Genomic DNA, 87,518 nt, shown 5'->3' on the forward strand with positions numbered 1-87,518 from the left:
CGCGCGGTCTGCTCCGCAGACGCGACGCGCCGCCGCTACGCGGCGGTTCAACTGCCCTGCTCCGCAGTGCAGTTGATGGGACGTCACTCCGTGACGTCTGGTTGGATCGCTCCGCGATCCAACCGCTGGAATTCGCTCCGCGATTTCCAGAAAAGCGGCTGGCTAGGGCTTTCCGGGTGCTCGCTTTTCGACTTTCTGTCGATTTCGCAATTCTCACAAAATAATTCCTGTTCAGGGATCCGATTCCATTGTCTCGAAACTATGGATCTTTAGGCTCCTCCGGATTCTCAACAGTCCCTGATTGCGCCGAAGGTGAGTCCGGCCTAGCAGACGCCCTCTGTAGCTGTCGCGGGTATGCCCAAGATCGCCCGGTGGTACGGGTCCGTGTGAGAAGACGGGGAGGTGTCGAAAGAACCCGCCGGAGCCCAGCGTGAGGCTGCCGTCGAACGCCTCCTCGGTCTTGGAGGCCGCCGGTGAGCTGACATCAGCTCATGTCCGCCTCGTGGCACAAGCTCTGGGCCGTTCGCAGCGGACGGTGTGGCGGTCGCTCGCCGCGGCGCGGGAAGGCCGGCACAGCCGCGTGCCTGCAAAGCGGTTCACTGTGACGGCGGAGGTACGCGCACTGCTGCTAAGCGGACGGGTACTTCTGGTGGCGGGGTGGGTGGGTGGCGAGGTGATGGGTGCTGGCCTGTGACACCTGCCTGGACCACGCAGAAACACGCGTGCACGATCTGCAGAGTTCTGACACACCCACTCTGCAGTGCTGGCACATCACACCTGACAGCACTGGTATGAGGCCTGAACAGCGGCATCATCCCGTCAGTCACTGACATGATGATGCCGAACTATCACTGACAAAACCATGCAAAACATCACTAGGGGGTGGGCGCGGTCTGGCATTCTACGTTTCGGAATTCTTTGAATTCTGTTCCTGCCCGCGCCGGAGGTTGAGAAGAGAGCGAGTTCCATCGACAAGGAGAATAGCTCCTGTCATGATGGCGAAGATCGAGTAAGGGATCGTGGTTATGACATCTGACGCGTAGAGGGCGAGAAGCGTGATGCCTGCCGCGATGGCGCTGGAGGCCTTCAATTTCCTCATGATGACTCCCGTTGTGCTCGGTTCGTTCTGGATTCAGGCTGAAAAGCCGGAGACGTATTTCGTATTGGCCCATTGTGAGCCGAGGTCCTGGACGACTTCGTCGACCCAGACGTCGTCCATGCGCTCGTGATCGTCGGCGGCCCAGGCTTGGACGATTCGGTCCTACTTACGCATGTTCAGGTGCTTTTATTCGACGGCGCGTTGGTTGGGGCGGGGTACCTGCGACTGGCTCAGGGGGTGGAACTCCACGCGTGTGCCGCGTTCTGCACGGTTGAGCGGGCGAGGAGGTAGCGGGACGTTCTGGAAGCCGTACGGGCCGTGTAGCCGGCCTTCTACGCGCTCCAGGTTGCGGCGCGAGGGGGCGCGCTTTCCGTCCTGCCATGCCTTGATGGTGCGGTTGGTGACGGTCAGGCCGGCCTCGCGGGCGTGGTCGCTGGGGGTGAGGTAGTTCAGGCGTGGCAGGAGGCTGCGGCGCTATTCGCTGGGGTGGGCTGTCTTTTCGGGGTTGCGTGCGCGGAAGTGTCCTGGGCTGTCGTCGCCGGGTTGTCGGTCGGTGCCGCGCGTCACCGCGCTTGTGGTCGTATGTGGTGACGTGTGGCGTCGTGTCGGCTGGTCCGGGGCCGGGGCGCTGGCAGATCCGAGCAGGGGTGCCGGGCGGCTGCTCCACGGCCAGGGTGTGGCTGTCATGTGGGATGTCACCTCTGGCTCTGTGGTGAGGGTTGAGCGGTCTTGTCCCTGGTCTGAGCGTGTTGGTGGGGCTGGTTGTCCTCTGACTGTGATCTTGGCCGCTTGCCAGATGATATTGACCGGTGAGGCCGAACGCCTGTCGGTACGGTCGTCTCATGAAGAACGTGCCAGAGAGTGTGGATCACGAGATCCTGAACGGCCGGATCATCCATGCGATCAAGGCGTACCGGGATGCGTCGGGGTGCACGATCCATGAAGCGATTGACTTCGTCGAGGAACGTCGAACGGAGCTTCACCGCGACCGGCCCAGTGGCTGACCCGGTCAAATCCTCTTGGCAACCGGTCAGGATCACTTGTCAGAGGTCACCGGTGTCACATGGGGCGTGTGGCAGAAGGGTTGGGGGTGGCCCGGCAGTACTCCGCCCAGAGCGCTCTGGGTGCCGGTCCTCGCCCGCCGCGCGCCATTCCGGTGCGGGTTGTCAGCGACCCTAGCGACCCGCGTCCGGACCCGCACCGCCGGTCCCTTCCTGGGGCGGGTGAGCCGGGCGAGGGGGGAGAGCCGGCCCTTCGGGGTGGCCCGGATGGCGGTCCAGTCGTAGGCGGGGTCGGCCAGGAACTCGTCCAGGTAGCCGAGGCGGTAGAAGGGCACGTCGGGTGCGTGGCAGCGGGGCTGCCACCGGCTGCGGACGTGCAGGACCAGGCGGAGGCGTCCGGCTCTGACCAGGTGGGCGAAGTCGACGTCCCGGATGCCGAGATGACGGACAGCAGCCGCGCGGATGAGGATCCGGCCGTCGTGGCGGGCGCGGTCGAGCGCGGCCTTGTCGGTGAAGTGCTCCAGGGCGTGGCCGTCGAAAAAGGGGGATGTCTCTTGTAGGTGCTGGTCTGGGTGATGTGGCCGGTGCGATGGAGCTCCCCCCGCGTCGGCAGTCCGCCGCCGGGCCCGCCTCGGACATGCGCCAGCCCTGCCGACATGCTCAGGGCATCCGCGTCCCGATGGGCGCGGGCGAGCTCTGCCGCGACGTCTGCAGACGCTGACCACCCGGCCGGGACGGACACGCCGCCCCGGTACAGCCCGAAGGGTCGACCTCATGGAGGTCGACCCTTCGGCCGTGCAGGCGTGGCACTTCCCCGCGTACGCGGGGACCGGCCTACGGCGTGGAGTCAACTCTCCTAGCCCGAAGGCGCCGACGAGGCCAGAACGGGCGCGGTGGTCAGGCCGGAGCGGAGGAGGTCAGGACCGGGTGGTCGATGTGATGGTGCTCGATTTCCACCCCCGTACGCCCCTCCCCATCCAGACGCGGGCCGCGACCGCCGCACTCCTTTTCCGGACTAAGAGCACGATCAAGGTTCAGGCCTCTTCGATACGAACGCGGCCCCGTCTGTGACGGGGCCGCGTTGTGACATTGGTGTTGGGACCGCTTGGGCCTATTTGGATCTCCGGTAGTTGGCCAAGGCGGCTTACGGGAGATTCGATCGCGGTGTCGGTTGTGGCGTCGGCGCGGAGGTTTCCGCACAAGTTCACTGGAGCAGTTCGAAGTGGGGGTGGTAAGGGGAAGACGGGCAGACGTGGAGCTGCAGGTTGTTGCCGCCGGTGATGTCGATCAAGGTGAAGTTGCCGTCCCGGGCGCCCAGGGGCGGGGGGCCCGGGGTCGGCCGGTCCTCTGCGGCGATCCAGGTCGTGCTGCCGCCGTCCCATTCCGATGAGGCGATGGTGAGGAGCGGGACCGCCTCGGTGCCGCACTCCGGGCAGGCGCGGTCGACGGGGTCGGTGGGGCTCCAGCGGGTCCAGCCGCCGGTTTTCCAGCCGGGGGCGGTGCAGAGGTTGTTCAGGTAGAGCTCGCCCGGATCGTGGGCGTACGCGTTGTACTGCTCGGGGTCGATCGTCTCCCATCGGCTCCTGTCGTCCAGCTGGTCCCGAATCTCCTTGTCCAGCTCAAGGGGGTTGGGAAACTCGGTGACCTGCTCCGGTGAGAACAGGCACGGCTCGGGGAGGTACCAGCCGTCTTGGACGATCGGCGGCTGGGGCGGTGCGTCGAGGACGTCGAGGACGGTGGCGGAGGACCGCCAGAAGAGGGCGGTTTTCGGGTGTGCCATCTCGTGGTCGAAGGGGCACCAGAGGACTTGGAGCAGGTCCGCGTCCGGCGGGCAGGGGAAGGGGATGTCGCGGGCGTGTATCTGGGCGACGGGTACGAGAGGGATTGGGCCGTCGAACCATGGGCGGCCGTCCCTGATGAGATCCAGGGTCTGCTGTTCCTCGGGGGTGTGTTCGGGTGCCTCGGGGTCGAGGTGAAGGCGCTCGGCTGCTGCGGCGAGGACACGGCGCTGGAGGCGGATGTCATCCGGGGTGTTGATCCTGAGCGCCGCATGAATGTCGTGCGGTTCTTCGCAGTACGGCCAGGGCTCGTCGGCGGGCCACAGGAGCGGCCCGCCGACGGAGCTGTCGTGCACGGTCGGCGACGCGGGCCGTGGGTGCAGCCGGGTCGCCGTGCGTGCCAGTGGGGCCAGTTGAGGGAAGAGCGCGGTGACGTCGAACGGCCGCGGCGGGGTGGTAAATCTGGCGTTCATAGTGGTGATGCTGCCAGCAGCCACTGACGGTCAGTCTGGGAGTCCGGGCTCGCCCGTGCTGAGCTGGTGGGCAGCGGCGACGCGGTTCCCGATCTGGCCGTCAGTGGCGGCCTGTGCGATGGCGCTTCCCAGCCCTGCCCCGTACACAGGCCGCGTCCGGCTGGGGCCTGTCCGGCGGATCATGGAGCTGGGCCAAGGGTGGCTGTGTCCGCTGGGGAAATTCGGTGGACCGGCCCGAATAGATCATGCGACGGTCCTGGCATGTCGAGCGTGATCGAGTTGTCAGAGTCCTTCGGGTCGTTCGAGTCGTTGGAGTCCTTCGACGGGACCGCTATCAGCTGGCGGCAGCTGGGCTCCGGGGCGCCGGTTGTCATGGTCCACGGTTCCGGCGGTGGCTTGCACTCCTGGCAGCCGGTGGCCGAAGAACTCCACGACCGGTTCGAGCTGTGGATGCCGGCCCGGCGCGGGTACGCCCCGAGCGGGCCAGGTCGATCACCGAAGCGTTTCACCGACGAGGTGGGGGACCTTAAGGCTCTGATCGACAAGATCGGCCGTCCCGTGCACCTGGTAGGCATGTCCTATGGCGCCACCGTCGCCCTGCACGCCGCGGCGGCTGGATTGCCGGTTCGCTCCCTGGTGTTGTGGGAGCCTCCGCTGTACACAGCCGGCGAGGAACTGGCCCCGGTACTGGCCGAGTTCGAAGACCTGACCGCGCACGGCGACCGGCGGCGGGCCGATCGGCTGCTGGCGGAGAAGGTGGCCCGCGTGCCGACGGCGCTGCTGGACCTGATGGATGCGGGCGCGCCCGACGACGCCGAACCCGCCGAGGTGCCCGGCTGGTGCCGTGACCTTGAATCGATGGCCGCCGATTCGGTGGATGTGGATCGCTGGTCTGCTGTCACCATCCCGACGCTGCTGATGCGGGGGTCCGACACCTGGCAGCCGATGCCGGTAACGCTCGACAGGCTCGCGACCGTCCTGCCTCACGTCACCTACACGACGTTCGCCGACCAGATGCACTTCGCGCCGTCGGTTGTCCCCGAAGCCGTGGCAGCGGAGATCACTCGCTTCTTGCCGTGTTCCTGAAGCTGTCCAGGAGCCGATCCCGTGCCTTGAGGACCGGGCTGGTCGCGCGTCACGGCCTGAGCCACAGGCGGATCGAGGCAACGGTGACGGTGCCGTGGAAGACGTAGGCGCGCTTGTCGAATCTTGTGGCCACGGCTCGGGAGTTCTTCCACGCGTTGATCATTCGTTCAACTTCGTTCCTGCGCTTGTAGATCGTCTTGTCGATGCCGGCAGGTCGGCTGCCCCTGCTGCCCTTGCGTTGGCGGTTGGCCCGCTGGTTCTTCGGTTCGGGGATCGTGTGCTTGATCTGGCGTCGTCGCAGGTAGCGGCGGTTGCGACGGGAGGAGTACGTCTTATAGCCGCCGAGATGGTCAGGACGCGTCCGGGGACGCCCGCCGTCCAGCCGGGCGACGCGGACACGCTCCATGACCGGGATGAGCTGCGGGGCGTCGCCCCACTGGCCCGGGGTGATGAGCAGGGCTAGTGGGCGGCGTCCGCCCTCACCGGCGAGATGGATTTTGCAGGTCGGGCCGCCCGGGGAGCGTTCGAGTCCCCAGCCATGCGCTTCTCCTCCAGTCAGGCAGGTGGTGCCGGTCATCGTAGGGCTCAAGCGGCTCGCCGGGAGGCGGTCAAGATCACCTGTCGGAGGACAGCCTGGCTGGCCTCCGACAGGTGATCTTGACCGATTGCCGGGTGGCTTTGTGGCCGGCTGTCTGTTTCCTGGGGAAGGCGTGTTGGCTCAGTCGGTGTGGCTGTCTGACGGGGGCCATGGCCCGTCGAAGGCCGGCCCGCAGTCGAGGGGCAGGTTCGCCACCACCAACGCGGCCGCTTCCTTCGGCGTCAGCCCCTCACCCAGTACCGACGAGTACGACGGCCCGTACACCGAGCACGGCGCACTGCCCGCGATGAACGGCAGGTCGTTGCTCCACGGGAACTGCGTGTTCCTGTGGAAGGTGAGGCACCCATGGCTCGGGAACGGGAACAGGATCCGCAGGCGCGGTTCGGCGTAGGCGGCCTCCATCACCGCCGGGTCTCCCCGCCGCACTGTGGGGTCGCCCTCCAGCATCAGCCGCCACGTCTTCTCGACAGTCGTCTCCTCAGCCATCCGGCGATCATGACGCCCACGCCCCCGGCCGGACAACTTGTTCCACTCCCGACCTGGGCCCATCTCGACCGGCAGACACGTCAGGCCGACCCTGGAAGACGGAGCCGGTCAAAGTCACTTGGCAATCGGTCAAGACCGCATCTCAAAGGACAGCCAGGGCCGGGGCCGGTCAGGGTGAATGCCGGCTGCTCACAGCTCACAGTGACGTGTCTACCTGGGGAAAGAGGCTGTGAGGCTCACAGGTCTCGCTTACCGGCGCGCGGTTCAGCACTCGCGGCTGTGTCCTCTGACATCGAAGTGGGACCGATTGCCATCGAAGCTGGACGGCTTGAGCACCGCGCTCTATCTTCTGCGCGCCCTTGTCACCAGAAACGCCGCTCCAACGATGACGATCAACACGATGGCGATGATCCAGAAGGGCGGGGAGCCCTGACCCGCGCCCTTAGCCAAGAGCTGCATGTGCGACATGCCGTTTCCGTCCCATCCGTGGTAGCTGCTTGTGGCCTACCTTCCGGATGCCCGGCTCACGCGTATGTACCCGGTCGATCTGTCCAGCTTCGAAGGCAGGCGGTCCGAGTTCGCTGCCAGAGGACAGGCTGGCTCACCGACCATGACGGCCCTGGCTGCAACTTTCGCGCTTCGGTCCATGACTCGCAGCGGGGGCACACGCCCAACTTGCCATCAAGCCCGCGGAGGTCAGGGGCCCATACACGAAGTCAGGTTCAGTGCCACGCGTGGATTGCTCAGCCACAGAACGGAAGGCCGGATATGGGTGTCGCCAGGACTCAACGTACGGGGTCACCGCAGCCACACGGCCCCCAATGCCGGTGAGGGCGTTCGGCTACTTCGGTGCCCGGCGTCGCCCGTACGCGCCCTACGCGTCCCCTTCGATGCCCGGGCACCGCGTCTGCGGCCTGTCGGGTGGGAGTTGGCTGCCGTCAGCGTGTGCGCGCCGTGGTCTTGGCGGGTGTGGTCTGTTGCCGGTGGGTGGGGAGGGCGGTGTGTGTCGGGGCCGGCTGTCCCGGGGTGGTGGTGGGTGTGCTGGTGGAGCGGGAGCGGGCGGCTGTTGGGGAGACACGGCCCCGGGACGTGGGGGCGGAGGGTGGTGTTGTCAGGGCGTGGAGGGTGGCGTCGATGAGGCGTCCGGTGGGGGTGGAGGGTGGGCCGTCCTGCCAGGTGGTGTCGGTGGTGAGGCGGGTCAGGTGTGCGGTGAGGAGGGTGGTGCCGCCCTGGTCGTGGATGTGGTTCATGCGGTGGGCGAGCAGGGGCCATGGGCGGGAGCTGATGAGGAGGCCGGCTTGTGTCTCGGGGAGGGTGTCCTTGAACGGCGCCGACGATCGCGGCGTGTGCCCTTGGCCTGACATCGAGCTGTTCCAGGGCCTTGGCTCGGTTACCGAGATCGAGGTCCCGGGGGATGTTCAGGCCCTCGGTCAGGGGACCCCAGGAGCGCTTCGCATCCGCACTCGCGGGAGACGCCCACGGATCGACGGCCTCCCGCACCGGCACAGCAAGTCCACCCCCACAGGCGCGGGGAGCCTCCAGCGAAAAAACCGGCACGTTCGCGATGGACGGTAACGACAGGCCCTCCAAGCGGGGCGACGTCTCTTCCACGACGCCGCACAGTCGACCACACCAAGATCGACCCCGGTCAACTTCAGGCAACTTCCCAGAGCCTGAATCGGAGCGTCAGCCGTCACTCAGTGTGCGCGCATCGCGGAAAGCGAGAACCCGAGAAGGGGCAGCGGATGTACACGGGTTTGGGAGCCAGCCGCCTCCCAAGAGGGAATCGAAATGTTCACGGGTTTCGACAGCAGCGCTGGAGGTACAGCCGGTCAGCTACAAACCGCGGCCCTGGCGTTTTCGTCGGCTGGGGCGGCAGCAGCGGCTCGATTAGTGCCCACAAGTCGTCATCCACGATCCACGGCCGAGTACTCACACCACCACGAACGGCTGAATCGTCACACCCGCCACGGGTGACCAGGGCATCTCAGTAGGATCCTGTTATGAGCTCATAGGGAATCACGAGGGACAAGAGTGGGCTGGGCACGGCAAACGCTGGCCATGAAGCTGGTTCCAGTCTCTTTCGATGTCTCGTATGACCGGATAGACGATAGCGGTCCGTTAGCTCCGCTACTCATCAGGTAACGGGGAACGCTCTGACCGCACCCTCTTCTAATCAAGAGTTTCAACCGGATCATAGGAAGCCTTGTCATGCATATACGCAAGCACGTCATAGAAGTCAGCGAAGAACCTACTTGATCCCTCTCCGACCCACCAGAACCGATACTCGCCACCTAGAGTGAATTCACCCATGAAGATCCCATCGCTTCCCTCTTCGTTGATCGCAACGGGAAAGAATGGCACCCCTTCCTCAACACCCACATCTTGCGGAGTACCGATCCCGTCGAGTTCATCCCTGTAGGAGATCGCCCTCTCACCAAAGCCGTCCGGCTCCCAATCGGAGCACCCCAGGATTACAAGCGGTAGCCCATCCATCCCATCAGAAACCAGGAGAAAGTCCCGATAAGACGACTCAATGTAACCATCGAGTCTATCTTTCAGCTCATCCAGCGACGCCACGTCGGCAGGACGGCGCAAAACCGGAATACGCGAAACCCCCAAAGGAGAGTCCGCAAAGTACTCCCTAACCGCTTTCTGAAACACTTGAGAGACAAGCTTCTGCATTCTCATTCACAAATCCTTACGGTCGCGAAATTTCGCAAAGTCCATACGGGCCACGACTGACGGTACCTGAGACTCTGTCAGTCGTATACGTGCTGGGGTTACCGCGCACTCCTGCATAGTAGAAGCCGGTAGGCCGATAACCAACTTCGTACTTCTGAGAATAGGATCCCACCTGGGAATTTACCTTACTGTCCTGCTGGTGCCAGCAGTACGGCGCCCATTTGCCCGACCAAGTCGTATCAGGAAGGTGTCCTGGAGATTTTCCGATCACACCATAGTCATACAGCGTCCCCGCCATCTTCTTCTGATGAATTTTCACATACTCCCTAGCCACTTCATCAAGCGTCGTCGCACCAGCAATGGGGTCCGTCTTCGATGTTGGCGAGACTCGCCCCGTGGACGACCAGTACTCGGGAATCGCATTCAGCGCAGCTATGTGATCCTTCAATTCCTCGATCTGTTCGTCAGTCGCACCTTCTGGCGCCCGGAAGCAAACGGGCCCCGACATCCCCCGATCAACTCTGCGTTTCACGGCAAGCTGAACCGTACAGTCAGCATCGTCATTGCGGGTGCCCCGATCGTTGGACCCTGCCCCCTGCTCGACGATCGTGGCCGCCTCCTCGGGCGTTAGAGGTTGCAGTGCAGCTACAACTGTCGAGTCGATTGCCCCGTCGACTCGACGGGCATTCTGAAGCGCTTGCTGCTGCACGCGGTCTACATTCACTTCGGACTTCGGCTGTGGACGAGAGGGGGCGGGCTTCGGGTTCTTCCCTCCGGAAGGGTTCTGAGGCTCTGCTGGCTTGGTCGGCTTGGTCCGGCCGTTGCCCGGCGAGGCCGTCCTGTTGGACTTGGCCGGGCCTATAGTCGATGAGCCCTTCGTGCTCTTTGTGGTGTGGGGGCTAGATTTGGAGTTGGAGGAGTTTCTTCCGCGATGCGTCGTGGGTGACTTGCACGTCCCTGTGTACGTGCAGCTCTTCGGTCGCCTGTTCGACGTGCTGTTCCGCGGCTTTTGGGGTTTGACCTTTGTGCTGGTGTTCGGGCGGGTGGACGTGGTGCGTCTCGGCTTGCATCGGTTTCCGCCGCAGGCGTCGTTCCGCGACCTGTCGATGTTTCTGTGGTTCACAGGCTTGGAGCGCGACTTGCCTGATCCGCGACTGCCGCCCCCGCCGCCCACGCCCATCGAGCCTCCGTAGGACTGGGACCTGCCTCCGCCACCGCCGCCGTTGCCCTTGTCCAGGGTGTGGCCGGTGGGGTCGATCCCGTTGAGGGGCCCGCCTTCACCGTAGGCGTAGCGGTTCGCGCGTCCGGAGGGCGTGGGGGCCAGTTGCCAGGTGTCGCGGGAGGTGAAGCCGCCGGTGCCGGGCTGGTACCAGCGGGCGGCCATGTTGACTTCGCCTGTCGTGGTGTCGGTCCAGCCTGACTGGTAGCCGAGGGCAGGGTTGGTGCCTTCGCTCGTGATGAGCTTGCCGAAGGGGTCGTAGGCACGCGAGCCGGTGATGGCGGTGCCGTCTGCGTTCAGGCCGGCGATGAGGTCGGTGTGCTGGTCGGTGAGGGCGAGCTGCGCCATGGCCGGGTTGCTTGTGGAGGCGCTGGCGAGTAGGGAGCCGTCGGGTCCCCGGGTGTAGGACGTGGTGGCATCGGTCACGAGGTTGTTCGAGCCGCCGTCGTACGTGAAGGCCGTGCCGTTGTGGGTGAGGGCCCGGTCGAGCGAGTCGTAGGTGAAGGCGCTCGTGCCGTTGGAGACGGTGCGTTCGAAAGCGTCGGAGGAGATGGTGCGCGTCCGGCCGTCGGCCTGCTTGACGGTGTCGGTGGTGCCTCGGGCACTGTAGGTGTAGGTCTCCGCGCCCCAGTTCTCCAGGCGGCCCCGGTCGTCGTAGGTGCCCATGGTGTTGCCGCTCCGGGTGAGGTTGCCGGCCTTGTCCCATTCGTAGGCGGTCGTGGTGGCGCCGCTGGCCCAGGAGGTCATTCGGCCGGCGAGGTCGTAGCCGTAGGTGTTCTCGGCTGCTCCTGCGGTCCCCGCCGTGGTCTTGCCCGTCAGGTGGTCGTCCAGGTCGTAGCCGTACGTGACGCCTCCGACGACGGCTCCGGTGGCGGTGCGGGTGACCGCGTCCGAGGTCTGGCGGCCGAGGCTGTCGTATCCGTACGAGCGCTGTGCGGCGGTGGTGACCGCGCCGCCTGCGGCGACTCGGCCGTAGCGCTCCTGGGTCGGTCGTCCGGCGGCGTCGAAGTCGTACTGCACGACTGTTCCGGTGAGCGGGTCGGCCACGGTGTCGAGCCGTCCCGTGATGTCGTAGGCGAAGCTTGCGGTTCCGGCAGCGTCCGTGCGCGACAGCATGTTGCCGTCGGCGTCGTAAGTGTATTGGGAGTTGCCGGACGGTCCCTGGGCGCGCAGGAGCAGTCCGCGGTCGTTGTAGGCGTAGGTGTTGCCGAACTGGATGCCGTCGGAGCCCGCGCCGGTGAGCCGGTTGTCGAGGTCGTAGGAGAGGTGGCGCGGCGTCGTGGCGGCGGAAGTGCCGGATCCCGTTTCGCGTACGAGTCGGCCGAGGCCGTCGTAGGTGCGCTCCCGCCGAACGTTTCCGGGCAGGATCTCCGTGACGGCTTGGCCAGCGGCGTCGTAGATGGTCGTCCAGGTGCGGTCGGACTGGTTCGGGTGCTGTCTGGTCGCCGGTTCGATGGTGGACTCCGGCAGGCCCCAGGTGTTGAAGGTGTAGTGGGTGGTCGCCGCGCGGCCGTCGGTGAAGCGCGTGAGGGAGCCGCGGGCGTCGTAGCCGAAGGATGTCGTGATCGTTTCGGTGCCCGACAGCTTCTCGGTCTGTTGGGTCAGTCGGCCGAGCGCGTCATACGCGAAGGAGTGCTGGCCGCCTGCGGGAGTGGTCGACGAGGTTTGGTTGCCGTCCTCGTCGAAGGTGGCCTTGAAGGTCCGCAGGGGGTTGGCTGCTGTGCCGTAGTCAGCGGCCTCGGTCACGTTGCCCATCAGGTCGTAGGTGAGGGTGCTCTTTCGGTTGGTGGGGTCGATGACCTGGGTCTGGCGGCCGAGTCCGTCGTAGGTGTAGCGGGTGACGTGCGCACCCGGCTCGGTCTCGGTGAGGGTTTCGCCCAGGGCGTTGTACGTGGCGGATGCCACGAGTCCGGAGGGCGAGGTGGTGGCGACCTGGTTGCCCGCGTTGTCCCAGGTGTAGCGCTCGGTGAGGTTCTGGGGTGTCGGGAAGCGTTCGACGGTGGTTGCGGTCAGTCGGCGGCCGAGGCTGTCGTAGGTCGCTTCGGTTCGTGCGCCGGTCGGGCTGGTGGCTGAGAGCTGGAGTCCTGTGGGTGACCAGGTGTACCGGGTGAGACCGGAGGTGTCGAGCGCGGTGGGGTTGCCGTTGAGCGTGCCGCCCTCGCCGGTGATCAGTTGTGTGGGTGTTCCTCCGGCCAGCGGGTCTGTCTGCTGGGTGAGGTGTCCGAGCTGGTCGTAGGCGTAGCGGGTGGTGCGCTCGAGCGGGTCGGTGGTGGAGGTGACGCGTCCGAGTGCGTCGTAGGCCATGTGGTGGACGGGCGTGATCGGGGTGCCGCCGGGCGGTGTGTACGAGGGCAGCGTCACCTTGGTGGTTCTGCCGAGTCTGTCGAGTTCCGTTCGGGTCACCACTCCGTTCTCGTCACGGGAGTGGGTGGTGTCGCCGTAGGTGTTGTATCCGAGGGTGGCGGTCGGCCTCTTGGAGTGTGCGCCGGTTGCGTGGGTTTCCGTGCTCACGGCGGGTGCTGTCTGTTCGACGAGGCGGCCCAGTGCGTCGTAGCGGAAGTTCGTGGTGTGGGCGGTGGCGTCGGCTCCTGCCTTGGTTCCTCGTGGGCTGACGCTGCTGAGGAGCAGGCCACGCTGGTCGTAAGTGTGCCGGGTGGTCAGCGTGTCGGCATCGGAGGAGAGGATCGAGGAGGTGACGTTGCCCGCGTGATCGTAGGTGGAGCGCTCGGTCAGTGCGGTGGTGCTGGGGCCTCGGAGGGTGGATTCGGTGACGCGGTCGTCGTCGTCGTAGAGGTAGTCCACGGAACGGTTGAGGGCGTTGGGATCCGCTACGGAGCGGGTGATGCGTCCGGTGGCATCGACGGTATGGGTCTGGGTGAGGGTTCCGCCGTCGGTGACCTGATGGGTCAGGTAGCCGGCACCGTCGTAGAGGTTGTTCTCGAGGACGATGTCTCGGCGGGTGCCGTCGGACTGTTCGACCTGCCGTGACGTCGTCGTGGCCGGCAGGCCGTCGTCGAAGTAGGTGTAGGCCGTCGTGGCACCCATGGCATCGGTGGTGGAGGCGAGGCGGCCTGCCGGATCGTAGGCGTTGGATTCCAGGACCAGGTCGCGGTGTTCGCCGGAGGGAGCGCCGGTCCAGTTCTTCAGAGCGGTTTCGTAGGCGAGCCCGAGGGGGGTGTAGCTGTAGGTCACCTCTTCGCCGAGAGGGTCCTTCTCGCTGGTGAGGCGGCCCAGCGCGTCGTAACCGAACGTGGTCGTGTTGCCTTCGGCGTCCGTGACGGTGTCGTTCAGGTTGCGGTTGTCGAAGTGGTAGGTGGTCGTGCTCGCGGTGTCGCCGCCGGTGAGGTCCTCTTCTGTTTCGCTGAGGATGTTGCCGTCCGCGTCGTGGGTGCGGCTGATCCTGGCGGTGTGGGTGACACCGGTGATGTCGTTCCTGATGCCGGTGCCCGTCTCGGCCACGACGTTGGACATCGGGTCGTAGGTGTAGGTGGTTGCGACGCCATCCGGGTGGGTGTCGGATATCTGGGTCTCGCCGGTCTTGCGTCCGATGCCGTCGTAGGTGTATCGGGTGACGAGGCCGGAGGGGGTGGTGGTGGCGGCGAGGTCACCGTTGGCGTAGTAGGCGTGGGCGGTGGCCGCGCCTTCGGGCGTGACGGTGGTGGCGACCAGGCCGGCGGGGGTGGTTCCTCCGGCGACGGCGGATTCTGTTCCGCGGGTGTATGTCGTGGTGGAGGTCCGGCCGTCGGCGAGGGTCAGCTTTTCGGGCATGCCGAGCGGCGTGTATCCCGTGGTGGTCTTGTAGCGGTTGTCAGCGGGCCCTGACGAGCGGGCGTCGCGCGTGGTGGTGCGCTTGCCGTTGCGCGGGTCGAGCGGGTCGGAGGGGTTGTCGAAGTACTCCTCGTAGGAGGTCCAGCAGGAGTCGTCGTCCCGGCACGTGGTGTTCGACACGGGGTTGCCCTTGGTGTCGTGACCGGTGATGGACGAGTGGCCGTTGGCGTCGGTGACGGTGTGGAGGAAGCCGCCGGTGTCGTAGGCGTAGGTGGTGACACCGCCTGCCTCGTCCGTGGAGGCGATGCGGCGCTGACCGCGCAGTGCGTCGTAGGTGGTGCTGGTCTGCTGGCCGAGGGGGTCGGTGACTGTCACGGTCGAGGCCAGCGTGGAACCGCTGGCGAAGGCCCGCGCGGCGTAGTGGTCGGCTACCTGGTCGGCGGTGAGGCTGTGCTGGTAGACGGCCGCTTCATCGATCTGGCCGGTGAAGTAACTGACGTCGGCTGGGGCCGAGGGCCAGGTTCTGGCAAATCCGGCTCCGATGAATGTGCGCGTGTTGGACTGGTGGTTGACGGGCGCGTTGGTCTTCGTGGCTACCGGGGCACCGTCAAGAAAGAGCGTCTGGGTTCCGGCGTCAGCGGTGATGGCTGCGTGGTGCCACTGGTTGTCGGTGACCGTGTCCGGGGAGGCGTTGGAGGGAGTCACTCCCGGCGAGGGGTACTGGCCGTGCAGCTTGCCATCTGCCCCGACATAGAGAACAGGTGTCCAGCTTCCCGAAGTGGCGGTCGCGCCGGCCAGCGGGTTCATCTGGTCGCCGATCAGCACGCCTGGCTTCGTGGTTCTGAACCAGAGTTCCACCGCGACGTTGGCGGTCTTTGTGCCGAGGCCCGGGATTTCGGCGTACCCGTCGCCGTTGAACTGGACGGCCGACCCGTCGCCGATGCCGAAGACTCCGGTGGTGCCGAGCGTCGGCTTCGTGTAGGTCCCGTTGCCGTTGTTCGCCACGATCTTGCTGACGGCTCGGGTCCCACTGGTCTCGTCGAAACGCCAGAAGCCGGCGGGGGCGTCCCCGGTGACCGACCCCTGGTAGTGAGTGCCGTTTCCGGAGATGAGTCTTGTGCGTGCCCGGTAGTGCTCCATGACGACCTGGGCGCTCAGTTCCTTTCGGTAGAACGCTGTTTCGTCCATGGAGCCACTGAAGTACTGCGGGCCGGTCTTGGTACCGACGCCAGCCCAGCCGGAGGCGGAGTGGCCGGCACCGAGGTAGGCGTGTACCAGAGTCAGCGGTTTGACCGCCCCGGCGAGGGACCCGATCTTGACACCGTCAAGGTACAGACTCTGTCCTGTGGTACCACCCGTGATCACGACGTGGTGCCACTCGTTGTCCGTGACGGTGTTGCTGCTGATTGTGGGCGTGGCCGTTGAGCCTCTCCACAGGTGACCGCGGAGCTTTCCGTCGATGTCGACGAGCAGGCTTGGTGTGTACTGCTGGGGCACGGTGCCGAGTTCGCTGCTCTGGAGCCCGAGGAGCACGCCGCCGGGCTGCTCTGTACGGAACCATGTCTCGATGGAGAGTGCGGTGGCGCCTTCCAGGGCATCTGCGGGTACTTCGACGGCTCCTTCGGTGCCATCGAAGTTGATGGCGGTGTCGTCGCCCGCGGCGAAGACGCCGGTCTGGCCGAGCTTCACGCCGTCCCGGTAGGAGCCGTCGGCTCCGCTGGATATCTCGTCGGCAGCGGCTGCACCGCTGCTGTCGCCCAGACGCCAGTAGTTGACCGGGGCGGCGGCACGAACAGCCGATTCGTAGGCTTCGGAACCCGACGAGTACGACGGTGCGGAGATCTTCCAGGACCCTGAAGAGTCCGATGCCTCGGTCACGCGCTCGGTGTCACTGTCGTACGTGACCTGGGCACCCGTCCGCCCGGAGGGAAGGGTGACCTTGGTCAGCCTTGAGGATCCGGCGCTGGCCTGGAAGTGCCCCTTGACGGTCGCCGCGTCCAGGGCGTGGTGGTAGACCGCTACCTCGTCAAGTGCTCCGACGAAGTGGCGTGTCCCTTCCCCAGTGCCGAACATTCGGCTGGAGTACCCGGCGCCCAAGTAGGTGTACGTCCTGCCCTTGTGATCGACCGGCCCTGCGTGGGTACCGGTTGCCACGCCGTCAACGTAGAGAGTCTGGCTCGTTCCCGTGCTGGTGAGGACCACATGATGCCACTGATTGTCATCGAGCGAGCCAGCCGAGGTCATCGATGCGGGCGTCGAGCCGGTACCGAAGGAGCCAACCAGATAGCCGTTGGGGTTCAGTTCGAGAATGGGATGGCTTTCGCCTTCGGGGGCTTCACCCAGAGGTGTGTCCTGCAACCCCAGGAGTACGCCCTCGTACCTGCCGGTCTTGAACCACATCTCCACGGACAAGACGGTGGCGGACAGCGTGTTGTCAGGCAGTTCGACGTGGCCACCGCTGAAGGTGCCCGCCTTGTTGCCGGTGGCGGCCAATACTCCCCCGGCACCCAAGGTGACATCGCGGTACCGACCGGCGTTCCTGCCTGCAGACGACGGCACCTCGCTGACCGCCGTCTCACCGTCCGCTTCGTTCAGCCGCCAGTAGGCACTGGGGTTGGCGTCGAGAACCATGCTGCGGTACTGGCTGCCGCTCTCGTACGTGTATTGGGTGCAGGCAGTGGTCGACGTCGGCGGGCAGACCTTGACGAGCCTGTCGCCTTCGTAGCTGTAGGACCACTTCAGATGCGAAGCGGGCCCCTGTACGGGGTTGGTCTCGGCTGCGATGATGTGGCCGCCCGACCAGGTGAAGGACAGGAAGCGTCCCGAGACGACATCTGTGGCCTTGACCAGCTGGCCGCCTGTGTACGTGAGCTGCTGGACGCGTCCGTGGCCGTCTGTGATCCTGGTCAGTCTGCCCTGGGCGTCGAAGCTGTGGAGCGTCGCTGATCGGTCGCGCAGTGTCCAGCCGCCGCTGTCTGCCTTGAGGACACCAACCGAGCCTGCGGGGGCTGTGTAGGTGCCGTCTGTGTTGCGTCCGAAGCGGACCTGGTCGCCGGTCGACAGGGTGACAAGGACGCTGCCGTTGCCTTCTGCCACGGCCCGCATGTCCCATCGGGTCGCCCAGCCGGAGCCGAAGGCATTGCTCTGCCGCGGATCCTGGGAGTTGTAGGTACGGGTCACGGAGAGCTCCGGGCCGACCGTGGGTACAGCGGCGTCCGTGGCCGCGTTGGTGTAGTTTCCCGCGCGCTCGCCGAAGTCGCCTCCGGTGTCGGATCCGGCGAGGTGGCCGGTGATCGGAGGCTGCGGAACCTGCGTCGTCAGGAAAGACGGCTGCGGACGGGTCGATGTAGAGCTCCCGTCGTAGGCGTAGGCGTACCAGGCGTAGGTCTTCGCCCATGTCAGCCAGCCACTGGGAACGACCTGCTGAGCGGAGGCGCTTCGGGTGCCGATCTTGCAGTTCTTGCGCGTGTTGTTGCCCTCTACCTCGCAGACCTCGAACTGGTACTGCAGGGTCTTGGGGTAGCGGTCCCGGTCGGTGGCAGAGGTCCAGAGCGTGGGCGTAAGGGTGTCGACGACGACTCCGCTGTCAGGAGCCAGGCCCGTGAGCGTCGGCGGAATGTTCTCGGCGGAGAACTTCATGGCGACGGCCGGCACTCCCGCCGCTGTGAAGAGGGAAACGCCATTCTCCCTCATCGTCCACGCGAGCGTGTAGGCACCGGGAATTAGGGGCGCGATCTTGGCGTCGACGGTGACGCTGGCGCCAGGGGGCACATCGGCGGGCAACGGCGACCAGCGGATCTTCGAGGTGTCCGTGATCTCGTTGTTCGCCGAGTCGTACAGGCGGTACCCCAGGGTGTAGGCGCCGTTCTTGAGCCAGGTCTCCTGGCCACGGTTAGTGACCGTCACCTTGAAGACGCCTTCGGACGTCGCGGTCATCGGAGTGACGAACTGACCGAGGCTGTAGGTGGCTCCGTACTTGGTCCACGTGACGTCCAGGGAAGGCTTGCCGTTCGGGTAGTCGTCGGAGCCGAAGTTCTTCCACCCGTACGAGTCAGTGGTCGATGCCTTGACCGCGAGACCGTAGTTCTTCTTGCGTCCGTGGGTCCAGTCGTCAACCAGCTGACGTCCCGCCGATCCCAGGTTGATCCCCTCCCAGGCGGGACCGCCGCACGGGTACGCCGTCTGTCCTGCGGGGCGCCACCCATGGGTGAAGCTCTTCGATGCCAGCGCGGCGCCGGTTGCCGGCCCGGGGTAGGTCGACGTAGTCGACTCTGCCCAGCTCGCGGTCACCGGGTGGACCGTCACAGGCCTCGCGGTGCAGGAGTACGACCAGGTGTTGTAGAGCGCGAGGCTCGCGCCCAGGACCCATGCGTTCTTCAGCTTGCTTTCGACACCAGCGAAGTGCAGGAAGCCGGCGGCCTTGTGGCCACCCGCGTCGTAGGTGCCTACCTTGATGTTCGTGTCGCCGGCAAAGTTCACGTTGTACGGCGACTCTACGAAGGTACCGGAGGACGCAGCATTGGCCGTCACGGAGATCACGGTCGGGTCGACCTTGACTGGGAATGCCCTCGCGGGATCTTGGAGCCACTCAGCATCGAGCGTGACCTTGAGCGCCTGCCCGCCGTCGACATCGATCAGTTCGTACCCGACACCGCTGGAAATCTGCCCTTCGTTCGAGTTCGGGGCCAGGTTCGAGTCTTCCATCCAGCCAGCCGGAATACGCGCGCGCTGTCTGCCTGAGGCATCAGCGAAGGCCACCGCGCCCGTTGCGTCAAGGCTCGCGGTCAACCCCTGCATGTGCAGAGGGAAGACCCACTCCATGGGCGCGTCGGCACTGTTGAGAACAAGGAGCTCCTTTACCGATGCCCCACCGGCCACGAACCGCACGTCCGCGTCACGGCGTACGGCCCGGTAGGTGACCGTGCTTTCCTCGGCTTCACCGGGCGCATGCGCCGCGCCCTGGAGTGCGAACCCCACAGACTCCGTCTCGCTCACTCGCAGCGATACCAGGGGAGATCCGTCGGCGTGACTGGCGAACGTCGTCTCAGAGTCCCCAGCGGTGATACGCCAGCCGCTGGAAGAAGCGTTCACCGAACGGCCAACCGTGCCACCCTGAGGCAACGCCTTGAGCGTGGTGTCAATCTTCTTCCAGCCGCCCTCTGGATCGCGGAAGTTGACCGGCTCGTCGAAGAACCGGCTGGTGAGCGTTCCGTCCGCGTTCTGAAACGTCCGAACCGTGCGTTCCCTTTCGCCGACGAGCTCGCGGCTCGTCTCCGGGTCGAAACCCTCAGGCTCAAGTGCTTCAGCCGGCGCGGCGGTGATCATCGGCTCAGGAAGGTCAGCCGCGGACGCACTCGCGAACGAGGGAGGAGCATCTGCCTCACGGGCGAGCTCCCCTGCCGCAGGCCGGTGCCCCTTCCTCCCCCCGCTCGCGTCCGCCGACGTGTCCGCCGCAGCCGACCTGTGTGACCGCCCCGCTGCCGATCCCCAACGCTGGTCAGGAGCATCAGCCTCCGTCGAAAGAGGCTCGAAGGTCTGCACGGCAGCCGCGCCTTCGGCACCGACAAGACAGGCCAGGCCGATGGCAACAGCAAAAGAAATAGGCCGCACGAAACGCACGGAGCCCCCCTCAGGACACGATCAAGAGAGGCGCAGTACATAGCCAAGAAGACCCGATGGGCAAGATCCGTGCTCATTTCGTGATCATCAAGTGAAGATCATCACGCCGCATTCCTCCCCAACGAACAGGAAGCTAACTGATCGGGGGATATGGGCGGCAGTCGACCAGCGAGCGGCAGCGAAGGCCGTCATACGCCAGGAACCACGATCGGGGAGTCCGCCCTCCGCCCGGCGGTCCCGGAATACTGGCACCGGACGCAGGCCGATCGGACACACTCTTCAGAAACGCAGTGTCGTCCTCGACCAAGCCCGTTTACGGATCGCCGAGGTGCTCGACCAGGTGCACCCAAACATCGGCCAAGACCTCAGCCGCGTCCCATTCGATCCGTTTCAGCACGCGGTAGATCCGGTCCGGGCCCGAATGACTGGCCGTGCAGGCGAAGAGGCAGGTCCCAGTCGGTGTAACCGGCCGTGAGCCAGCCTCCCACCCACGGGACATCATGGGATCCCGGCCACCCCAAACGCCCCCTCCATACCTTCACTGCCCATGCCAATCGCCATGTGTGCCAGCTGCCCGTGGCTCCCCCATCGCGGTCTGAGGTGCCGAAGCGGTGCTCGTTCATCGCCGGGGGGGCCGGGAAGGACGATGAGCGCGACCAAAAGGACGATGCCGCAGACCCCCTCCGTCGTCGGTGGCGGCCGACCGCGGGGTCGACACCGGAGATGCGTCAGCTCTGCCCACAGGCCCAGGACGTGGAAGCGCCAATGGACGCGTTGGAGTTGGGCCGCGACGTAATCGGGCTGACCATCCTGGCCGGGACGGACGGGGCGTCGCCGGAGGTACGGCCCGCCGGCCTTACCCGCGTGACCCACCCCCATGGTGCGGCAACCGACCTACCGCACCACGAGAAAGCTCAGTTCCCAGCCTGACGGGCTATCCGTCTTCTTTTCAGCCGACGGCCAGACATCTCCCCTGGCTCCAGCGCATGCGAGGCCACGTTGCCTGCGCAGCCACAGGGCGGAGGCAATCCTGAAATGATCGGGCTGCCTGCCTCACCCGCCCTCACGTGCAAGCCACATGAGGAAGCGACCGCGGGGGCGCAGCCCGCTGCCCGAGGCGGGCCGCCCGGGACGGTTGGGGGGCTGGTAGTGTCCGGCGATCTTGTACGTGAGGCGATGAACCGGGTGGGGGGGATCCACCGGCTGCCTCCGTCCGTCACGGCCGCACCATGCCCTGTTCCACGCGGCCGTCCCAGGGGAGGGACCCTTCGTGGACCGTTCGTACGTACTCCGCGCGCCCGCGCGCCGGGCCGGCACCGCCGTCATAGCCGCACTGCTGCTCGCCGGTGCCCTGCCGGCCACCGCGGCTGGGGCGCATTCCGGATTGGTCGCCGCCACCGTCGGTACCACGGCCGATGCCCTCACGCCTGCCCTCAAGCCCGGTGACAGCGTCCTGGGAATGGGGCGCACCGGCTTCCTGTCCAAGGAGGCGGGCAGGAACGTCAGCCGCTGGACCCGCCTGTCCGACGGGGCTGTGACGGCCTTTCCGGTGGGGCACTGGGTCAGCCGCTCCCGCGAATCCGACGTCGTGGTCGACCAGTGGCACAACGTCGCCACCCTGCGGAACATGGAGACCGGCACCGAGCTCTTTTCCGTTCCTCTCGACGACAGGCGGTACGCCGGGGCTGTCGGCTCGACGCTCTTCGTGCGGGCCGACATCTCCGGCCACGGCCCGCTCGAGGTCTACTCCCCCGGCACCGGCGGTCCTGTCCACCGGACCGTCACCGGGCTTCCGACCGACGTTGCCGGGTTGGGCGTCGCGGCCGCCTCCGGCAACGAGGCCCTGGTCCGTTACACCACCGGGTCGGGCGCGACGCTCGCACGGCACTGGGCCGTGGTGGACCTCGCCACCGCCGCCGTCACCTCCTCCCGGGAAGTCGCTCTCTCGGAGTCCCAGGAAATGGCGCTCTCCGCGAGGCACGTCGCCTGGAGCGAGAACCACTCCGAGACCAGCACGACCGTCTTCGTCCTCGACCGCGCCACCCTCAAGACTCAGAGCTTCCGTGTGGAGATGGCGGCCAAGCTGTTCGTCAGCCTGGTCGGAGACTGGGTTACCTACTCCGGCCCCGGCGGGCTCCAGAGCTACTGGCCTTACGCGTCCAACGCGCTGACCGCTCGCAGCCTCACCGGCACGGCGACCCGCAAGCTCCTCGACCACACCGTGTCGAGCGTTGACGCTACGGGCGACGCGGCCGGCTACCTCGGCGGCACCGCCGCCACCGGCGAAGGCCTCTACCGCATAGCCCCCGGCTCCGACGGCGTCCCGGCAGCCACCCCCATCGCCCTGACCGGCGCGCCGACCCGGGTCACGCTGCTGCGGCACACCGTGCCCGCGACCGTGGACCTCGACCGCACCGGCGGAGCACCGCCGTTCGACTGGTACCTCAGCCGCGGCAACGTCTCCACGACACTCACCCTGACCAACACCCGCACCGGGGAGAGCCTGACGGAGTACATCGGCCCGCCGGCGGGCGACGGCACACCGCAGCCGCAGCGATTCGACTGGAACGGCGCGCTGCGGTGGAACAACGAGCCCGGCACGTGGACCGCCGCCCCGGCCGGCCCGTACACGTGGCAGATCACCGCCAAGCCCTCCAACGCCATCGGACCGGACCTGAAGGCGTCCGGCTCCTTCACCGTGACCCGTAGGAGGAGCGGTGCGCACGACTACGACAGCGACGGGTCGCCGGACCTGCTGGCACGCGATACCGCGGGGCGGCTGTGGATCCAGGACCTCTACCGCGACCCGTCGGAGCAGCACGTCCGGCAGAACCGGGGGCTGGTGATCGGCGGTGGCTGGCAGGCGTACGACCGGATCGAGGCCACCGGCGACCTCGCCGGCGCCGGTACCCCCGATGTTGTGGCGCGTGACCGGGACGGAGTGCTCTGGCTCTACCTGGGAACCGGCAACGGCAAGAGCCCGTTCACCGGCCGGACCCGGATCGGCGCCGGGTGGAACACTTACGTCCACCTGGCCGCCGGGAGTGACCTCACCGCCGACGGCCGCCCCGACCTGGTCGCCACCGACACGGCCGGGCGGCTGTGGCTCTACAGGGCAACGGGCGTCGCGTCCGCGCCGTTCGCCGCGCGGACCCTGATCGGCAGCGGCGGCTGGCAGACGTACAACCAGCTCACCGGTGTCGGGGACATCGCGGGCGGCACCGCCGGGGACCTCGTCGCCCGTGACGAGACGGGTGTTCTCTGGCTCCACCTCGGCCGTGGCGACGGCACCTTCGCACCCCGCACGCGCATCGGCGGCGGGTGGGGCATCGTCAGAGACCTGGTCGGTTCCGGCGACATCGACCAGGACGGCAGAGCCGACATCTACGCCGCTACCACCGACGGCCACGCACTCGCACCGCGCGCCTACCGGACCACAGGCGACTGGCGCAGTCCCATCCGCGCCTTCGAACCCATCCAGGCCATCCAGTCCGGGCAGACATTCAACCTCTTCGCCTGACAGCGCACGCACCCCCGGGACAAGCCGGCCGCGCCAGACCCGGGGGCGCAGCGAAGCAAGGGCCTCAGACAGGGTTTCCTGCGGCCGCGCTCCGCGGATGAAGGAAGGAGATGGGTGTCGGCGTTGGTGGGCGATCAGCCGCTGGGCCGCGTCGATGTCGATCACCTCACGGTGGATCTCCCTACGGAACGGCGGGGCGGCGTGCCCGGGGCGACCGGTACTTTCATCCTCACCTCAGCCGTACCGGACATCCTTGGCTGAGGGCGAGCAGCTGTCACCGAAGGACGACGCTCACGCCCCGTTCCTCCATGATCTCCACAAGCATGTCGAACAGCGGAACGTCCCGGTCGCCGACAGGCACTCGCTCTGCCAACCGCGCCCGGGCCTCGGCCGAGTAGACCCAGTGCACGGTGAACGGCCTCGAGGCACCCCAGCCCCCGATCAGGCAGTCGTCCAGAGCGTCCAGGTTCCAGCCGAAGTACCCGCCGGGCCCGTTGACAGCCTCGCCGATCGCGCAGTAGAAGGTGTGCTCGTCGACGGTGAACACCTGCCCTGCCGGAGCGTCAGGCTTTCCCCGGCGCCTGTAGTCCCGGGACCACAGCGCGACCGACAGCCAGGCGTGTCTGTCCTCAGGGGTGAGTTCGTGCCACATACCGGTGCGGTTCAGCTGACCGGTACGGACCAAGTCCCATATCCCGTCCGCCCCGGACAGCGCGTTCTCGCACCACAGCGTCACCGTGAGGTCGACGAGTTCAGATCCGCGGCCAGAAGGCTTCACGTCGACGACGGTGACCTCACCGACGAAGTAGGACCCCATCGGGACACCGCTCCTGTGGAGCAGTTCGAACCAGGCGTTCCCCGCCATGGCGTGACGAGTGCCGGCGTGGCGAACGCTGTCCAGTAGACCCCCCTGCGGGCGGCAACCGGCGAGCCGGACTCGCCGCGCGCCCTCCCCATCCGGCAGAGGAGTGAAAAGCCCCTCGGCCTCATACGCGAAACCCCAGAAGTCGCTGTCGTCCTCGTCCGAGATCAGCGCGTACCCATACCCCTCGCCAGCCCACCCTGACGTTCGCACCGCACCCCCCAGTGAAATCACTGATCCTACTGACGCCCAGCGACTTGGCGCGATCGCCACCGAGGCCGGACGCCGTCCCATCCACACCGGAAGGCGACCCGGTAGAGGTGGTCAGTCGCGAGCGGCGACCCCGGGTGATCGGACGGGAAACAGAGCAGCACACGCCGCCGCCCTCGCCACTGTCACGGCAGGACATGGCGGGGCCTCGGCGGCACAGCCGGCCCTGGCAGCAGGCTGTCCGACACCCGATCGAGCATGACGATGGGGTGGAGCCATGGAAGCGGGAGGTCTGGACGGCGGATGTGGGCATTCACGTAATTCCTCACATCCACGGTCACGTCATTCCCCAGGACGTGACCGTGGCAGCCCCGTTCCGACCTGGCTCAGCATCTGGCCGAGCAGGTGGAGAGCTCGCGCCGGTGTCGGTACTCCGCAGGAGGTGCCCTTCCAGTGGGCGTCGATGAGCCTTTCGACGGCCGCGAGCGTCTGGCTGTCGACGGTCACACATTTCCCCACGATCTACATGATCGGCGTCACACGATTCCCCACCCTCACGATCCCGCTTCCCCACGGGGATGGCGGTTGCGAGTGGACGCCCACCGGCAGGGCTTAACCCGACTCTCCCCGCCGATCATATGAACGGCGGAGCGGCCGGCGGCCATGGGTAGCCCAACTGCTCGGCATCATACGAACCTCCCCAGACCTCGGCGGTGGCACGGGGATCGCCTGCGGTCAGCTGCGCCTCAAGGCGCTCGGCCTGGTCCGACGGGGCGTCCGCGGAGATCGGGAGAGTCATCCCGAACTGGATCCAGGGCAGATCCGAATCGGGCCCGCCAGGGGGGTGCATCAGGATGACGTCGATCCGGTCGGGTTGCTGGCGGGAGGCCCAGACGTCTTGCAATTCGCACTCCCACCGGAGGAGCCAGTCGCCGCGTCCCCTCAGCCTCGCCTCAAGGAGCCGCGCAACTGCTCCTGCCGGCGACTCCCAGTTGCGGTCCTCTCCGGCTCGCAGGACTTCGGCCTCGTACTGAGCTGCGCTGAACCGCAGTTCCGGCAGGGCGACGTCCTGGTTGGCCAGGTCGCGCCAGCCCGCCCAGACGACGTGATCCCCGTCACGTGTGACCATCATGTACAGAGCACCACAGCATTCCTCCGCGCCGCACCCGGACCAGGCGAGACGGGCCTCGTGGGGCGTCGCGGTGGCATGCAGCGGCCCGTTCCGGTCCAACAGGTGCCGGGGCCCCACTCCCAGGTACCGGGAGCCTCCCACGCCGCCAGGGAGGACATCAGCCAGAAGATCCCGGCCATTGACGATTGGGCGGACCTCCACGCCGCCCTCGTCGGGCGGTGGGCACACGATGCTCAGGCTGAGAAAGTCCGGTCGCACGATCATGAGCTCATGGTCGTGGAGCCTGCCGCAGATGTCATGTGCATTCGTGTTGCCCTACCCGGGTCGGCAGTTCGGGCTGCTGCCAGGTACGCCGGCCTCCGACCATTTCCGGAACGTCGGGATGACAGCCTGGGGAAATACCTGATCGTAGCCCTGGGGAACTACGTGACCGTTCGCATCTGACCGCTGTTCGCGGCCACCAGTACCAGGATGAAACGCACGTAGTCGCCGACGTCGGTCCCCTGCGGGTGCTGCTCGACGAGCCCCCGAAGCCGTGGCGTCGAGGCAGGCAGCGTGCGGGAAGTAGGGAACACCACGGCAACGCCCGCGAGTGCTAGCCGAACTGCCGGACATTCGGCTCCCCACCGGGCGAGCAGGTCCGGTGCGCAGGACCGGACCACCTCGCGGGCTCGGCCCTCGCTCTCCGGATCCGCATGACGCGGCGAGTTGGGCCAGCTGTCGGCCAGGTGGCGGCCGGTGACAGTAGCCGTGCTGAGCATCAGGTGGATCGCTTCGAAACGCTGCTGTGGTGGCACCCGGTCATCAGCGGCCAGGGCTGTCAGAAGAGGGACGCCGTCGGCGGTGCCGGGCTGGCAGGTGTCCTGGTGAAGGATCCCGGTGTAGAAGTCGCCGAGAATGAACCTGTCGTCCGTCCATAACGGGTCGGACCGCCGACGCCCGGCGGCGGGATCCTGGGCTGGAGGGGTGCCAGCCCCCTCGGTCGCGGCGTCGCCCGGGCCGGCCGGCACGTCGCGGAGGGCGGCGTTCACCTCGCTCCGTGTCCTACAGCGAGCGCAGGGGCCGGGCCGACGGGGCACCGGGGCTCTCTCGCCCCCAAGCGTGCCCGCTCATCCAGAACAGTGCCCAGGACCGGGACTACACTGTCGCGTCTTTCCCGGATCATCATCCCCGTTTCACGCCCGCCTATGGCGGTGCGCGCCGCCGGGCTGGCTCCGTCAGGTCGCGATACTGACAGTCCGCGTTCCGGGTACATCAACCGGCCTCCTCACCAGGTTTATGGCGACTGCCGCCAGCAGTCCTTCGTCCCCGCAACAGATGCAGGTGTTGTGACCATCGGCAGCGGCGGCGGAGGCCTGCGCGCCCACAGCGCCCCCGGCCGCCGCGCGCCCGCTCCCCCCGGCCGACACCGGCCACCCCGCACGGCCCGCGACGTCCAAGAGCACCCCCGTCACGACGAACAAGCCGAAGCGGTCAAAGCGGTCGACGACGTCGACCGCCAGGAGGACGACGCCGAAGAGCCCCGCGCCGAAGCGGCCCGCCCCGCGTCGGCAGCCCGCCGCCGGGCCCGCCCACCTGCTCCGTGATGGTGGGCACGGCAGACGGTGGAATCCACCGACGAGGTCCAACCGATGTCGTCGTTGGCAACTGCAGCAGAGAGGACGGCACCGAAGATCCGCTCCCACATTCCATCGACTGCCCATCTGATCAAGCGATTGTGCGCGGTCTGGAAAGAACCAATTACAGCAAGGAGATCCGTCCAGGGCGAGCGGGTGCGGTATTTCCATGCAATGGCTTCCAAGGTCCGACAATGGTCGGCCCAACGTCACCCCCGGACCGGATTGGGGGCATCAGCGGCTCAAGCCGGTCCCACATCGCATCAGTGATCACTAACCGGATGGACACACTCGATCAACTGACCAGCTATAGAAGGAACACGCTCTACCCGGGCTCGCCGGTTAGGCAGGCGTGGCAGAGGCATCGGTCCGGGTGCGGGCTGTACGGCGCTGTCTCGGCGCGGTACTGGCGCGCATACCGCTCCAGCGTCGCGGAGACGTCCGCTGCGTAATCCGCGCCGAGTCCATGTTCGTGTCCTGCCTCACGCAGCCGCTCCAGGACACGCGGGGTGTGAACGAGCTTCGGCCGGAAGCCGTGAAGGTGGCGCGTCGCAGTGTCGATGACTATCCACCGACTGGTGTGCCGCTCACGTCCGACCACCGTGACCCGATCGCCTCCCGGACCCCAGTACGCATCGGCCACGTACACCTTCGCCCCGCCCTTGAAGCACTTCGTCCCCGGGCGCAGTTCCTGGCCGCCAACTCCGCATCGACGCCAGGCCACAACGTTCGCCGCCACCAACCAGACCGGCTCGTGCCGCGGGACATCGGACTCGTTCACACGCCCCGCCCTCCTCGCGGACACTCTGCCGGATCCGCAGCAGCCATCGTAATCCGGATGGCTACCAGTGCTCCGTCGAGCCCGACTGTCATCCTCGTCCGCACGCGAATGGCCATAGAGACAGGACCTAGCTCGGTTCGGCACACTGACCACCCCGGCCGGGACGGGCATGCCACCCCCGGTAGAGCCCGAAGGGCCGACCCCCGTGAAGGTCGGCCCTTCGGCCGTACAGGCGTGGCACATCCCCCGGGCGCGCGGAACGGCCTAGCCGCTGGAAGCAATTGTTTCCAATTCGTTCGAGAGGCAAGTGGCTCCAATTGGAGCCACTCTCCCCGCGTGCGCGGGGCCGACACTGCTGTGAAACCCAGAAGTGGATCATCCCCGCGTACACGGGGACCGGCCTACAACGTGGAGACATCTCTCCCACCCCGGGGCGCAGTACGGGGCCGGAACGGGCGCGTCGGTCAGGCGGGGGTGGAGGCGGGCAGTACCGGGTGGTCGATGTGGTGGTGTTCGACCTCCACGCCGTACGCCCCGCCCCACGCGGCCCTGACGCGGGCCGCGACCGCTTCCGCGACCGCGACACTTCGGTGCCTGCCTCCCTGACAGGCGACCGTGAGCCGGACCAGACGGCCCGTCGGCACTTCGTCGGCCAGAGTACGGAGCTGGACGGCGATGGTGGCCAGGACGTGGGGTGCGGCAGCGCATCGTGGGGTCGTCGGCCGGGTTGCGCAGCGCGCGGCGGAGATCGAGATACAGCCCGTCGGTGACGAGCTCGTGAGCGCCATCGAGACAGGCCCCGGTCGAACGGATGACAGCGGCGACGGTACCCAGCCCGTCCAGGAATGTGGTTCGCATGGCTCCACCCTCCCCACGCCGCCGGGGCGCCGACAGGGGTTGCCCGCTGCGTCCCTGAGGAGTCGAGTAGCCGAGGAGGATCTCCCCCTCGGCCCTCACAGAACCGTTCTCTCGTTACACGGCTCCTGTCGCTCTGATCAGCAGACCTCCGCGGCGTCCGTAGTGAGGCGCCAGTGCGCGAACATGCGGGGGGGATCGCCGGGTGATCTCCTGCCTCTTCGAGTAGACCCTCTTCTGAGCCGCGAGCCGTTTGTACTTCTTGCGGATCCAACGCACCAGGTAGGTGTTGATGCGCGTCAAGCAGCCGTTCAACTCCCAGGGCCGGAACCGGCCGTAGTAGTTGATCCAGCCCCGATCACAGGGTTCATCCTGCCGGGCGAGCTCGTGGAAGGTCAGATCGACACGTCGGTGCAGCCGCCAGGACCGCGCCTCCCTGCCGATCCTCGTCAGGGCCTCCTTGCTGATCCCCGGCTCGAACGACAGGAACAGGTTCCCGCGCCGACTCCGGTTCTTCCGGGCGCGGAACGTGTACCCCAGAAACGTGAACGCCGTGTGCTCGAAAGAGCGCCGGCGGTCGCCGCCCTTGCAGTAGACGATCCGGGTCTTGTCCGGGTGCAACCGCAGCCCGACCTCGACCATCCTGTTCGTGAGCGCGGCCAGCACCTCGCGGGCCTCTCGCTCGGAAGAGACAGCCGTGGTCCGAGGCTGGTGCGGGTGGCCCTTCAGGCTGAGCGGGTGTGTGCCCTCTCCAGCTAGGCCTTGGTCTGGGCGAGGCGTTAGGACTCGGTGCCGGTCTCGATGATCCCGCCGCGACGGCTCCCTCACCTGCCGGCAGGGCATCACTAGCGGCGCCCCCGATGCCGTGCACGTCAGCGACCGCTTCCACCTTTGGCCGGGCCTTTCCCGCCGCCTCCAGGACATCACCTCCGGTCACCGCGGCTGCCTGCCGACAGCAGTTCCCCCAGCCGGCGAGAGCGATCCCGCACCGGCCGAGGAGGTCGCCGGGAACACCGCGGAGGACACCAGGGCCGCACGACATGCCCGCAGACTGTTCGAGGCCGTTCAGACCCTGACCTGCACCGGCCGGAGCCACAGCTCCGTGGCCCGCGAGCTCGGCCTGGACCGCCGCACCGTCGGCAAATACGCCCGGGCCCGCACCTGGCAGGAGGTAATGCGCCGCCTGCCCCGCAAGCCTTCTAACCTGGACCCCTACCTCGACTACCTGCAACTACGCTGGGTCGAAGGACAACGCAGCGCGAAGATCCTGCACGAGGCACTCCAAACCAAGGGCTCCCTCGGCCACTACCAGCGCTGGAAAATGGCCGTCGCACCCCTCAGACGGGGCCTGCCCCTGGACGAGCCACGCGAGCGCCCGCTCTCCCCCCGTGAAGCCGCCGGCTGGATCACCACCACCTACACCGGCGCAACCTCCACATCAGCGACCGTCTGCCCCGTCTCCTCGACCACCGTCCTGAACTCAGGCAGACTCACGACCTGGTCCGGCGGTTTGCCACAATGCTCGACAACCATGACGCGGCGCCCCTCCCGGGCTGGCTGAACAACCTCGCAGACAGCGGACTGGCACCTCTCGTCGGCCTCGCCAGAGCCCTGCGCGAAGACCAGCACGCCGCCGCGCAGGGAGTTACCACCCTCTACAGCTCGGGCGTCAATGAAGGCCGCATCACCGACGTCAAACTGCAAAAGCGCCTGATGGCCGGCCGCGCTGACGTTCCTCTGCTTCGCCACCGCGTCGTTCTGATGGCACACCTTCGTCGCCGTTACGCGGACCTGCCGACCGATCCTTGCAGGTGATGTCTACGACGCACTGGGCCGACGCCCTCAGGGTCGGAGAAATCAGCTGGCGGATAGCCGCCGGTTCCGTGCAGATTGATCCTGCGAATTCAGCGGGAGGGTGGGGAACAGATGGCGTTGGGCAGGCCGCAGACGGACGGCAGCGGAGACACGGGCGACGACGTCCACAGACGCTGGTTGCAGCTACTCAATCGCTCCACGGGAAACCCTGGCTACCGGGATGAATGGTTCGACGAGCAATGCGGCGGATGCCGGTTCTGGATCCCGCTGAGCGGAGACTTGGGCCTGGACTGGGGAGCCTGCACCCACGCCGACTCTCGATTCGACGGGCGCGTGCGTTTCGAGCACGACGGTTGCGAACACTACTCCGTCCGTGACGATGGCACCTTCGGCTGAAAATGCCCGCTGGAGTCGTCCCGATTGTGTCATCGAGATGATCTCCGGCTACGAAATTATTGCCAGAGCCACGTTCACGTGTACGCCGACAGCGCGGCAGCCCCGGACCAGCCGCACTGCCGGCAGGGCATCCAGCAACTCCGTGCCTTGGCCACCGAGACCGCTGAGGTCTTCGGTCTGCTGAACCAAGGGCGCCGATCGCTATGATCGAGTGAGACGTCATCTTCGATGAACTCGTCCCGGGCCTGCGCCCGATTTCACAGGGCGTTAAATGGTTCGACGCACAGAACCCGCAGGAGCCTTACAAGGTAGTTCTGTTCCTGCGCCCGCGCCGTCACTGCAGACGGATCGGAGAGCAGCCGCCGCTCCGGACTGCGCCCGACGCATACGCCGGCGATGCTGATCACCCGCCGTCAGATCAAGCAGCAGCTTCAGAAGATCCTTGACCTCGCGGCCGTCGACGAACGTCGTAAGGCGTTCTGGCTGCTGGTCATGGTCCTCGTGGCCGGGGGCAAACGGCGCCGGGCACGACCTGGTGGCACAACCTGCCCGTGGCTGGCGGGTGATAGTGAGACCCCGTGCCGTTGGTCCCGGTCCCGGGGCTCCATCTGCATTGTGTGACGGTGTGGACGCAGCACCGTGCGTGCGAATCGCCAGTCTCGGTCGATTCCCGAACTCAGGGTCCTCAGGGCGTCCCCTACGGCAATTTGAGTACCGCTATTCAGTCACCGGAGACCCGCCCGCCACAGGATGGAGCCATCGTCGACACGGCGAAACGATCCGCCCATGAGGAATCGATCATGCGAGACAGCCGCCCCCGCACACTCGTCAGGCTCACCTTCGCTAACCCCGCCTCGCTGGTCTACCTCAGCCTGGTGGCCGTAGCGGCGCTCCCCCTCCTGTTCGCCTCCGCGACCGCAGACAGCAGCTTCGCAGCCCTCTGGGTCATCATGATCACCGCGCCCACCAACATGCTCCTGATCCTCCCTGGCTTTGGGGGACGGGAACTCGGGCCTGGCGGCCGGGTACTCCTTCGCGGCGCTGGCCCTCTCCGCTCTTCTCCACTCCTTCCTCCTCGGTCTCGCCTACCGAGGACTCCGGGGAGGCCTGGCGCAGCAGACCCGCATCATGTGAAGAGCCTGCTGGAGCCCGCCCGCGAGCGGTCCAGGACCTCACCTCCAGCACTTTGGACCGGTTGATGTGCGCGGTCACGACGACGAGTCCGCAACGGCGGGCAGGCGAGGCGCGCCACCAGAGCAGAGCCCCCGGGCTGTCTGCGGTGATGAATGGAATCATCACCGCCGGGATCCGGGGGCTCTGTCGCGCCATCAACCCGGCTGACCGGGTCTCACAGGCCCTCAGAGAAGGGGCAAACCGGTCACTTCGGTGTACATGGAAGGCCGTCCGAGCTCGCCATCACGGGGGATTTCGAATCCGACCGGGCCCTACACCTGGCGCCAGGACAGGAATTCATGCTGATCTCTCGTCGACATGCGTTGGGTGAGCGGATTCACCTCGCCGGTCAGGACCGCTACGCAGAACGACGCCATACCGCCGTCGAATACGGTCCAGCAGTTCATCCCGTACGGCGTCTGTCTCCGAAAGACGGCCACGCGCCAGTCGTCCGGAGCGCCTTCGCGCAGCCAGAACGCGACATCGCTGCTCGCCGAATCCGCGAAGGGCAGGAGTGAGGGCAGCACATCTCCCGGCAGGAGCGCAAGGAGATCTTCACGGTCCTGGTGCGAGAGGGCGAGATCCATTCTGTCCAGGAGGTCCCCGTACGCCGATCCGGGGACGGGCGGCGTACTGATGGACAGGTACTCGTCGATCTCTCCGCCTCCGTACAGCTCCACGAACTCGCGATAGTCGGCAGGAAGCGTCAGACGTGCCGTCCTCTCGATCTCCTCCCAGTCGATAGAGTCGCCGCCGGAGAGGGGCGGCGGGAGAATTTCACGCACGCGCGCGACAGCACTGTGAGGCATATTGTTTTTCCTTCGGGTGCAGAGGGACCGACCATCTCATGGCTGCCCCGGCAGGGGTACGCCTCCACCGGTTCGGCTGTCGATCGCGGTGCCCAGATTCTTCCAACCCCGGCCAGCCGTGTAGATGAGGTTCGACACTTCGGTGGCGTCAGCGCCCGCGTAGCGTCCCTTGCTGTCCCATGCCGTGTAGGACATGCGGAATTCGGAGGGCACAGTTCGGCCGTCCTTGTAGGCGTTGACGTCGCGCGGCCGCCCTCCCAGATATCCGACGTAGGAACGAGCCCAGTCGTAGCCAGGTGGCTCGATGCCGCTATCAGTGGCAGTGGGCGTGCCCGGGTAGATGACCGACGGACCATCCCCGCGGGCGCGGGGGCGCCCCCAGGAGGATCTCGGGGGCGGCGTCCTCCGCTGGACCATCCCGCGGGCGCCGCGGCGCCGAACTCCGCTTCCAGGTCCTGACCGAACGCGAGGAGAAGAACTACGTCGCCATCGCCTCCAACGAGTCCTTTTCCGGATGGACCAAGACCTTCACCGAACCCCGCCTCGCGCGGCCATCGTCGACCGCCTCACCTTAGGCGGCAACATCATCGAAACCGGCACAGACTCCTACCGCCTCACCACCACCCGAGCCCGCGCCGAACAACAGGCCGCCGGCTGATCACGAGCCGAACACCAACGACGTCCGGACGATCAGCCGGCGAAAACTCGTCGCACCCTCTCAAGACGAGCACGCTGATCATCGATCCAGCCGGCCTCCGGGAAGAGAGGAAAGCTGACCGTCACCTGCGACGACGGGCCGTCATGGAGCGACACCCTGATCACACCAGGGCTCAGCGGCTTGATCTTGAACTGGACCGTCCGACCCGAGTTCAGCCACGACACGAACCGGCCTGCGGCGAGCTCCTCAAGTGCCTCCTGCCAGTCATCAAGGTCATCGGACATGACATAGACGGGGAAGCTGCCTCTGACAGTCTCGGTCTCCACTACGAACTCGCAGTCCAGACAGTCTCTGCCAGGAGCTGGAAGCTCCAACACACGCAGCGAAACGACGTGACCGCTCGTCCCCGGCGGATCCGCCAGATGAATCAGCTCGCCCAGCTCGGCTTCCATGACAGCCCCTCCGTCGACCTCGAACAGAGACATCATTCCTGAGCCCCTCAGCGAGCGCGGCTCCAAGGTGGGCGTTGCTGATTCTCACCAACATGGAGAGTCGTCGACTTGCCGGACTCAGCGCGGTCGCGCGACGACGTCGGCATGAGAGCGGCCACGAACTGGCGCCTCCTGCTCATCGGACAGGAACCCGCCGGCCGCAGCGACCTCGACCACATCAGAGAACTTCTCGCGGCACCCGGCGGGACGGCCGAGATCTTCCACACCTTCAACCTCGCCCTGGCCCTCGCCGTCGAAGCGGCCACGGAGGACCTGGAAACCCTGGCCCGACGAGCCGCCACCGATCCACGCCCCGACCACCGAGAAGTCCTCGCCCCCGTAGTCCAGGCACTGGCCGACATCACCGCCGGCCGGCCCCGCAAGGCTGCCGACGCACTCACCGCCCTGGGCGAGTCCGCCACACGCATCGGCGGCGTCCGCGTGGAACGAGAGATCATCCAGGACACCCGCGCCCGCGCCCTCGTCGACGCCGGAGACCCCACCCAGGCAGCCGACCTCCTCCACCACCGCACCTCCACCCGCTACGAGGACCTCCTGCTCACCTCACGCTGTTCCGGGCGGGGCCGTGGTGGGCGGCGAGAGGTGACGCTGGGCCGTGCCCTGCCGATCAACCGGCCGCATGTCATCGACGGACCCGGTACAGGTCGAGAGTGGTGAGCGCGATCGCTGCCTGGGTACGCGTCGCCTTGCCCGCCCGGGGGTCGTTGGCCAACGTGGCCAGGAACCGCATGCCCGCGGCGCGGTGGGTGTCCAGTGTGGCGAGGGATCTCGCGGCAGTGATCTTGAGGTCCGCAGGGGTCCTGGGATCCGCAACGAAGGCAGACAGGAGGTCTGCCGAGCGTTCTTCTCCCCACTGGGCCAGTCTGGAGACCGCGGTGACCCTGTCCCACAGTTCGACGCCTCCGTCCTGTGCGATGCCGAGGAGCAGGAGGACCGCTTCTTCGCGGTGCCCGTCCACCTCCGCCAGCGCCTCTGCGGCAGCCGTGCGGTGGTGCGCTTGCCTCGCCCGGTCCGATGCGATGGCGGCAAGTGGTCGAGCGGCCTCGCCCTGGTAGGTGGTGGAGCGGGCCAGGAGTTGGAGTGCGCGCAGGTGGTTGTCCGGGTGACTGCTGCGGCCGGTCACGACGGGCAGAATCAGCTCCGCGGCTGCTTCCGCGTCCACCTCGGCAAGCCGTTCGGCAGCCGTGAGTTGGGAGTGGCTTCCGGGTATCGACTCCCTGGCAAGGCCGGTGAGCAGACGGACCGCGCGGTCATGGTAACCGGCCACCCCGGCCAGTGCCTGGGCCGCGCTCGCGCGGTCATCCGGTGTCCCGGCGCGGACTCCGGCCAACGCGGTGAGCAGGCCGACGCCGTCCTCCCGGTGGGGCGGGTCCATCTCGGACAGATACTGAGCAGCGGTGACGGACCCGTACTGGGCGAGGTTGAGCAGCAGCGCGGCACCGGACTCGCGATGCCCCTCCAGCTCTGTGAGGTATCGGGCTGCCGTGCAGCGAAGGTAGTCCGTGCTCTCGGGGTCCATGGCGCACTCGGTGAGCAGCTGCACTCCGAGGAAGCCATGGCTGGGCGTCCGGGCCAGTGCCCGGGCGCCGGCGAGGAGGTTGTCAGGGTCGTTGTGAGGTGCCTGTTCCTCTATGAGCTTGAGGAGCAGTGTGGCCCCGGCTGTCTCGTGGCCTTCCAGCCCGGCCAGGATCTCGGCGGCCCAACTGCGGTGGTCCGGCTGCAGCGCGCGGTCACCGGCGAGGCAGGTCAGCAGCCGTGCGCCGTCGTCGATGTGGCCCTCCAGCTCTGCCAGGTCCCAGGCGGCTTCCACGCGACTGCGGTCGTCTGCGGCGGGGCTGTTCGTGTACGTGGTCAGCCACTGTGCGACCTTGGGACGTGGAAGGCTGCTGCCCAGCTGGAGCTGCGCTTTGAGCAGGTGGTATCCGGTGATGGCGCCGGGTCCGAAGAGCTCTTCCATGGCCCGAAGCGTGGCCTTTGCCAGCGGCCCCTCCGAGGCCAGCAGGGAGTCGAGAAGGAAGCCCAGGTAGGACGGTTCCAGGCCCAGCGGATCCAGGGGCTTCATGTCGGACGTGCGCCGGCTCGCCCGGCGGAGTCTGTCGCGCAGCCGGTGTGCGGGAAACAGCTGGTCGAAGAGCAGTGTTCGGGTCTGAGGGTCGCGGGTGGCGTGACGGGCGGCGTGGTACTCCAGGAGTGTGCGGTGCAGGAACTCGACGTCGCCGCCCTGTTCGGCCAACACACCGCAGGTCCGTAGGAGCGAGGCCAGCAGGGCGTCCCACAGCGGTGGTTTGACCTTGTCCGGTCGTCGGGCGTGCGGGTGCGCGGTGATGATCGCGGTGGCCGGAGTCCGGTTCCCGCTGATCCTTTCGTGGGCCAGGTGGTCGATGAGAGCCGGAAGGTGTTCCCGGGCGCGCTCTGCGGCCTTGGTGACGGTGCGGCGGTCCGCTGGGATCTGATAGCGGCTGACCAGGGTGTGGATGGCACGGTCGTGCAGGTCGCTGACGCCCTTGTGGACGTTCTCCTCGTAGAGCAGTTCGACGAAGGACCGGAAGACTCCGGCCCGGCCCTCGGGCAGCGGGCGATCGGTATCGGCCTCGTACAGGTGACACAGCATGGCCGTCATCAGCGGGATGCGGGCCAGTTCTTCCAGCCGGGTCCGGCGTACACCGTGCAGGAACGCCCGGACGTGACGGTCGGCATCGGGCAGAGCTTGCAGACGTCTGTCCACGTAGGTGCGCACGTCGGCGTCCGTGAAGGGCTCCAGCGTGAAGTGGTCGGCGGTATGGGGCAGCCGGTCGAGCTCGCCGCGGGGCAGGGGGCGGGTCGCGACGAGGAACCGGTAGGGCGTGTCGGTCTGCCCGGCTTCGCGAGCGAGGCGGTCGAGGAGCGACAGCCGGGCCGTCCGGTCGGGTACCTCGTCAAGGCCGTCGACCATCACCAGCCACCGAGCGCCGCTGCGCGGAGGACGGCGGAAGAAGTCCTCGTGCACCACCTCGCGGAGCCCGAAGGGACCGTACTCCTCGGTCACCGCGTGTGCCAGGGCGGGCGCCAGCAGGGGCGCACCGACCAGTTCTCCGGCCCTGATCAGCACCGGGACGGCGAGTGCCGAGGAAGCGGGGTCGGTCTCCGTCGTCAGCAGATGCCGAGAGGCGAACAGCAGGTGCTGGCGCAGGAGCGTCGACTTGCCGTGGCCCGGGCCTGCCAGCAGGACGCGGATCGGGCTGTCGCCGGCGAAGATCTGTTCAGCGGGCGCGGGAGCCCGCGCGGCACGGGTCGAGGTGCGCCGCGCCACGTAGACATCGGCCAGTGCCGGCGCGTCGAGCTCCGGTGCCAGCCCCGGGTGAGGAAGTTGATCGGCTGCCGACCGGACGGCTCGCAGATACTCACCGAGCCGGTGGTCGGGGGCGCCCGTTCGCGTGGCGCGGTGACCGTCCCCGGGCTCCGGCGCGGAGGAGTAGTACGTGATGTTGTCGGCGTGCCCGACCGCGAATCCACCCATGGTGGCCGAGATGATCGTGTCTGCCGTGACGTGCTGGGCCTTGCCGTCTCCGAGCCCGCTCAGCCCTGCTGCGGACCCGGCTGTGGAGGGATTCCGACGGTGACGTCACGCATCTGCACCGCTGCCGCGGAACCGTGATCGGCACGGATGCTCACGTCGCCGCGGATCATCGGGCCGTCGGCAGGCGTCTCCGCTCCGTCGACCGGTGCGTGTCTCTGCAACAGGCCCTGCAGGATCTCGGCGGCCTCCTCACGCTCGGAGTCGCTCAGGTTCTCCAGCGCCTGCTCGAAGCGTGCCTGCCAGGCTCCTTGCTGGCCGTTGCGCACGCCGGCCCGCTCGTCGGCGCGTGCTGTTTCCAGGGCGGCCGCACTACGGTCGAGTCGTTCCAGTTCGACGCGCTGACGCGCCCCGTCGCCCCGGGCGAACCATTGCGCGACCGCCTGCTGCAAGCCCTGCCAGGCGCTGGTCCCGGCTGCCTGGACGACTGCAGCACCTCCGGCCGCGGCCAGCGCCGCCAGCCCCTCCGCCAACATCCAACGAACCCCGTTCGTAACCGTGTTCGACAGACGAGACGGTAGCGCACAGCGCGGCACGCCACCTCGCATTCCCGTGATTCATACCGGGAGGGGGCCGCTAAGTGGCGTGCAGCAGGACCAGAAGTCGCTGCCCGCCGATCTGGACCACGGCTCCCGCACATCCTGATCTGGGCCGGCGCCTGCAGCGGCACCTTGGCGGCACCGTGACCGATGCGGCCCAGAGCGCTTCCACCATGACCAGACGCCGCGCCCGGGGCGGCCCTCTTGCAGGCTGGGCGTCACGCCATGCCCCTGCCTGGACGTGTCCGTTCCACATGGAACGAACAGTGCCTGCCTTCGAAGCCGAACGCGGCACCGGAGCAGTGTTCGGCCGCGCTTCATGGCCGACACGACGTGCATTGGCGCCGGGTGAGGCTCAGAAGCGTGCTGAACATCGTCGGGTCGACATGGGGTGCCAGGCGGGCGGCACCCGGGGACACCGCCCCGCGTCGGCAGCGACCCGCAGCCGTCTCAGCCGCGCGTCGCCAGGAACGTGTGGGTGATGCCTGTCTGCCATCCGGGCAGCGGCAGCACCCGGACGTCGACGAATCCGGCGCGTTGAAGACGGTCGGCGAACTGCTCCGCCGTGTCGAAATCGAGCACGCTGCGATGCAGGTGCTGGTAGAGGGCCGCGTCCCCGTGCAGTCGGCCCCAGGGCACGACCAGGCCTCTCATCACCGCGTTCCATACGGCGTGGTGGGCCGGTCGGCCGCTGAGCGCGTACTCGTGGACCGCGATCCGTCCTCCCGGGCGCAGGAGTTCGCGGACCGTGTGGAGCACCGTGTCGGGGTCGGCGAGGTTGCGGAAGAGGTAGGCGGCGAATACGGCGTCGTGCGCCCCTGCGGCATCGGTGGAGCCGACATTCTCGGCCGTCGTGTGGACGAAGGAGACGGAGGGGGGCCAGGTTTTGTTCCGGGCCTGCTCCAGCATCCCTGCCGAGGCGTCCACTGCGGTGATGGTGGCGCGGGGCGCCACGTGCAGGAGGGCACGGGTCGAGGATCCTGTTCCGCATCCGAGGTCCAGGACGGACAGACCTGAGCCTTCGTCGGGCAGGCGCAGGCGGCGGGCGGAGCGGCGCAGGTGTCCGTGGTAGCCGGGGTTCGCGGCGGTCATGCGGTCGTACGAGGGGGCCGCGCGGTCGAAGGCTTCGGCGAGGCGGTCGTCGTGGAGCAGGGTCATGGAGGTCCTCCTGGTCGGCTCCAGCCTGGGGCTGGTCCGCTCGACGCGCGGTGTGCCACGCCGGACTGTCCGGGCGACTTTCGCGGCGCTCGCGGACCAGTACCGGTGCGGCTCTGCCCGTCCCGCTTCACGCGCAGGGGTCGTCCGGGACGGAAGGGTTGATCCGTACGGCGTAAGTCCGGATGTGCGATGCCTCCGCCGCGGTACGCATGCGCCGAGCGAGCCGGTCTCCCGGCGGCCGGTGGTGAAGGGCAGGTCCCATGCGTGCAGTGGACCCGCTCCATGTCGACAACGATGTGGCGGCGGTCGTGGACAGGGTGTTGGCGACAACGCTCGAGCGCCGGCTCGAGGAGGCCGAGGCTCTGGACCCGTTGTTCGCGGCGGACCTCGCCGGCCGGGTCGCACGCTTCACCCTCCAGGGGGGACGTCGCATGCGTCCGCAGTTGTGCTGGTGGGGCATGCGCGCCGCGGGCGGCGGAGCGCCGCACGCGGCGGCGACCGTCGGTGTCGCGGGCGCCCTGGAACTCCTTCAGACGTGTGCGCTGATCCAGGACGACGTGATGGACGGCTCGCCGCTCCGGCGGGGACGGCCGGCGGTGCACGTCGAGATGGACGAGCAGTACGCGACACAGCGGCGTGACCGCCCATGCGGCACGTTCGGCGGAGCGGGGGCCGTGCTCGCGGGCGATCTCGCTCTGGTGTGGGCCGACGACGCCTTCGCGGAGGCCACGGCCGGATCCCCGGCGGCGGTGTCTGCGGCCGCCGTCTGGCGGGCGCTGCGAACGGAGATGGTGGCCGGGCAGTATCTCGATCTGCACGCGCAGGCGACGGCCGACCGGTCTTCCGCGCGGGCGGTGCGGTCCGCCGTGCTGAAGACCGCGCTGTACTCCGTGGAGCGTCCGCTGCTGCTCGGTGCCACACTCGCCGAGGCGCCGGCGCGAGCCCTTGCGGCGCTCGGGAAGGCGGGCCGGTACGCGGGGGTGGCCTTCCAGCTGTATGACGACCTGCAGGGTGCGTTCGGCGACCCGGCCGTGACGGGAAAGCCGGTGGGCGAGGATCTGCTCGAGGGCAGGCCGACGTATCTGGTCGCGGTGGCCCGGGAGCGTTGCGAGGCCGCTGGGGACCATTCCGGGCTGCGTGTCCTGGACGAGGTGGTCGGTGCCGAGTACGGGGTTGCCGACGAGGAGGTCAGGCGGGCTCACGAGGTGATGGATCGTGCCGGCGCGCGTGAACTGGTCGTGGCCCAGGTGGAGCGGCTTTTGCGCCGAAGCGAGGACGCTCTCGCAGGGGCGGGGCTCGACCCGTCCGCGACGTCCCCTCTCGTGCGGTTGCTGCGCGGTGCCTGTGGCCTGGCATCCGGCGGGCTTCCTGAAGCGGCCGGAGGGGCTGGGCCGCAGGCCGAGGTGGGGACGTTCGACGTCGCGCCGATCGGAGATCTGCGGTGAGGTCGCTGTCGGGACGGACCGATCACGTCGTCGTCGTGGGGGCCGGTCTGGCCGGGTTGTCCGCGGCGCTGCACCTGCTGGGGGCGGGGCGGCGGGTGACGGTGGTGGAGCGTGACGCACAGGCCGGTGGCCGCGCGGGGCGGATCGAGCGGGGCGGGTATCTGATGGACACGGGCCCCACCGTGCTCACGATGCCGGATCTGCTCGCGGAGACCTTCGCGGCGGTCGGCGAGCGGATGCGGGACCACGTCGAGCTCGTGGCCCTGCATCCCGCCTACCGGGCACGGTTCGCGGACGGGAGCCACCTCGACGTCCACACCGACGCCGAGGCCATGGCAGCGGAGGTGGAACGGTTCGCCGGGGCTCGGGAGGCTGCCGGGTACCGCCGCCTGCGCCGGTGGCTGACCGACCTGTACGCCTTGCAGATGGGTCGGTTCATCGACGCGAACTTCGACTCGCCGTGGCAGCTGCTGCATCCGGATCTGGCCCGGCTGGCCGTCATGGGCGGCTTCGGGCCGCTGGACCGGGCGATCGGCCGCTTCCTCGGGGACGAGCGGCTTCGGAGGGTCTTCTCCTTCCAGTCGTTGTACGCGGGTGTGGCGCCGTCCCGGGCCCTGGCCGCGTACGCGGTGATCGCCTACATGGACACGGTCGCGGGCGTGTACTTCCCTCGGGGCGGCATGCACGCCGTGCCCGCCGCGATGGCCCGCGTGGCCGGCGCCGCGGGTGCGGAGCTACGGTTCGGCGAGCCGGTCCACGCCCTGGAGCGGCGGGGGGAGCGCGTGACCGCGGTCGTCACCGCTTCCGGCCGGATCGCCTGCGACGCGGTGGTGCTGACCCCCGATCTGCCGGTCTCCTATCAGCTGCTGGGACGTCCTCCCCGGCGTCCTGTCCGGCTGCGACACTCCCCCAGCGCTGTCGTGCTCCATGCCGGAACCGACCGGACGTGGCCGCAGCTGGGGCACCACACGATCTCGTTCGGAGGCGCCTGGGACGGCACGTTCCGCGAGCTGACCCGTGCCGGGCGGTTGATGAGCGACCCCTCTCTGCTGATCACCCGTCCGACGGCCACCGATCCGTCGCTCGCCCCGCCCGGTCGTCATCTGCACTACGTCCTGGCGCCGTGCCCGAACACCGAGGTGGGTCCTGACGCGATGCACTGGGGTGAGCTTGGTGCGCGGTACCGGGACTCACTCATCGGCGAGTTGGAGCGGCGCGGCCTGCACGGGCTGGGTGACGCCATCGACGAGGAATGTCTGGTCACGCCTGCCGACTGGGCGGCGCGTGGGCATGCGGCGGGCACGCCGTTCTCCGTGTCGCACACCTTCGCCCAGACCGGTCCGTTCCGGCCGCGCAATCTCGTCCGCGGCACGGCGAACGCCGTGCTGGCGGGGTGTGGCACGACTCCTGGGGTGGGTGTGCCGACGGTTCTGGTCTCGGGCAAGCTCGCCGCCCTGCGGATCACCGGCGTGACGGACCGCCGTATCCGCCGCGCGAGCCCGGCCCTGCCGGTCGTGAACCGGCAGGAGGCAGCGAAGTGACGGCCCGGGAGCTCGACGCGGCGGGCGTCCTGGATGCCGAGCTGCGCGCCGACTACACAGCCTGCCGCTGGCTCAACGCGCGTCATGGAAGGACCTACTTCCTCGCCACGAGGCTCCTTCCGGCGGATCGGAGGTCCGCAGTCCACGCCCTGTACGGGTTCGCGCGCCACGCGGACGACATCGTCGACGACCTTGGAAGTGGTGCCACGCTCGCTGAACGGGAGGCGGCTCTGGACACGCTGGAGGCGCAGTGGGCGAAGGCGCTCGACGGCGGGCGGGTGGAGGAGCCCGTGGTCAGGGCCGTCGTCGACACCCGGGCTCGCTACGCCATTCCGGCACGCCACTTCACGGATTTCCTGGCCTCCATGCGCAGCGACCTGTCGATCACGGATTACCCGACGTACGACGACCTGGCCGCCTACATGCACGGTTCGGCCGCCGTGATCGGGTTGCAGATGGTGCCCGTCCTCGGCACGGTCGTACCGAGGGCCGAGGCCGAGCCGCAGGCCGCGGCTCTAGGTGTGGCGTTCCAGCTGACGAACTTCCTCCGGGACGTCGGGGAGGACCTCGACAGGGGCCGGATCTACCTGCCCGCCGATCTGCTGGGCGCCTACGGCGTGGACCGCTCTCTTCTGCTGTGGAGCCGGTCGACGGGCCGGCACGACGGGCGTATCACCGAGGCGCTCAAGGCCGCCGCCTCTCTCACGCGTCACGTCTACCGTGCGGCGGAGCCGGGCATCGGCCAGCTCCACCCGGTGTCGGCGCCCTGTGTCCGGACGGCGTTCGTGCTGTACCGCGACATCCTGCGGGCCATTGAGGACGACGGTTTCTCCGTGCTGCACCGGCGGGCCGTCGTGGGCAGGCGACGGCGGCTGGCGGTGGCCGGGCGCGGCTTCGTCCGCGCCGTCACGGCCCGCAGAGGGTGGCCGGTCTTCCGGCCGGCGTCCGCGAGCCAGCCGGACCGCCCCCTGGAAGCACACGTCCCACCGGTGGCGGCGAGGCTCCCGGAATCGGCCTGGGTGCCGCATGCCTCGCGGCCCGGAGGCGAGGAACGGTGAGCGGGATTCCGTTGCGGTGGCGGAGGGGGACGGTCGCCTGGGAGCGGCAGCGGCCGACGTGGCGCGAGGCGCGGCCCGCGTCGATCGCGGCCGCCCTGCGGCGTGCGCAGTCCCGTGCGTCGGGCAACTGGTATGTCGTGGCGGACAGTCGCGACGTGCGGTCCGATCGTCCGCTCGGCCGCTGCGTCGGCGGGGTCGAGATGGTGCTCTGGCGCGATGAGGACGGGGCCGCGGTGGCAGGCCCGGGGGCCTGTCCCCATCTGGGGGCGCCCCTGAAGGACGCCGTGGTCCGGTGCGGGACGCTGATCTGCCATTGGCACGGCATGAGTCTGGACGGGCGGCCCTTCGCCGGGTGGCAGCCGTGGCCGGTCCATGATGACGGGCTGCTGGTGTGGGTGCGCCTGGACGCGGTGGGTGGGGAGGAGCCCACGGAGCGGCCCATGGTGCCGGTGCGGGCGAGCGGCGGCCGGGCGGTGAGCGCGGTCTACACCGGGGTGGGGTCGTGCGAGCCGGAGGATGTCGTGGCCAACCGTCTGGACCCCTGGCACGGCGCGTGGCTGCACCCGTACTCGTTCGTGGATCTGAAGGTTCTCAAGGTGCCCTCGGAGGATGCGGCCGACGAGGAGGACGCCTTGGTGGTGGATGTGGCGTTCAAGGTCGCGGGGCGCGCCGTCGTGCCGGTGCGGGCCGCCTTCAGCGCGCCGGAACCCCGTACCGTCGTGATGCGGATCGAGGCGGGTGAGGGAGCGGGATCGGTGGTGGAGACACATGCCACGCCGCTGACGGCGTCCGGGTCGCGGCGCCCTCGCACAGCCGTGATCGAAGCGGTCGTGGCCGTCTCGGACCGGCGCGGGTTCGCCCTCGCCAGGGCAGCGGCGCCCTTGCTGAGACCGGTTGTCCGGGCAGCGGCCGGGCGGTTGTGGCGGGACGATCTGGCCTACGCGGAGCGGCGCTGGTCGCTGCGCCTCCAGGGGCGGTTTCCTGGCTGACCGGCGGATTCCGACGGCCGGCCGGCACCCTCTGGGCCTGCTGATGTCCGGGTCACGGTCGGCCCGCGGCGGCGGCGAGGCGGCGCAGGAGCGCGGATCGGCCGCGCCGGGGAACGGTCCACAGGGTCTGGCCACGCAGACCCCAGCGGCCCAGATGCGCGTTGGCGGCCAGGAAGCCCGTGGTGGCCGCGCGCTCCATCAGGGCCACGGGAAGGTCGGTGCGGACAAGGTCACCGGCGATGGTCACGGAGGGGTCCGGCGTGGTGACCGTGGGGCGGTCGGCGGCGCCTCCGATGGCGAACAACGGGCAGTCGGCGCGCCACAGTCGGCGCTCGTCGACGATCCGGGCGGCCCGCGTCTCGGGGTAGACGCGGTGGAGTTCGGCCAGGAGGGAGCGTGCGAGCGTCTCGGGTTCGGCCGACGGTGCTGCCGCGTAGGCGTGGAGTTCGACGACCGAGCCGCCGGACTTCCGCGCCCAACGCGACGCCTCGCCCTCCCAGCGTTCCAGGACGCTGATGTTGTCCAGCGGCCCGTAGCCGCTGGTACCGAGAAATCCCGGCCGGTCCGCGTCGACGGGCCGGTCGAGCCAGATCCGGTGGACGAGGAACGGCGGTGCGCAGGCGAGGCGGCCGACCCTGGCGCGCCACGCCTCGTCGCAGAGGGCGGGCGAGTTCGCCACCAGGGAGCGCAGGCCTCCCGGATCGAGGGCCAGGACGAGGGCGTCGGCGCGGTCCGTACCCTCCCCGGTGACGAGGGCGTGTCCTCCGCGCGGATCGGGATCCACGGCATGGACGGGTGTACCGGTGCGGATCCGTACTCCGTGGCCGTCGAGGTAGCGGGCGAGAGGATCCCACAGTGCCTGTGGATAGGGCTCGTCGGGCACGTCGAAGAGCAGGCCCTCCGAGGAGCCGAGGAAGTAGATGTGGAACATGAGGGCGAGTTCGGACGCGGAGAGCTCTGACGGGTCGGCGAAGAAGCTGCGGGAGAAGACCTCGAAGGCGAGGTGCTGGGCCGCCTCGGGGAAGTGGACGCGTTCCAGGAGTGCTCGGGCGCTGATCCGGTCGTAGCGCTCGTACAGTTCGGGCAGCCGGACATCGAGAAGGGGCAGGGCCGCGCGCGCGTCCAGGCGGCTCATGTCGCGCCAGCCGAAGCTGGGGCTGAGGGCGGCGAAGCCCAGGGCGTTCCATGGCGGGGTGCGTGGGACCCGGGCGAAGCTGTCGTAGAGGCCGGACGCGTGCTGGAGGGGGTAGTCACCGATGCTGCGGAGTCGTTCAAGCCCGGGATCCGCGCGCCGCAGCAGGCCACGGAGGTTGTAGTACTGCCGGAAGAAGGCATGGAAGCCGCGGCTCATGGTGACCGCCGAGCCGTCGGCGAGTTCGACGGGCCACCCGGCAAGGCGTCCGCCGAGCGAGGCCTCCCTTTCGTAGAGGGTGACGTCGAGGCCGCGCTCGGCCAGAAGGGTCGCCGCCGCGAGGCCGGCGATCCCTCCCCCGACGACGGCGCACCGGGGCGCGTTTCTTCCGGTGTGCCGCGCGCGGCCTTCGTGGGCGGGGACGACTTCGGCCTTCCGGTCGCGTCCGCGGCGCGCTGCCCGTACGGGCTCAGGGCTCATCCAACGGCCTTTCTGGGGTGCTGTAGCGGGAAAGGGTGCCGCTCAGCGGGGAGTGCGAGCGAGGAACGGGAGGCCTGCGGCGGATCGCAGCATGGGCAGGACGGGGGTTCGCAGCCCGATCAGCACATCCTCCGCGGGACTCGTGCGACCGTCGAGGAAGCGCAGAAGGCGTTCGGTCGGGACGGTACGGAAGAGGCGGCCGAAGAACGACGCGCCCCGCACCCGGCCGGTCGCGAGACCGCGCAGCAGGACCGCGTCCATGGCGAGATGGCGGGTGGCGTAGGCAGAGGGCGGGACGGGTGTGCGGGCGTCGTGGACGGCGGCCGCGACGGCGCGGGTCTGTCGCTGGATCGCCGAGAACGCGTAGCCCGTCGAGGGACGGATCGCTCCGCCGGCCGCCCCGATCCTGAAGACGTGACGTCCGGCGCGGGACGTGTGGTGGGCGTCGGTCAACGGGATGACGCCCCGTTCCCGGGCGAGGACGTCGTGCGGGCCGAGGTGGAGCACGTCGCGGGTGTAGTGCCGCAGTGCCGCCTCGTAGGCGGGCTCCGTCAGGGCTGCCGGGCCGAACTCCGTGTACTCGACCAGCGCCTCGCGGGGACCGGTGGGCAGTACGTAGCCGAAGGACAGGCCGTTCCGGGGCTGTGGTGTACGGAAGTCCATCAGCTCCACGACGTCCGGCTGGAAGACGGGCCGGTCCGTGCGCACGAACCAGCCGCTGAAGTGCTGGAGGAGCGCGGTCCTGGCGGGCGCGGGGGCGGGTGGACGGGAGTCGAAGACCCAGCGCGCCCTCAGGGATTTCGGCGCGCCATCGGACGTCCGGCAGACGAGTGTGGCGCCGTCGTGCCGGTCCTCGATCCTTTCCACGACCGCCTCGACCCTGGTCAGGGCGGTGAGGCGCGAGCTCAGGCCCTCTTCGAAGACGGGCGAGCGCAGCATCTTGTAGCGGAGCGGTCCCAGGTTTCGGGTGGTGGCGGGGCCGACACCGGCCCGGACCCGGAGGTGGCCCCAGGTGGCGGTCACCAGGTCGTCGTACTCTCCCGGTCCCTCTTCCCAGTAACACCAGGTCCGTTCGGGCGGACGCAAGGAACCGGGCGGGGCTTCGACGAGGACCACGGCGGGGGCGTGGACACCGGCGGGTGGGCTGAGCAGACGCCAGGCGAGCGACAGTCCCGCCGCGCCGGCTCCGACGATCGCCACGTCGCACTGCGGCATCACGAGTCCTCCTCCGGCAACGGTACGCGCCGGAGCACCGAGTGCCGCGCGGCGCCGCGCGCGGTGATCGTATGCCGCCCCGTCCGCAAGCCGGTCGACCATTCCCTCGCGTTTCGCGTCCACGCCGCCGTGAATGCCTGACCGTTGCGGGGCACGTCGCCGCGCGCACCTCGGTCGTCCACATGTCAGGAGCGTCCCGTCCGTGGCGGACCACACCGCGCCGACACCGGCGACCCCACCGGACCCCGGAGGTCACCTAGGCCCGTCAGTACGCGATCTCCGTCGTCCGCGGCTTGCAGGCCCTGGGACACCACCTCGACGAGAGTCTTCCCCCGTGCCCCAACGTGACGGCCGGTTGACACGAACTCGCCACGCGTGAGCGGTCCCGCCCCGGGCACAAGCCCGAGACCAGCACCGGCGAACTAAGGGGCAAGGGCTTTCTCCTGGCTGACACGTTCGCGGGGAGGCGGCGGGGCTGCCCAGACTCCATGCTTGAGCCGACGGACGGATCCGGCCGGCCTCCTTCTCGGCCTGCTGTTCGGCAGCCTCATGCGCGGAACGCCCTTCGCTGAGCTCTCGCTCACGCTGGACTACCTTCGCGTCGGCCTTCCTCGCCGTCGTACGAGCGCGTATGAGATCCCTCAACCGCCGCTCCTTTTCGCGGGCTGGCGACTGCTGGGAGTCGGCCGCTTCGGATTTTCTTCACGGCCTCACCCCCGGCCGCCGGCGCCCTGCGCCCGCTGCGCGACCCGGAGGCCTCGGAGCTGGATACAGACGACGACAGGCAGGAGTGAGTGACAGCAGGAGTGAGTATCGGGAGCCGATCGGATCAATTCAATCCGTGACGGGCAGGCACTCGGCGAGCAGATCGACGACATCACGCCAGGCTCGCGGTGCGTGGCGCGGGTGGTAGCCGACGCCGGGACGCACGATGTGGTCGACCGTTGGATGGTGGAAGGCGTGCAGGGCTCCTCCGTAGACCACCAGGCGCCAGTCGACGCCCGCGGCCTGCATCTCCGCGGTGAACGCCTCCCGTTGGGCGGGCGCCATGATCGGGTCTTCCGACCCGACCCCGGCCCATACCGGGCAGCGGATGTGCGCCGCCTCGCCCGGTCGGCCCGTGATCAGGCCGTTGACTGTCGCGATCGCTCGCAGGTCGACGCCGTCGCGCCCGAGTTCCAGCGCGATGGCGCCCCCGGTGCCGTAGCCGACGGCGGCTATCCGGTCGGGGTCGGTTCGCGGTTCTGTGCGCAACACGTCGAGCGCGGCATGGCCGATGCCTCGCATCCTGTCGGGGTCGGCGAGCAGCGGCATGCAGCGGGCCAGCATCTCCTCGGGGTCACCCAGATAGCGCCCACCGTGTAAGTCGAAGGCCAGCGCTACGTATCCCAGCTCCGCGAGGGCATCGGCTCGGCGGCGCTCGACGTCGCTGAGCCCCGTGCCCTCTGGTCCGAGCAGCACCGCGGGCCTCCGGTCGACACCGGCCGGGAGCGCGAGGTGCCCGATCATCGTCAAACCGTCGGCCGGATACTCGACCGTGCGTGTCGTAATCGTTGTCATGAGTCTGGACGGTAGTGACCGTTGCGCCCGCTCGGGGTGGCGTTCACCGATGGCAGACAGCAACCCCGGGCACGCCTGCTGCCTGTCGGCACATGATGGCGAGCTCAAGCGGTCAGCGCATCGCCGCTGTTCATAAGCTGAGCGTTGAACTCTGCCCGGAGTGCGGTAGCCATGTACCTTGCGCGGGCGGTGGTCATCGGTAGGCGGCGAGGAAGGCGCGGGCGCCGGCGGCGGCTTAGCGGTCGAGGTCGCCTCGGAGTGCTGGGTGCTGCCGGTGAACATGGGCTTGGTCGCCGGAATCCACAGCAGCAGACCGGAGAAGTGGTTCGCGGCCAGGAGTGATCGTCGATGCGCAGAAGCCCCTGGTCGGGGCTGGTGCTGGAAGGCCGCCGCCTGCGCGGTGAGCGCTCGTTGGAAGCCCCGCTCGTACCACTCGGTTCCCAGGTCGGGGAAGACGTCGGCGTTGGCGATGATCACCGACCGGAAGACTGTCCCAGCACTGATTGCCAGGCTCCTGTGGAAAGCATGCTTCACGTCGGCCGCACACGACGTGGTCTGGGGGCTGGTCCCCACTCTCGAACGAAGTGGCTCCAATTGGAGCCACGGGTCCCCACGTACGCGGGGACCGGCCTACGACGTGGAGACGACTCTCCCACCACAACGGCGCCGACGGGGCGGGAACGGGCCATCAGGCCGGGACGTGGGCGGGCAGGACAGACTGGTCGATGTGCCGGATCGTGGTGCGCACGGACGCGATGCCGCTCGGCCCGAGCCACAAGGCCCTCAAGAGGGAGCTGAGGCAGCGGTACGCCCACCTCGCGGCCACGGCAGACGCCGAGGCCGTCGGCACCGGCGGGACGGAGGCGGCGCCGTCCGCGGGCTAAGGACGCCATCGGGACGGAGGGCACGGCTTGGACGGAGGGCGCGGTCAGGGCCGAGGGCATGGCAGGAACGAGGGCACGGCCGCGGGCGGCCCGGCTACAGGCTGAGCGCGTCCTCGGCGTTGTCCATCCAGGCGGTGACGGAGTTGCCGGTGGAGACGTTGAGGCCGGGTGTCGAGGCCTTGAGCGGTACCTGCTTCAGGTCGGACTCGGTGCTCATGGTCATCGCGATCGAGGAGACCGTCTTGCTCTTGGCGTCCTTCAGGCCGCCCATGAGCCCCGCGTAGGCGGACTTACCCGGTGCGAGCAGGATGGCCTCCTCGATGCCGGGGGCCGTGCCGCGTTCCACCGCCCGCCCGTCGAGGTCGCCGAAGGTCACGACGGGGTGGCCGAGCACCCGGCACGGCTTGCCGGTCCTGTTGGTGATCTTCAACAGGTAGCTGCTGGTGGTGGGCTCGGCCAGGCTCGCGGTGAACGTCACGTCGTAGGTGCTGCAGGGGAAGACGTCGTAGTCCGGATCGGTCGACGGCGAGACCGGCTTGGCGGGTGCCGTCGGCTTGGCAGACGTCGGCTCGGCGGGCGTCGTCGGCTTGAGGGGCTTCGGCGGCTTGACCGGCGTGGACGGGGAGAGAGACGCGGAGGGAGTCACGGTCGGTACCTCGGTCCCACCCGCGGCGCCGTCCTCGGAGGGCCCACAGGCGGTCAGGGCGACCGCGGACACGGCGACAAGGACGACGACGGCTCTGCGAACGGCACTCATGGTGGTACTCCCCCCGATGACAGCGCACGAACAGCGCTGTGGTGGGACCAGGTTCGCGCGCGTGCTTCACGGTTCGGTGACAGCGTCTTGCCGAATCCACCACGGTTCGTCCCAGGGGTCCCGTAGGAGTTCACGGGTGAGTGACCCGGGGAGGTTCGGGCCCTTCCGCAGTCGCTGACGAGGGCGTCCACGATCGCTCCGGCGACGCGGCCGGCCCGTTCGGGTGTTCAGTGGTCCCGCGGCGGCCGGGCCACCCGCTGCCGGCGCCGTTGACCGGCACCCCCGGCCGGCCGAGGAGATCGCCACGGAGGACACCCTCCACGGCCCTCGAACCGCCGGGCAGGCCCTAGTCACAGGCTTGTGCCCGCGCCCCGGCTCCGCACCGTCATCGCCCTCAGCAGGCAGGCGAATCCCGCCGTCGAGAGGACCGCGCGGACCAGGTTCCACGTGACCCAGGGACCCTCGAAGGCGGCCCGGGCGGTGGCCGGGTCGCTGGTCGCCGCGAGGGCGTCGTTGAGTGGGACGTTCACCGCCGAGGTGATCAGGAAGACGGCCACGCAGAGGACGGCACCGGCGATCGTCCAGATCCGCGCCCGGGTGGCGCGGTGCTGCCAGGCGGCCACCGCCGCGAGGACGGGGGCGGCGAAGAAGGGCGTGAAGAAGACCGGGTTCTGGATCACGTCGTTGATGTTCCGCATCACGTCGACGAAGACCCGGTCGTCGCTGCGCGCGAGCGCGGGCATGACCGAGCAGACGTACGCGAACCACACCCCCGCCAGCACTCCGGTCGTCACCGTCGCTCCGCCGAGAACCGCCCCGGCGCTCTTCCCACCCGCGTTCTGTGTCATGTCCCCATTCAAGTGGGGGCCGACCCCCGGGACCATGGCCGTGCGTCGCACCGGCATACGCCCGCGTCCAACCCCGACGTCGCCCGCACTGCCATCCCCGCTTGGGTCCAGCCGAGCAGGCCGAGACGGGGGTCTGGGCATGGGGCGGGGACGGAGTTCGGGCGCGCCGCGCCGAGTGTCCACACGGAACGGCACATCGGCAGGCCCGTTGCCGCGTTGGTCAGAACGTTGCCGTCCGTGGCCCGCCCGTCTCCGTCGAAGCCGACGCGCCGCTGTGCGTCGGCCGACCCTCAGACCTGGCCCCGCCAGGCGCCGGTCTCGGCGCCTCGCTCCTCGATGAAGTGCTTGAACCGCTTCAGGTCACCCTTGACCTGCCGGTCCACGATCCCGAGCTTGTCTCCGACCTTCTCCGCAAGCCCCTCAGGCTCGACGTCCATCATCAGCGTCACCTGGGTGCGGGAGGAGTCGATGGGCTGGAAGGTCACCACACCGGACTGCTCGGTCTCGCCCCCCACCGTCACCCAGGCGACCTTGGTGTCCGGCACCTGCTCGGTGATCTCCGCGTCGAACTCCCGCTCCACTCCGCCGATCCTCGTCACCCAGTGGGTGAGAGTGTCCGTACGCTGCTCGATCCGCTCGACCCCGTCCATGAACTGCGGGAACGACTCGAACTGCGTCCACTGGTTGTAGGCGGTGGACACCGGGACGTCGACCTCGATGGACTCCTTCACCGGGGACATGCTCTGCGCTCCTCTACTGCTGTGAAGCCGGCCGATACGTGAAGCCGACTGCGGGACTCTGTCATCGCTGCCCGCTTCACACGCGCCTGCCCCGCCCCGAGCGCCCTGACGCCCGAAGGAGCCCACTTCCTCCCCCGGTCGGTCCAACCAGACGTGCCTCCAGCCGCCCCCAGCGACGTCCGACGGGCGGCCGTGCACACGAGAGCCCGCTGCGCCACGCGCCGAGGGGGGCGTCGGCTGCGTCAGGACATGGACAGCACCTCGTGGGTCCGTACGGCGCCTCCCCGGCGTGGTCGATCGGCAGGGACACTGTCAGCAGAGCCGGAGCGTCTCGCCGAGTGCGGGGCGGATGCCAACAGAAGGGAAAGCCGGCCATGATCCTCCCGAAGGTCAGGGATCTCCGCTTCGTGACGATCCGCCGGGGTGGGACCCTCACCGATTCGGATCATCGTCTCCTCGCCCTCTGGGCGGCGGCTTGCGCGGAGCACGTCCTCGGCCTCTTCGAGTCGGCGCAGCCCGAGGACCCACGGCCGCGTCAGGCGATCGAGCATGCCCGCGCCTGGGTGCGTGGCGAGGTGAAGATGATGCAGGCCCGCGCGGCGGGCGGCCATGCGATGGGCGCGGCCCGGGACCTGCGTGGCGCAGCACGGCATGCCGCCTATGCGGCCGGTCAGGCCGGCGTGGTCGCGCATGTCGCCGCGCACGAGCTCGGTGCCGCCGCCTACGCGATCAAGGCCGCACGCGCGGCCGCGCCGACGGGCGAGAGCGCTGCCGCCGGGCGACGCGAGTGCCGGTGGCAGCGCGACCAGCTCCCGGAGGCGATTCGCGAGCTCGTACTGGACGACCAGCGGTTGCGGAACGACATCTGCTGGTCGGTGTTCGACTGCTGAGCGCGCGTCGGACGACCGGCACACCATCCGTACGAGGCGGATCGCCGCCGCGGACACACACGGAGCGGTACTCGCCCTGGACACCCGCTTGTTGACCGCCGATGCGCACAGCGTGGTGTACGGCGTGCGTGCGATGCGCCCGTGACCAGGGCGTTCTGGTGTTCGGGCATGGTTCGACAGCCGCTAGCATCCATACGGCCGAGACCGCCGTACAGCGCCGTCCTCGCTCCACTCTCCGTACCTCCGAGCACAGGAACGCGTGTGTCCGATCCCTTGACCGAGGACCCGCGTACCGCCGCGGTCGCCTCCGGCGAGAGCATCTCCCTCTCCGACAGCCACAAGCAGGTCCTGCTGCAGGAACTCGGATCCGGCGAGGTCGTCCGGTCCGTCTACCACGACGGCTGGGGCTACGCGGTCCTCACCAGGAAGGGGCTCATCCTCTTCCGGAACCTCCTGGCGCCCAAGGCGACCCGCGTGGCCGGGCCGCTGCGGATCCTCCGCCGCGCGCACGGCATGTTCGACTCCGTCGAGATCCTCGTCGACGGGAAGCCCCGCAAGCTGCACGGCTCGAAGCTCGATCCCAAGGGAGAACTCCTCGAAGCGGCGGGAGGACTCCTGCCCCCTGGTTCGCCCCTGCGTCCCGGCAGCGGGAGGCGGGCCTCCACGTGGATACGGCGGCACCCGGTTTCGGTGTGCACCATGGCGGCCGCGGTGCTCGTCGCCGGCGTGAGCACAGGGCCCCGGCAGGACGAGGCCGTCGCGCAGGATGCCACGGTCAGTACGCCGGTCGTCCCCGACTTCCGCGGAGCCTCCTTGGCCTCGGCCGCCGCGCAGGCGCGCCGCGGTCAGTGGCGGGTGGCGGTGGCCGACGCCTCCTCCGCGTACCGGACGGTGACGGCCGCTCAAGCCGGGTGGACGGTCTGCTTCCAGAGCCCCTCCGGCGGTGTGGGCGTACGACCGTCCGGCACGACGCTGACGCTGACGCTGTACGCGGTGCCGGATCGGGAAGTCTGCCCGTCGCAACTGGACGGCACCCGTCGCGTGGTCATGCCCGGCCTCGTCGGCGAACGGTTCGACGCCGCGACGCGCGTACTCGAGACGCTCGGCCTCGGCCGCGTGGTGCGCTCTCACGCACACACCGGACGGCGGCTGGACAATCGGGCGCGGGACCTGGCGGACTGGCGGGTCTGCCGACAGCAGCCGCACGCGGGCACCGAGGTCCCCACCACGGCACAGGTCGACCTGTGGCTGATCGGCCCCGGCGTCTCCTGCACCGCGCCCAGCCCGACCCCGACACCCAAACCCGAGCCGAAGCCCAAGCCCAAGCCCAAGCCCAAGCCCAAGCCGGGGTCGCAGGGAACCCCGAAGCCGACACCCCGTCCTCAGCGTTCCTACGACTCCACTTCGGGCGGCGGTACGACGGGAGGGAGCAGCACCGGGTCGTCGTCCGGCAACCGAGACTCCGGGCGCGACGGTTCATCCGGGGGCTCGACTGCCACCACCGGCACAGGCGGTGGCGGCGGTGGCGGAGCCGGCATCGGCTTCGGCCAGTTCTGCTCCCCCGTGGGGGCCACCGTGACAACTTCCGACGGACGTCCGGCGAAGTGCTTCATGGGCAAGGACGGCGCGGCCCGGTGGGGGTACAACTCCGGTTGAGGAGTCGAGTCCGGGACTGGGCCCCGGCGCCCTGCGTCGTCTGCGCCGCATTGACGGCGACCAGACCGACGTCTCGGTCTGGTCGCCGTCTTCCGGAGGCAGAGCGGTCCTCCGTGATCCCGGCGTGGGCGTGTGTCAGCCCTCTTCCGGTGGAGCCGAGGCCGGCGCGGTGTCCAAGCGCGCGGGGGCTCCTGCGCGCCTTGCCTGGAGCGCTGCTCTCGCCTCGGCGGCCTCCCGTTCGAGCCTCTCCCTCAGCAGGCGTACGCGCGCCTCTCGCTCGGCACCGGTCAGGCCCGTGAGGCCCAGCCTTGCGTCACGCTCCTCCTGGGACATCGCGCCCCTCCCCCTGCTCGTCGGAGGCCGTTCGGCTGCGACTCCGGCGCGGCCTCCGTACGTGAACTGCCGTCGTATCCCATCCCATGGGCGAACCCGGCGCGGTCACTCGACGCCGCGGCGGCCCCGCGGACCCGGAGCGTTCGTCAGCGGTAGTCGTCCGGGTGACCCTGCATCCAGGCGTTGATCTGGTCGCGCGTGCCGATCAGCAGGCTCTGGTGCTTCTTCAGGTTCTCGAAGGAACGGTCGCCGTCGAGTGCCCCGTTGAGCTTCCCGATCAGTGCGATCGGCTCGCGGAAATGCCCGGGGCCCTTCTTGTCGCCCTTCATGGCCCGGTCCATCCTCTGGAGCTCGTCGTAGACCCGCCCGAGGAAGTAGGGGCAGTTGCCCGGCGCGTCGCACGAGTCGTTCAGGGTCGCCTGGAGGCCGGCGAAGGCGTCCCGGACGAGCTCGACCGAGGTCGTGTCGGGGGTCGGGGCGGCGTCCTGCGTGCTGTCGGCCGGCCTGCTCTCGCCCGCCCCTGCCGTCGTCGGAGCCTCGCCCACCTCCTGGTCGGCCGGGGCTGTCGTGGACGCAGGGGCCGTCGTGGACGCCGGAGCGGTCGTGCCCGTCGGCGCGCTGGTGTCGGGCTTGTCGGACGTACCACAGGAGACGCTGAGCGCGGCCAGTGCGACGGCGACGATCACCGCGCTCCGCGTCGAGGACGTGAACATGGATCTTCCCCCTGGATCGATGAATCCGTCGACCCTACAGAAAGATCGACTCTCGTGGCGGGGAAAGGGCCGAAGTGGGCTGATGCGCGGTTTCAGTCCCCTTCCACGGGTCTCAGGGTCACCAGGTCGGTGCCGTCGCAGTAGGTGAGGACGCCGCCGTGGTCGCTCCGCAGGAAGGCCTGGCAGGACGATTCTCCTTCCCAGAGGGTGTGGTTCTCGTGGTCCAGCAGGAGGAGGCGGCGGCCGTCCTGCCAGACGTGGCGGACGAGGGACCGCGCGGCGGGGGTCAGTCCGTCCGGGCGCACCGGCCGATCGGACGGCTCCAGGAGGCGGTCCTGGCGTCCCGCTGCACGGATGATCTCGACCATGGTGCCGTTCGTGAAGACGTACTCCCCCGGTTCGAGCCGCCGTGTGGGGTTCAGGGTGCCGAAGTACGGGTGGGCGACGAGGGCACCGCCGGCGTCCGGCAGTACCAGCGTGTAGCCGACGACCAGCGGGAGCGAGCGGTCCCAGCGGCATCCGGTGCTCGGGTCGCGCGGGGCCTGGGGCTGGTCCCAGATGAAGGTGTGGCGCCAGCCGCGGTCGCCGTCGGCGGCGTCCCCGCGCCCGTCGGCGAGGACCGTGACACGGCAACTGCCCTTGGCCGGGGCGGTGGCCATGATCGTCCGCCCGCTGTGGTCGGTGATCCGGTCGACGCGGCCGGCGGGTGGCCGCAGTCCCTCCTTCTCGTGCGGCCGGCCGTCGTCCGGGTCGAGGGTGGCGATGCGGTCGGGGAAGACCAGGTAGGGCCAGCAGCGGTCCGAGGCGGAACGTCGTTCGACCGTGAACCCGTCGGCCCTGCAGCCGTCCAGGACCCGCACGTTCCCCGGCACCGTGCGCTCCCACGCGCGGCGGCCCGACCAGGAGTCCAAGCCCGTCAGGCGACACGACCCGGGGCGGCACCGCGCCACCAGGACCCTCCCGAACCCGTTCTCGTACAGGAAGACCTGGCTGCCTTCCGGCAGGGCGTACCGCCAGGCCAGTCCGCCCTTCTGCTGGTCGAGCCCGGCGATCGCGCTCGGCCCCCGTCGTCCGTCGCGCCCGCCCACGAGCACCACGCGGTGGCCGTCGACCAGGGCGGAGTGTGCCGCGCCGGGCCGCTGCGAGGTCAGCGCGAACTCGGCGGGCAGGTCGAGTCGCCAGCCCGGGCGCTCCGGACCCTCTCGCTGGACGAGCGTGCGGCCCTGGCCGAGGAGGCCCGCTTCGCGGCTGTTCACCACCCAGGTGCCGTCGGGCCCCGGACGTACCGGCATCGGCACCCGAGAAGCCTCCTCGGGAACCGATGAACCGTCACCGAACATCGGTGGCTGCGGAACGAAGCAGCCCGCTACCAGCAACCCCAGCACCACGACCAGCAGCCCTCGCCACCAACGGCTCCGCATCGCACCCCCCTTGCTCGTCCTTCACGCCGGCGCGTACGACTCGACGCGTACGGCCCATGGACCGTGACCGCACGACGACCACAGGGCGCGGTGCCCGTGGTCCTGGTGTCACCTCGCGATCGTCGGAACCCGCCTGTCCTCGACGTGCACGACATGGAGTTCGGTCCCGTCCTGATGGCGCTTCGCGCGTCCGAGCAGCCCGACGGCGATCTCCGACGGGTCGTGGGGCTCGTCGGGGCCGACGTAGGTGAGGACGTCGTTGTGGTGTCTGGTGACGACCCACCCCTCGGCGTCCTTGAGGTCGATCACCCCGAAGTCGCCCGCGGACGAACCGGCCTGCGCCGGTCCGAACTCGCGAAGTATCTCGGTGGCCTGCTCCGCGAGCATCCCTTCGGGAGCGGTCAGCACGACACACGTGCCGTGCTCGAACAGCACCCACGACTTGCCGGGGTCGGTGAGTAGTCGCTGCCAGACGTCCCTGAGCATCTCGGTGTTCATGCCGACCATCCTGCCGGAGGCCACTGACACTCAGGGGTGCCCCGGTACCGGCTGGAGCGGCAGACCGGGCGGCCGGCACGGCGGTCGCCCGGGTGGCGGACTGCCTCGCCCGTTCGGGCACACCGCCTTTCGGGGATCGCACGGTCGTCGCGGATCACCACGGCTTGCGACTCCGGGCCTTTCCCTGCCCGGCGGCGCGGTTCACCGCCGGGCGGCGATCGCGGCGGCGATCCGTGTGATGAGCGCGAGAGGGATCTCCTGGTCGTACGGGAGCCGGACCCCGTCCTTGCCCGATCGGTACGGGCGCACTTCCTCTTCGAGCCCGCCGTCGAACACCGGGACGGGATACAGGCCGACGTGGTGCTTCCAGCCCGCGAAGTGGAGGCCGTACCGCCCGTCGAGCATCACGGCCGGCATGCCGTAGCGCACGGTCTCGACGCCGTCGGGCATCCCGGCCCGCACGGCTTGCCGGACCTGCTCCAGGACGGTGCGCGTCTGCGGCTCGAACCCGTCGAGATAGGCGTCGACCTCGGAGGAATCGCTCATGAAAGCCACGCTAGCGGGCGGCGGCGGTCTGCGCGGTGCGGGCCGGCTCGGACCGGCGGGTGCGGCGCGGGGTCGGCGGAGGGCGATGGAGGCCGGCGGTGGCCAACTGGGGGATTCCTGCCCGGCACGCACTCGGACCCCGCACCGCCCGGTCACCGAAATGAACCGGACCCCCTTGACCTGAAGCATTGTTGAGGTTTTAGCGTGTACCTACTTGATCATCCGACGACGGGAAACACGCCATGATCCTCGTGAGCGGAGCCACCGGAAACATAGGCAGCGCCCTGCTGAAGGAGCTGCACACCCACGGTGTCGGGCCGCTCAGAGGCCTCACCCGTGATTCCTCTCGCGCCGTCCTTCCCGAAGGGGTCGAGGCCGTGGAGGGCGACTTCGCGGAGCCGGCGTCGCTGAAGCCCGCGCTGGAAGGGGTGCGCTCGCTGTTTCTCGTGTCGCGTCTCGGTCCGGACGCCGACATCATCGAAGCCGTCCGCGCGGCGGGTGTGGAGCACGTCGTCCTGGTCTCGTCCATCACGGTGGAGACCCACCCGCACCTCGCCCCCGCCGCCGAGAACCTGGCGGTGGAGCAACTGCTCAAGGCGAGCGGCATGGCCTGGACGATCCTGCGGCCGACACAGTTCGCCTCGAACGCGTTGATGTGGGCGGCCTCCATCCGTGGTCGGGAGACCGTGCGCGCGCCGTACGCCGAGACCGCGCTGCCGACCGTCCACCCCGCGGACATCGCGTCGGTGGCGCGGGTGGCCCTGACGGAGCCCGGCCACCGGGGGCGCACGTACGCCCTGACCGGTCCGGAACCGGTGAGCGCCCGTCGACAGGTCGAGGCCATCGCGGCAGCGCTGGGCCGGGAGGTTCCCTTCGCCGAGATCAGCCGCCAGGACGCCCACGCGTGGATGGCCACGGTCTTCGGGGCCGACGCGGCGGACGCGGTGCTCGACGTCACCGGCGGAGACGTGAACGACGAGCTGCTCAAGGTGCGCGACACGGTCGCGCGGGTCACCCGTACCCCGGCCCGCACGTTCGAACAGTGGGCTTCGGAGAACGCTCACGCGTTCCGTTGAGTCCCCTGCCCGGAAGCCGAGAAGGGGCGCACCGAACCCTCCGGCACACCGTCCAGGCGGCCCCACCGGACGTGCCCAGTTCCCGGAAGAAGGCACGGATGTCGCCGACCGGGAGGTCCGGCACCTCCAGAGCGGGGAAGTGCCCGCCGCGGTCGTAGGAGGTCCAGCGCACGAGGGAGTCGGTGCGGGCCGCGCCCTACAGCGGGCCGGCGCCCCCCGTGTGTCCGTAGTGCGAGGCCACCCGATCGCGGTAGGCGATCACGTCGAGGTCCTCCTCGCGGTGGAACTCGGGGGCGTGCTCGATCTGCTTCTTCGTGAGGTCCAGGTGGATCCGCTCGCCCTCCGCGTCGATGCGCGAGATCGTGTTCGCGGGCAGGAGGACCTCCTTGCCGAAGATCCACACACCGGTGTCGACCACGAGGTAGGCGTCGTCCACCTCTTCGGAGTGCTTGTCGACCTTGCCGATGCTGCCGTCGACCGCCTCCACCTTGTAGCCGGTGAGGTCCGTGCCGACGGCGTAGTTGAAGGACGGCCGGTAATTCCACGCGTTCTCAGTCACGTACGAACAACTCCTGATCCGGAATCGGCGGCGGTCTCCCCGAACAGGGCGCGGACTCCCGGCCTTCTTCACGCCGGCCCATGCCCTGTTCGTCGACCACTCCCCTACGTGCCTTCGCGTGCCCCCGTCCGCGACCCGTACACCTGGGGCACGGCGCACGGAGGGCCCGTCCATGTGCTGAGGCTGCCGAGGATGCTCGGCCACCGCCGTGCTCCCAGGGCGTAACCGCATCGCATGGAGGAGCCGGATTGGTGTGTTCTGGTGTCTTTTCGGGCCTTTCGTGGGAAATGATCTCCAGAGTGAAGAGGGCAACGAGGTGGCAGTCGTGGACACGCCTGGGCGCGGGGCGGGGCGGCTCCGGGCCGGGCCGGGCGGGCCGACTGGTGCTCGTGGCGGGGTTCGCTCTGGGGGTCCTGGCGCCGACCCTGCACAACGCCACACTGATCTGGGCCAGTGCCGACCTGGACATGGACGGCCGGGCCAGGGCGTGGGCGCAGGTGCTGGTCGTGGGGGCGTCGTTGGCCGGCTTGTTCTGGGCGGGCAGGGCTGCCGATGTCCACGGAACACGGCGTGTGGTGCTGTGGTCGCTGTTCGGATCCTGCGTGGGCGGAGCACTGCTGGTGTCGGCGACGACCATGTGGTGGTACTGGACGGGCCTGGTGGTCGAGAGCGCATCGATCATGGGTGCGGTCGCCGGTTACGTGGCCTCGATGCCTGTCCTGCATCTGACGGGCCGCCTCTACCGGATCGTGAGTCTGTCGTTCGCCGCGCTCGCCGTGGCGCTCGTCGTGGGTGTGGCCCTCACTGTGGTGGCCGAGGTGATGGGGGGCTGGCGGGCAGCGGAGGCAGTGCCGCTGGTGGTTTCGGCGTGCCTGCTCGTGGCCGCGTTTCGGCTCCTGCCCATGACACTTCCACCCGCCGACGCTCCGCCGCCGTTGCCCGTATTTCGTACCGGCTCCGTGGTGGTCGTCGTGCTGGGCTGCGCTTTGCAGGCCACCCCGCTGCGCAGCTGGCTGGACATCGCGGTGGTGGCGCTGCTGGCCGTGTCGCTCGGCGCCCTGGCTTTGAGCTGCGGGCAGGCGCAGCCCCTCCGGCTCCCCCGTTTCCGCAGGGGAGGCGGCCTCGATCCGCAGGCCGCCGACGCCGTGGTGGGTCCGGTCGTACTGGCGGGTGGTGTGTGGGGGTTCGGACAGTCGGCGCTGGCCACCGTGCTGCTGGTCCTGCTCTCCGAGCGGGGCGGTGGCCCGGGAGGGAGCTTGGTGGCGTGGGCAGGCTTCGGAGTCGGTTTCGCCGCCGCCGGCTTGTATGCCGCGTGGCGCGCGCCTGCGGCGCGCTCTGCCTCCGCGCTCGGCCTCACCCTCGCCGCGGTCAGCACGGCCCTCCTGTATTTCCTGCCCTCCGGTCGCAGCTGGGCGGCGGCCGTTCTCGCGGCGCTGCTGTCGGCCGTCGTCGGGTTCGGAGTCGTGGTGACCCAGGTGCCCTGGGCCACCCGTTTCCTGGCCGGACTCCCCGTCGATGGGCGGGGCGCGGGAGCGACGGCCTACCCGGCCGCCGTCATTCTTGGAGGCGCCGCCGTCTCGGGGTTCCCCTACGAGTCGGCGATCTCCGAGGCGGCCCGCGCCGAGACGGTCCACCAACTGCTGTGGATCACGGTCACCGTCTTCGCCCTGGCAGCTGTCTGGCTCGGCCGCTCGGCCGTCGCCATCGCGGTCGCCGGTGCGGCCGGCGCTCAGTACTTGCTGTTCACGACGCTCAGCGATGACAGCTACGCGCAGCGTCCGCTGTCGATGAGCGCGTTCGTCGTCACCGGGGTGATCGTCGGGCTCGCTGTGTGGGCACGCGGCCGCCAGACCGAGCGCCTCATCAGCGCACTGGCCGACGCGGCCGCTCTGCAGCAGGCTGTCCTGCGACCGCTGCCCGCTCGCGTGGGCGACCTGGAGGTGTCCGGCCTGTACCGGCCCGCGACGGCCGGCACCGGCGTAGGTGGAGACTTCTACGACATCGCGCACACGCCCTTCGGCACTCGCGTCCTGATCGGCGACGTCTGCGGCAAGGGGCTTCAGGCAGTGCAGACCGTCGCCGACGTCCTGGGCTGCTTCCGCAGCCAGGCCCACGAGACCCCGGGACTCACCGAGCTCACCGCACGCCTCGACCGCCACCTCGCGCGCGCCGCCCTCGCCCGCCAGGACGGCGAACTCTTCGCCACCGCCCTGCTCATCGAGCACCCCGAGACCAGCCCCCACCTGTACGTGATCAACTGCGGACACCCGCCACCGGTGGTCATCGGCCCTGACCATCAGGTCCGGGAAGTCGAGCTCCCCTCACTCCTGCCCCTGGGACTCGGTCTCCTGGACCAGGACACCCTTCCCGCTCCCATGCCGGTGCGGCTGCCTGCGGGCACCCTGCTGCTCCTGCACACCGACGGACTCAGCGAGGCCCGTGACGCCTCAGGCACCTTCTACCCCCTCGCCGAGCGACTGCTTCACCTGCCCGCCGACCACCCCCGCCCCCTGATCACCCACCTGCTGGCCGACCTCGAACAGTGGACCCACCACCTCACCGACGACATCGCCCTCATCGCCCTCACCCCAGCTCCACCCGGCCCGGCCGTCACACCACACCTCCCACCGCCATCCCAGCCCGCCCCTCCGCGCTGAACGCCTACCGGCCGACGGCGTCAGTGGCCGCGGTGGAGAGGGAGGGGTAGGGGTCGGCCTCGTGTTCCTTGAGTTCCTCGGCTGTCTGGCAGGTCGTGGCCCGAGGGGTTGAATCGAACGAAGCGCTCCACCCCTCAGGGCTGCGCCCTGCCGATGGCGTAGGCCATGGCCCTCAGGGCCCGTCTGCTGTGGCTCTTGACCGTTCCCAACGGCAGGTCGAGTTGCCTGGCGATCTCGACCTGGGTGAGGTCGAAGTAGTAGGCGAGCCGGAGGACTGTACGTTGCTGACTTGAGATCCGGGCCATCTCGGTGTTCATCCCCATGCGCTCCACCATGTCGGCACACGCGTCCTGGCTGCCCTCGACCGACCATCGCGCGAGGCGCTGCAGTTTCGCGTGACGTTTCACCACGGCTGCGGCAGCGTCCGCCGCCTTGTGAGCTGTAATCCCGTAGATCCACTGCCCGATTCCCCCGCGTCCAGAGCAGTAGCGCCCGGATTTCAGCCAGACGTCCAGGAACACCTGCTGAACGACGTCTTCGGCCTCCTGGGGGTCGAGGCATCGGCGTTTCGCCCACCGCAGGACGTCGTGACGCCAACGAGCGTGGATTTCGTCGAAGTGAATACGAACCGTGTCACCGCTCGGGGCTTCACCGTGGCTGGCGGGACAGTAATCGCACGGGGGCACCGCTGAAGTGGATCCAGGCACCAGATATCTCCGGATGAAACCGGCTACAGGGAGTGGGGTCGTGTTGCCGTCGGCCGTAGTCGGTCCCTCGGGACCAAGCCGCGGCGTAATGGTGCCCGCGCTGTCAGGAGACCACGGACCGGTCGCCACGCGCCAACCCTTCACTCCATTCGCGCAAGCTCCCTCACCACTACCGGCCCGCAGTGCCACGGCACAGGTGAGGAGGCTCCGGGCTCGCCACTCCCCGGCAGCGCACCGAGCCCACATCCGTCGTACGGCCGGACCGCAGCGTCTCTCCGGCTACGACGCTATCGTGTGAAATATGCTCGTAGAGTCACGTTCTTCGGGTCCGGTACAGCTACTGCTACCGCTACCGCTACCAGGGTGAGCTGTGCCCACTCCAGGCGCCACCTATGAATGCGCCACTCGATCTACTGTCGAAGTGAACTGCTAGAGCGGCTGCATGTGGCGAAGGTGGATCAGTCTCGTTGTTGTCGGCTCAACGAAGAGGTGTTGCGTCGTGGCAGATGGGCACCGTCCACACGCCTACTCGGCAGGCAGAGACCTGGGCGACGCGCTCCTGGACGCGCTGTTCTCCAGGTCTCAAGAGGGTCTGCACGTGTACGACCAGGAATTGCGACTGGTACAGGTGAACACAGCGGCACGTCTGATGGACGAATTCCCCGTCGCCGGAATGGTCGGTCGGACACTGCCCGAGATCCTTCGAACCTTCGACGTCTCCGACCGTGCCGCCATCGAAGACACGGCGCGGCAGGTGATGGGTTCCGGGAACCCTGTATTCAACCTGCCTGTTCGAATCCGCAACCGGCCCGACCTCACCGTAGAGGCCGTCGTGTCTGTCTCGATCTTCCGGCTCCAGCACAGTGACGGCAGTGTGCTCGGCGTCGCCGCCACGCTGACCGACATCACCGCGCGCGTACGGGCCGAGGAAGGTCTTCGGCTGCTGAATGACGCAGCCACCCGGATCGGCACCACCCTGGACGTGTTCCGCACCGCGGCCGAGTTCTGCGACCTGGCCGTGCCCGTACTGGCCGACACCGTGACCGTCGACGTCTACGACACCGTCCTGCGAGGCCATGCCCCCCGACCGGAATCCCGCGAGCAGGAAGCCACCCTCAGACGCGCGGGGTTCCGCTCCGAAGCAGGCCCCGACAGCCAGGGCGTGCCTCAAGTGGGCGAGGTCGATACCTATCCGCCCGGGACGCCCTACCGAGCGGTCCTGGATACCCTGGCGCCCACGCTGCTGGGTCGTCTGGACGAGGATGCCTCGTGGCTCGACCCGCGTCGCCGGCGCGACGCTCGAATCCTGGGCGCCGGCGCGCACTCGATGCTGCTGGTCCCCATCCGGGCCCGGGGCCTCGTGCTCGGACTCGCCTGCTTCTACCGGTGGCGAAACCCGATTCCGTTCGACCGCACTGATCTGGCCCTGGCCGAGCAGCTCACCTCGCATACCGCGCTCTGCCTGGACAACGCACGCCAGTACGGACGCGAACGCTCCGTGGCACGCATTCTCACCGGCCGTCTCACTCGTCCCGAAGCACCCAGAAGCGCGGCAGTCGACCTGGCCCACACCTACCTGCCGGCCGGAAGCGGGGGCGCGTGGTTCGACGCGATTCCCCTGTCAGGCGCCAGGGTCGCGCTCGTCGCCGGGGACGCCGCTTCCGTGAAGGGTGGCGCCGACCCCGCGGCCATGGGCGAATTGCGTGCCTCGATCGAAGCCCTTGCCGACTTGGACCTGCTGCCTGACGAAATTCTTCAACGCCTGCACGACCTCGCCAGCCGCCCTCACGCGGTTCCGGATGAGGCCGCCGGCCTCTCGACGCGGAAGTCGGCTCCGGCCAGCTGTCTTTGCCTCGTCTACGATTCGATCACCCGCCTCTGCACGGCGGCCAGCGCGGGACACCCGGCGCCCGTCCTGATCCACCCGGACGGGCAGGCCGAACAGCTCGACATCGCCATCGGCCCACCGCTGGGGCAAGGGATCGGCGACTACCGGGTAGCGGAGCGCGTCCTGCCGGCCGGCACCACGCTGCTCCTCTACAACAGTGCCCTCCTGTCCGGCCCCCCGATGAAGGGCCGGTCGTTCTCGGACCGGATCGCCGACGCCTATGCCGTGGCCGCGCCCGGCTCGTCTCTGCAGGCACGGTGCGACTCGCTCGCCCTCGCCCTCGGTCCTGACCAGCTCAGCCACGATGCCTTCCTGCTCCTGGCCCTGACGCGCACCTTCGGTCCGAGCCACACCAACGCGTGGGTCTTCCCCAACACCCCCGCGACCGTCTCACGGGCGCGAAAGGCCGCGCGCGAGCAGCTGGAGCGGTGGGGTATCGACGCTGACCTCGGAGACAGCACGGCACTCATCGTCAGTGAACTGGTGACGAACGCTGTCCGATACGCCGACGGCCCCATCCAGCTCCGGCTCATCCTCGGCGACACCCTGACCTGTGAAGTCGCCGATGACAGCAGCACAGCCCCGCACCTGCGCAGAGCTCTCGACACGGACGAGAACGGGCGGGGGCTCTACATCACCGCTCGACTCACTCGCCGCTGGGGCGTCCGGAGTGCCCGCAGGGGCAAGACGATCTGGGCCGAACAGGACCTCACCGCGCCCTCTCGCCGGACGGCCCCGGACGAGCCCGACCACATCGACGTGGCGTCCCCATGAGTGAGGTCGACCCTGCGGCCGTCACCAGCGGTGCCCGGCGTGTGGGTGGCCTCGGACGCGTGTAGCCGGGCCGCTGCCGAACCCCTGTCGTGGGGGCTCGGCCGTGCCTCTACGTTCGCGGTGTCCCCAGCAGCGGGGTGCGTACCGGTGCTGCCATGCCGACGAAGACTACGACCTCGCGGCCGCCCGGGTTGGTCTGCAGGGGGATCGTCTGCCAGTTGTTGGTGAGCCACACGTTGCCCGAGGGGTCGATCTGTACGCCCGTGTTGCGGGTCAGGCCGTCGCTGGTGTAGCCGGTGGCCGCCGGAGAGATGGGGTCTCCGGTGCGGTGGCCGGGCGGGCAGGTCTCCGGTCGGCCACCGCACAGGTGCGCGACACGTTGTCCGCCGAAGTTCGCGACCCAGACGTTGTCGTCGCCGTCTACGGCGATGCCCCACGGCAGGTACAGGCCGCCGCGCTCGTACGGGAGGCGCGGTGTGGTTCCGTCGGGGCGGATCATGGTCACGGAGGCTTCGGGAGCGCCTTCCCCCGGGTCGAGGGAGGCGTCTTGAGGAGGCATGGTCCCGGTGCCCCCGCAGGGGATGTCGACGAGTCCCGAGTTGGCGATCCACACGTTGCCCAGGCTGTCCGACGCGGCGCCCATGGGGGCGGAGATGCCGCCCCCGGTGACGTAGCCCAGCGGCCGGCCCTGAGGCGAGAGCCGCAGCACGTTGTCGGAGCCGTTGCCGGTCACCGAGGCCCGGCCCCGGGTGTCGACCGCGACGGAGAACGGCTTGACGAGGCCGCCGGACGGCGAGGCGATGTTGCGGGCCTGGTCGGGGCGTCCGTGCGGAACACGTGTCACGCTGCGGTTGCCGCAGTTCGCGATCCAGATGGTGCCGCGCCGGTCCGAGACCGTTCCCTGGGGCTGCATGATGTCCCCGTACCGCCATCCTGTGGGCGGCGACAGCGGCGTTCCGTCGGGCCGGAACTGGGAGACGCTGCGATACAGCGGGTCGGGGTCGAGCGGGCAGCCGGTGCCCTGGAATCCGAAGTTGCCCACCCAGACGTTCCCCTGGGGATCCAGGGTGATGCCGAACCCCGCCCCGTAGAGGCCGCCGCCCCGGTAGGGGGAGCCGGGTGCGTTCTCTCCGGTGGGGGTGAGCTTGATGACCGTGTCGCCGCCGCAGGTGGGCTGCGTGGGATCGGGGTTGTAGATGTAGTTGTTGGCGATCCAGGCGTTGCCGTGGGCGTCGAAGGCGATGTTGCCGGGGCCGTCGAGCGTCCGGCCGTCGGCGTCGTACCGCAGGGCGAGCGTCCAGGCGTCGGGTGCGGCGGTCAGGGCGGGCGTGTAGGGCTGTTCCCGGAGCGACAGGCGGTACAACCCGCTCACGTTTCGTCCGGGGTTGTGCGCGATGTCGAGCGCGGCCCGGAAGGTGTTCCCGGGCCGGTTCCCGCCGGCCGGGCGGGCCAGGCGGAACAGTTCCTCGCAGGTTTTGCCGGCCACGCATCCGGCGAGTGTGTCGGCCAGCGAGTTGAAGGCGCGCAAGGTCGAGGTCTCGCCGCCGTTGGGCGGCGCGGCGAGCACGGCGGCGACCTTGCCGGTCGTGACGTCGGCCAGGTTCTGCGCGGTGGCGGCGGCGTTCTGCAGGCCTGGATACGTACCGGCGATGTCGTGGCCGTCGGTGAACTGGGCCATGGCGTACGCGGTCGCCACGGTGGTCCGCTCGTTGAGGACGACCCGCTGCGGTGCGCGGCGTGTCCCGTCGAGAACGGCGGCCAGCCGGACCGGCTTCTGGCGGCCGCCCGCGTCGGCCAGCAGGTACAGGACCGCCTTCCGCTCCCGGGGCTGCTGGTACGCGATGGTGAACCGCCCCTTGGCGTCGCTCCTGGCCCGGCCGAGGACGGTGGCGGGCGCTCCCCGCTCCCGGCCCGCCTGATAGAGGACGACGTCGGCGTGGGGCACGGCCGAGTCGCCGCTGCGAACCGCACCGTCCTGCCGCACGGTGCCGGCCTGAGACGCCGTATCCGGCTCGGCGGCTCCGGCGGAGGCGGCGAGGGGTACTGCGGCGAGGGCTGCGCTGACCAGCAGCAGGGTGGAACGATTCATGACCATGCGCCGGATGCTGGCACACACGGCCTGTCAGGACTGTGCAGGGCGAGGGGAGGTCACCGGGATGCTGCAACGGCACCACTCGACCGGCCTCGGCCGTGAGGGAACCGACGAGGACGGGAGCCGGCTGTGCGCGTGCCCGGCCTCCCCCTCCGATGCCGGCCGGGCGCCGTGGGACCGGTGGGCTCGGATGTCGAGGTGTCGGCAGGCACCGTGGGAGCGGAAGGGCGCGGCCGCGCGGGTCGCGCCCTCCTCGGTCCTCTCGTCCGCGTCGTTCGTCATGGGCCCGGGGCGAAAGGGGCCGGAGCGGATCAGAGCATGGCGTGCCCGTCATCAGGAGCCGGGTGAACCGAAGCCGGACAGAAGGGCCGTCGCGTGGGACGAGCCGCTCTCGTCCACCACTTCCTCCAGGGTCTGCGGCGTCCGTACCGGCGCCAGCTCCGTCCTTCCCTCACGGTGCAGGAAGCCGTGGACTCCCGGCCGCGGGAGGCTGTTGTAGGCCCAAGGGGCGGAGAAGTAGTAGGCCCCCGTGTCGTGCAGCACCACGAGGTCGCCCTCCGTCAGCTCCGGGAGGAGGCGCTCGTGGGCGACCACGTCTCCGGCGAAGCAGAGCGGACCGGCGACGTCCTGCGGTACCGGCGGAGTCGTCTTCGGCCGGCCGTCCGGCCCGTGGGCGGTGACCCTCACCGGCCACGCGTCGGGCATGAACACGGTACGAACGGCCACCTGCGCACCGGCGTGGGTGAGCGCGATCCGGCGGCCGCCCGAGTGCTTCACGTACTCGACCACCGCCGCGGTGAATCCGTTCTTCGCGAGCAGCGACCGGCCGAACTCCGTGACGATCTGGTAGCGGCCGTCGAGGAGGGCCGGTTCCGTATCGGTGAGCACCTGTACGTACTCCTCGAACGTCGGCATGACCGTGTCGTCGGAGAAGTTGACCGGCAGCCCTCCGCCGAGGTCCAGGCTGGTGATCTGACGTCTGCCCACGTAGGCGTCGATCTCCTCGGCGAGCCGGTGCAGCACGGCGAGTCCGCGGGCGATCAAGGGGAGCGAGCACCCCTGTGAGCCGACGTGGGCGTGCAGACGGGTGAGCCAGGGGCGCCGCAGGAAGGCTTCGAGCACCCGCTCGCGGGCTCCGGGGTCGTCGAGGGCCACCCCGAACTTGGAGTGCGGTGTCGCCGTGCTCATCGCGGCGATGGTGCCGCCCCCGACCTGAGGGTTGACGCGGAGGCCGACGACGGACCGCGAGCCGGGGGGACGCAGGGCGTCGACGCGGTCGAGCTCGGCGAGGCTGTCCGCGTTCAGCGCGATCCCCAGGGTGAGTGCCTCCTGGATCTCGGCGCGGGTCTTGGCGGGCGAGTCCAGGACGATCCGTCCGGGTGCGAATCCGGCGGCGAGTGCCAGCCGGGTCTCCCCCGGGCTCGCCGTCTCGCAGCCCATTCCGGCCTCCGCGAGCAGTCGAAGGACCGGGACGAGCGGACAGGCCTTGACCGCGAAGGCGTGCAGGACGTCCGGCACGTGGGCGAAGGCCTCGTGGAGGGCGGTGACGCTTTCACGGACGCCCTGGACGTCGATGAAGCCGGCGACGGGGTGCTCCCGTCCCAGAACGCCGTCGGCGGTCGCCTGTCGCAGTACGGACACGACCTTCTCCTGACGCATCAGGCCTTCCTTCCTCATGGGGTGGAGCGGGGGCGGGTGTTCGGCGGACTTCGCCGGGGGACCGGGGGGCGCGGGCCCGGCGCATCCGGGCGGTATAGGTGCGGCCGTCTCCTGTCGACCGGTCACTCGACGTCCAAGCGGAGTACGTCGTCGATCGTCTCCCTCCGGACGATGAGCCGGGCCGTGCCGTCGCGGACGGCGACGACGGGCGGGCGGGGCTGGGAGTTGTAGTTGTTCGCCATGGAGCGGTGATAGGCACCGGAGGCGGGCACCGCGAGGAGGTCCCCGACGACGAGGTCGGCCGGCAGACGGGTGGAGTCCACGACGACGTCGCCGGACTCGCAGTGCCGGCCGCAGACGGTGACGGTCTCGTCCGCGCTCCCGGCCGCGGCCCGGCCCGCGAGAGCGGCCGTGTAGGAGGCGTCGTACAGGGCGGGCCGCATGTTGTCGCTCAGGCCACCGTCGACGGAGACCCACGTCCGCAGTCCGGGCTGGCGTTTGATCGTGCCCACCGTGTACAGGGTCACCGTCGTGGGTCCCGCGATGGCCCGCCCGGGCTCCACGGCGAGTCTCGGCATGGGGATGCCCGCATCCGCACAGGCCTTCTGGACCCGGTCGATGACGGCGGGGGCGAAGTTCCGTACGTCGAGGGGCTTGTCGTCGGGCAGGTAGGCGATGCCCAGACCTCCGCCCAGATCGAGTCGCCGCAGGAGTGTCCCGTGGGTGCGCGCGGTGTCGGCCATCAGGCCGACGAGCCGGTCGGCGGCCGACTCGAAGACGTCGGGTCGCAGGATCTGGGAGCCGAGGTGGCTGTGCAGGCCCACGAGCTCCAGGCCGGGCGCCTCCAGGACGTGGGAAATCGCGCGGTGAGCGCTGCCCGTGGAGAGCGAGAACCCGAACTTCTGGTCGTCGGTCCCGGTGGTGATGTACGCGTGGGTGTGCGCTTCCACGCCGGGTGTGACGCGGACGAGGACCTGCTGGTGGGTGCCCCGCCCGGTGACGATGTGCGAGAGGCGGGATATCTCGTCGTGGGAGTCGACGACGATGAGCGAGACGCCGTGGTCGACGGCCTCCGCCAGTTCGGCAGCCGACTTGTTGTTCCCGTGGAAGATCACGGAGGATCCCGGGACGCCCGCGCGCCGGGCCGTGCGCAGCTCGCCCGCGGAGCACACGTCGAGACCCATGCCTTCCTCCTTCAGCCAGGTGGCGACCTGGTGGCAGAGGAACGCCTTGGCGGCGTAGAAGACGTCGTGGCCGGTGAAGGCCTCGCGCCAGGACCGGCAGCGGGCGCGGAAGTCGTCCTCGTCGAGGACGAAGGCCGGGGTCCCGAACTCCTCGGCCACGTCGCTCAGGAGCACGCCGCCGATCTTCAGTCCGTCGGTGCCGCTCGTGGTCGTGGCCGGCCACAACTGTGGAGGAATGCGCATGGTGGTTCGCCCCTTCGGAATGGCGCTCAGTAGGTGGTGAGGAACCGGTGGAGGACGCGGACTCCGAAGTCGAGGCCGGACAGGGGCACGCGCTCGTCCACTCCGTGGAACATGCCGTAGTAGTGCAGGTGGGGGTCGAGCAGGAGGGGCGCGAAGCCATAGGTGCTGATGCCGATCTTCGCGAAGGCCTTGGCGTCGGTGCCTCCGGACTGGATGAAGGGCACGGGGTACGCGTGGGGGTCCTGGCTGCGGATCGCCTCGGCCATCGCGCCGAAGGCGGGCCCCTCGTGATCGGCGGAGACCGCCTCTTCGCAGTTGATGAACTCCCGTACCACCTTCGGGCCGAGGAGCCGGTCGACGGTCTCCACGAACGCGTCCTGTTCGCCGGGCAGGAATCTGCCGTCGACCTCGGCGTGGGCGTGCGAGGGGATGACGTTGACCTTTCGGCCGGCCGTCAGCACCGTGGGATTCGTGGTGTTGCGAAGGGTGCAGTCGAACAACTCCCCCAGCCGGCCGAGGCGATGCGCTTCCTCCTCCAGCCGGTCGCGGTCGATGCGGAACCCGAGCACCTGGTCGAGGGCGTCGAGCAGGACGCGGACGGCGGGGGTGGGACGAACGGGCCAGCGGTGGGCCGTGAGCCGGGAGAGGGCGTGGACCAGCTCCGCCACCGCGTTGTCCTGTCCGGGGCCCGAGCCGTGCCCCGCCGTGCCGTGAGCGGTGAGCCGCATCCACGCGGTGCCGCGCTCCCCGACGGCGATGGGGTACACGCGTGCGTCCGGACCGCCGTGGGCCGGGCGCGTCGTGATCGAGAAGCCGCCGGACTCGCTGATCGCCTCCTCGACGCCGGCGAAGTGGTCCCGGTGCGCCGTCGTGACGTGACGGGACCCGTACTCGCCGGTCGACTCCTCGTCCGCGAGGAAGGCGAGGACCAGGTCACGCCGCGGCCTCCGCCCCGTGCGGGCCCAGGCGCGGACCAGCGAGAGGGTCATGGCGAGGGTCCCCTTCATGTCGACCGCGCCGCGGCCCCACAGGCAGCCGTGGTGAAGGTCTCCGGAGAGGGGGTGCAGCGTCCAGTCGCGGGCCTCGGCAGGCACGGTGTCGAGGTGCCCGTGGACGAGCAGCGGAGGCAGATGGGGCTCCGTGCCGTCGATGCGGGCGAGGACGCTGGTACGACGGTGCCGCGGTTCGGTGAGCGTGGCGCGGACGCCCGCCTCGTCGAGGACTTCGGCCACGTACTCGGCGGCCTGCCGCTCGCCGGGCCCCGATCCGTCTCCGGGATTGGTGGTGTCGATGCGCAGGAGGTCCGTGCACAGGCGGGCTACGTCGGTGGCGTAGCCGTCGTGCGGACCGGGTGGTCTGGTGGCCGTCACAAGCTGCTCCACGAGAGTCGGTCGGGCAGGGGGATTGGGGTGTGGGGGCGGCGGTCCGCGTTCACACGTCTTTCGTCGGCCGGCTCCCCGTCGCGCGATCGTGCCCGGCGGCGAGGGTGAGGCGGGGCGGGTCCGTCCGGAGGACCACCCGTGCTCCCAGGGGGACGGTGAGCTGACGCGGTCCATGGCCTACGGACAGCCCCGCCACCACCGGTACCGCGAGGTCCGACAGGCGGTCCCGCATCAGATCCGCCACCCGGTCCGGAGGACCGCAGTCGGTGAAGTCGCCGAGGACGACACCGGCCGTCCGCCGCAGGACGCCGGCGCGTCTGAGCTGGGTCAGGGAACGGTCCAGGCGGTAGGGGTCCTCGCCGACGTCTTCGAGCAGGAGGATGCGCCCTTCGGTGTCGGGTGCGGTGGCGGTTCCCAGCGAGGACGCCAGCACGGTGAGGTTGCCGCCGGTGAGGACCGCCTCGGCGCGGCCGGGAACGAGGACGGGTCCGTCCAGGGCGAAGGAGCGTGGGGAGGGGCCGAAGAGGGCCGCACGGAGGGTGGTGGACGTGTCCTCGTCCTCGTGTACGGGTCTGCAGCCGGGCATGGGACCGTGGAGCGTCACCAGGTGGAGCCTCTCCCCCAGCGCCTGGTGCAGGCAGGTGATGTCGCTGGACCCGACGAGGAACTTGGGGCCCGCGGCGGCGAGGCGCCCGTGGTCGATGCGGTCCGCGATGCGCTGGCTCCCGTATCCGCCCCGCACGCACACGACCGCTCGTACGTCGGGATGGAGCCAGGCCTCGGTGAAGTCGTCGAGGCGTTCGTCGTCGGAGCCGGCCAGGTAGCCGCGGTGGGTGGCGTTGAGCCGCGGAGTGGTGCGCACTCGGAGGCCCCATTCCTCCAGGAGGTCCCGGGCCAGGGCCGTTTCGCGCTCGGTCACCGGTCCGGCGGGCGAGACGAGGGCCACGGTGTCGCCCCGCCGGAGCAGCGGAGGGTACGCGCGGTCCCGCGGCGGGGGCCTGCCGTCGACGGACGGAGGACGGTCGGCCGCCATGGCGACGGACGGAGCGCGATCGGCAGTCATGGCGACGGACGGAGGGCGGTCGCCCGTCATGATCGCTGCTCGGAGGCCGCAGCGTCCGTGGAGTCGGGCGCGGCCGTCCCGGAGCCGACGGCAGGGGCGAAGATCCGCTGGTAGAAGCGGACCTCGGCGTCCAGGGCGGCCTGGATGGTCTCGGCTCGCCGCCAGCCGTGCCGTTCTCCCGGGAACTCGACGTGCTCGCAGGCCACGCCCGCCGCTCGGAGGGCTTCGGCCATGGCGGACGACTGCGCGGGGTCCACGATGGTGTCGTCGAGGCCGTGGAGCAGCAGGGCGGGACCACTGGCCCTGCCTGCCGCGAGCACCGGGGAGCGCTGTTCGTAGAGCGTCGCGCTCCGGGGCAGGGGGCCGATCAGGCCGTCCAGGTAGCGGGACTCGAAGTCGTGGGTGGTGGCCGCCCAGGTGAGCGGGTCGGTGATGCCGTAGAAGGAGACCGCGCCGGCGAAGGCGTTCGTGTGCGTGAGGGCGGCGAGCGCGGTCCAGCCCCCGGCGCTGCCCCCGCGGATCGCCAGCCGCCCGGGGTCGGCGATTCCTTCGGACACCAGGGCGTTCGCGACGGTGACGCAGTCCTGGACGTCGACGAGTCCCCAGGCGCCGTTCAGGCGTTCCCGGTAGGCACGGCCGTATCCGACGGACCCTCCGTAGTCGACCGTCGCGACGCCGATGCCGCGGCTGGTGAAGTAGGCGATCTCGAGGTCGTGCACCATCGGGTGGTCGCCCGTGGGACCGCCGTGGACGAAGATCACCCAGGGCGGGCGTCGGCCCTCCGGTGTGGCGCGGTGGGGGTGGGTGGGCGGGTAGGTGTGGGCGTGCACCAGGAAGCCGGCCCCCGGGGAGTCGTCGCTCGCCCCTGCCGTGCCGTCGCGACGGAACGCCCTGGCCGTGGGACGCGGCAGCCAGGCCGGGTCGACCGGCTGCGCCGGGGAGGAGGAGACGATCCTCGCGTCGTGGTGGTCGGCGCCGGGGCGGGGAAGGTCCAGGGTGAAGACGCTGTAGGGGGAGGTGGGGCCGGCCCCGGCGGTGACCAGGCGGCTCGTGTCGGCGTCGACGCTCTGGACGAAATCGGTGCAGGGAAGGCCGAGATCGGTGAGTACGGACCGTCCGCGGCCGGCAGCGGGGTCCACGAGGGAGATCCGTCGCCCGGCACCGGTTCCGTGGACGGCCACGGCCCGGCCGTCGGGGAGGGGGGCGAACCAGGTGGCGCCGGGCTTCCAGAGGGCGCCGCCGAACTCCTCCTCGACGGCGGCGACGGCCCGGGCCGCGCCCCCGTGGACGGGCACGAGGTGCAGGGTCCACCAGCCGTCGGGATCGGTGACCGCCCAGAGACTGTCGCCGTCCTTCCATTCGGCCTGGACCACGGACTCCCGCGGGCCGCCCGCCCTCACGGTGTGGGCGCCGGCCGTGCCGTCCTCCCTCATCGGTGCGACGCACAGCTCCGTGCCGTCCCACGGCATGTTCGGATGGTCCCATCCGATCCAGGACACGTGGCGGCCGTCCGGGGACAGCCGGGGGCACGTCATGAAGTGATGCGTCGCGGAGATCGTTCGCTCGGTGCCGGTGCCGAGCGAGACGGACACCAGGGCACGTTCGACGTCGCGCATCCCCCCGAGACGCGTCTCGCGGACGGCCCAGACCTCGTCGCGCGACGGGGGCACGTAGAGGTCGCCGTAGGTGACGTTCCCGCGTGCGGGGGTGAGGGGCCTGGGCGCGTCCTGGCCGTCCGGGTGGTGGAGGTAGAGGCGCCGGTCGTGCCAGTGGGTGAAGACCAGGCCGGCGCCGGTGGGACGCCAGGACCGACCGCCGTACTCGTGAAGGCTGTTGCGGGCGTCGAACCCCGGGGGGAGCACGTCCTCGACCGAGCCGTCCGGTTTCGCGCGCACGACGCAGCGGCGGCCGGACTCGTGGGGGCGCGGCTCGTCCCACCACACCTCCTCGCCGACGAGGGAGACCCAGCCCGGCGTGCCGTCCTGGCGGGCGACGGCGGCAGCGCTGATGTCGGAGTCCCAGACCCGGAACACGGGGTGTGCGTCCCGGGTGGGAGAGGAGTGGTTCATCGGGGGTCACCGCCTTGTGCCATGCGAATGGCGTCGATGAGGTCAGGAGGAAGGGAACGGGGCCGGGCGAGGAGCGCGGTCCGGCAGTGTGGCGAGGTGGGCCGTTCGGCGCGGAGCGGGAGGCGAGCGGCTGCTGCTGCTGCGTGCCGAACGGGCCGACTGCGGCGCGCGACCGGCGCACCCCTGCCCGTCAGTGGTGCGCCGTCGCTCAGCGCCGTGGTGTCGTGCGCCCGGGAAGCGGCTCCCCGGAGCTCCGTGCGCCGGTGGCCGGGGCCGCGCGCACGAGGTTCAGGGCCGCGGAGCCTGGGCGTCCGGCCGCGGTTGCCTGATGTGGACGTTTCCGTCCGGTGAACCGCACCGATGCGGCCGAGCCGTTCTCATGCCGTACACGCTAGTGAGGCGTCACGGCTCCGGGCGATCAACAAAAAGTCCCGCTCCGTGAGGCGGGGCACGACGTTTCGTCGTTCATCGTCGCCCTGCCCCGTTCCCCGGCCTACCAGTTGGGGTCCAGACCGTCCACGGTGGCCGGCAGCGACAGGTCCCGGGGGTGGATGAGGTAGACCACTCCGCCACCGCCGGACGCCGACAGCCACACCCGCTCGAACTCACCGCGCGGGTAGACCCGCCGCACCTCTTCGTCGGTGGCCGACAGGGGGTCGTTGACCACCACGTCGCCGTCGGCCGTGAATCCGCAGACGATCTTGATGCTTCCGGCCGGCGAGTAGCCCGCGCCCGCGAGTTCGCCGATGCGGAAGCTCTGGGCCGTGGCGATCGGTACGCCCGCGCAGATGAAGCGTTCGAGTTCGCTCAGGGAGCGCAGCCGGGTGACCATCCCGCCGAGCCCGTAGCGGGCCGGGTAGGCGGCGTTGAAGGCCCAGTTGCCGCAGCCCTTGTAGGCGTAGTCGTAGACCGCGCGAGCGGTGAAGTCGACGTGCGGCGCGGTGTCGGCGGGATCGATCCACGCCATCTCCCCGGCCTCCGGGCCGTGGCCGAAGTATTCGACGAGCATCGCGGTGCAGGCCGGTGCCGACCACGCTTCCCCGCCCCCGTCCCACTGGGGACTGTGGCCGGTGTGCAGTTCCTGGGAACGGCGGGGGACGTCGAGGACCTTGCCCCAGGCCCCGGCGGGCCCACTGACTGCCTGATGGTGGTCGGGGGGTGTGGAGGAGGCGACGAGGTGAAGGGCCTGGACGGCGGGGCCCTCGGTGACGCCCCAGGTGCGCGCGAGCCGCACCTCCAGTTCGTACGCCGATACGGGGTTGCCGGGGGCGGCGACGAAGACGTCGACGTCCGCCGTTCCGAACGGGCTGGTCTGACCGGGCAGGGTGGTGCGGTGCACCACCGCGTCGTCCGAGGCCCAGTGCGCCATCACGTACCAGGGGGAGGTGTCCCCGGCCGCGTCGCGGACGCGCAGCCGCACGGTCAGCCGGGTGCCGGCGGGCGTGAGGGCCGTCCACGAAGGGATGAGTTCCTCGGCGGGGAACGGCAGGTCGCGCCAGCCGGTGGAGCAGGTCGCGTAGTCCCACCGCAAGGTGGCGTGGCCGTGGTGGTCGACGAAGGTCTCGTCGGCCTCGACGCTCTCCAGACGCAGGGCCCCGTCGGACCAGGCAGTGCCCCTGAAGACGGCCTGGGCGAAGTGGCGGGCCTCGGACCAGCGGTGCAGCACCGCCCGCGGCATGAGGGGGTCGCTGGTTCGCCCACGGTTCTCGCCTGTCACGGTCGACCTGCCGCTCTCTTGTAGCTCCGGTACGGCCCGGCCTGGCGCCGAAGCCGGGACAGGGCCCACATGGTAACGGCCCGGAGTTCCCTACCAGGAGCCCCGGGCCGTCTCAAGGTAGCCCTGCGACCGGCCGGGTACGCGAGGCATTCGGGCGGCCGGCGTGAGAATCACGTCGTCCGTTTCGACGCACGTGACGCGGTGGCCGAACAGCACCCGGTGGTACCCGAGCCGGCCGTGGACCACGGTGTGAACGGCGAGTTCGAAGGGCTTGGAGTGGTGGTACTCCCCCGTCACCGTCCGGCCGAGGCTGTAGGACTGGCCGGGCAGCAGTGTGTACCGCGGCGGTACGGGCGGCGTGGTTGTCGCCGGACCACGTGCCGGGTGAGGGGCGCATGCCCGCGTCGGTGCGCGGGACGCGTCCGCTCGTCACGCGTGCGTCCTACCGGGAGTGTCGCCGACAGGGAAGTGACAGGCGGTCGGGTGATCGGCTCCGTCGCGTACGCGCAGTTCGGGTTCCGTCTCGCACCGCTCGCGGGCTTGGGGGCAGCGGGTGCGGAAACGACAGCCGGAGGGCGGTGAGGCCGGTGACGGCAGGTCGCCTTCCAGAAGGTGGGTGTCATCGGGTGCGCGCCGCTTCGGGTCCGGTACCGGGGCCGCAGCGAGGAGGGCACGCGTATAGGGGTGACGCGGAGTGGTGTAGATCTGCTCGCGCGTGCCGGTCTCCACGATCTTCCCGAGGTACATCACCGCGATCCTGTCGCACAGATGCTGCACGACCGCGAGGTCGTGCGAGATGAAGACGCAGGCGAGGCTGAGATCGCGGCGGAGGTCCTGGAGCAGGTTGAGGACCTGTGCCTGGACGGAGACGTCCAGGGCGGACACCGGTTCGTCGCACAGGAGGAGTCGCGGGCCGAGTGCCAGGGCCCGCGCGATTCCCAGGCGCTGGCGTTGTCCCCCGGAGAACTGGTGCGGGTAGCGATCCCGGTGTGCGGGGTCGAGGCCGACGGTTTCGAGGAGCTCGGCCACGCGTCGGGCGCGGTCGCCCCGGGGAACGGCGTCAGGGTGGATGACGAAGGGTTCCCCGACGATCTGGCCGGCCGTCATCCTCGGGTTGAGTGAGGCGTACGGGTCCTGCAGGACCATCTGCACGCGGCGCCGAAGGGTGCGCAGTTCGCGGCCGGAGAGGGCGAAGGGGTCCTGGCCGTCGATCGTCACCGAGCCCGAGGTGGGCCGGTCCATGGCCATCAGGAGGGAGGCGAGGGTGGACTTGCCGCACCCGGACTCGCCCACGACGCCGAGGGTTTCCGAGCGCCGGACGGTCAGGTCGACGCCGTCGACGGCCCTGACCGCCCCCGTGCGGTGTTTCCACAGCACGCCTTCGGTGATCGGGAAGTGGCGGGTGAGTGCCGTGGCCCGGAGGAGGGGCGGAGCGGTGTCAGCCGACGGGAGCACGGTGGACCTCCTCGGCGAAGTGGCAGGCGCTGTGGTGTCCCGCGGGCGAGAGCCTCCGGAAGGGCGGTGCCTCGCTGCCGCAGCACGGTTCGGCGCGCGGGCATCGGGGGTGGAAGGCGCACCCCGCGGGGATCGAGGACGGCGGTGGTGGAGCGCCGGTGATGGGCACGAGGGGCTTTCCCAGGCGGTCGAGGCGGGGCACCGAGTCGAGCAGGCCACGGGTGTAGGGGTGACCGGGTCGGGCGTAGAGATCCTCGGCCGACGCGGACTCCACCGTGCGACCGGCGTACATGACGGTGATGCGGTCGGCCGCCTCGGCGACGACGCCGAGGTCGTGGGTGATCAGCAGCAGACCCATCTGGGTCTCGCTCTGGAGCTGTCTGAGCAGACGCATGATCTGGGCCTGGACGGTGACGTCGAGGGCCGTGGTGGGTTCGTCCGCGATGACGACCTCCGGGTCGAGCGCGAGTGCCATCGCGATCATGACCCGCTGGCGCATCCCGCCGGAGAACTGGTGCGGGTAGTCGTGGATCCTGCGCGCGGCGGCGGGGATGCGGACGCGGTCCATGAGCGCGACGGCGCGCGCGAAGGCCGCCTTCCGTCCCATGCCTCGGTGCACCCTGTACATCTCGGCCAGCTGGTCGCCCACCGACAGCACGGGATTGAGCGCGGTGAGCGCGTCCTGGAAGATCATGGAGAGACGCGTTCCCCGCACGGCCCGGTGGCGCTCCGGGGACAGGGCGAGCAGGTCGTCACCGCGCAGTCGGACGGCACCGCGGGTGATGTGCGCCGGCGGAGTGTCGAGCAACCCCATGACGGCCTGCGCCGCGACGGACTTCCCCGATCCGGACTCACCGAGCAGAGCCAGGGTCTCGCCTTCCCGAAGGGTGTACGAGAGTCCGTTCACCGCCCGGATCGTGCCGCGGCGCGTGCGGAACTCGACACAGAGGTCCTCGACCTCCAGGAGGGGATGTGAGGCATGGGACATGTGCGCTCATTTCAGCCGGGGGTCGAAGGCGTCGCGTGCGGCATCGCCGAGAAGGATGAAGCTCAGGACGGTCGCGGAGAGGAAGAGGGCCGGGAAGAACAGGAGGTGGGGGTAGTCGAGGACGAAGGCCTGGGCGGCGTTCAGCTGGAGACCCCAGGACACCTCGGGGTACTGGAGTCCGACCCCCAGGAAATCGAGGGTCGCCTCGCCCGAGATGACCGCTCCGACGTTCAGCATGGCGACCACGATGACCGGGGTGATCGCGTTGGGAAGGATGTGGCGCACCATGAGGCGAGCGGGTCGGGCCCCGACCATGCGGGCGGCCCGCACGTAGTCGGCGTCGGCCAGGGCGATGACCTGGGAGCGCATGAGACGCGTCATGGTCGTCCAGCCGAGCACCGTCAGGACCAGGATCATGGCGCCGAGTCCGTGGTCGGGAAAGGCGACCAGGATGACGGTGGCGCCGAGCACGAAGGGCAGGCCGAAGAAGACGTCGGTGACCCGGGAGACGAGTGCGTCGAGCCAGCCTCCGTAGAAGCCGGACAGGAGTCCGAGTACGAGGGCGATGAGGAGCGAGGCCGCTGTCACGGCGAGGCCGGCGATCAGCGAGGGACGGGTGCCGCGGATGACCTGGGCCAGGTAGTCGCAGCCCTGCAGGTCGAATCCGAAGGGGTGGCCGGCGGAGGGTCCCAGCTTGGAGTCCGCCAGGTCGCAGCGGTCTCCTCCTTCGGTGAGCAGCGAGGTCAGGACGCCGGGGGCCAGGGCCATGGCCGTCATCAGCAGGAGGGTGATCACGGCGGCCCACACCGTGGGCCGTGCTCGCAGTTCGAGCCAGGCGTCCTTGCTGAGGGATGCCCGCCCCCGGTTCGGTGGGCGCGCCGGGTCGGGCGCCGCGGGGTGCTCGGCGGCTCCGCCCGCGGCCTCCAGGGTCGTGGTGGTGTCAGTCATGGCGGATCCTCGGATCGAGCAGCCCGTAGAGCAGGTCCACGAGCAGGTTCGCGAGCAGGAAGACGAGGACGAGGGCCGTCGTGGTGCCCACCACGACGGGGCCTTCGCGGAGCTGGATGGACTGGAAGAGCTGCTGGCCGACGCCCGGCAGGTTGAAGATGTACTCGGTGACGACCGCGCCGGCCATGAGTCCTCCCAGTTCGAGGCCGAGGAAGGTGACGACGGGGATCAGCGAGTTGCGCAGGGTGTGCCTGATCACGACACGGCGTCGGCTGAGCCCCTTGGAGTGGGCGGTGCGGACGTAGTCGGCCCGCAGGTTCTCGATGAGGGAGCTGCGGGTGAGCCTGGCGACGTAGGCGAGACCGAACGAGGCGAGGACGAACCCGGGCAGCAGATAGGCGAGGGGCCATCCCCCCTCGGTGCCGGCCACCGGCAGCCAGCCGAGTTGTACGCCGAAGACGAGCTGGGCGAGGTACCCGACGACGAAGACCGGTGCCGAGATGACCAGAGTGGTGCCGAAGAGCACCGCGCTGTCGTCCCACTTGCCCTTCCGCAGGCCGGCCCAGACTCCGAGGGCCATGCCGAGGAGGACTTCCAGCACCCAGGCGGTCAGGCCGAGTTGCAGGGTGACGACCCACCGGTCGGCGAGCAGCTCCGACACGTCGCGGCCGGTGAAGGTGGTCCCGAGGTCGCCGGTGAGGAGGCCGGTGAGGTAGTGCGTGTACTGCATCCACAGGGGGTCGTCGAGGTGGTAGCGGGCGCGCAGTTCGGCGAGGACGGCCGGTGGCACGGGCTTGTCACCGGCGAGCCCCTGGATGGGGTCGCCCGGCAGGACGAAGACGAGCGCGTAGATGAGGAAGGTGGTGCCGAGGAGTACGGGCAGGGCGTGCAGCAGGCGGCGGGCGACGAATCTCCACACGACGGACGGCCCCCAGGGGTAGGTCTGTGGGAAGCGCCGGAAGAGGCGCTCCACGGAGGGTCGGTTGCGGTGTCAGTGGCTGACGGTGACGCGGTCCAGGTGCAGGCCGGCGGCGTACGGGTCGATGACGACGTTCCCGATCCTGTCGCTCCACGCGGACTGGTCCTGCCAGTTCCAGAGCGGTATGTACGGCAGTTCGCGCAGGGCGATGTCCTCCGCCTGCTGGTAGGCCGCGATGGCTTCGGGGCCCTGCAGGGCGTTGCCCTTCGCCACCAGGGCGTCGAACTCCTTGTCGCTCCAGCCGGACCGGTTGCCGGGGTAGTAGAGGCCGTCGAGGTAGTTCTGGATGCTGGGGTAGTCGATGACCCAGTTCTGCCGGAAGGGCCCCTTGTTCCGGCCCTCGTTGAGCAGCGAGGACAGATCGGCGGGGGCCATCTTGCGGAACTTCACGTCCTGGATGCCGAGGTTGTCCTTGAGCTGGTTGGCGATCGAGGTCATCCACTGCTCGTAGGTGGTGTCCGCGTTCGAGAAGTGGAGCTCCAGCGGACCGTCGAAGCCGCCGGCGGCCTCGAACAGCTTCTTGGCGGCTGCCGGATCGTACGCACAGGTCTGACCGCAGGCATCGGGGCGGTGTCCGGGGATCATGTCGCCGACGAGCGAGGTGGCGGGCTTGTAGACGCCGTTGTAGATGGCCTGGGTGATGCCCTTGCGGTCGATGGCCATGGAGATGGCCTTGCGGAGTCGGGGGTCCGCGAAACGCGGGTCCTTCACGGGCAGGCCGAGGTAGTCCATGGTCCCGCTGGGACGGATGGAGAACCGATCGCCGAAGAGGCGCTTGGCCTGCGGGGAGTTGGCGGCGGGGACGGTCGTCAACACGTCGACGTTGCCCGCCTGGAGTTCGGTGAAGGCGGTCTCCCGGCTCGTGTAGATCTTGAAGTCGACGCGGTCGGCCATGGGCTTGCGGGAGCCTCGGTAGCCTGCGAACTTCTTCAGCCGGATCTTCTGGTTGCGCTCCCACGCGCCGTCGAGTTGATAGGGGCCGTTGCCGATCGGCGCGACGTCGGAGGCGTCCGGGTTCGCGGTGGCCGCCTTGGGGAGGGGGGCGAAGGCCGGGAAGGACAGCAGCATGGGGAACTGTCCGAAGGGTGCCTTCAGGGTGACCTGGAGCTTCGTCTCGTCGAGCACCTTCAGGCCGGACAGGGTCCGCGCGGTCGGCTTGGCGCCCTCTTCGGCCGGGTTGAGGGCGTCATAGCCCTTGATCTGGGCGAAGTAGTAGTTCGCGTCCCAGGCGTTCGGCCCGTAGGCGGCGGCGTTCCAGGCGTCCGCGAAGCTGGACGCCGTGACCTTCTCGCCGTTGTGGAAGGTCGTGCCGGATCTGAACTCGATGGTCCACACGATGTTGTCGTCGCTGGACCAGGAGACGGCGGCCAGCGGCTTCACGCTCCCGTCCTTCGGGTCGAGGGCGGCGGGCGCGTCGAACAGCCCCTGCAGAACCTGGAGGGAGTAGCTGCTGGTGGTGCGGCCCGGCAGGAGGTGGTCGGGTTCCGTCAGCGCCACCGAGTAGGCGCCGCCGGGCTTGCCGGGCGAGTTCTTCGAAGCGGCCGGCTCGGCGGAGCCGCACGCGGTCACGGACATGACGGCGGCGAGAGCGACGGCGGCCACGCGGGTCGCGGATCGTATGGAGTTCATGGAGCGCAGTACTCATTTCGGGAAGGCGGTCCGGAGGGGACGCCGGTGAACAGCGCTTGCGGGTGGGCCGCTTGGAGCCCGGCTGGGGCGCCACGGTAGGGATACGGCCGAGAGGAAACGACCGACGGAATGTCCAGGCTTCGTCCGGAGCCATGGACATCGAGTCGTTGCCGCCGTGGGTGCGGGAGGACGAGCATGGCCGTGACGCCCCGACCGTCACGGAGCCGTTCGCTCGCCGCAGGCGCTCGACCGCCTCCCACAGGTCTCACGGACGCGCCGTCCGGGGGACGACCTCCCTCCCTCGCATCGGCCCGGCCCCGCACGTCACTCCGAAACAGAAGATACAGATCAAGCCAGCAGGCATCCAGAGTTACGAGCGTTACATCCATACGGATCCACCAGGTCCCGCTGTAGCCGCCCCGCCCGCCCCGCACACCACTGCCGGTGGCCACAGCGTGTTCCCCGTCCCCTGGTCACTCGCCCCCGGAGGCAGCCATGACACCCGGACACACCACTGGTTCCCCACAGTTCCCCGCGCTCGCCCGGCGCACGGTCCTCGCCACCGCCGCCGCGGCCGGCCTCACCACCGCACTCGGGGCGACACCGGCCCACGCCGCGGCGCCTCACGCCGCCTCCGTCGAGCGGCAGATGCGCGGGCTGTGGATCGCGTCCGTGGTCAACATCGACTGGCCGAGCCGCACGGGCCTGGACGCGGCCACCCAGCGCGCGGAGTTCGTACGGCTCGCGGACGAGGCCCTCGCGTCGGGCTTCAACGCCTTGTTCGTCCAGATCCGGCCCACGGCCGACGCGTTCTGGCCCTCGCCCCTCGAACCCTGGTCCCAGTGGCTCACCGGTACGCAGGGACAGGACCCCGGCTACGACCCGCTGCACTTCATGGTGGAGACGGCGCATCAGCGGGGCCTCGCGTTCCACGCCTGGTTCAACCCCTACCGGGTGTCCATGCAGGCCGACCCGTCGGCGCTGGTTCCCGACCATCCGGCACGCGTCCATCCGGAGTGGACGGTCTCCTACGGCGGCAAGCTCTACTACGACCCCGGGGTGCCGGCCGCGCGCCGCTTCTGCCAGGAAGCCATGCTCGACGCCGTCAGGCGGTACGACATCGACGGCGTCCACTTCGACGACTACTTCTACCCCTATCCGGTGGCGGGTTCCGACTTCCCCGACGACGAGACGTTCCGTACGTACGGAGCGGGCCACGCGGACAAGGCCGCCTGGCGCCGTCACAACGTGGACCTCATGGTCCGTGAGATGCGGGACGCCGTTCGCGCCGTGCGCCCGAACGCGCTGTTCGGCATCAGCCCCTTCGGCGTCTGGCGCAACGCCACCTCGGATCCGCGCGGATCCCGGACCGCCGCCTTCCAGTCGTACGACGGGCTGCACGCGGACACCCGGGGGTGGGTGGAGCAGGGGTGGCTCGACTACATCGCACCGCAGGTGTACTGGCACATCGGGCTTCCGGTGGCCGACTACGGCGTCCTCGCACCGTGGTGGGCCGAGGCGGTCCGGGGAACGGACACCGAGCTGTGGATCGGACAGGCGGTCTACAAGTCGGGTGCGGCGGGGCAGCCCGCTCCGTGGCAGGACGGCAAGGAGCTGTCGCGTCACCTCGCCCTCAACGCGACGCTCCCCGACATCGGCGGAGACCTCTTCTTCAGCGCCAAGGACGTACGCGCGGATCGTGTGGGGGACTTCGCCGCCATGCGGCTCGCCCACTGGGGCCGAGCCGTCCTCGGCCCCCTGCCCGCCCGGCTCGACGCGGGGCCTCGTCCGCGGCCCCCGCACGTCGGGGTTGAGCGGGACGCTCACACCGGCGCCGCTGTCCTGCGCATCACGGCCGCGGGGCACAACCGCGGTGTGGTCCCGTTCCGTTACGCGATTCATCGCTTCAACGGCCGTCCCGGCCGGGACCCCGAAACGCGACGGGGCTCCCTCGTCGCGGTGGTTCCCGGTGGCAGGCAGGCTCTCTACCGCGACTCCGACGCGACGGGGTCGTCCTGGTACGCGGTGTCCGCGGTCGACCGCGTCCAGCGCCACGGCAGGCTGTCCCGGCCCGTGCGCTGACCGGAACGGCTCTCGGCGGTCGCCCCCGCGGGGGCGGCCGCGCCCTTCCCCCTCGTCCCCCTCACGGCCTCGTCGTCGCCGAGTGCCGTCATGGACGAACGGTCGACAGGCGTAGTCACTTCATGGACCATGCGTCCCATGCCTCTCACCGTTCGCGATCTGTTGGCCATCCCCTCTCTTCGCCTGCGTCTCGTGGCAGGCGGTTCGGGCCTGGGGCGCGTGGTCGAGGCGGCGCACGCGACGGAGAACACGCGGCCCGCGACCTGGCTCGAGGGCGCCGAAGTCATCATGACCAACGGGCTGTTGCTGTCCGTCGACGAGGCGGGCTGCGCGGCGTACGTGAAGGAGCTCGGCACCGGCAAGGCCGCCGCGCTCATCCTGGGAGTCGGCCCGGGTCTGCCGCTGCAGACCGTCCCGGAGACCCTGAGCCGCCATGCCGAACACATCGGAATGCCCTTGCTCACCGCTCCGTCGAACGTCTCCTTCGCCTCCATCACCAAGGCGGTGTTCGTGGCCAGGGCGTCCGAGGAACGGCGCCTGCTGGAACGGACCCTCCGCACGCAGCGCAGGCTGTCCTCGGCGGCCGCCTCCGGAGACGGGTTGGCGGGACTGCTGTCCTCCTGGTTCCAGGCGGTCAACTCGGGTGTGGCCGTCTGCGATTCCTCGGGACGGCTCCTCGGCTCGGCCGGGACCGACGGACAGGAACTGTTGACGCACGCCGCGACGGTGATCGAGACGGTCGCCCTGCACGGCCTCCGGGGAAGCGGCGGTGCCGACCTGCCCTGTGGAAGACTCGTGGTGCAGCCTCTCGGAACGACCCGCCTGCGCGGATTCCTCGTCCTGCTCGACACCGGCTCGCCCGAGGCCCGACTGCTGGTCAGCGTCCTCGTATCGCTCCTCTCCGTCGAGCTGGAACGCCGTCACCTGGCGGACGAGCCGCAGCGCCGTCGGCGTGCGGCCCTGCTCGCCAGGCTCTTCCACCCCGACATCACGGCGGATCGGGCCAGAGCCTTGCTCAGATCGGCCGATGTCGCCTCGTCCTCCATCCGGGCCCTGACCGTGCAGGCGGCCGGCGCGCCGGCGGAGCTCGCGGCGGATCTCGCCCTGGCGGTACCCGGCGGGCTCGCCCGCGTGACCGGCGACACGGTCGAGATGATCGTTCCGGAGGAGTCGGACACGACGGCCGTCCTCCGTCGGTTCGCTCCGGGCCTCCCCGCGGGCATAGGCCCGGCCGTCGCTCCGCAGCACGCGGCGCTCTCGCTCCGCCAGGCGATAGCCCTGCTGTCCTCCAGTACCGAACTGGGACGGCCCGTCAGCGCGTCGGAGGCGGGTTCGATCAGACTCCTGCTCAGCCTGGGCAGTCCCGCGACCCTGGCGGCCTTCGCGGACACCGTGCTGGCCCCGCTCGACGCCGCCGACCCGGGCGGCGAGCTCACCGAGACCCTCCGCGTCTGGCTCGAGACGAACGGCTCCTGGGCGGAGGCGTCATCGCTGCTGGGCCTGCATCGTCACACGGTCCAGAATCGCATCGAGAAGGTGGCCAGGCTCACGGGAAGGCAGCAGGACCGGGCGGAGGACCGGGTCGACCTCTGGCTGGCCCTGACGGCGCGAGCGGTCGGCGGCCCCTCCCACCAGCAGAAGTACCGGAGCGGCGCTTCCTCAAAGGGCTAAACGGTCCAAGCGGCCGGTGCGCGGATCGACATGACGTCGATGTCAAGCCGGACGCGGCTCTTCATACGGTACGCCTACCACCGGTCGGGCCCCGACGATCGGTGTCCGAGCCGGTGAGCAGGACCCACCGACCGCCCAGCACCGGGCGGAGTCCACGCACACCCTCGCGTACGAGATCCTCACCCGGATAGGCGTGCGCGCAGCGCGCCTACGTGGAGATGGGAACGGACGCTTGATGCCATCGCCACGACGGCCTGACTGCCACAGGGCCTCCGAGCACACCGGCCTCCTCATCGGTCCTCCGTGCCGTGCCTTCGCACGGAGGCCTGTCCCGCCCCACCGTCACACAGGAGATGTCGTATGAGAACCCGGTCCGTCCTCACCGCGGTCGCCCTCCTTCTGGGCGCCCTCTTCACGCCCGGCGTCGGCGTCCTCACCGCCGCCGGTGAGGCTCACGCGGTCACCAAGATCAGCCACTCCAGCGCGACCTCGATGTTCCAGTCGTCCGGGATCACCTGGTCCTCGTCCGGTGGCTGCTCCAACCGCAACAACCCCACGTGCACCTCCTTCGACCAGCTCAACCTCGCCA

General features: G+C 69.4%; 61 protein-coding genes and 9 pseudogenes. 25 read left to right on the forward strand and 45 right to left on the reverse strand.

Going from position 1 to position 87,518, the window contains the following annotated elements:
• The first annotated feature begins 1,941 nt into the window (after window positions 1-1,941).
• Window positions 1,942-2,103 carry a hypothetical protein gene (locus ABT129_RS23895; protein WP_351905076.1) on the forward strand — a complete coding sequence of 54 codons (162 nt, stop codon included), beginning with the start codon at window positions 1,942-1,944 and terminating at the stop codon, window positions 2,101-2,103.
• Between the two features lie 32 nt (window positions 2,104-2,135).
• Here ABT129_RS23895 and ABT129_RS23900 read toward each other — a convergent pair whose 3' ends face one another.
• Window positions 2,136-2,435: a hypothetical protein gene (locus tag ABT129_RS23900; RefSeq protein WP_351905079.1), complete on the reverse strand. Its 300-nt coding sequence runs from the start codon at window positions 2,433-2,435 to the stop codon at window positions 2,136-2,138.
• Between the two features lie 9 nt (window positions 2,436-2,444).
• Here ABT129_RS23900 and ABT129_RS23905 point away from each other — a divergent pair, with 9 nt between their 5' ends.
• Complete coding sequence (locus tag ABT129_RS23905; protein ID WP_351905082.1) at window positions 2,445-2,660, forward strand: hypothetical protein; 216 nt, start codon at window positions 2,445-2,447, stop codon at window positions 2,658-2,660.
• 644 nt (window positions 2,661-3,304) lie between these two features.
• Here ABT129_RS23905 and ABT129_RS23910 read toward each other — a convergent pair.
• A complete protein-coding gene (locus tag ABT129_RS23910) occupies window positions 3,305-4,351 on the reverse strand; it encodes a hypothetical protein (RefSeq protein WP_351905085.1) in 1,047 nt (348 codons plus the stop codon).
• A gap of 261 nt (window positions 4,352-4,612) precedes the next feature.
• On the opposite strand from ABT129_RS23910, the gene ABT129_RS23915 reads away from it, so the two are divergent.
• The gene (locus ABT129_RS23915) at window positions 4,613-5,437 is read left to right on the forward strand and encodes an alpha/beta fold hydrolase (RefSeq protein ID WP_351905088.1); all 825 of its coding nucleotides are present in this window, start codon (window positions 4,613-4,615) and stop codon (window positions 5,435-5,437) included.
• Window positions 5,438-5,486: 49 nt separating this feature from the next.
• Here the strand turns inward: ABT129_RS23915 and ABT129_RS23920 are convergent.
• The 6 genes and pseudogenes from ABT129_RS23920 to ABT129_RS23940 form a co-directional block, all read right to left on the reverse strand.
• A pseudogene (locus ABT129_RS23920) lies at window positions 5,487-5,966 on the reverse strand (transposase); the annotation flags it as partial.
• A gap of 189 nt (window positions 5,967-6,155) precedes the next feature.
• A complete protein-coding gene (locus tag ABT129_RS23925; protein WP_351905091.1) occupies window positions 6,156-6,521 on the reverse strand; it encodes a DUF6193 family natural product biosynthesis protein in 366 nt (121 codons plus the stop codon).
• Between the two features lie 938 nt (window positions 6,522-7,459).
• The gene (locus tag ABT129_RS23930) at window positions 7,460-7,885 is read right to left on the reverse strand and encodes a hypothetical protein (protein ID WP_351905094.1); all 426 of its coding nucleotides are present in this window, start codon (window positions 7,883-7,885) and stop codon (window positions 7,460-7,462) included.
• A 455-nt stretch (window positions 7,886-8,340) separates the two neighbouring features.
• Window positions 8,341-8,439 (reverse strand): annotated as a pseudogene (locus ABT129_RS38085) (IS5/IS1182 family transposase); the annotation flags it as partial.
• Window positions 8,440-8,693: 254 nt separating this feature from the next.
• Window positions 8,694-9,212 carry a hypothetical protein gene (locus ABT129_RS23935; protein WP_351905096.1) on the reverse strand — a complete coding sequence of 173 codons (519 nt, stop codon included), beginning with the start codon at window positions 9,210-9,212 and terminating at the stop codon, window positions 8,694-8,696.
• A 10-nt stretch (window positions 9,213-9,222) separates the two neighbouring features.
• Window positions 9,223-19,518, reverse strand: a complete 10,296-nt coding sequence (locus ABT129_RS23940; protein WP_351905099.1) for a LamG-like jellyroll fold domain-containing protein — start codon at window positions 19,516-19,518, stop codon at window positions 9,223-9,225.
• Between the two features lie 1,564 nt (window positions 19,519-21,082).
• Here ABT129_RS23940 and ABT129_RS23950 point away from each other — a divergent pair.
• Entirely contained in the window at window positions 21,083-23,332 is a 2,250-nt protein-coding gene (locus ABT129_RS23950) for an FG-GAP-like repeat-containing protein (protein ID WP_351905102.1), read from the forward strand.
• A gap of 274 nt (window positions 23,333-23,606) precedes the next feature.
• Here ABT129_RS23950 and ABT129_RS23955 read toward each other — a convergent pair whose 3' ends face one another.
• The 6 genes and pseudogenes from ABT129_RS23955 to ABT129_RS23980 form a co-directional block, all read right to left on the reverse strand.
• The gene (locus tag ABT129_RS23955) at window positions 23,607-24,428 is read right to left on the reverse strand and encodes a barstar family protein (protein ID WP_351905105.1); all 822 of its coding nucleotides are present in this window, start codon (window positions 24,426-24,428) and stop codon (window positions 23,607-23,609) included.
• 610 nt (window positions 24,429-25,038) lie between these two features.
• Window positions 25,039-25,800, reverse strand: a complete 762-nt coding sequence (locus ABT129_RS23960) for a hypothetical protein (RefSeq protein WP_351905107.1) — start codon at window positions 25,798-25,800, stop codon at window positions 25,039-25,041.
• A 158-nt stretch (window positions 25,801-25,958) separates the two neighbouring features.
• Window positions 25,959-26,567 carry a hypothetical protein gene (locus ABT129_RS23965; RefSeq protein WP_351905110.1) on the reverse strand — a complete coding sequence of 203 codons (609 nt, stop codon included), beginning with the start codon at window positions 26,565-26,567 and terminating at the stop codon, window positions 25,959-25,961.
• Window positions 26,568-27,049: 482 nt separating this feature from the next.
• Window positions 27,050-27,441 (reverse strand): annotated as a pseudogene (locus ABT129_RS23970) (transposase); the annotation flags it as partial.
• A 956-nt stretch (window positions 27,442-28,397) separates the two neighbouring features.
• Window positions 28,398-28,577 carry a RapZ C-terminal domain-containing protein gene (locus tag ABT129_RS23975; protein WP_351905113.1) on the reverse strand — a complete coding sequence of 60 codons (180 nt, stop codon included), beginning with the start codon at window positions 28,575-28,577 and terminating at the stop codon, window positions 28,398-28,400.
• Between the two features lie 328 nt (window positions 28,578-28,905).
• A complete protein-coding gene (locus tag ABT129_RS23980) occupies window positions 28,906-29,454 on the reverse strand; it encodes a group II intron maturase-specific domain-containing protein (protein WP_351905116.1) in 549 nt (182 codons plus the stop codon).
• 199 nt (window positions 29,455-29,653) lie between these two features.
• On the opposite strand from ABT129_RS23980, the gene ABT129_RS23985 reads away from it, so the two are divergent.
• The 6 genes and pseudogenes from ABT129_RS23985 to ABT129_RS24005 all read left to right on the forward strand — a co-directional run bounded on the left by ABT129_RS23985 (window position 29,654) and on the right by ABT129_RS24005 (window position 32,133).
• A complete protein-coding gene (locus ABT129_RS23985; protein ID WP_351905119.1) occupies window positions 29,654-30,349 on the forward strand; it encodes a hypothetical protein in 696 nt (231 codons plus the stop codon).
• The gene (locus ABT129_RS23990) at window positions 30,307-30,603 is read left to right on the forward strand and encodes a hypothetical protein (protein WP_351905122.1); all 297 of its coding nucleotides are present in this window, start codon (window positions 30,307-30,309) and stop codon (window positions 30,601-30,603) included. The genes ABT129_RS23985 and ABT129_RS23990 overlap by 43 nt, the downstream gene beginning before the upstream one ends.
• Before the next feature lie 111 nt (window positions 30,604-30,714).
• On the forward strand, window positions 30,715-30,999 hold the full coding sequence (locus ABT129_RS23995) for a DUF3027 domain-containing protein (protein ID WP_351905125.1): 285 nt from the start codon (window positions 30,715-30,717) through the stop codon (window positions 30,997-30,999).
• 372 nt (window positions 31,000-31,371) lie between these two features.
• Complete coding sequence (locus ABT129_RS24000; RefSeq protein ID WP_351905247.1) at window positions 31,372-31,620, forward strand: DUF5958 family protein; 249 nt, start codon at window positions 31,372-31,374, stop codon at window positions 31,618-31,620.
• A gap of 179 nt (window positions 31,621-31,799) precedes the next feature.
• A pseudogene (locus ABT129_RS38090) lies at window positions 31,800-31,979 on the forward strand (SCO4225 family membrane protein); the annotation flags it as partial.
• 13 nt (window positions 31,980-31,992) lie between these two features.
• Window positions 31,993-32,133 (forward strand): hypothetical protein, encoded by a 141-nt coding sequence (locus ABT129_RS24005; RefSeq protein WP_351905128.1) that lies wholly within the window; start codon window positions 31,993-31,995, stop codon window positions 32,131-32,133.
• A gap of 311 nt (window positions 32,134-32,444) precedes the next feature.
• Here the strand turns inward: ABT129_RS24005 and ABT129_RS24010 are convergent, their stop codons facing one another.
• Window positions 32,445-32,957 (reverse strand): SMI1/KNR4 family protein, encoded by a 513-nt coding sequence (locus tag ABT129_RS24010; protein WP_351905131.1) that lies wholly within the window; start codon window positions 32,955-32,957, stop codon window positions 32,445-32,447.
• 449 nt (window positions 32,958-33,406) lie between these two features.
• On the opposite strand from ABT129_RS24010, the pseudogene ABT129_RS24015 reads away from it, so the two are divergent.
• Window positions 33,407-33,639, forward strand: a pseudogene (locus ABT129_RS24015) (ATP-binding protein); the annotation flags it as partial.
• Window positions 33,640-33,671: 32 nt separating this feature from the next.
• Here the strand turns inward: ABT129_RS24015 and ABT129_RS24020 are convergent.
• Window positions 33,672-34,124 (reverse strand): DUF5959 family protein, encoded by a 453-nt coding sequence (locus ABT129_RS24020; protein WP_351905134.1) that lies wholly within the window; start codon window positions 34,122-34,124, stop codon window positions 33,672-33,674.
• Window positions 34,125-34,235: 111 nt separating this feature from the next.
• Here ABT129_RS24020 and ABT129_RS24025 point away from each other — a divergent pair, with 111 nt between their 5' ends.
• On the forward strand, window positions 34,236-34,808 hold the full coding sequence (locus ABT129_RS24025; RefSeq protein ID WP_351905137.1) for a hypothetical protein: 573 nt from the start codon (window positions 34,236-34,238) through the stop codon (window positions 34,806-34,808).
• On the opposite strand, the gene ABT129_RS24030 is transcribed toward ABT129_RS24025, so the two are convergent.
• The 3 genes from ABT129_RS24030 to ABT129_RS24040 form a co-directional block, all read right to left on the reverse strand.
• Entirely contained in the window at window positions 34,774-37,647 is a 2,874-nt protein-coding gene (locus ABT129_RS24030; RefSeq protein ID WP_351905140.1) for an NACHT domain-containing protein, read from the reverse strand. The genes ABT129_RS24025 and ABT129_RS24030 overlap by 35 nt on opposite strands.
• Window positions 37,648-37,706: 59 nt before the next feature.
• Entirely contained in the window at window positions 37,707-38,180 is a 474-nt protein-coding gene (locus ABT129_RS24035) for a hypothetical protein (protein ID WP_351905143.1), read from the reverse strand.
• A 513-nt stretch (window positions 38,181-38,693) separates the two neighbouring features.
• The gene (locus tag ABT129_RS24040; RefSeq protein WP_351905146.1) at window positions 38,694-39,401 is read right to left on the reverse strand and encodes a class I SAM-dependent methyltransferase; all 708 of its coding nucleotides are present in this window, start codon (window positions 39,399-39,401) and stop codon (window positions 38,694-38,696) included.
• Between the two features lie 260 nt (window positions 39,402-39,661).
• Here ABT129_RS24040 and ABT129_RS24045 point away from each other — a divergent pair, with 260 nt between their 5' ends.
• From ABT129_RS24045 to ABT129_RS24060, 4 genes are read left to right on the forward strand one after another with little or no spacing between them, the layout of a single operon-like run.
• The gene (locus ABT129_RS24045; protein WP_351905149.1) at window positions 39,662-40,846 is read left to right on the forward strand and encodes a polyprenyl synthetase family protein; all 1,185 of its coding nucleotides are present in this window, start codon (window positions 39,662-39,664) and stop codon (window positions 40,844-40,846) included.
• Window positions 40,843-42,387, forward strand: coding sequence for a phytoene desaturase family protein (gene crtI, locus ABT129_RS24050; protein ID WP_351905152.1), 1,545 nt, complete (start codon window positions 40,843-40,845; stop codon window positions 42,385-42,387). The genes ABT129_RS24045 and crtI overlap by 4 nt, the downstream gene beginning before the upstream one ends.
• Entirely contained in the window at window positions 42,384-43,445 is a 1,062-nt protein-coding gene (locus tag ABT129_RS24055) for a phytoene/squalene synthase family protein (protein ID WP_351905155.1), read from the forward strand. Before crtI ends, ABT129_RS24055 begins: the two co-directional genes overlap by 4 nt.
• Window positions 43,442-44,434 carry a Rieske (2Fe-2S) protein gene (locus ABT129_RS24060; protein WP_351905158.1) on the forward strand — a complete coding sequence of 331 codons (993 nt, stop codon included), beginning with the start codon at window positions 43,442-43,444 and terminating at the stop codon, window positions 44,432-44,434. The genes ABT129_RS24055 and ABT129_RS24060 overlap by 4 nt, the downstream gene beginning before the upstream one ends.
• Window positions 44,435-44,486: 52 nt before the next feature.
• Here ABT129_RS24060 and ABT129_RS24065 read toward each other — a convergent pair whose 3' ends face one another.
• The 4 genes and pseudogenes from ABT129_RS24065 to ABT129_RS24080 form a co-directional block, all read right to left on the reverse strand.
• Entirely contained in the window at window positions 44,487-46,046 is a 1,560-nt protein-coding gene (locus tag ABT129_RS24065) for an FAD-dependent oxidoreductase (protein ID WP_351905161.1), read from the reverse strand.
• Between the two features lie 42 nt (window positions 46,047-46,088).
• Window positions 46,089-47,261, reverse strand: coding sequence for a lycopene cyclase family protein (locus tag ABT129_RS24070; RefSeq protein WP_351905164.1), 1,173 nt, complete (start codon window positions 47,259-47,261; stop codon window positions 46,089-46,091).
• Between the two features lie 834 nt (window positions 47,262-48,095).
• Window positions 48,096-48,821, reverse strand: a complete 726-nt coding sequence (locus tag ABT129_RS24075) for a dienelactone hydrolase family protein (protein ID WP_351905250.1) — start codon at window positions 48,819-48,821, stop codon at window positions 48,096-48,098.
• 309 nt (window positions 48,822-49,130) lie between these two features.
• Window positions 49,131-49,394, reverse strand: a pseudogene (locus ABT129_RS24080) (TetR/AcrR family transcriptional regulator C-terminal domain-containing protein); the annotation flags it as partial.
• A gap of 164 nt (window positions 49,395-49,558) precedes the next feature.
• On the opposite strand from ABT129_RS24080, the gene ABT129_RS24085 reads away from it, so the two are divergent.
• Window positions 49,559-49,705, forward strand: a complete 147-nt coding sequence (locus ABT129_RS24085; RefSeq protein WP_351905167.1) for a hypothetical protein — start codon at window positions 49,559-49,561, stop codon at window positions 49,703-49,705.
• Between the two features lie 94 nt (window positions 49,706-49,799).
• Here the strand turns inward: ABT129_RS24085 and ABT129_RS24090 are convergent, their stop codons facing one another.
• From ABT129_RS24090 to ABT129_RS24100, 3 genes are all read right to left on the reverse strand, one after another.
• Complete coding sequence (locus tag ABT129_RS24090; RefSeq protein WP_351905169.1) at window positions 49,800-50,462, reverse strand: DUF4232 domain-containing protein; 663 nt, start codon at window positions 50,460-50,462, stop codon at window positions 49,800-49,802.
• A gap of 350 nt (window positions 50,463-50,812) precedes the next feature.
• Window positions 50,813-51,310, reverse strand: coding sequence for an anthrone oxygenase family protein (locus ABT129_RS24095; protein ID WP_351905172.1), 498 nt, complete (start codon window positions 51,308-51,310; stop codon window positions 50,813-50,815).
• A gap of 290 nt (window positions 51,311-51,600) precedes the next feature.
• Window positions 51,601-52,050 (reverse strand): SRPBCC family protein, encoded by a 450-nt coding sequence (locus tag ABT129_RS24100; RefSeq protein WP_351905175.1) that lies wholly within the window; start codon window positions 52,048-52,050, stop codon window positions 51,601-51,603.
• Window positions 52,051-52,424: 374 nt separating this feature from the next.
• Between ABT129_RS24100 and ABT129_RS24105 the strand changes: the two genes are divergently transcribed.
• The gene (locus ABT129_RS24105) at window positions 52,425-52,940 is read left to right on the forward strand and encodes a putative immunity protein (protein ID WP_351905178.1); all 516 of its coding nucleotides are present in this window, start codon (window positions 52,425-52,427) and stop codon (window positions 52,938-52,940) included.
• Window positions 52,941-53,201: 261 nt separating this feature from the next.
• The gene (locus ABT129_RS24110; RefSeq protein WP_351905181.1) at window positions 53,202-54,596 is read left to right on the forward strand and encodes a PASTA domain-containing protein; all 1,395 of its coding nucleotides are present in this window, start codon (window positions 53,202-53,204) and stop codon (window positions 54,594-54,596) included.
• 479 nt (window positions 54,597-55,075) lie between these two features.
• Here the strand turns inward: ABT129_RS24110 and ABT129_RS24115 are convergent, their stop codons facing one another.
• The 4 genes from ABT129_RS24115 to ABT129_RS24130 all read right to left on the reverse strand — a co-directional run bounded on the left by ABT129_RS24115 (window position 55,076) and on the right by ABT129_RS24130 (window position 58,107).
• Window positions 55,076-55,642, reverse strand: coding sequence for a hypothetical protein (locus tag ABT129_RS24115; RefSeq protein WP_351905184.1), 567 nt, complete (start codon window positions 55,640-55,642; stop codon window positions 55,076-55,078).
• 92 nt (window positions 55,643-55,734) lie between these two features.
• Window positions 55,735-56,940 (reverse strand): hypothetical protein, encoded by a 1,206-nt coding sequence (locus ABT129_RS24120; RefSeq protein ID WP_502981883.1) that lies wholly within the window; start codon window positions 56,938-56,940, stop codon window positions 55,735-55,737.
• A 231-nt stretch (window positions 56,941-57,171) separates the two neighbouring features.
• A complete protein-coding gene (locus ABT129_RS24125; RefSeq protein ID WP_351905187.1) occupies window positions 57,172-57,561 on the reverse strand; it encodes a hypothetical protein in 390 nt (129 codons plus the stop codon).
• Window positions 57,562-57,762: 201 nt separating this feature from the next.
• Window positions 57,763-58,107: an iron chaperone gene (locus tag ABT129_RS24130; RefSeq protein ID WP_351905190.1), complete on the reverse strand. Its 345-nt coding sequence runs from the start codon at window positions 58,105-58,107 to the stop codon at window positions 57,763-57,765.
• A gap of 242 nt (window positions 58,108-58,349) precedes the next feature.
• Here ABT129_RS24130 and ABT129_RS24135 point away from each other — a divergent pair, with 242 nt between their 5' ends.
• On the forward strand, window positions 58,350-59,183 hold the full coding sequence (locus tag ABT129_RS24135) for an NAD(P)H-binding protein (protein ID WP_351905193.1): 834 nt from the start codon (window positions 58,350-58,352) through the stop codon (window positions 59,181-59,183).
• 64 nt (window positions 59,184-59,247) lie between these two features.
• Here the strand turns inward: ABT129_RS24135 and ABT129_RS24140 are convergent.
• Window positions 59,248-59,376, reverse strand: a pseudogene (locus tag ABT129_RS24140) (epoxide hydrolase); the annotation flags it as partial.
• Window positions 59,377-59,379: 3 nt separating this feature from the next.
• The gene (locus tag ABT129_RS24145) at window positions 59,380-59,742 is read right to left on the reverse strand and encodes a PRC-barrel domain-containing protein (protein WP_351905196.1); all 363 of its coding nucleotides are present in this window, start codon (window positions 59,740-59,742) and stop codon (window positions 59,380-59,382) included.
• A gap of 389 nt (window positions 59,743-60,131) precedes the next feature.
• Here ABT129_RS24145 and ABT129_RS24150 point away from each other — a divergent pair, with 389 nt between their 5' ends.
• The gene (locus tag ABT129_RS24150) at window positions 60,132-62,399 is read left to right on the forward strand and encodes a SpoIIE family protein phosphatase (RefSeq protein ID WP_351905199.1); all 2,268 of its coding nucleotides are present in this window, start codon (window positions 60,132-60,134) and stop codon (window positions 62,397-62,399) included.
• A gap of 134 nt (window positions 62,400-62,533) precedes the next feature.
• Here ABT129_RS24150 and ABT129_RS24155 read toward each other — a convergent pair whose 3' ends face one another.
• A complete protein-coding gene (locus ABT129_RS24155) occupies window positions 62,534-63,352 on the reverse strand; it encodes an RNA polymerase sigma factor (RefSeq protein WP_351905202.1) in 819 nt (272 codons plus the stop codon).
• A gap of 196 nt (window positions 63,353-63,548) precedes the next feature.
• Here ABT129_RS24155 and ABT129_RS24160 point away from each other — a divergent pair, with 196 nt between their 5' ends.
• A complete protein-coding gene (locus ABT129_RS24160; RefSeq protein WP_351905205.1) occupies window positions 63,549-65,768 on the forward strand; it encodes a SpoIIE family protein phosphatase in 2,220 nt (739 codons plus the stop codon).
• A gap of 109 nt (window positions 65,769-65,877) precedes the next feature.
• On the opposite strand, the gene ABT129_RS24165 is transcribed toward ABT129_RS24160, so the two are convergent.
• From ABT129_RS24165 to ABT129_RS24220, 12 genes are all read right to left on the reverse strand, one after another.
• A complete protein-coding gene (locus ABT129_RS24165) occupies window positions 65,878-67,863 on the reverse strand; it encodes an NHL repeat-containing protein (protein WP_351905208.1) in 1,986 nt (661 codons plus the stop codon).
• Window positions 67,864-68,193: 330 nt separating this feature from the next.
• Complete coding sequence (locus ABT129_RS24170; protein WP_351905211.1) at window positions 68,194-69,519, reverse strand: type III PLP-dependent enzyme domain-containing protein; 1,326 nt, start codon at window positions 69,517-69,519, stop codon at window positions 68,194-68,196.
• Window positions 69,520-69,641: 122 nt separating this feature from the next.
• A complete protein-coding gene (gene lysA / locus ABT129_RS24175; protein ID WP_502981885.1) occupies window positions 69,642-70,976 on the reverse strand; it encodes a diaminopimelate decarboxylase in 1,335 nt (444 codons plus the stop codon).
• Window positions 70,973-72,316 (reverse strand): M20/M25/M40 family metallo-hydrolase, encoded by a 1,344-nt coding sequence (locus ABT129_RS24180; protein ID WP_351905217.1) that lies wholly within the window; start codon window positions 72,314-72,316, stop codon window positions 70,973-70,975. Before ABT129_RS24180 ends, lysA begins: the two co-directional genes overlap by 4 nt.
• Before the next feature lie 61 nt (window positions 72,317-72,377).
• The gene (locus tag ABT129_RS24185; RefSeq protein WP_351905220.1) at window positions 72,378-73,391 is read right to left on the reverse strand and encodes a S66 peptidase family protein; all 1,014 of its coding nucleotides are present in this window, start codon (window positions 73,389-73,391) and stop codon (window positions 72,378-72,380) included.
• A gap of 26 nt (window positions 73,392-73,417) precedes the next feature.
• Window positions 73,418-75,460, reverse strand: a complete 2,043-nt coding sequence (locus ABT129_RS24190; RefSeq protein WP_351905223.1) for an alpha/beta hydrolase family protein — start codon at window positions 75,458-75,460, stop codon at window positions 73,418-73,420.
• A gap of 493 nt (window positions 75,461-75,953) precedes the next feature.
• On the reverse strand, window positions 75,954-77,138 hold the full coding sequence (locus ABT129_RS24195; protein ID WP_351905226.1) for a C39 family peptidase: 1,185 nt from the start codon (window positions 77,136-77,138) through the stop codon (window positions 75,954-75,956).
• Between the two features lie 468 nt (window positions 77,139-77,606).
• Window positions 77,607-78,632 carry an ABC transporter ATP-binding protein gene (locus ABT129_RS24200; protein WP_351905229.1) on the reverse strand — a complete coding sequence of 342 codons (1,026 nt, stop codon included), beginning with the start codon at window positions 78,630-78,632 and terminating at the stop codon, window positions 77,607-77,609.
• Window positions 78,616-79,620, reverse strand: coding sequence for an ABC transporter ATP-binding protein (locus ABT129_RS24205; protein ID WP_351905232.1), 1,005 nt, complete (start codon window positions 79,618-79,620; stop codon window positions 78,616-78,618). Before ABT129_RS24205 ends, ABT129_RS24200 begins: the two co-directional genes overlap by 17 nt.
• 6 nt (window positions 79,621-79,626) lie before the next feature.
• Window positions 79,627-80,568 carry an ABC transporter permease gene (locus tag ABT129_RS24210; protein ID WP_351905235.1) on the reverse strand — a complete coding sequence of 314 codons (942 nt, stop codon included), beginning with the start codon at window positions 80,566-80,568 and terminating at the stop codon, window positions 79,627-79,629.
• Window positions 80,561-81,487, reverse strand: coding sequence for an ABC transporter permease (locus tag ABT129_RS24215; protein ID WP_351905255.1), 927 nt, complete (start codon window positions 81,485-81,487; stop codon window positions 80,561-80,563). The genes ABT129_RS24210 and ABT129_RS24215 overlap by 8 nt, the downstream gene beginning before the upstream one ends.
• A gap of 72 nt (window positions 81,488-81,559) precedes the next feature.
• Window positions 81,560-83,176: a peptide ABC transporter substrate-binding protein gene (locus tag ABT129_RS24220; RefSeq protein ID WP_351905238.1), complete on the reverse strand. Its 1,617-nt coding sequence runs from the start codon at window positions 83,174-83,176 to the stop codon at window positions 81,560-81,562.
• 495 nt (window positions 83,177-83,671) lie between these two features.
• On the opposite strand from ABT129_RS24220, the pseudogene ABT129_RS24225 reads away from it, so the two are divergent.
• The 3 genes and pseudogenes from ABT129_RS24225 to ABT129_RS24235 all read left to right on the forward strand — a co-directional run.
• Window positions 83,672-84,934: pseudogene (locus ABT129_RS24225) on the forward strand (glycoside hydrolase family 10-like protein); the annotation flags it as partial.
• A 462-nt stretch (window positions 84,935-85,396) separates the two neighbouring features.
• A complete protein-coding gene (locus ABT129_RS24230; RefSeq protein ID WP_351905244.1) occupies window positions 85,397-86,929 on the forward strand; it encodes a PucR family transcriptional regulator in 1,533 nt (510 codons plus the stop codon).
• 360 nt (window positions 86,930-87,289) lie between these two features.
• Window positions 87,290-87,518: pseudogene (locus ABT129_RS24235) on the forward strand (hypothetical protein); the annotation flags it as partial.

It is taken from the genome of Streptomyces sp. NPDC002057, assembly GCF_040296665.1.
Lineage (GTDB): Bacteria > Actinomycetota > Actinomycetes > Streptomycetales > Streptomycetaceae > Streptomyces.

Excerpts from the sequence above, each read along its gene's own strand:
- ABT129_RS23895 (WP_351905076.1), top strand. The coding sequence starts at position 1,942 with ATGAAGAACGTGCCAGAGAGTGTGGATCACGAGATCCTGAACGGCCGG.
- ABT129_RS23910 (WP_351905085.1), bottom strand. The coding sequence starts at position 4,351 with ATGAACGCCAGATTTACCACCCCGCCGCGGCCGTTCGACGTCACCGCG.
- ABT129_RS23915 (WP_351905088.1), top strand. The coding sequence starts at position 4,613 with ATGTCGAGCGTGATCGAGTTGTCAGAGTCCTTCGGGTCGTTCGAGTCG.
- ABT129_RS23925 (WP_351905091.1), bottom strand. The coding sequence starts at position 6,521 with ATGGCTGAGGAGACGACTGTCGAGAAGACGTGGCGGCTGATGCTGGAG.
- ABT129_RS23930 (WP_351905094.1), bottom strand. The coding sequence starts at position 7,885 with ATGTCAGGCCAAGGGCACACGCCGCGATCGTCGGCGCCGTTCAAGGAC.
- ABT129_RS23935 (WP_351905096.1), bottom strand. The coding sequence starts at position 9,212 with ATGAGAATGCAGAAGCTTGTCTCTCAAGTGTTTCAGAAAGCGGTTAGG.
- ABT129_RS23940 (WP_351905099.1), bottom strand. The coding sequence starts at position 19,518 with ATGATCACCGCCGCGCCGGCTGAAGCACTTGAGCCTGAGGGTTTCGAC.
- ABT129_RS23960 (WP_351905107.1), bottom strand. The coding sequence starts at position 25,800 with ATGATCGTGCGACCGGACTTTCTCAGCCTGAGCATCGTGTGCCCACCG.
- ABT129_RS23990 (WP_351905122.1), top strand. The coding sequence starts at position 30,307 with ATGCTCGACAACCATGACGCGGCGCCCCTCCCGGGCTGGCTGAACAAC.
- ABT129_RS23995 (WP_351905125.1), top strand. The coding sequence starts at position 30,715 with ATGGCGTTGGGCAGGCCGCAGACGGACGGCAGCGGAGACACGGGCGAC.
- ABT129_RS24020 (WP_351905134.1), bottom strand. The coding sequence starts at position 34,124 with ATGTCTCTGTTCGAGGTCGACGGAGGGGCTGTCATGGAAGCCGAGCTG.
- ABT129_RS24025 (WP_351905137.1), top strand. The coding sequence starts at position 34,236 with ATGAGAGCGGCCACGAACTGGCGCCTCCTGCTCATCGGACAGGAACCC.
- ABT129_RS24030 (WP_351905140.1), bottom strand. The coding sequence starts at position 37,647 with ATGGGTGGATTCGCGGTCGGGCACGCCGACAACATCACGTACTACTCC.
- ABT129_RS24035 (WP_351905143.1), bottom strand. The coding sequence starts at position 38,180 with ATGTTGGCGGAGGGGCTGGCGGCGCTGGCCGCGGCCGGAGGTGCTGCA.
- ABT129_RS24040 (WP_351905146.1), bottom strand. The coding sequence starts at position 39,401 with ATGACCCTGCTCCACGACGACCGCCTCGCCGAAGCCTTCGACCGCGCG.
- ABT129_RS24045 (WP_351905149.1), top strand. The coding sequence starts at position 39,662 with ATGCGTGCAGTGGACCCGCTCCATGTCGACAACGATGTGGCGGCGGTC.
- ABT129_RS24065 (WP_351905161.1), bottom strand. The coding sequence starts at position 46,046 with ATGAGCCCTGAGCCCGTACGGGCAGCGCGCCGCGGACGCGACCGGAAG.
- ABT129_RS24070 (WP_351905164.1), bottom strand. The coding sequence starts at position 47,261 with ATGCCGCAGTGCGACGTGGCGATCGTCGGAGCCGGCGCGGCGGGACTG.
- ABT129_RS24075 (WP_351905250.1), bottom strand. The coding sequence starts at position 48,821 with ATGACAACGATTACGACACGCACGGTCGAGTATCCGGCCGACGGTTTG.
- ABT129_RS24090 (WP_351905169.1), bottom strand. The coding sequence starts at position 50,462 with ATGAGTGCCGTTCGCAGAGCCGTCGTCGTCCTTGTCGCCGTGTCCGCG.
- ABT129_RS24095 (WP_351905172.1), bottom strand. The coding sequence starts at position 51,310 with ATGACACAGAACGCGGGTGGGAAGAGCGCCGGGGCGGTTCTCGGCGGA.
- ABT129_RS24100 (WP_351905175.1), bottom strand. The coding sequence starts at position 52,050 with ATGTCCCCGGTGAAGGAGTCCATCGAGGTCGACGTCCCGGTGTCCACC.
- ABT129_RS24105 (WP_351905178.1), top strand. The coding sequence starts at position 52,425 with ATGATCCTCCCGAAGGTCAGGGATCTCCGCTTCGTGACGATCCGCCGG.
- ABT129_RS24115 (WP_351905184.1), bottom strand. The coding sequence starts at position 55,642 with ATGTTCACGTCCTCGACGCGGAGCGCGGTGATCGTCGCCGTCGCACTG.
- ABT129_RS24125 (WP_351905187.1), bottom strand. The coding sequence starts at position 57,561 with ATGAACACCGAGATGCTCAGGGACGTCTGGCAGCGACTACTCACCGAC.
- ABT129_RS24130 (WP_351905190.1), bottom strand. The coding sequence starts at position 58,107 with ATGAGCGATTCCTCCGAGGTCGACGCCTATCTCGACGGGTTCGAGCCG.
- ABT129_RS24135 (WP_351905193.1), top strand. The coding sequence starts at position 58,350 with ATGATCCTCGTGAGCGGAGCCACCGGAAACATAGGCAGCGCCCTGCTG.
- ABT129_RS24155 (WP_351905202.1), bottom strand. The coding sequence starts at position 63,352 with ATGTGGGCTCGGTGCGCTGCCGGGGAGTGGCGAGCCCGGAGCCTCCTC.
- ABT129_RS24160 (WP_351905205.1), top strand. The coding sequence starts at position 63,549 with ATGTGGCGAAGGTGGATCAGTCTCGTTGTTGTCGGCTCAACGAAGAGG.
- ABT129_RS24165 (WP_351905208.1), bottom strand. The coding sequence starts at position 67,863 with ATGGTCATGAATCGTTCCACCCTGCTGCTGGTCAGCGCAGCCCTCGCC.
- ABT129_RS24170 (WP_351905211.1), bottom strand. The coding sequence starts at position 69,519 with ATGCGTCAGGAGAAGGTCGTGTCCGTACTGCGACAGGCGACCGCCGAC.
- ABT129_RS24185 (WP_351905220.1), bottom strand. The coding sequence starts at position 73,391 with ATGACTGCCGATCGCGCTCCGTCCGTCGCCATGGCGGCCGACCGTCCT.
- ABT129_RS24190 (WP_351905223.1), bottom strand. The coding sequence starts at position 75,460 with ATGAACCACTCCTCTCCCACCCGGGACGCACACCCCGTGTTCCGGGTC.
- ABT129_RS24195 (WP_351905226.1), bottom strand. The coding sequence starts at position 77,138 with ATGCCGCGGGCGGTGCTGCACCGCTGGTCCGAGGCCCGCCACTTCGCC.
- ABT129_RS24205 (WP_351905232.1), bottom strand. The coding sequence starts at position 79,620 with ATGTCCCATGCCTCACATCCCCTCCTGGAGGTCGAGGACCTCTGTGTC.
- ABT129_RS24210 (WP_351905235.1), bottom strand. The coding sequence starts at position 80,568 with ATGACTGACACCACCACGACCCTGGAGGCCGCGGGCGGAGCCGCCGAG.
- ABT129_RS24220 (WP_351905238.1), bottom strand. The coding sequence starts at position 83,176 with ATGAACTCCATACGATCCGCGACCCGCGTGGCCGCCGTCGCTCTCGCC.
- ABT129_RS24230 (WP_351905244.1), top strand. The coding sequence starts at position 85,397 with ATGCCTCTCACCGTTCGCGATCTGTTGGCCATCCCCTCTCTTCGCCTG.